The organism is Streptomyces tardus, assembly GCF_018101125.2.
GTDB classification, from domain to species: Bacteria; Actinomycetota; Actinomycetes; order Streptomycetales; family Streptomycetaceae; genus Streptomyces; species Streptomyces tardus.
The window spans coordinates 173015-288357 of sequence record NZ_JAELVF020000001.1 but is presented as its reverse complement, the minus strand read 5'-3'; the positions used below and the strand labels follow the sequence as shown (position 1 = coordinate 288357).

Below are 115343 nucleotides of genomic sequence, written 5' to 3'. Positions count from 1 at the left end.
ATACGTGACGTCTCACCCGCACGTACGAGCCGTACGTTTCTCGCCACCTGTGTGGTCGTTGGTGCGGATGTGATGGAACGAAGGCTGGGCGGTTCGATGCTGGTGGTGGCGCTGTGGGCGCTTGTCGGGAGCGGCCTGTCCGGCTGCGGTGCGGCCCAGGAACGCAGGGCGCCCGCGGACGCCGTTCGGGTGAGCCCGGCGGACGGTGCCCGGGGGGTGGCGGCGGGCGAGTCGCTGGCGGTGACGGTGCCGGACGGACGCCTGGAGCGGGTGGTGGTGCGGCGCGAGGACGCGGAGTCGCTGGGGGGCCAGCGCGGTCCCGCCGAACGCGTCGCGGGCCGGCTGTCCTCCGACGGCCGGACCTGGCAGCCGACCTCCGGGCAGCTGCTCCTCTCCAGTCGCTACGAGATCCGCGCCGAGGCGGTGGACGGCCACGGGCGGCGTACGGTCCGGCGCACGACCTTCGCCACCCGTGAACCCGGCCCGCGGTTGATCGGCCGCTTCACTCCGGAGGACGGCCAGACCGTCGGCACCGGCATGATCGTCTCGCTGAACTTCAACCACCCGGTGGTCGACCGGGCCGCCGTCGAGCGCGCGGTGACGGTGAGCTCCGAGCCCCGGGTGCCCGTGGTGGGCCACTGGTTCGGCAACCGGCGGCTGGACTTCCGGCCGCGGGAGTACTGGCGTCCCGGCACCGAGGTCACGCTCGACCTGCGGCTGCGCGATGTCCGCGGCGCCAGGGGCTCGTACGGGGCGCAGTACAAGAAGGTGCGGTTCACCGTAGGCCGCGACCAGCACAGCCTCGTCGACGCCGACGCGGGCACGTTGACCGTACGGCGCGGCGGTGCGCATGTCCGTACGGTCCCGATCACCGCGGGTCCGCCCGAGTTCGCCACGTACAACGGGGCCATGGTGATCAGCGAGAAGCACACCGAGACGCGGATGAACGGGGCGACGGTGGGCCTGGCGGGGGAGTACGACTATCCGGACGTGCCGCACGCGATGCGCCTGACCAGCAGCGGGACCTTTCTGCACGGCAACTACTGGGCGGACGCGGGGGTGTTCGGCACACAGAACACCAGCCACGGCTGCGTGGGGCTGGAGGACGTGCGGGGCGGCAGCGAGGAGCTGCCCGCCGGCTGGCTCTTCCGCAGCTCGCTGATCGGCGACGTGGTGGAGGTGCGCGGCGGCGGTGGTGAACTCGTCTCGCCGGACAACGGGTTGAGCGGCTGGAACCTCGACTGGCCTTCCTGGAGGGCCGGTTCGGCGCTGGATCCGGAAGGCCGGAAGAAGTCCACCTGGCAGCAGTGAACGACCGTTACCCTGCCGCCATGACAGCTGCCACCGTGAGCCTCACCGTCGCCGACCGGGTCGCGACCATCCGTCTCGACCGCCCTCCGATGAACGCACTGGACACCGCCGTGCAGGACCGTCTGGGCGAGCTCGCCGCCGAGGTGAGCGGGCGCGAGGACGTCCGCGCGGTGGTGATCACCGGTGGCGAGAAGGTGTTCGCGGCGGGTGCGGACATCAAGGAGATGCGGGAGATGGACCAGGTGGCGATGGTCGCCCGGGGGCGCGACCTCCAGGCCTCCTTCTCCGCCCTGGCGCGCATTCCCAAGCCGGTGGTCGCCGCGGTCAACGGCTATGCGCTGGGCGGCGGTTGCGAGCTCGCGCTCTGTGCGGACTTCCGGATCGCCGCCGAGGACGCCAGGCTCGGACAGCCGGAGATCCTGCTCGGGCTCATCCCCGGCGCGGGCGGCACCCAGCGGCTCGCACGGCTCGTCGGCCCCTCGAAGGCCAAGGACCTGATCTTCACCGGCCGGCAGGTCCGCGCCGAGGAGGCGCTCGCCATGGGCCTGGTGGACCGGGTGGTGCCGGCCGCCGAGGTGTACGAGCAGGCGCACTCCTGGGCGGCGCGACTGGCGGCGGGCCCGGCGATCGCGCTGCGGGCGGCCAAGGAGTCCATCGACGCGGGGCTGGAGGTCGACATCGACTCCGGACTCGCGATCGAACGCACCTGGTTCGCCGCTCTGTTCGGCACCGAGGACCGCACGATCGGGATGCGCAGCTTCGTGGAGGACGGCCCCGGGAAGGCCAACTTCCGCTGAAGGGCGGTGAGTTGACGTCGTTCGGCTGGGTCGGGGCGCGGCGCGCGGGCTCGGTGGCGCGCTGAGCTGGGACGAAGGCGGCGCGGACGGGGGAGGGGCGGACGCGGTCCGCGGCCGGGTCGCCGTAGAGGCAGCATTTCCTTGTGTCACGGTTCTATCACACGGATGTTCGAGAGGTGAACCCCGGCTGACCGCCTCCCCTCTAATCCCGCGCAACATCCGAACAGACGACACAAGGAGTTCGTACATGCCTCGAAAGCGCTCACGTCTGATCGCCGTGGCCGTGGCAGCAGCTGCCGTGCCCCTGGCGTTCGCCGGCTACCAGGCCGGTGCCACCGGGACGAGCGACGCGAAGGGCGACTCCGCCGCCTCGACCGCGCCGTGCCTGGCCGACGCCACCACGCTGCTCGGCGACCTCGACGGCGACGGCCACGCGGACAAGATCGTCAACCCGGGTCACTCCGGCACCGCGATGACCGTCCAGTGGGGCAGCGCGGACGGCTCGTTCAGCGAGAAGCACAGCGTCAACGAGCTCGTGGGGGCCGAGGAGGCCGAGATCGCCACCGCGGCGGTCGCCGACTTCCAGAACGACGGCACCCTGGACCTGGTGGTCAACCTCGTGGAGCCGTCCCCCGGTGACGACTCCGAGACCGCCCGCCTCTCCGAGTACCGCCCGGGCCCGCTGAACCGCGCGGACCTGAGCTCCGACAACTCCCGCCACCTGGACATCGGTGACCGCGGCGAGGCGGAGGAGCTGCGCATCGCCAACTACGGCGACGACGAGTACCCCGACCTCGCGATCCTCAACGCCGCGGGCGACGGCCAGCTCGACCGGAGCGTCCGGCTGACCGAACCGGGCACCGGCCCCGGCGAGTTCGACCGCGAGGCCATGGAGGAGTACGGCGAGTGGGGCGCCAGGCCGCAGCCGCCGGCCATGCCCACCGACGGCTGGAAGCACTTCTACAAGCCCTGCTCCTGATCCGCGGCGGGTGCCGCCGGCCCCCCGCTCGGCGGCATCCGCTCCCGGCCGTGTCCGGCCGACACGACTCTGCGGTCGACACGTGTTCCGGCCGACGCCGGCGTCCTCTCGGGCGCCGGCGTCCGGCGTATCGGCGGCGTCCGGCGTATCGGCGGCGTCCGGCCCCATCGGCGGCGTCCGCCCGATCGGCGCTTGCTGTGGGCTGACGCGGGGGCGGGCCGGAGACGGTGGGGCCCGCGGACGGCGCTTGCTGCGACGAGCGAGCCGGCGCCGGTGCGGCTGCGGGCGTGGGGTCCCCGGGAAGGGCGCCGGCGACGGGGCCGACGGCGTGCCCGCGTGATCAGTTGTTACCGCGGGTAAAAAATCTTCGGACCGTGAACGACCGCTGGTGATCACGTGTGCGCGGAGTGTCCCCCGGTGTCGCCGCAGGTCGTACGCCGTGTGCGGGGCAACCGCCCGGCGTGCGGGCCCGGTTGGCGCGCCGGGGCGCACTACGGGACCTGCAGGTGAATACATCCGTCCGGCCGCGAGGAGTGTGTGGAACGGTCATCATGGTGGTCGTCGCAGGACGTGGGGCCGAGCCGGAAAGTGGGGCGGAACGGGTGTCAATCCTCGATCGTGAGGCGGGAATCCGCCTGCCGGCTCTGCTGGCGTCGCCCGACAGCGACCCCAGCGTGGACGAGGTACGACTGCCCAACCGTCCGGAGTCCGCCAAGACGGCACGGATGCTCGCCGAGGCCGTGCTGCGCGGCAAGTGGAACCTCCCGGCCGGGCTGACGGATCACGGCGTGCTGCTGGTCTCGGAGCTGGTCGGCAACGCCGTCTGCCACACCGGCGCGGTCCGCTTCGGGCTGCGCATGTACCGGGGCCGCGGGCGCGTACGGGTGGAGGTGCGCGACCCCTCGCGCGGACTGCCCTGCCTCCTGCCGGTGCAGGACCTGGACACCAGCGGACGAGGACTGTGGCTGGTGGAGCGGCTCTCCGACCGCTGGGGCGTGGACCTCCAACCGCACGGCAAGACCACCTGGTTCGAGATGCGGGTCGTCGAGCCGTCCTGAGGGCGCGCCCGAAGTCCGCCCCGCCCGAAGCACCCGGAACCCGCGCCAGGCCGGGAGGTACGTGTCGGCCACCGGTACCCGTGAAAGCGGCCGGAAAGGGGTCGGTCACAATGGCCCGGTGGACTACGCAGCTCTGTTGACCCGCGCCCGGGAAGCCGCCCTGCCCGCACTGGACCGGGGCCGACCGGCGGGGTACATTCCGGCGCTGGCCTGCGCGGATCCCCGCAGTTTCGGAATGGCGCTGGCGACGGTCGACGGCGAGGTGCACGGGGTCGGCGACTGGCGGAAGCCGTTCTCGATACAGAGCATCTCCAAGCTGTTCGCCCTTGCGCTCGCGCTCCACCACGGCGGCCCGTCGCTGTGGCGCAGGGTGAACCGGGAGCCCTCGGGCAACCCGTTCAACTCGCTGATCCAGTTGGAGGCCGAACAGGGCGTCCCCCGCAACCCGTTCATCAACGCCGGCGCCCTCGTCGTCACCGACGCGCTGCTCAGCCTCACCGGCGACGCCGGCGGCTCGGTGCTGGACTTCCTGCGCGCGGAGTCGGGCAGCCCGGGCATCGCCATCGACGGGGACGTCGCCGCCTCCGAGGCCGAGCACGGCCACCGCAACGCGGCACTCGCCCACTTCATGGCCTCCTTCGGCAACCTCGAAAATCCCGTCGAGGAGGTGCTGGCCCACTACTTCGCGCACTGCTCCATCAGCCTCGACTGCCACGACCTGGCACTCGCCGGTACGTTCCTGGCGCGGCACGGCATACGCGCCGACGGGAGCCGGCTGCTCGGCCGCAGTGATGCCAAGCGCGTCAACGCCGTGCTGCTGACCTGCGGCACCTACGACGCGGCGGGCGACTTCGCCTACCGGGTGGGACTGCCCGGCAAGAGCGGCGTGGGCGGCGGCATCCTGGCGATCGTGCCGGGCCGCGGCGCGGTCTGCGCCTGGAGCCCGGGGCTCGACGCCATCGGCAACTCGGTGGGTGCGCTCGCCGCACTGGAGGACTTCACCGAACGCTCCGACTGGTCGGTCTTCTGAAGCCTGTCGCAGCAGCAGCAGCAGCAGCAGCAGCAGCCGCCGCCACCGTCGCCGCAGCGGCGGTGCGGGCGCCGATCGGGCCGCTTCCGAGCTGCTCCGCCCGTACCGGCCGCCGTGCAGGTCGCCTGCCCGGCCCGCTCTCTCCCAGCGCTGCGCCTTCTGCCGAACGCTTTCCGCACTCTCAGCGGTAGCGTCTGCCGCGGGCCGAACCGGCCTTGCGGCGGCGGTCGTTGCACAGCAGGCACTTGCCCCAGCCCGGCGGCAGCGGGTCGTCCCTGTCGCCGTACAGCGGATCGACCGCACCGCGCGGGTGCTCCCGGCAGCCGGTCGACCCGCCCAGCTCGGACTCCATGGCGCGCACCGAGGTCAGGGCGCGCTGGAGCGCGTCGGAGAGGGCGTCCAGCTGGTCCATGGGCGGGGTGCCCTCCCAGCTGTGCGACGCGATGTCGTTGGCCGTGCGCAGCGCGTTGTTCAGCTCGCGGAGATCGGCGTAACTCATGCGTCCGAGCCTAGACCGTGGCACCGACAACGCCGTTCGCCCGGTGCGGAACCGGGCGAACGGCGCTCTCGTCGATCACCGGACGTGCGCGAGGGCCCGTCGGTGTGCTCGGCGGACCACAGGCGTCAGCGGTGGCGGAACTCCGGGTCGCGCTTCTCGACGAAGGCGGCCATGCCCTCCTTCTGGTCCTCGGTGGCGAACGTCGCGTGGAAGAGCCGGCGTTCGAACCGGACACCCTCGGTGAGTGTCGTCTCGAAGGATCGGGCCACGCTCTCCTTGGCCATCATGGCGACCGGCGCCGACATCCCGGCGACGGTCCCGGCCACCTCCATCGCGGTGTCGAGGAGCTCGCCGGCCGGTACGACCCGCGAGACCAGGCCCGCGCGCTCGGCCTCCTCCGCGTCCATCATCCGACCGGTCAGGCACAGGTCCATCGCCTTGGCCTTGCCGACCGCCCGGGTCAGGCGCTGCGAGCCGCCGATGCCGGGGATGACGCCGAGCTTGATCTCCGGCTGCCCGAACCTCGCGGTGTCTGCGGCGAGCAGGATGTCGCACATCATCGCCAACTCGCAGCCGCCGCCGAGCGCGTACCCGGAGACTGCGGCGACGGTCGGCTTGCGCACAGCGGCGAACTGGTCCCAGGCGGTGAACCAGTCGCTGACGTACATGTCCATGTAGCCGCGCGGCTGCATCTCCTTGATGTCCGCGCCGGCGGCGAACGCCTTGGCCGAACCGGTGAGCACCAGGCAGCCGATGTCCGGGTCGCGGTCCAGCTGCCGGGCAGCGTCGACGACGTCGTTCATCACCTGGAGGTTGAGCGCGTTGAGCGCCTTGGGGCGGTTGAGGGTGATCAGCCCCGTACGGCCCCTGCGCTCGACCAGGATCGTCTCGTACTCGTGGGTCATGGCTTGCTCTGGTCCTTTTCCTCGCCTGTGCGGTCGGCCGATCCGGCCCGTACCTCGTGGATGATCGCGGAGAAGTCCTTGCCCGCGCCGGAACCCTCGGCGAAGGCCGCGTACACCTCCGCGGCGCGCCGGCCCAGATCGGCGGCGACCCCGCCGGCCTGCGCCGCACTCGCGGCCAGGCCCAGGTCCTTGGCCATCAGTGCGGCGGCGAAGCCCGGCTGGTAGTCGCGGTTGGCGGGGCTGGCGGGGACCAGCTCGGGCACCGGGCAGTACGAGGTCAGCGACCAGCACTGGCCCGAGGCGGTGGAGGCGACGTCGAAGAGCGCCTGGTGGGAGAGGCCCAACTCCTCACCGAGCACGAAGGCTTCACTGACCGCGATCATGGAGATTCCGAGGATCATGTTGTTGCAGATCTTCGCGGCCTGGCCGGAGCCGGCGTCTCCGCAGTGGACGACCTTGCCGCCCATCACGTCGAGCACTGCCCGCGCGTCGGAGAAGGCCTCCTCCGAGCCGCCGACCATGAAGGTCAGGGTCCCGCCGGCCGCGCCCGCCACACCGCCGGAGACCGGTGCGTCCAGCGAGCGGTGGCCGGCTGCCGCCGCGGCCTCGTGGGCGGCACGTGCGTCGGCGACGTCCACGGTCGAGCTGTCGATGAAGAGCGTGCCGGGCTTCGCGGCGGCCAGCAGGCCGCCCTCGCCGGTGTAGCACTCCAGCACCTGCCGCCCGCTGGGCAGCATGGTGACGACGATGTCGACATCGGTCGCCGATTCGGCCGCGGAGGCGACCACCGTGACGCCGTCCGCCTCGGCCTGCTCCAGAGCGGCCGGCACCAGGTCGAAACCGAGGACGGTGTGGCCTGCCCTGACGAGGTTGGCCGCCATGGGTCCGCCCATGTGCCCGAGCCCCGTGAAACCTATCCTGAGGGGGGAGTTGTCACTCATCGGCTCTCCTTCGGTTCTGTCGCCGGGACGAGCCCGAGCTCGCGGCCCTCGCCCAGCGGGGCGAAGTACTCCTGGACGTGCGCCTCGGTCACGTCCTCCAAGGAGGGCGGCGACCAGCTCGGCGAACGGTCCTTGTCGATGACCTGTGCGCGCACTCCCTCGATCAGGTCGTGGGAGCGCAGCGCCGCGCAGGAGGTGCGGTACTCCACCTCCAGCACCTGCTCCAGGGTCTGGAGCCGGGCGGCGCCGCGCAGCGCGCGCAGCGTCGCCTTCAGAGCGGACGGGGACTTGCCGAGGATGCGCTCCGCGGTCGCCTTCGCCGCGGTCGAACCCAGGCCCCGCAGCGCCGCGACGATGTCCTCGACCCGGTCGTGGGCGTAGGCGCCGTCGATCCACTCGCGCTGCGCGGCGAGCCGGCCCTCGGCCGGTTCGGTCGCGAACTCCGCGATCACCTCGTCCACTTCGCGCTCCCCGAACGCGGCGAGCAGCTCCTCGATCCGCTCCGAGCGGACGTGGTGGTCGGCGAGCCCGCACAGCAGCGCGTCCGCCGCGCCGATCTGGTCGGAGGTGAGGGCGAGGTGGGTGCCGAGCTCGCCGGGCGCGCGGGCCAGCAGATAGGTGCCGCCCACATCGGGCACGAAGCCGATGCCCGTCTCCGGCATGGCGATCCGGGACCGCTCGGTGACGATCCGGACGCTGCCGTGTGCGGAGACGCCGACACCGCCGCCCATCACGATGCCGTCCATCAGCGCCACATAGGGCTTGGGGTAGCGGGCGATGAGCGCGTTGAGCCGGTACTCGTCGCGCCAGAAGTCGGCGCTGGCGGTGCCGCCCTCGGCGGCGTCCTGGTGGATGGCGCGGATGTCGCCGCCCGCGCACAGCCCGCGCTCACCGGCACCGGAGAGGACGACGACCTTCACGGTGTCGTCCCGCTCCCACTGCCCGAGCACCTCCTCCAGGCGGCGGACCATGGCGCGGTTCAGCGAATTGAGCGCCTTGGGTCGGTTGAGCACGAGGTGGCCGGCGTGCCCCTCGCGGCGTACCAGCACCTCTGCCTCGGGGCCCTCGGACTCCTCGGCGGGGGGACGCGGGGTCGGGGAAGCCATCAGGCGGCTCCCACGAGCCCGCGGGCGACGATGACGCGCATGATCTCGTTGGTCCCTTCCAGAATCTGGTGCACGCGGAGATCTCGGACGATCTTCTCCACGCCGTACTCGCTGAGATAGCCATAGCCGCCGTGGAGTTGCAAGGCCCGGTTGGCTACCGAGAAGCCCGCGTCGGTGGCGTACCGCTTGGCCATCGCGCACTGCTCGGCGGCCTCGGGGACGCCCGCGTCCAGGGCCGCGGCGGCGCGCCAAAGCAGCGCGCGGGCGGCCTCCAACTCGGTGGCCATGTCGGCGAGTTCGAACTGGAGCGAGTCCCGCCGGATCAGCGGGCCGCCGAAGGCGTGCCGGTCCCGGAGGTAGCCGAGAGCGCCGTCCAGCGCGGCCTTCGCCCCGCCGACCGAGCAGGCCGCTATGCCCAGCCGGCCGCCGTTGAGACCGGACATCGCCATCCTGAAGCCCTCGCCCTCACGGCCGAGCAGCCGGTCGGCGGGCAGTCGCACGCCCTCCAGGATCACCTGGCGGGTGGGCTGGGCGTTCCACCCCATCTTCTGCTCGTTGGCGCCGAAGGACAGGCCCGGGTCGTCGCGGTCGACCAGGAAGGCGGAGATGCCGCGCGGGCCGTCCTCGCCGGTGCGGGCCATCACCAGATAGACCTGTGCGGCACCCGCGCCGGAGATGAACTGCTTGACGCCGGTCAGCACGTACTCGTCGCCCTCGCGCACCGCGCGGGTGCTCAACCGGGCGGCGTCCGAGCCGGCGCCCGGTTCGGTCAGGCAGTAGCTGGCCAGCGAGCGCATGGAGCACAGGCCCGGCAGCCACCGGGCGCGCTGCTCGGCGCTGCCGTAGCTGCCGATCATCCAGGCGACCATGTTGTGGATGGAGGTGTAGGCGGCTATCGAGGGGCAGCCGGTGGCCAGGGCCTCGAATATGAGCACCCCGTCCTGGCGGCTCAGCCCCGAACCGCCGTCCTCCTCGCGGACGTAGACGCCACCGAGGCCCATCTCGGCGGCCTTGGCGAGTACGTCGACGGGGAAGTGCTTGCGCTGGTCCCACTCGACCGCGTGCGGCGCCAGATGCTCTCTGGCGAAGTCCAGCGTCGCCTCGAAGATCGCGCGCTGGTCGTCGTTGAGCGTGTGCATCGGCTTCAGTCCATCGTGGGGATCGTGAAGCTCGCGCCCTCCTTGACCCCGGAGGGCCAACGGGAGGTGACGGTCTTCGTCTGGGTGCAGAAGCGGACGGCGTCCGGGCCGTGCTGGTTGAGGTCGCCGAAGCCGGAGCGCTTCCAGCCTCCGAAGGTGTGGTACGCGACCGGGACCGGGATGGGCACGTTGACGCCGATCATGCCGGTGTTGACGCGGCGGGCGAAGTCGCGCGCGGTGTCGCCGTCCCGGGTGAAGATCGCGACGCCGTTGCCGTACTCGTGCTCGCTGGGCAGCCGCAGCGCCTCCTCGTAGTCCTCGGCGCGCACGACACAGAGCACCGGACCGAAGATCTCCTCGCGGTAGATCCTCATGTCGGAGGTGACGCGGTCGAAGAGCGAGGCGCCGACGAAGTAGCCGCCGGGGTCGCCGTGATGGGCGGCGGTGCGGCCGTCGACCAGCAGCTCGGCGCCCTCGGCGACGCCGATGTCCAGGTATCCGAGCACCCGGTCCAGCGCGTCCTGGCCGACGAGCGGGCCGAAGTCGGCGTCCGGGTCGTCGGAGTTGCCGACGTGCAGGCCGGCGATGCGCTCGCGGAGCTTGGCGATCAGCGCGTCGGCGGTGGCCTCGCCGACCGGCACGGCGACCGCGATGGCCATGCAGCGCTCGCCGGCCGAGCCGTAGCCCGCGCCGATCAACGCGTCGGCGGCCTGGTCGAGATCGGCGTCGGGCATCACGATCATGTGGTTCTTGGCGCCGCCGAAGCACTGGGCGCGCTTTCCGTTGGCGCTGGCGGTGGCGTAGATGTACTGGGCGATCGCGGTGGAGCCGACGAAGCCGACGGCGGCGACGCGCTCGTCCTCCAGCAGCGTGTCGACCGACTCCTTGCCGCCGTTGACGACGTTGAGCACGCCCGGCGGCAGCCCCGCCTCCAGGAACAGCTCGGCCAGCCGCAGAGGTACGGACGGGTCGCGCTCGGAGGGCTTGAGCACGAAGGAGTTGCCGCAGGCGATGGCCACGGCGGCCTGCCACAGCGGGATCATCGCCGGGAAGTTGAAGGGGGTGATGCCCGCGATCACGCCGAGCGGCTGACGCAGCGAGTACACGTCGATCCCGGTGCCCGCGCTGTCGGTGAACTCGCCTTTGAGTAGGTGCGGCACACCGATCGCGAACTCCACGACCTCCAGGCCGCGCTGGAGGTCGCCGGCGGCGTCCGGAACGGTCTTGCCGTGCTCGCTGGAGAGCAGCCTGGCCAGGGAGTCCCGCTCCTCGTCCACGAGCTGGAGGAAGCGCATCATCACCCGGGCGCGGCGCTGGGGGTTCCACGCCGCCCACTCGACCTGGGCGCGCGCGGCGTCGGCGATGGCGGCCTCGGTCTCTGCGCGGCCGGCCAGCGGAACGCGGGCCTGCACCTGGCCGGTGCTCGGGTTGTAGACGTCGCCGAACTCCCCGGAAGTGCCGGGGACCTGCTTGCCGCCGATGAAGTGTGTCAGCTCGCGGATCATGGGGGACCTGTCTCTCGTCGGGGGTGGGACGCGCGGACGAGCCCGGGGTTGGCGGGCTGCGGCGGTCGGGCTCCGGCGTGGTCGACCCATGGGTGTGCGTGGCATCGAGTGTCGCTGCCACCCGCCGTGGGCCGAGCACGGATTGGGCTCAATCGGGCACTGTCGAGGGCGCCTTCGTGGGTGGTGAAGTGCACCCTGCACTGCGTCGCGAAGGTCACTCCGACCATATAGTTGGACGTCCAAGTAAGTCCAGGGGTCCCCGTGCGCGTTCTGCGCCGCGCGTTCTTCCCGTGCGCCGCGCCACGCCGGAACGGCGGGTGGGCGCCGGGCGATTGGGCCCGCTGGGCGAGGTCGCACGGGCCGCTGGCGGGTGCGGGAGTCGGGTGGGCGTACGCCCCGGCGCCCGAGGTCCGAGTGCGGATCGGCCCGGATCGGGTGAACCTCCGACCGCCGCCGGGCGCGCGACCGCCGAGGCGCACCGGCGCTCCGCGGGGGTGCGCGAGGGGCGTGCGGACGAGAGGCGGGCGGCAAGTGCGAAGGGAGCGCAGGAGGGGCGCCGGGGCTTCCCGACACCCCTCCTCCCGGCGGGAAGCGCCGTGGCCGTCGGCTTCTCAGCCGACGCCGGCGGCAGTACGGCGCTGGGGGTTGACCCGCCTGTTCGGAGAGCGACCGCCCGAACCCGTACAGGCGGGCGGCACGCTGAGGTCGGCCACCACTCTGGTGCCCTGCGGCGAGGGGTACGCCCGGGTGCTCGACGCGTACGCGGCGACCAGGGTCAGCCCGCGTCCGCAGGCCGCCCCCTCGTCCAGCGGCTCCCGGCGCGGTGTCTCGCGCGGACGCCATCTGCCCGAGTCCCGCACTTCGACCGAGAGCGTCGTGCCGTCCAGACCCAGCCGCAGTGACACCTCCGGACTCCCGGAGTGCAGCACGGCGTTGGTGACCAGCTCCGTGACGATCACCGCGAGTGCGTCCTCGACATCTGTGTCGAGCAGCCACCGGCGCGCCACCCCTCTTGCGAAGGTGCGCAGGAAGGGCGGCGCCTCGGTGGTCGCCGCAAGACAGCACGACGCCCGTGTGACACCCCCGTCGGATCGGACTGCCTCACCGCCGAGCGACGCGCCCTCGTGGGGGAAGGGCGCGGCGCTGCGCGGCGGCTGTGCGGTGGTGCTCATACAGGCTCCTCCGAGCTGGGTCGGCAGCTCTCGGCACATGACGCACCGTGGTGAGCGGTGTGCCGGACCGGAGGCTCCGTCGTCCCCCGCCGAACCTGCTCGGGGCACGGGGGAAAACGTCACCGCCGGTAGTGCCAAGCTGGCGGCTGCGGGGGACACTGTGCAATCAGGGAGCCGTGAAGTACGGATACGCAAAGAAAGCGGATCGCCCCGTATGACTGCACAGGAACGTGGAGTGAACACGAAGGGTGAGCAAAGTCTGCGTGCGCTGTCGGAGGCCCTGCACCGCGCCGCGCCCTCCCCGGTGCTGTTGCTGTGGGCCGGTGCGGCCGGGACCGGCAAGACCTGGCACCTGAGGCTGCTGCTCGACGAGCCGGAGCTCCGCACCGTGCGCACCGTGGTGTTGCGCTGCACGGCCGGTGGCCTGGTGAGCCGACAGCCGGGCGTGGACAGACGCCGTCCCGTACCGCGTCCCGTACCGCGCCCCGGGTCGCAGCCCGTCGCACACCCGATCGCGCACTCCGCGGCCCGGCCCTCTGCGTCGCCGCCACCGTTGCCGCCGCCTTCCGTACGGACGGCCGGGGCCGGAGTGGACGCCGGGAGCGCCGTGAGCGCCGTGAGCGGAAGGGCGGCGGGCGTCGAGGCGAGTGGTGCCGCGCGGCTGGAGGAGGTGCGGGCGACAACCGGCCCGCTGCTGCTGGTCGTCGAGGACCTGCACCGGGCGGGTGCCGACGAACTCGCGGCGCTGCGGGCCCTGTTCGAGCAGCCGCCCGCGAGGCTCGCGGCTGTGCTCACCTACCGGCCCGAGGAGCTGGTCTCGCCCGGACTGCCGCTCGGCGCCGCCACCGACTACTCCTCCGAACTCCTCGTACTGCGCCGGCGCTTCGAGCCGCTGGACCTCGCGGAGGTGGAGGAGCTGGCGGTGACGAGCCTCGGCGAGGATGCCTGCGGCCCCGGCTTCGTACGGAGGTTGCACGAGCACAGCGGGGGAGTGGCGCGGGTCGTGGTCGACCTGCTCGCCGCACCCGTGTTGCGGCAGGAGGGCCGCCGCCGCGCCGCACGCCATGTGGATCGGGCCGAAGTACCCGTACGGCTCGCGGAGTTGGTGCTCGGCCGCTGTGCCCCGCTGTCCGAGGCGGCCCGGCACCTGGTGCTCGCCGCGGGCGTGGTGCGCCAGCCCGCCGGCCGACGGGAGCTGACCGAGATCGCCGGGCTGTCGACGGAGCGGGGGAGCGCCGCCCTGGCCGAGGCGCTGCGAGCGGCGGTGCTGGTACCGCTCGGCCCCGACCGCTACGGCTTCGCCGTGCCGCTCGCGGCCCGTGCGGTCTACGAGGACCTGCCGGGGCCGCTGCGCCAGGAGCTGCACGTCCGGGCAGCCGAGGTGCTGGCGCGCCGACAACCCGCCCCCTGGGCCGAGTTGGCCGCCCACCGCCGCGACGGCGGACAGCTCGGTCCCTGGGCGAAGGCGGTCGAACGTGCCGCCCGCGACTCCGCCCGCAAGGGCGAACACCAGGTCGCGGCAGGGCTGTTGGAGGAGGCGCTCGCCCATCCGCAACTGCCCTCCGCCACCCGGGTGCGACTGGCCCCGCTGCTCGCCCGCAGCGCCGTGGTCGGCCTGCGCTCGGACCAGACAGTACGGGTGCTGCGCGGCATCACCGACGACGAGGCGCTGCCGCTGGTGGTCCGTGGCAAGGTGCGGCTGGACCTCGGGCTGCTGCTCTCCAACCAGTTGGGCAAGGCCGCCGACGGCCGCCGGGAGATGGAGCGCGCGGTCCAGGAGCTGCACGACCAACCGGCCCTGACCGCACGGGTGATGTCGGCCCTGGCCATCCCGTACTGGCCCACCGCCTCCCTCTCGGTCTGCCTGCGGTGGCTCGCCCGCGCCGAGCGCGCCGCCGCGGACAGCGGCGACCCCGCCATCCGGCTCGCGGTGGCCGCCAACCGGGTCTCCGTGCTGCTCGGCACCGGCGACCCCGACGGCTGGCAGCTCCTGGCGGATCTGCCGCGCGACACCGAGGACCCCGTCCACCTCCAGCACGTCGCCCGCGGACTGTGCAACTGCGCCGACTCGGCGGTGCTGCTCGGCTACCACGACCACGGTGCCGCGCTGCTGGCCGAGGGCCTGGACCACGCGCGCCGCAGCGGGGCCTTCTACCAGGAGCAGACCGGCCGCGGCACCGCGCTGCTGGTGGACTGGCTGACCGGCCGCTGGGCCGGACTGGCCGCGCGCTGCGAGGAGTTGGTCGACGAGTCCGGCCGGATGCCGGTCATCGCCGAGGACGCCAGAGTGGTGCTCGGGCTGCTGGCGCTCGCCAGGGGCGACTGGGCGCAGACCGCCAACTGGCTCTCCGGCGAGGACTTTCCGACGCTGGAAGAGGGCTCGGTTCCGCTGGTCGCCGCCGCCTCGGGTGCGCTCATCCGGCTGGCGCTGGCGCGGTCCGACCTCGAAGGCGCGCACGAGCAGGCGGTGGCGGCCTGGGAGCGGATACGCAGGTCCCAAGTCTGGGTGTGGGCCGCCGAGTTGGCGCCCTGGGCGATCGAGGCGATGGTCAGGTCCGAGCGCGCGGAGACCGTACGGGAGATGGTGGCGGAGCTGGAGTCCGGGCTGCGCGGCCGGGACGCACCTGCTGCGAGCGTCGCGCTGCTGTGGAGCCGGGCGCTGCTCGCCGAGTGCGAACAGCGGTGGGAGCGCGCCGCCGTGCTGTTCCGCGAGGCGGGTCTGGAGTACGGAAAGCTCGACCGGCCGTATCCGCGGGCGCTCGCCGTGGAGGCCGCGTTCCGCTGCTCGCTGGAGACGGGCGCGGAGCCGGAGACCGCCGAACTCGCGTACGCGGTCGAGCAGTTGACCGAACTCGGCGCCACCTGGGACGCCTCGCGCGCCCGCGCCGTGCTGCGCGCCCAGCAGCCCGTCACCGAGGAGCGCCGCTCCCCGGGCCGTCCGGGTTACGGCGATCGGCTCTCTCCCCGGGAGCGCGAGGTCGCCGACCTCGCAGCCGCGGGGCTCACCAACCGCGAGATCGCCGGCACCCTGCACCTCTCGCCGCGCACCGTCGAGCAGCATGTGGCGCGTGCGATGCGCAAGCTCGGCTCGCCCTCCCGCCAGGATCTCGGTGAGGTCGGGGAGCCCGAGAACGCCTGACCCGGCGGCGCGACTCCCGGCTCCGGCTGCCCAGTTGCCTCCCGGGTGCCTGAACGCTGGTTGCCCGCTGTCTGTCCGCCTGCTTGTCGTCCGGCTGCCGGCCGTGTGTCTCCCGGCCGGGGCGCCCCTCTTCGTGCGCGGGGTGCGCCCTGCGGTCCTCCGGGCCGGGGCTTGTCCCTCGTCCCGAGCCGGGCCGGGTCGCCCCGACGGCTCGCGAGTTCGCCCGAACCGTGTGCCGGTGACAGCGCGTCCGGCGAGAACACTCACGCGCGCCCATTGTCCCTGCGTGCCGCCGGCCCTACTGTCCACACCTGACCGGTCAGTAAGAACGCCGCCCGCGCGACGGCGATGCCGTCCTGCCCTGTTCCCGCCCCGCCCGTGCCGCCGCCTCGCCGTGCGAGCGAGCGCGGTCTGCGCCGTGTCGTCCCGCAGGCACCGTCCCCGCTTCGACCGAGGTGTCGAGCCCTCGGCCGAACCGACGAAGCTGGAGTGAGTTCCGTGAACCCTCGTCACACCGAGCACGCCGCCGTCCCGGAGCCGGCAGCCCTGGAGCCCGCCGACCCCGCGCACCCGTCCGCCTCCGCGCCCGGCCGCGCCCGTCCGAGTGCGCGCCGCCGAAAGGGAGTTGCCGCCGGCCGTACGCTGCTCGCGGCTGCCATGGTGGCGACCGCCGGGGTCGCCGTGCAGACGACGACCGCGGGCGCCGGTGAACGCGCCGAGCCCGCCGCCTCCGCCGAGCCCGCCGCCTCCGCCGAGTCCGCCGCCTCCGCCGAGTCCGCCGCCGAGCCCGCCGTCTCCGCCGGCGATCCGGGCTTCTACCGGCCTCCGGCCGAACTCCCGGGGCGCAACGGCGAGTTGGTCCGTACGGAGGAGCTGCGGCTCGGTCTCAGCCTGCCGGGGATCGACGGCCCGCTGCCGGGCAGCGCCACCCGGCTGATGTACCGGTCCACCGACTCGCGCGGTGAACCGGTGGCGGTGACCGGCGCGTACATCGAACCGGCGGCGAAGTGGATGGGCGGCGGGGAGCGTCCGCTGGTCGCGCTCGCCCCGGGGACCATGGGCCAGGGCGACCAGTGCGCCGCCTCGAAGGCGTTGGAGAAGCCGCTGTCGCTGGATTCGGGCTCGGTCTCCGTCGGCTACGAGAACCTGGCGATCTACCGATTCCTCGCCAGGGGCGTCGCGGTCGTCGTCACCGACTACGTGGGTCTGGGCACCACGGACCGCACGCACACCTACGTCAACCGCCTGGACGCCGGGCACGCCGTGCTCGACGCGGTACGCGCTGCCCGGGCGCTGCCGGACACCTCACTGACTCCCGCCTCGCGGGTGGGCCTGTACGGCTACAGCGAGGGCGGGGGAGCGACCGGCTCGGCCGCCGAACTCCAGCCCGGCTACGCCCCCGAGATCGAACTCGCCGGTACCTACGTGGGCGCCCCTCCCGCGGACCTCGCCAAGGTGCTCGCCGCCGTGGACGGCAGCACCCTCGCCTCCGCGCTCGGCTGGTCGATCAACGGGTTCCTCGACTCCGACTCCGAACTCGCCCCGATCCTGGACAAGTACACCAACGACAAGGGCAAGGACGCGCTGGAGAAGCTGTCGGACGCCTGCGTCGGCGACGGCATTCTCGGCTACGCGGGCGCCCGCAGCGCGGACTGGACGAAGAACGGGGAGTCGATCCCGGAGATCGTGGCCGCCGAACCGGAGGTCGCGGCGATCCTCGACCGCCAGCGCATCGGCCGGCTCGCACCGGCCGGTCCGGTACGGGTGGCAACCGGCACCAAGGACAACCTCGTCACCCACGAGCAGGCCCGCACCCTCGCCGCGGACTGGTGCGCGAAGGATGCCCGGGTCACCTACGTGCCCGTCGAACTGCCGGACACCGGCGAGAAGTTGGTCAACCACTTCCTGCCGCTCATCACCGACCAGCGGGCGGCGATCAACTGGGTCACCAACCGTCTGTCGGGCGAGCCGGACAGCCCCGACTGCTCCTCGGTGCGCCGCTGACCGACCCCCGGCGGGGCCGTGCCCGACGGCGGGCCCCGCCCAAGGGCGCTGCCCGCACCGCCCGGCCCACTGCTGCCCATCGCCCCGCTCTCGGACGCGTACCTCCCTCGCCCTGCCGCCCCCTGCGGACCGCGTCCTGCCGCGCCCCCTTCCCTCCCTGCCGTACCGCTCCCGGCGGTGCGGCCGACGGGCCGGCTCCCGGGTGTGGTCAGCGGGCGCGGTCGGCGGGGGCGGGGCTGGTGCCGACCAGGCCCGTCTCATAGGCGATGACGACCAGTTGGGCGCGGTCGCGTGCCCCGAGCTTGAGGAAGAGCCGGGAGACATGCGTCTTGGAGGTCAGCGGTGACAGGACCAGATGCTCCGCGATCTCCTGGTTGGACAGACCGCGCCCGACGAGTGCGAGGACCTCGCGCTCGCGCGGTGTGAGCGCCGCCAGTCGGTGCGCGTCCGGTGCGACCGCCGCGGGCCCGACCGGAGCCCCCCGGTCCGCACCCGGTGCCGGCACGGGATGCGCGCCCGCAGTCGCCCGGTCGGTGGCCTGCCGGTCCGTCGCCACGTACGCCTCGATGAGGCGTTTGGTGACCCTGGGCGCCAGCAGCGCCTGCCCGTCGTGCACCAGCCGCACGGCGTCCAGCAGCGCCTGCGGTTCGACGTCCTTGAGCAGGAAGCCGGCCGCACCGGCACGCAGCGCGGCGAAGATGTACTCGTCCAGCTCGAACGTCGTCAGCACCACCACTCTGGTGTCCGCGAGCGAGGGGTGCGCGGTGATGCTGCCGGTGGCCCGGAGACCGTCGAACTGCGGCATCCGAATGTCCATCAGCACCACGTCGGGCGACCTCTCCACGGCCAACCGGACGCCCTCGGCGCCGTCCACCGCCTCGCCCACCACCTCGATATCCGGTTCGGAGTCGAGCAGGGCCCGGAAACCCGCGCGGACCAGCGTCTGGTCGTCGACCAGCAGTACACGGATCGGGGCGCTCACGGACGACCCACCGGCAGCGACGCGGCGACCCGCCAGCCGCCCTGCTCGCGCGGGCCGGCGGTGAGTGAACCGCCCACCGCGGCAGCTCTCTCGCGCATACCGCGCAGACCGTTGCCCGAGCCGGTGGTGGTGAGCGCAGTGGGGCCGAGCCCCCGGTCGTTGTCCACCTCGATCTCCAGCACACCGGCGCGCAGGGTCGCGCGGACCTGCGCGGAGGTGGGTCCCACATGGCGCATCACGTTGGTCAGTGCCTCCTGGACTATGCGGTAGCCGGTCGCCCCCACGGCGGCCGGAAGTGCCTCGATCCCCTCGTCCAGACGGATCTCCAGCTCCACCCCGGCGGCGCCCAGACTCTCCCGCAGCTCTTCCACTCCGCTCATGAGGCGGGTGGGCCGTGTTCGGGCGGACGGGTCGCAGGAGTCGGAATCCTCGCGCAACAGGCCCAGCACGGAACGGAGTTCACCGAGCGCCTCACCGCTGACCCGCTTGATGTCGCGCAGTGTGCCACGGGCTCGCCCGGGGTCCCGGTCGGCGAGGTGGGCCCCGACGCCTGCCTGGACGTTGATGGCGACCATGGCGTGTGCCACGACGTCGTGGACGTCCTGGGCGATGCGCAGCCGCTCCTCGCCCACGCGGCGCAGCGCCTCCTCCTCGCGGCTGCGCTCGGCCGCCTCCGCGCGTTCGACCAGGGCGGCGGTGTGCGCGCGACGGTCGTGCGAGGCGACACCGAGGGCGAGCGGCAGACAGACGAAGGACAGGTTCTTGGCCGTGTCCCAGCCCAGGAGGGGGTACGGGCTGTAGAGGTCGAGCATCAGCAGCACCGTGGGCATCGCCGCGAGCGCTGCGAACGCCGCGACCCTCCGGCCGCGTGCGCCCGCCAGCACGTAGGCGCAGAGCATGGCGGGACACGCAACCGTGGCGTAGATCCCGGCGAAGCTCAGAATTCCGAAGATGAGCGCCATCGCCAGCGCGAACGCCCCGATCGGCGCACGCCGGCTCTGCATGATCGGCAGCGCCCCGGCGACGATCGAGGCGAAGCCGGCGGCGGTCGCCTCGGTCTTGTGCGAGAGCACCATGTCGGTCGTCATCACGGCGACGCAGGACACGACCGCGGCGACGTCGACCAGCAGGGGGCGAAGGTCGCGGACCGGTGGCGCGGAGGGCGGGGTCGACACCTCGCCCAAGGTAGTGAGCGCGGCGCACCCGGACATCCTCCCGGGGGAGTACGTGCACGACGGCGCGGGCCACCGGCCCGGCGGGCCGGAAGCCGAAGTCGGGCCGCGGAACGTGTGGTTCACGTCCGCGGCCCGGCCTCCCCCCGTGCGCCGACCGCACACCGGTGCGCTCAGGCGGGCGTCCGGACCGGCGGCGGTGCGGTGGACCCGTCGGACTCGGTGAGTCCGACCCGGTCGTGCACCCTGCGCAGCCACATCGGTGACCACCAGTTCCACTTGCCCATCAGGCCCATCAGCGCCGGAACGAGCAGGGAGCGCACGACGAACGCGTCGACCAGTACGCCGACCGCCACGGCGATGCCGATCTGCTGGATGAACGAGACCTCGCTGACGCTGAACGCCCCGATCGCCACCGCCAGCAGGATCGCCGCCGCGGTGACCACGCTGCCGGTACGGCCCAGCCCGACCGCGACCGACTCGCGTTCCGGCAGCCCGGTGTCGCGGGTCTCCTTTATCCGGCCGAGAAGGAAGACGCCGTAGTCGGTGGAGAGGGCGAAGACGACTGCCGCGGAGATCAGGAAGTTGGTGGGTTCCACGCCGCCGTTGGGCGTGTAGCCGAGCAGACCGGTCAGCCGGCCGTCCTGGTAGATCCAGGTGATCGCGCCCAGGGAGACCCCGACCGTCAGCACGTTCATCAGCACCGCCTTGAGCGGCAGGACGACCGAGCCGGTCATCAGCCACAGCACCAGCAGGGTGAGCAGCACCAGCAGGGCGACGGCCGGCAGCAGCGTGGCGGCGATGGCGTCCTGCTGGTCGACGAACTCCGCGGCGGGGCCGGTGGTCAACGCGTCCGTGTCGCTGTCCGCGGCCAGCTCGCGGACCTCTGTCACGACGGTACGGGCCGCCTCACCGGCAGGGTCGCCGTCGACCTCCAGGTCGATCCGCCAGATGCCGCCGCCCAGCTCCTCGGCGCGTGCCGGAGCGGCCACGTGCCCCAACCCGGAAGCACGCGCGGCCAGTTCGGCGGCGCCGCGGTCGCCGGGGCCCGAGGCGGCGACGACCACGGTGACCGCGGTGGTGCCGGGGTCCTCGTAGTCCTCCGCGATCACATCGGTCACCTGCCGGGCGCTGAGGCTCTGCGGCACGACACTGTCGTCGACAGGGGTCCACTCGCTGCGCAGGGCCGGTGTGCTGAGGGCGAGCATCACCAACGCGGTCGCGACGGCGAAGAGCCCGGGACGGCGCATGACCGTGTGCGCCAAGCGGTACCACCGACGCTCGGCCCGTCCGCCCTCCCGGCCGTTCCCGGCGTCGTCCTCCCCGCCGAGGTCCCGGCCGTCCCGTCCCGCGGATGCCGAACGCCGCTGCGGACGGGCCAGTTTGACGCCCCACAGGGCGAAGAACACCGGGCTGACGACCAGCGCGGCCACCGCCGAGACCACTGTGACGACCACACCGGCCAGCCCCATCGAGGTCAGGAAGCGCAGGGGGAAGAGTGTGAGTGTCGCCAGGGCGACCGCCACCGTCGCAGCGGAGAAGACCACCGTGCGACCGGCCGTGCGCATCGTGGCGGCCACCGCCTCGAAGGTCGCGCCACGCCGCCCCAACTCCTCGCGGTAGCGCGTCAGCAGGAACAGCGTGTAGTCGATCGCCAGCCCGAGCCCCAGCCCGATCACCAGGTTGAGGGCGAAGACGCTGATTCCGTAGAACTGGTGGACACCGGTCAGTGCGAGGAAGGTACCGAGAACCGTCGTGAGGCCGACGACGACCGGCAGAACGGCGCCGCGGCCGCGGAAGAACAGCAGCGAGAGCAGCACCAGGGCCGGGAAGGCGAGCAACTCGGCACGGGCGAGGTCCTGTCCGATCTGCCCGCCCATCTGGAGACCGGCCACCGCACCGCCCCCCACGGTGATGTCCGCCCGGTCACCGAAGACCTCGACGGCCTCCTCGGCCACCTCCGCGGGGGTGGCCCGCGCGTCGAGAGTGCCGACGACCAGCGCCGAGGAGCCGTCCGAGGCAGTGCCGGCCGGCTCCGCCCCGGCGATGCCGTCGATACCCGCCAGTTCCTCGACGGCCCTTCCGACCGCCGTACCGCCGGAGTCCGAGGCCGATCCGGAGTCCGAGGCCGATCCGGAGTCCGATCCGGAGCCGGAGTCGCGGTCCGAGGCGGGGTCCGAGCCGGAGGGTGTTCGGACCACGAGGACGACTCCCGGCGCGGGTTGGCGGCCGGTGGCCTTCTCGATTCTCTCGACCGCGCGCACCGACTCGGCGTCGGCCGGGGTGAACCCGCCGTCGCTCTCCAGTGCGCCGACCACCGGTCCTCCGACCGCACCCGCCACCGCGACGAAGAGGAACACTGCGACGAGCGCTCGTCGCGGCCGGGCGCAGAGCATCCTCAACAGCCGCCCCAGGGGCCCGGGTCGGGCTCGTCCGGTGCGAGGCGGCGGGGTGTTCTCGGGTGTCGTGTTCATGCGCCCACCCTCGTCGCGGAGGGGGCGGTCGGCGTCCGGCCCCGGGAGTAACCGGGCGGCGGATCGCGGCTGTTCTGCTCCCGGCGGTGTAGCCCCCGCGGACGACACCGCCCCTCGTCGGCGCATGCGCCTCGTACGGCGTGCGCCGCGTACGGCGCGTACTTCGTGCGCCGCGTACCTCGTACGGGTACGCCGTAGAGCCCGCACACCGGTGACGGCGTACGGGCTCCGACGGCGTACGGGCTGCGACGGGCTGCGGGCTGCGACGTGGTCGGGCTCCGGCGGGACGGGCGGGCCCGCCGGCGGCTCAGCTTGCCGCGCGGGCGCCCACCAGCAGTTCGGTCACCGCGGTGCCGGAGGCGGTGGAGGCGCCGTGGGTGCAGATGCCGACCGCGCCCGGCAGTTCGCCGGGCAGGCCCATCTCCACCACGATCGCGTCCGGGCGGGCCCGGGTCAGCTCACCGAGAGCACGGGACATCCAGGAGTGGCGGGCCGCGTCGCGGACCACGACCACCAGCGGACGGCCCGTTGCCCGGGTGAGCCCGCAGACCTCCGCCGTGGCCGCCGAGCCGAGGTCCTCCTGCCGCACCCGCACCGAGGTGGTGCTCGGCAGGTGCCGCAGCAGCGAGTCGGCGACGCCCCACGGCGTTTCCTGGGCGATGGCGAGATGGGTCAGCGGGGCCAGCTCGACGACGTGCGGGGAGTCGGCCAGCGGCAGTGCGCTCCGGGCGGCCCCGGTGAGCCGGATCGCGCGCCGCGCTCCGGTGAGGCCGATGCTCTCGATGTTCTCGGCCGGCGGCGCGGGAGTGCGGGCGAGGCGGGTGGACCAGTCGGCGAACTCCGCGACGCGGGCCGCCGCTTCGGCCAGCCGCTCCTCCGTCAGCCGGCCCGAGGCGACCGCGTCCACCAGTGCGTCGGCGATGCGGGCGGGGGTCTGCTCGTCCGCGTTCTCGCCGCCCACGCAGAGCGCGTCGGCGCCGGCCGTGACGGCGCGCACCGAGGCGCCCTCGATGCCGTACCGCTCGGTGACGGCAGCCATTTCGATGGCGTCGGTGACGATGAGCCCGTCGAACCCCAGCTCACCGCGGAGCAGATCGCCCAGCACCCGTCGGCTGAGGGTGGCCGGGACCTCCGGGTCCCAGGCCGGTACCAGCAGATGGGCGCTCATCACGGCGCGCGCACCGGCCCGCAGCGCGGCCAGGAACGGGGGCAGTGCGTGGGCGGCGATCTCGGCGCGGTCCGCGTCGTAGCTCGGCAGCCCGTGGTGGCTGTCGACGGCGACGTCGCCGTGGCCGGGGAAGTGCTTGGCGCAGGCGGCGACGCCGGAGGACTGGAGTCCGTCCACCCATGCGGCGGCGTGCCGGGAGACGACCTCGGGGTCGGTGCCGAAGGACCGTACGCCGATGACCGGGTTGTCCGGATTGGAGTTGACGTCCACGCTGGGCGCGTAGTTGAGGGTGACGCCTGCGGCCCGCAGATCGCGGCCGAGGTCCCTGGCGACCTGTGCGGTCAGCTCGGTGTCGTCCACATGGCCGAGGGCGAAGTTGCCCGGGCGCGAGGAGCCGGTGGCGGACTCGATGCGGGTGACGTCGCCGGACTCCTCGTCGATCGCGACGACGAGCTCGGGGTTCTCGGCGCGCAACCGCTCGGTGAGAGCGGCGACCTGCTCCGCCGATTCGATGTTGCGGGTGAACAGGACGACCGAGCGCAGCCCGTCCTGAATGTCCCGCAGCACCCAGTCCGGGGGCGTGGTCCCCACGAAACCGGGCTGCAGGAGGGAGAGCGCGAGTCGTCGTACCTCACTGCTGCGCCTGCTGGACACCATCGGCCCGCCTTTCGCACGGAAGTGCTGGGCCGGCCGTGAGATCGTCGCGGCTACCCAACGGTAGGGATTGGTCTGTGCCAATACTATTCCGCCTGTACGGAGCCGCTCTGTCAAGTGATCCGGTGTCATCGCTCGTACATCTGTGAGCCGTTGTCGCATTTACCGCGGCGGGTTCCCGTGGGTCGCGTCGGCGTCGTCCGGTCGGTGGTCCGGGGTGCTGTGGCGGCGTCGGTGCGGCGAGTGGTAGGGGTGTCCGGTCGGCCGGGCCCGCGTCAACCGGGCTCCGGGTGCATGCAGTTGACACCGGTGCCGGGGCTGTGAAAGATGAGCCAACCTTGGTCTAGTCCAATGTGCCGGACGGAGCCTCCGACCTCTCGGAGGGGCGTGCCACCGCCTCGTCCTGCCCACTTCCCAACGGAGCCGCTCTGATGTCATCGGCTGACGCACACCTCCACCGGGCCGCCTCCGAGGTCCCCTACTTCAGTGCCGACGGCGAGACCTACCTCGCCCGCACCCGGCTGCGCGATCTGCACAAGACCCGGCCGCTGCGGGTGTTCTCGCCGGAGCAGTACGCCTTCTGGCAGACCTACGGGTACGTCGTGGTCCCCGAGGCGGTGAGTCCCGACCACGCCCGCGAACTCCTGGACTTCGCCTGGGACTTCCAGGGCCTGGACCCCGCTCGCCCGGAGACCTGGTACGAGGAGCGCACCTTCCGCTCGGACCTCGACCGCGAGCTGCACATCTACGGCTTCGTCGAGGCGTACCACCACCAACTGCTGTGGGACAGCCGCCAGTCCCGGCGCGTGTACGACGCCTTCGTCGACGTCTGGGACTGTGAGGAGCTGTGGGTCACCCTGGACCGGCTCAACCTCAACCCGCCCAACATCCGCAACCGCGACCGCGCCCTGATCGAGCACCGCGAACGCGGATTCGACATCAACCTCCACTGGGACGTCGACACCACACTCGGCATCCCCCCGCAACGGGTCCAGGGCATCATCGCCCTCAACGACACCACCCCCGAGCACGGCGGCTTCCAGTGCTGCCCGGAGCTCTTCCGCACCTTCGACCGCTGGGCCGCCCTCCAGCCGGAGGACCGCGACCCGATCAGGCCCGCCGTCGACCACGGCGAAATGCCTGTCGTCAGGCCGGAGTTGAAGGCCGGTGATCTGCTGATCTTCAATGGCCACCTCGCCCACGGCGTCGCGCCCAACACCGCGGGCAGGGGTGCCCGAGCCGTCCAGTACCTGGCGATGATGCCCGCGCTGGAGGGCCATGCGGAGCTGCGCCGCTCGCGCGTCGACTCCTGGCACGACAACACCACGCCGACCTGGAACGCCACCCTCCTCGGCGACGCCGACCGCCCCGAAGCCGAGCGGTACGGGCCCGCGGAGCTGACCGAACTGGGCGAGAAGCTCCTCGGCCTGCGTCCCTGGCACCCCGCCCCGGCCACCGGGCCGGAGACGGCGCACACCGGATCGGGCGCCGCCGTCGAACCCGACGCGGCCCGCGCCGACTCCGGCGTCGTACCCGTCGAGTCCGGCGTCGTACCCGCCGAGTCCGGCGTCGTACCCGTCGAGTCCGAGGGGGGCCCGTGCGTCGCATCGCGCTGACCCTGCCCACCAACCGCCCCTGCTCCCCGGCGCTCACCGCGCTCGGGCACGAAGCCGCGTACGCCGCCGACCACTTCGGCGTCCACGTCGAACTCCTGGTCCTCGACTCCTCCGACGGCAGCAGCGCCGGCCCCGTCCACGCGGATCACGCCCGTACCCTGCGCGCGCTGCCCGACCGTCCCCGCGTCACCGTCCGACACCTGGACGAGGAGCGCCAACGCGCCTTTCTGGCAGCGGTGTCGGAGGCGAGCGGGGCCACCGGCGCCGGCTCGCTGCTCGCGCTGCTGCTGCCCGCGCGGCTGTCCTACGGCGCCTGCACCAACCGGGCGTTCCTCATCGCCGCTGCGCTCGGCTGCGAGTCCGTGCACCGCCGGGACTCCGACAGCCGCTACCAGCAGGACCCCGCCGGGCGTACCGTCTTCCCGGTCCACCACGAGCTCGCCGCGCTGGGTCGGCCGGCCTCCGCGGTCGGCGAGAGCGTGTCGAAGACGGTGCTCGCCGAGGAGTTGGCGGAGCGCCCCGTGGCGCTGGTGGGCGGTTCGTTCATCGGCGAACCCTCGGTGGACATCGAGGAGATCGACCGGCTGGACCCGGAGGTGTACCACGAGGTGGTGAGCCTGTGGGCGCCGATGGACTGGTCTGCCGGACGCAAGCGCGCGCTGGTGGAGGAGTCCTTCCGGGGCGCGGGCAAATCGCCCTTCGTGGCCGACGACTCGACGCTGACCCTGGTCGACCCGATGCGGGTGGACATGTGCAACGTCGCCTTCCACGGCGTCCACGAGCAGGTGCCGCTGCCGCCGGCGACCGAGACCATCGGCAGCGACTACTTCCTGCTGCACCTGGTGCGGCACACCGGGCTCCCCGGCGTCCTGCACAACCGCGACATCGTCAACTTCCACACCCCGGAGCGTCGGACGGACCGCGGATTCGCCGCCTACCAGCTGCGTTTCGTGAAGTTCCTGCTCTCGATGCTCTATCTGAACCACCTCTACGACCGGCTCGCCGAGGAAGGCCCCTCGCTGACCGACGGCGCGGGCCGTCTGCGCGCCCCCGCGGTGGCCGACCTCGTCCGGCGCAGCACCGCCCTGGACCGGTCCGAGAACCGCGAACGGCTCGCTCGCGTCGACGCCGCCTACCGCCGACTCGGCGGCAGATACGCGGAGTTCGCCGACAGCCTGCTGCCCCGGCGCTCCGTGCTCCTGGACGAGGCACGGACGGACATGGCCGAGTTCGCCGAACTCATCGCGCACTGGGGCGCGTTGATCCACGCCGCCCCTGGCTGCGCCGCGCTGCTCGACCGGCCGGTGGCCGAGGACCGGACCGGGCAGGCGGACGGATGACCGACGGGCTTCTCGCGCCGCCCGCCGCCCTTCCCCGCCCCGGCGGCGAGGAGCGGGAGGCGGACCGGATCGTCTACGACCTGGACGGCATCCGGCATCGGTACGACACCCTCCGCCGCGAACTGCCGGGTGCCGACATCCGGTTCGCGATGAAGGCGTGCCCGGTCGACGACGTGCTCCGCGCGCTGCTCCACCGGGGAGCGGGGATCGACGCGGCAAGCGTGCCCGAGCTGCACCGGGCGCAGCGGCTCGGTGCGCCGCGGTCCCGTACGCACTACGGCAACACCGTGGTCTCCGACCGCGACATCGCCGACGCGCACCGGCTCGGCGTCACCGACTTCGCCGCCGACAGCCTGGAGACCGTCGCCGCCCTTGCCCGTCATGCCCCCGGCGCACGGGTCTACTGCCGTCTGATGACCACCGGACGCGGTGCACTCTGGGCGCTGGGCCGCAAGTTCGGCTGCTCCCGCGAGGAGGCCGTCCGCGTACTGGAGGCCGCCGACCGGGCCGGGCTGCGGCCCTCCGGGCTGTCGGTGCACGTGGGTTCGCAGCAGACCGACCCCGCCGCCTGGCGCGCGGCCTTCGACTCCCTCGACGCCGTGCTGACCGCGCTCGCCGGCCGGGGCCCGGTCCCGGACCACGTCAACCTGGGCGGCGGACTGCCCGCGCTGGGCGGCCTGGACCGCGACGGCGAAGCCGCGGCCCCGCCGATCGAGGCGATACTGCGCACCCTGCGCGAAGGCGCGGCCCGGCTGCGCCGCCACCACGGCGAGCGGCTGCGGCTGGTGATCGAACCGGGCCGCCACCTCGTCGCCGACCACGGCACCATCCACGCCCGGGCGCTGCGGCTGACCAGGCGTCGGCTCCCGGACGGCAGCAGCCAGGCGTGGCTCTACCTCAGCGTCGGCCGGTTCAACGGGCTCTACGAGATGGACGCCCTGCGCTATCCGCTGCGCTTCCCCACCCACCCCGCGGACGCCCCGACCGTCCCGGCAGTGGTCGCGGGCCCCTCCTGCGACAGCGACGACGCCTACCCCGCCACCCACGCCCCCGCGCAGGTGCCCGTGGATCTGGCCTCGGGCGACCCGGTGCATGTCCTGCACTGCGGTGCGTACGCCGTCAGCTACATGACCGAGGGATTCAACGGCTTCGCGCCGCTGCCCCGCCACTGCACCGGCGGGGTCGGGGGATGAGCGCCGGCTGCGCGATCGGGCCGGTCCAACCGCGGCACTGGCCGGCGCTCGCGGACCTGGAGCACGAGGTGTACGCGGCCTCGGGCCTCTCCGAGGGCGGCGAACTGTTGCGCGCCCGGGCCGGGGCCTCGCCCTCGACCTGCTTCGCACTGGAGCGGCACGGCCGACTCGCGGGCTACGCACTGGCGTTCGCGCACCCCCACGGCCACTGCCCGGAGCTGCGGCGGCACCGAGCCCCCGACGACGGCGGCACCCGCAACCTCCATCTCCACGATCTGGTCGTCGCCCCGGCCCACCGGCGCGTCGGGCTCGGCCCGCGGCTGCTGGCCCGCCTCGCCGACGCCGCACGGACGGACGGCTTCGAACGGCTCTCGCTGGTCGCGGTCGAAGGCGGTCGGCGCTTCTGGGCCGCGCAGGGCTTCACCGCCGACCCCGCGGTGGTGCCGCCCGCCGTGTACGGCCCCGACGCCGTCTACATGTCCGCTCCGGTCACGGCCACCGCCGTGGAACCGTCCCCGCAGTGCGAAGTGAGGTAACACAAGGTGGCCCGTATCGACGATCCGTTCCGCAGAGGCCAGTTGGCCACCGCGGCGCTGTTCTGCGCGCTCGGATTCCAGTACGCGACCTGGGTCTCGCGCATCCCGGCGCTCAAGAGCGACCTGGGGCTCTCGCCGGCCGAGGTCGGCGTGCTGCTGATGGCCGCGGGGGTGGGCGCCTCGGTGTCCTTCCCGGTGGTGACCCATCTGATGGGGCGGCTCGGCTCGCGGCAGCTCGCGCTGCTGTCGACCGTCGGGCTGGCGGCGGTGCTCCCCGCGCTCGCCCTGGCGCCCAACTACCCGGTCGCGCTGCTGGTGCTGTGCGTGGACGGAGTTCTCGTCGGCTGCCTCAACACCGCGATGAACGCGCAGGGCGCCGCGTTGGAGGAGCGCCACGGCCGCGCCACGATGGCCAAACTGCACGCCACCTTCAGTGCGGGTTCACTGCTCGCCGCCCTCCTGGCGTCCGCCCTGCACACCGTGACCTCCTCCGTCACCGCGCACTTCGCGGTGGGCGCCGCCCTGCTGGTGCTGCTCTCGGCCGGCGCGCGCGGCGGGCTGATGGCCGACCACGGCCGGCGGCCGGCAGCGGAGGCACAGGAGAAGAAGACGCGTGCGGCGCGGCGGCTGCCGAGCCGCCTGACGCTGTGGATGTGCGGCGCGATGGCCTTCGGCACCGTCACCGAGGCGTCCATGAACGACTGGTCGGCGCTCTACCTGGAGGACATCGCGGGCGCCTCCGAGCAGATCGCCCCGCTGGGCATCGCGGTGGTCTCCGGAATGATGCTCATCGCCCGGCTCTTCGCCGACAGTTGGCGCAGCCGCTGGGGCGACGGCCGGGTCGTGCTGGTGGGCAGTGTGCTCGCCGCCGCCGGGCTGGCGTTCGCCCTGCTGACGGGCGGTGTGGTCACCGCGCTGCTGGGCTTCGCCTGCGTCGGTCTGGGCATCGCGGCGGTGACCCCGTGCGTCTACGTCGCCGCGGCACGGCAGGAGGCGAACGTACTGCCGCTGGTGGCCGCCACCGGTACCACCGGACTGCTGACCGGCCCGCCGCTGATCGGTTTCGTCGCGGGGGCGAGCAGCCTGGTGTGGGGTTTCGCGCTGGTCGGCGTCTCCGCGCTGATCGTCGCGGTGTGCAGCACCCGCATCCGCTGGGAGCCGGCCGCCTCCGACGCCGAGCGGGACAGGGAGGAGGGCGACGGTCCGCAGCGCGGCGACGCGCCGGACGAGGGCGGTCTCCCGGACGGGAGCGACCGGCCGGGTGACGGGCAGCGCGCCGCCGCGGACGCTCCCACCAACGTGGCCGCCGCCAAGTCCGCGCCCGCCGCGGGCACGTCGGAGCACCCACGCTGACTCCGTTCACTGCCGTTCGCTGCCGTGGGGGCGGCCCGCTCCGTGCCGCCCCCGTGCGCGGTACGGAGCGGGCCGCCCCCACATCGTCTAGGAGGCGTCGGCCGCCACCCGGGCCAGCACCGCCTCGCGCAGGCGGTCCGGCTCCGTGCCGAGCGCCGCCAGCACCTCGGCGCCGCGGCCCTCCCGCACGGTCAGCAGGCCCAGCAACATGTGTTCGGTGCCGAACCTCTCGTGGCCCAACTCCCGTGCCTCGGCCAGGGTTTGCTCCAACACTCGCTTGGCCCGCCCGGTGTAGGCGGGCCGGGGGAAGTGGAACGACCCCTCGCCGAAGTTCTGCTCGGCCCGACGCTTGATCTCCTCGACGTCGATACCGATGGAGGACAGCGCGTCCTTCTCGGCCTGCCCGTCCGTGGCGACGACTCCGGCGGCCTGCTGCACCCGTACCGTCTCGGCCCGGGCGCGCTCGAGGTCGATGCCCTGCTCCCGCAGGACGTCCCCGGCGGTGCTCCGGTCGGTGCCCACCAGCCCGAGCAGGATGTGCTCCGTACCGATGAAGTCGTGGCCGAGCGCGACGGCCTCGTCCTGCGACAGCACCACGGCGTGCCGCCCGCGGTCGGTGAAGAACTCGAACACGTTACTTCTCCTTGCCTTCGGCCTTGCGCCTGCTCGCGTGCTTCTCGTGCACGGACTGGCGGCTGACGTTGAGTGAGGTGGCGATGGCCTGCCACGACCAGTTCTGCTCGCGGGCGTTGTCGACGTGGACCCGCTCCAGCTCCTCCAGGAGTCGGCGCAGGGCGAAGACCGCCCCGAGCCCCACGGCGGGGTCCTTGTCGGTCACCTGTCCGGCCAGCGAGGCCGGTGTGTCCTCTGCTCCCATGTTTGTCAGGTTGCCCTGACAGAGTGGGTGGTGTCAAGGATGCCTGACATTGGGGTCGTCGGCCGCACCGCCAAGCCGAGGGCGAGTGCGGACGTGGGCGGGTGCGCGGGTGCGCGGGTGGCGACGGGCGTGGCGTCGAACCGGCAGGGCGAGGGCATGGGGCGGGTCGGCCGCGCACGGGACCGGCCGGCAGGTGTCGCCGCGGTCGACCTGCCACCGTTCACGAACGCGCCCGACCGGCAAGGCGGCAGGAAGAGCAGGGTCAGGGCGTCGGCCACGAGGGGCGCCCGGCCGCGCACGGGAAGCTGCGCAGGAGGAGCGACTGCCACGGTGCGGTGCGAGAGGAGTCGCGTACGGGTGCGTGCGGAACGTCCACTTCTCGGTGGTGGCCTCGGCGTTGGGCCCCGGCTTTGACGATCTCCCTGGGCCGCGGCGGGTCCGCCCGGCCGCCCCCGTACCGGGCGGCCCCCTCCGCGGCCCGGTACGGGGTGCGGTGTCAGCGGGGCAGGGGCGCCGATCCGGACCCGCCCGCAGCGACGTCCGCGACGTCCGCGACGTCCGCAGCGCCGGCCTCGGCGGGGCCGCTGGCTGGGACGGCCAGCACCCCGTGCCACCGCTGGAGGGTCTCGGTCAGTACCTCGTGGCCGTCCCGTGCCCAGAGCTGCTCGTTGAACAGCTCCACCTCCACCGGCCCGATGCAGCCGGCCCGCGCCACCCGCTCGGCGAACCACCCGAAGTCCACGCTGCCGTCGCCGAGTTGGCCACGACCGGTCATGACGCCGCGGGGGAGCGGAGTGACCCAGTCCGCCAGTTGGAAGGAGTGCAGCCGACCCTCCCGGCCCGCCCGGGCGATCCCCTCGGCGGCCCGGTCGTCCCACCACAGGTGGTAGGTGTCCACCACCACGCCGACCTGGTGCGAGGGGAACGGGGCGGCGAGGTCCAGTGCCTGCTCCAGAGTGGAGACCACACAGCGGTCGGCCGCGTACATCGGGTGCAGCGGCTCGATCGCCAGCCGTACGCCGTGCCCCTCCGCGTACGGCCCCAGCTCGGCCAGCGCCTCCGCGACGCGGGCGCGTGCCCCGGGGAGGTCGCGATCCCCCTGCGGCAGTCCGCCGCTCACCAGTACCAGGGTGTCGGTGCCCAGCGTGGCCGCCTCCTCGATGGCGCGCCGGTTGTCGGCCAACGCCTCGCGCCGCGCCGCCGGTTCGGCGGCGGTGAGGAAACCGCCGCGGCACAGGGTGCTGACGCCGAGCGCGTTCTCGCGCATCAGCGCCGCGGCTGCCTCCACGCCGTACTCGCGCACCGGCTCCCGCCACAGCCCGACGTGCTCGACCCCCAGGGTGCGGCAGCTGCGCACCAGCTCCGGCAGGGAGAGCTGTTTGACGGTCATCTGGTTGACGGAGAAGGGGCCGAGCCGCCCCCGCGCGCTCATCCGCGTATCCCGTGGACGGCCAGCAGTGTGCGCATGCGGTCCTCGGCCGACTGCGGATCGTGGAACAGCCCCAGGTCGTCGGCGAGTTCGTAGGCGCGGGCCAGATGGGGCAGGGCCCTGGCCGACTGCAGCCCGCCGAGCATGGTGAAGTGCTCCTGGTGGCCGCCGAGCCAGGCGAGGAAGACCACGCCGGTCTTGTAGTAGCGGGTGGGCGGGCCGAAGAGGTGGCGGGCCAACTCCACTGTCGGGTCGAGGACTTCGCGGAACCCCTGGCTGTCGCCCGTGTCCAACCGCTTCAGTGCGGCGGCGGCCAGCGGCGCCAGCGGGTCGAAGACGCCCAGCAGCGCGTCGCTGGCGCCTGCCTCGTCCCCCTCGATCAGCTCGGGGTAGTGGAAGTCGTCACCGGTGAAGCAGTGCACGCCAGTCGGCAGCCGGCGCCGCAGTGCGACCTCCCGCCCGGCGTCCAGCAGCGAGACCTTGACCCCCGCCACCGCCTCCGGGCGGCTCGCGATGAGCGAGAGGAAGGTCTCGGTCGCCCGGTCGAGATCCCCGCTGCCCCAGTAGCCCTCCAGTGCCGGGTCGAACATCGGGCCCAGCCAGTGCAGTACGACCGGTTCGGCGGCCTGGGCGAGCAGCGGTTCGAGCACCGCGAGGTAGTCCTCGGGCCCTCGGGCGCGGGCGGCCAGCGCGCGGGAGGCCATCAGCACCGCCTGTCCGCCGGCCTCCTCGACCAGCGCCAACTGCTCCTCGTACGCCTCCCGCACCGCCTTGAGCGCGGCGGCCGGCTCCTCGGGCAGGTCGTCACCGAGCTGGTCGGTGCCGACGCCGCAGACGATCCGCCCGCCCTCGCCGCGCGCCTCGGCGCAGGAGCGGCGCACGAGCTCCGCGGCGGCCGGCCAGCCCAGGCCCATCCCGCGCTGGGCGGTGTCCATCGCCTCGGCGACGCCGAGCCCCAGCGACCACAGGTGCCGTCTGAAGGCCAGGGTGGCGTCCCAGTCCACCGCGGCCGGACCGCCCGCGCCGGACGCCGCTGCGGCCAGCGGATCGGCGACCACGTGCGCGGCGGCGTACACCGTGCGGGAGGTGGCCGGGCCCGAACTCCTCGGCAGCGTACGGCCGTTGCCCGGCCGGTGGGTGCGCAGTGCGCCGCTCGCGTCCGGGAGCCGGATCATCGCGGCAGCTCCGGCACGTCCAGGCGGCGGCCCTCGGCGGCCGAGCGCAGCCCGAGTTCGGCGAGCTGCACTCCGCGCGCGCCGGCCCGCAGGTCCCAGTGGTAGGGCTCGCCGCGGGCCACATGCCTCAGGAACAGCCCCCACTGCGCCTTGAACCCGTTGTCGTACTCGGCGTTGTCGGGCACCTCCTGCCACTGCTCGCGGAAGGAGGTGCCGACCGGCAGGTCGGGATTCCAGACGGGTTTGGGGGTGGAGGCGCGGTGCTGGACGCGGCAGGAGCGCAGCCCGGCGACGGCCGAGCCCTCCGTGCCGTCGACCTGGAACTCCACCAGCTCGTCGCGGTTGACCCGTACCGCCCACGAGGAGTTGATCTGGGCGACGATCGGGCCGTGCGGGCCGGCCAGTTCGAAGATGCCGTACGCGGCGTCGTCGGCGGTGGCGTCGTAGGTGCGGCCCTGCTCGTCCACCCGGCGCGGGATGTGGGTGGCGGTGTGCGCCTGGACGGAGGTGACCCGGCCGAACAACTCGGCCAGCACGTACTCCCAGTGCGGGAACATGTCGACGACGATGCCGCCGCCGTCCTCCGCGCGGTAGTTCCACGACGGGCGCTGGGCCTCCTGCCAGTCGCCCTCGAACACCCAGTAGCCGAACTCGCCGCGCACCGACAGCACTTGGCCGAAGAAGCCGCCGTCCAGCAGTCGCTTGAGCTTGCGGAGCCCGGGCAGGAAGATCTTGTCCTGGACGACGCCGTGGCGCACGCCCTGCTCCTCGGCCTGCGCGGCCAGGGCGAGCGCGGCCTTGGCCGAGACCGCGGTCGGCTTCTCGGTGTAGATGTGCTTGCCGGCGGCTATCGCCCGGCCGAGGGCGTCCTCGCGGGCCGAGGTGACCTGGGCGTCGAAGTAGATCTCCACGCTCGGGTCGGCGAGCACGGCGTCCAGATCGGTGTGGACGGCGTCGGCGTCGAGGCCGTGGCGCTCGGCCAACTCCCGCAGGGCGTACTCCCGTCGGCCGACGAGCACGGGTTCGGGCCACAGCGTCTCGCCGTCGCCGAGGTCGAGGCCGCCCTGCTCGCGGAGCGCGAGGATCGAGCGCACCAGGTGTTGGCGGTATCCCATCCGGCCGGTCACGCCGTTCATGGCGATCCGGACGACTCTCTGTCCCATGGGCGGGCCCTTCGCGTGGAGGTCTGAGGCTGAGGAGCATGGGGTGATAGAAAGCGCTTACTAGTGCGCTGAAGGGTAGTCTGCCTGTGTCCCTGTGTACAAGGGAGAGCAGCAGGCAAGCGCGGTCTCCGCCGCTGAGCGGGGAGGCGGAACGAACGGGGGACGGGCATGGCGGCGACACTCGCCGACGTGGCGGCACGGGCCGGGGTCTCCACAGCCACGGTCTCGCGCGTGCTGCGCGGGAACTACCCGGTGGCGGAGGCGACCCGGTCGCGGGTGCGCCGCGCGGTCGCCGAACTGGACTACGTCGTCAACGGCCCGGCCAGCGCGCTGGCGGCTGCCAGCTCCGACCTGGTCGGCGTGCTGGTGCACGACATCGCCGACCCCTACTTCGGCATCCTGGCCGGCGCGGTCCAGGAGTCCCTGGGTGAACCCGGTGTGGACGGCGGCCGGTTGGCAGTCGTCTGCGGCACCCGCTCCTCCCACGAACGCGAACTCGCCTGCCTCACCCTGCTGCTGCGCCAGCGCGCGGCTGCCGTCGTGATCACCGGCAGCGCCCGGGACGACCCCGAAGCGGTGCGCGCCGTCACCACGCGGCTGCGCCGGCTCACCGAGGCCGGCACCCGGGTGGTGCTCTGCGGACGACCGCCGCTGCCCGAGGACATCGGCGCCGGCACGCTGACCTTCGACAACCGCGGCGGCGCCCGCAAACTGACCGAGCATCTGCTCCACCTCGGCCACCGCCGGATCGGATACCTGGCCGGGCCCCGAGGGCGTTCCACCAGCCGCCACCGGCTGGAGGGCCACCAGGAGGCACTGGCCGCCCGCGGCGACGCCGACGGACCGGTGGTGCACGTCTCCTTCGACCGGGCCGCCGGATACGACGGCGCCCGCGCGCTGCTCCAGAAGGACCCCCGGCTGACCGCGGTGGTGTGCGCCAACGACAGTGTGGCGCTGGGCGCCTGCGCCGCGCTGCGCGACCTCGGACTCCAGGTGCCCCGCGACGTGTCGGTGACCGGATTCGTCGATCTCCCGTTCAGCGGCGACGCCATGCCCCCGCTGACCACCGCGCGACTGCCGTTGCAGCAGGCCGGCGCACGGGCCGGCCGGATCGCGACAGGTGCGGAGGAACCGCCGCCCGGCGGTCGGGCGAACGTGTCGGCCGAGCTGATCGTCAGGTCCTCCACCGCGCCGCCGCCCTCCTGAGCGCGCCTTCCCGCACACGGTGCCGGACGGGCCGGTACGTGCCGGGTGGGGTCCCCCGCTGTCCGCGCAGCGGTGAACCGGTGCGCGGACAGCGGGGGTTGCGGCCGGTCGAGCGCTAGCCGAGATCCTTGACCTGGACATCGCGGAACCACACGTCCGAACCGGTGTGGTGGTTCTGGAGTCCGATGCGGCCCGAGCCGAGGTCCCGGTCCGGGTCGGCGCCCTTGCTGTCGTAGTCGTTGATCAGCACCTCGTTGAGGTACACCTTCACCCGCTGGTCCTCCACCACGATCTCGTAGGAGTTCCACTCGCCCGGCGGGTTGAGCGCCTTGTCGCGGGCCTCGATGTCGGCGCCCTGGAAGTTGTAGATCGCGCCGGTGGTGCGCTCCGGCTCGTCCGTGGCGTCGATCTGCACCTCGAAGCCCTTGTTGCGCGCCTCGGCGTCGCCCTCGGGGTCCGGCAGGCCGAGGTGCACCCCGGAGTTGTCGTCACCGCCCATCTTCCAGTCCAACTTCAGGCTGTAGTCGGTCAGTTCGTCGGGATGGGTGGTCAGGCCGAGGCCGCCGACGGAGCGGATCGTGCAGTCGGCCTGGGTGATGAAGTCGCCGGGCCCGGCCGTCTCCCAGTCGGCGAAGCTCTCCTCGGTGCCGTCGAAGAGCATCCGGTAGCCCTCCTCGGGCTTCGCGGGGGTGCAGGCTTCGCGCTGGAGCCGCAGATGGTCCCAGTTGACATGGCGGTCGTCGTCCTCGCCGGCCGAGACCGTGATGGTGTTCTTGCCCTCCTTCAGGTCCAGTTGCTCGACGTGGTCGGCCCAGCGGTTCCAGACCTCGGTGGTCTTCATCTCGATCTGGCCCTTGTCCTCGCCGTTGACGTCCAGCGAGATCGTCTTGGTGCCGACGTAGGGGTTGGGGCCGTTGGCGTAGCGCAGGACCACCGGCTGGGTGCCGGCCCGTTCGGCGTCGACGGTCCAGGTGACCGAGGAGCCGATCTTGTCGAAGCCGTCGACGAAGCCCTCGCCGGTGTGGTGCGCGTGCTCGTTGTCGATGTCTGCCTCACCGCCGAGCAGGGCTTCCTCGGCCTCGTAGAGACCGATCGGGTTGGGCGGTTCGGTGTAGTCGGGGATGTTGTGGACGGTGTACCAGGCTTCGGTACTCCACAGTGCGGTGCCGTCGGCCGCGGCGAACGGCCGCGGGGAGCGTACGTGCGCCACCCGGTCCTCGCGCAGACCGTCGATCTTCAGGCTCACCGTGGTGCCGTCGTCCGAGACCGTCGCGCCGCTGACCCGCAGCGTCTCCTGATTGCGCTTGGGGCCGCCGTACTGGGAGGTGGGGTTGTAGGACCACTGCTGCACCTCGTACCGCTCGGCGAGGTTCTCGACCACCTCCTCGGAGACCGGCTTGGTGTACGTCAGGTCGAAGCCGGAGGAGGTCACCTCCATCGAGTGAATGTCCATCGCGTCCTCGGAGGTCTGCTTCAACTTCTGCAGTCCGTAAGGCAGTTTGCCCGGCTGCTCCCAGTTGCCGCCGCCACCGATGCCGCCCACGTAGAACGCGCCGTCCGGACCGAGCGCCAGCCGGCTCACGCCGGACTCCAGGCCCTGGGTCATCCGGAAGACGGCGCCCTGCTTCTTCCCGTCGACCTCCTCCAGGTACGCGCGCTGGAGACCGCCGTAGGTGACGTCGCCGAAGACCATCTGGCCCTTGAAGGGGCCCTTCTCCATCAGCACGGGATTGGTCGGGGAGTTGGAGATCTCGCCGTGCGGCAGCCAGAGCACCGGATCGGTGACGGGCTGGTCGTCGAAGGGACCGGCCGGAGTGGTGTGGTGGTTGTAGAAGCCGTCCTTCTTGATCTCCACCATCTTCGAGGACGGCAGCCAGTCGCCCTGGTTGTCCATCACGAAGACCTCGTTGTCCGGACCCCAGCCGATTCCGTTGGGGGTGCGCAGACCGCCGGCGACGTACTCGACCTCGCCGTTCTTCTTGTCGATCTTGATCGAGGTGCCGCGGTTCTCCACGTGCTGGGGGACCGTGGTCCTGCCGCCGGGGGTGATGGCGACCGAGAGGTTCAGGTAGTAGTGGTCCTCGTCGGCCAGCAGTCCGAAGCCGAACTCGTGGTACGTACCGCCGCTGGGCCAGGTGGCGATGGCCTCGGTGTCCTCGTAGAAGCCGTCGCCGTCGGCGTCCACCAACCTGCTGAGCTGGTGCTTCTCCGCGACGACGACCTCGCCGTCCTCGACGAGCACGCCCTGCGGCTCGTTCATGTCCTCGGCTACCACCTTGGTGGTGATCTTCTCCGGGTCGGCGTCGTCACCGACCGTTCCCTCGACGATCTCCACTGCACCGTCGAAGCTCTCGCGGCCCGCCCAGGTGGTCAGCACCATCCGGTCGTCGTCGAACCAGTCCATCCCGGTGACCTTCGGCTCGAAGCCGCCGGGTCGGAGGTCGGTGAGGGTGAAGTCCGGGTGCAGCTCGGCCAGCGGTGCGCCGTCGCCGGGGCTCTGGTCGCCGTCGACGCACGACTTCACACCCGGGGAGGTGACGCGGGTGACGCCCGAGTCCGTGGTCAGCGCGGACTCGGGAACGAGGGAGAACCCGTCCGCGCCCGGCGGGCTCCACTCCAGCCGCAGCTCCTTGCCGTGCGCGCCCTGGAAGTAGTCGACCCGCAACGCGTGCGCGCCTTCGGTGAGTTCGGCGGTGCCGTCGGCCGGCGTCGGCGGCTGGCGCTGGTCGTTCTCGATGATCTGGTCGCCGTTGAGGTAGAGGCGCGAGCCGTCGTCGCTGATGATCCGGAAGTCGTAGCTGCCGTCCTCGGGGACGTGGATGTTGGCGATGACGTGCGCCATGAAGTTGTTGGCGATGCCGCCGAAGTCCTCGTCGGTCTTCCAGTCGACGGTCTTGCGCAGCACGTCGATGTTGGGGGTCTGCCCCTCGGTCAGTGCGCAGATCTTCTGCGGCTCGAAGCCGACATCGAAGGCGCGCAGCGTCACCCCCGGCTCCTGGGGCGGCAGTTCGTCGTCGGGTGCGGCGGCGACCGCCGTACCCAGGGGGATGGTCAGGGCGGCGACCAGGGCGAGCCCCAGAGTCGTCGCCGGATATCGGCGTGATCGGCGTGGTCCTGGCAGCATGCGATGCGCTCCTTCGGTGAGCAGTGATCGATCTGCTGTGTGGTGTGTGCTGTGTGGTGTGCGGTGTGCGGTCCGCGACTCGCGGTGTGCGGTGTGCGGTCCGCTCGATTCGCGGTCTGTGGCCCGACGTTGGCGGTCTGCGCTGATCCGGGCGGGTGGAACGGGGTGCGCGGGAGGGATCGGAGCGCGGGCAGGGGTGAGCGACCGAGTGCCCGGAGCCGTCCGGGTGCGGTACGGGTGCGGTACGGGCGTCGGCGAACAGGGCCGTCGGGTGCGGTGGTGGGACGCGGTCGGCGTTGCGGCGGTGGGGCAGGGCGTGCTCGCGGTGCGGCTGCGCGGTCGTGCGCGCCCAGCCGCCGGCGGGGCGGAAGCGCGCGGGCAGCCGCTCGCACGGTTGCGCTGTACGCGTCGGGGGCGGGTGTGCTGCACGCGCCGCAGCGGCGTACCGCCGGGGCGGCCGGGTACGGAGCGGCGGCTCGTACCCCCAGAGCGGTCAGACGATCCGGGTGACGCCTTCCCGGCCGTACTTGTCGAGCCGTCCGCACATCCCCCAGGCCGGGGACGGGTCACCGCGGTGGACGGCCGCGGACTGCAGATGGGAGGTGTCGCCGGTGGCGAGTGCGTCGAGGTGGGAGGAGGTACGGGCGACTTCGGCGGCCGGCCCTTCGGCGAACCGGGCGCGCCAGTCCGGGAGTCGGTCGCGGACGATCCGCAGGGCCGCGTGGTGGAATTCGGTCAGCGCCGCCGGGTCGCCCGCGTCCAGCCGGCGGCGCAGTTCGGTGAAGCCGGTGAGGGCGAGATCGCGCCGATTCCTGGCGTCGTGCGCCGGGTCCTCGCGACCGAGAGCCGCGGCGCGTGCGTAGGCCTCCGGGTCGGCGAGCACTTCGCTCGGAAAGGTGAACACCGCGTCGCCGGCCTCCGGCAGGCCGGAGTTCTGCATCAGCACCAGGATGCGCAGACCGCCGTCGTTGACCAGGCGGTGCACGGTCCCCGGGGTGAACCACACCAGATCGCCCTCGCGCAGCGGCGTCGAGGCGAAACCCCCGGCGGCGGTCAGGGTCTGCACCGCCCCCCGGCCGCCCACCACGGCGTACGCCTCGGTGCAGGCCAGATGCATGTGGGGAGTGCCGCCGCACACGCCGTCGGCGCCGGGCGGGGCGGGCCAGTCGTAGACCCGCAGCCGGGACAGGCCGATACCGCCCGGCAAGGCTGCGCCGGGGTCGTCCTTCTCGGGGTCGGCGGTCATCTGCGCTCTCCCTCCCTCGCACTTCCTGTGTCCGCGCCGCGCTGTTCCCGGTCGCGATGTCGGTGTCGGGGCCCGTGCCCCGGAGGGCGGGGTTACGGAGGGCCGAGGCTGCGGCGGGGGCGAACGGCGGCGCTTCCGGCGGTGCGCACGGCGCTACCGGTGCACCGGGGGAGGCCGGTGCGGGCTGGCGATGGTGGATGCATGGGGATCCTCGATCGCTCGTAGAAAGCGTTTACTGTCGAGGAAAGTACGGACGCGCCCCAGTCGTTGTCAATGACACGGACACGCAAGGTTCTGACACGTGCTCAGAAGTCGCACGAAAGCGGTCGCTGCCCGGGCGGTCGAAGAAGTCGACGGCAACTGCCCGCCCGCTTGCCCGCTGCCCGCGTGCTCCCGTGCTCCGCCGACTCCCGTGTCCCGCAAGGGAGTCGGCGACCGCTCGCTACGCCGTGCGGTGCGGGGTGCGCGGCGGGCATGAGGCGCGCAGGATCACCTCGCCCGGTACGCAGATGTCCTCGGTGAGCGGAGTCGACGGGTCGAGCGCGAGGTCCGCGCCGCGCCGTCCGATCTCTGCGAGCGGGAAGCGCACCGTCGTCAGCTGCGGGGTGACGTCCGCCGCCGTCTCGATGTCGTTGAACCCGGTGATCGCGACGTCCCGGCCCGGCTGGATGCCGCTGTCCCGCAGCGCCGTCATCGCGCCGACCGCCATGAAGTCGTTGCCCGCGCAGAGCACGTCGACCTCCTCGATCCGGCCCGACTCGATCAGTCGCCGCGTCGCCCGGTAGCCGCCGGAACGGTCGAAGCTGTCGCCCTCCACCAGCGCGATCTTGCCGCCGCCGGTCGCAAGTCCCCTGCGCAGCCCCTCCGTTCGCTCCGCGACGCTCTCCAGGTGGGCGGCGCCGGTGACCACCGCCGCCCGGCGGTATCCGAGCCGGGAGACCGCGATCCCGAGGTCCTGGGCGCCGGTGGAGTTGGCCGGTCGCACCGCGCCGAGCCCGCCCACCGACTGGCTGAGGAAGAGCGTCCGACCGCCGCCGGCGGTGAACGCCCGCAGCTCCTCCAGGAGTTCACCGGTGTGCGGGTTCCCCGAGATGCGGCTGCCGCTGATCAGGATGGCCCTCGGTCGCTGCCCCCTGATGGTGCGCACCGAGGTCAGCTCCCGCTCGCTGTCGCGCGCGGTGATCGCGATGGTGACGATGACCCCGTGGGCGTGCGCCGATTCGGCGACGCCCTCCGCGATGGCGGAGAAGTACGGGTCGTCGATGCTGCTGACGAGGAGCGCGAGCACCGGGGCGCTGCCGCGCGCGATCGCCTGTGCCGAGAGGTCGGTGCGGTAGTTGAGCTCCCGGGCCGCGCGGACCACCCGCTCGCGGTGCTCGGGTCCGACCTTCCGGGTGCTGTCGTTGAGCACTCGGGAGGCGGTCGCCAGGGAGACCCCGGCGCGGGCGGCCACGTCCGCGAGCGTCGGATTGCCGCTGCTGGATGCCCTGGGCCTCGTCCTGCGCACATCACTTCCCATCCTTCGCGGGGGCATTGACGCCCCCTTCGCGTCAACTTAATATCCCCGAAACGGGAAAGCGCTATCCCATTCTTCCAGCAGTTCGAGTAAGCGCTTTCTAACAAGCTGTGGCTTCCCTGTCTTTTCCCCCGAGGCGCGACGCGAGGTCCGCATGGCTCCACAGGCACAGCACGTATCCGATCCTCCGTCCGCAGCCGTCGCCGACGACGACCGGACCGCCACCAAGCCCGTACGCCGTCGCCGTCCGCCGAGTGCGGTCACCGGCGCGGTCTACCCGGTCACCTTCCTCGCGCTGCTGACGGTCGCGTGGTTCGTGGTGACCGCCACCGAGCTGGTGCAGCCGTACATCATCCCGTCGCCGGGAGACACCTGGAGCACCTTCACCGACCACGGGGCCTACCTGTGGGAGCACACGCTCGTGACGACGGGGGAGACCGTCGCCGGCTTCGTGATCGCCGCCGTGGTCGGCATCCTGGTCGCCGTGCTGATGGTCTACTCACCGGCGCTGGAGAAGACGTTCTACCCGCTCATCCTCTTCGCCCAGGTCGTGCCGAAGATCGCGATCGCCCCGCTGTTCGTCGTATGGCTCGGCTTCGGCACCAGCCCGAAGATCCTCGTCGCCGTGCTGATGGCGTTCTTCCCGGTGGTGATCTCCGGGATCAGCGGACTGCGCTCGGTCGACCCCGAACTCCTCGAACTCACCTCCACCATGGGCGCGTCCCGGCTGAAGACGTTCTGGAAGGTCCGCTTTCCCGCCGCGCTGCCCGAACTGCTCTCCGGCCTCAAGGTCGCCGCGACCCTGGCGGTCACCGGCGCGGTCGTCGGCGAGTTCGTCGGCGCCAACTCCGGTCTGGGCTACGTGATCCTCCAGGCCAACGGCAACATCGACACCCCGATGCTCTTCGCCGCGCTCATCATCATGTCCGCGCTCGGCGTCCTGCTCTTCGCGCTGATCCAGCTCGCCGAGATGCTCCTCATCCCGTGGCACGCCTCGCGCCGCAACCGGGTCTGAACCCACCGACCGAGCCAACGGAAGGTATCCGTCATGGCCACACGCGCCCCCCGCACCGCACGCTCCTCCCGAACCGCCCGCCGCACCACGGCCGTTCTCCTCGCCGGCGCCTGCACCTGGACGCTGACCGCCTGCGGAGGCGGTGGCGACGCGGCCCAGAACCCCGATCTCGACCAGGTCAGCCTCCAGCTCAACTGGTACCCCTACGGCGAGCACGCGCCGTTCTACTACGGGGTCGACGAGGGGATATTCGAGAAGCACGGCATCGCCCTCAAGGTCGAGGCCGGACAGGGCTCCGCCAGGACCGTGCAGTCCGTCGGCCAGCGGGACTTCGACTTCGGCTGGGCGGACACCCCGGCTCTGCTCGCCAACGTCGACCAGGGCGTGAAGGTCAAGTCCGTCGGCGTCTTCCTCCAGTCCACCCCCTCGGCCGTCCAGGTCTTCAGCGACACGGGCATCAAGTCGCCCAAGGACCTCAAGGGCAAGAAGATCGCCACCTCCGCGGGGGACGCGGTCACCCTCACCTTCCCCATGTACCTCGACGCGGTCGGCCTGGCCAAGAGCGACGTCACCCAGCAGAACCTGGACTCCGCCGGCAAGAACGCCGCGATGATGCACGGCCGGGTGGACGGGCTCATCGGATTCGCCCACGACCAGGGCCCGAAGATCTCCGACGAGAGCGGCAAGAAGGTCACCTATCTGCGGTACAGCGACGCCGGGTTGAACTTCTTCAGCAACGGTCTGCTCGCCCACACCTCCACCATCGCCAAGGACCCCGACCTGGTGAAGCGCATGGTCGCCGCCACCTCCGAGTCCTTCGCCGCCGCACAGAAGTCGCCCGAGGACGCCGTCGAGTCCATGGCGGGCGACGATCCGCAGATGCCCGGCACCAAGGTGCTCCTCCAGCAGTGGCAGGAGACGATCCCACTGCTCACCACCGAGAACACCAAGGGCAGCGCACCGGGCAACGCGGCCGAGAAGGACTGGCGGGAGACCGTCGAGGTGCTCGCCGAGGCCGGACTGATCAAACAGGCCAGGGAGACCGACACCTACTACGACGCCGGCTTCACCACCGAGGGGAAGTGAGCATGTTCGCCAAGACCGGGGAGGGCGCCGGAAGCGGCGCCGAACCCGCAGCCCACCGCCCCGGCGGCCCGATGGTCGAGATCCGCGGCGTGGACGTCGCCTTCCGCACCGGGGACCGTACGGTGCAGGCGCTCAGCAGCATCGAACTGACCGTGGAGCGCGGCGAGTTCCTCAGCATCGCCGGGCCCTCGGGCTGCGGGAAGTCGACGCTGCTGCGGGTCGTCGCCGGGCTCACCTCGCCGACCGCCGGCGAGGTGGCGCTGCGCGGCAGCCCGGTGCTCGGGCCCCGCCGCGATGTCGGCTTCGTCTTCCAGCGTGCCGCGCTGCTGGACTGGCGCACCGCCCGGGGCAACATCCTCTTCCAGGCCGAGATGCGCGGACTGCCGAAGGCCTGGGCCCGCAAACGCGCCGACGAACTCATGGAGCTGACCGGCCTCACCGGTTTCGAGAAGGCCATGCCCTTCGAACTCTCCGGCGGGATGCAGCAGCGCGTCTCGCTCTGCCGGGCCCTGCTCCACGAACCCGATGTGCTCCTCATGGACGAACCCTTCGGCGCCCTGGACGCGCTCACCCGGGAGAACATGAACATCGAGCTGCGCCGCATCTGGGAACGGACCGGCATGACCGTCGTCCTGGTGACCCACTCGGTCGCCGAGGCCGTCTATCTCGCCTCCCGCACCGTCGTCATGGGGCCCCGCCCCGGCCGTGTGATCGAGGAGTTCCCGGTCGAGCTGCCCGGCCACCGCGACTACGAACGCACCCTGAAGAACGCGGAGTTCCAACGCATCACCAGCCGCGTCCGCGAACTCCTCGGCTCCACCGCCCCCGCAGACTGACCACCGAGCCACTCGCCCGGACCGGACCCGCCCGCGTACGGTACGGGCGCGTACGGGCCCGTACGGGCACCGGGACGCGGGTACGGCGCGCGGGGGCACGGCGGCGACGTACGCCCGTGCACGCGCACCGGCCGCGCGGTGGTCAGCCGGCGCCGACCGAGAAGAGAAGGAAGAGGAAGCCGGCCAGCACGTGTCCCGCCACGATGTAGGCGAACAGTCGCAGCGGCAGCCCGCGGGGGAACCGCCCGTCGCCGCGCTCCAGCCCGGTGTCCCTGCTCCAGCTACCGCCCATGTCGCCCGTCCCTCCAGCCCTTGTCGCCCGACGGCTCGTCGGCGACGCACAGTTCGTTCGCCGCACCGCGCAGCAGGGTGTGCACGAAGAGCAGCTCCGCGCCCTCCGCCGACACCGCGCTCAGACGGTGCGGGGTGAGGCTGTCGTAGTGCGCCGAGTCGCCCGGCTCGAGCAGGTACGAGGTCTCGCCCAGCACCAGCCGTACGCGCCCCTCCAGCACATGGAGCCACTCCTCGCCGGGGTGGGTGCGGACCAGTTCGCGCTGGGTCTGCGGGGCCAGGCGCAGACGCAGCGCCTGCATGGCGCGACCGCGCCGGGAGACCTCCCGGTAGTGCCAGCCCGCGGCCGACGCCTCGGCGGTGCTGCCGCCCCGCACCACCGGGGAGCCCTCCGGCGGCGTCTCGCCGAGCAGGTCCGAGACCGTGGTGCCGTACCCGCGCGAGAGCGTGAGCAGCAGCGGCAGCGACGGCTGCCGACGGCCGGTCTCCAGACGGGAGAGGTGCGCGGGGGAGAGGTTCAGCCGCCGGGCGGCGTCCTCCAGCGTGAGCCCGGCGCGGCGGCGCAGCTCCCGCAGCCGCGGTGCGACGGCGGGGACCTCCTCCGGCCGGTCGGTCGACTCGGTAGCCATGCCCCCATTGAAGTGCCGCCCTTCCACCCGGGCAACAAACTTGCCTCGGAGGTAAACGCGCAGGCGACACCGGGTTTCCCGCCCCGGGCTGAACGTGCCCGTCGACCTGGAAAGTCGTTTGCCTCCGGCCGTCGCGGCACCCAGGATGCGGACCCAGGCCCACACCGAGCCGGGCCCGGAAACGGGCCCGGCGTGACGCGGCAGGCCGGGTCGACGCACAGTCGCCGTGCTCGGCCGACGCGGGCCCGGTCGACGCGCACTCGGCGTGGGCTCCGCAGCGACCCGCGTGCAGACGCTGCTCCGGTCCCGCACAGCGTCCAGTGCGCAGACGCCCCTTCGGTACAGCCTCTCGGTTCGGTCCTGCGTTTTGCTGCGGTCGCGCGTCCCGGTTCGTTCGGACGTCTCGCTCCGGTCACGTGTCCCGATCCGGTCCTGCACCCCGATCCGGGTGTACACCCTGCTCCGGCCGTGCGTCCTGCTCCGGCCGTGCACTCTGCTCCGGTCCTGCGTCCTGTCCGGCTTTCGGGCCTCGCTACGGTCGTATGCGCCTGAGCGGCGGTCCGAGATGACGGCGGCTGGGGAGGGCACCGGCATCGGCGTGGTGGCCGGGCTGCGGCTCGCGATCCTGGCGCTCGGCACCTTCGTCATCAGTACCGGCACATTCGTGCTGGCCGGCCTGTTGCCGGCCATCCAGCGGGAGTTGGACGTCAGCGCCGCCCAGGTCGGTCGGCTGACCTTCGCCTTCACTCTGGCGTACGCGGTGTGGGCGCCGCTCTCCGGTGTGCTCACGCGCCGCTGGGACCGCCGCCTGACGCTGGTCGCCGGCCTGACCCTGTTCGCTGCGGGTACGGCGCTGACCGCGATGGCCTCCTCGTACTCCGACATGACGCTCTCCCGCGTGCTGGCGGGCGCCGGCGCCGGAATGTTCACCCCGGCGGCCAGTGCCTCGGCGGTCGAGCTGGTGCCGGTGCGGTGGCGGGCACGTGCGGTGGCGGCGGTGATCGGAGGACTGGCGGCGGCCACCGTGCTCGCCGTACCCGTCGGCAACGTCGTCGGCGAACTGGCCGGCTTCCGGCCGGTGTTGTGGTCGGTCGTCGGCCTCTCGGCGGCGGCCTGCCTGGCCCTCGCCGCGCTGCCCGCCCTGACCCCCGCGCCGGGAAGCGGTGCGAGAGCCGAGGTGGTGGACTGCGCCCGGGTCGCAGGCCCGCTGCTGCTCGTCTCGCTGCTGCTCTCGGTGGCCGACTTCGCGGTGTACACCTACGTCGTGCCGCTGCTCGACCACCTCATCTCCGCCGGTCCGGCCGTGGTCGCCGGGCTGCTCTTCCTGTACGGCTGCGCGGGCGTGGCGGGCAACCTGCTGGGTGGCCAACTCGCCGACCGCTGGGGGCCGCGCCGCACCGTGGTCACCTCGCTGGTGCTCCTCGGTCTGTCCACGGCGGCCATGCCAGGCGCCCGGCATCTCGCGCCGGTCGCCGTGGTCGTGGTGGTCTGGGGCGTCAGCGGCTGGATGGTCGTACCGGCGCTGCAGAGCGAGCTGTTGACGCTCCGTCCGGCCGCGGCCGGGCTGCTCGCGACCGCCAACGCCTCGGTGATCTACGCCGGCATGGCCCTGGGCAGTCTCCTCGGCGGCGTCGTCCTCTCCGCCGGCTCCGCTGCGGCGCTCGGCCCACTCGGGGCTGCCTTCGCCCTGGCCGCCCTCCTCCTCCACCTCACCGGCCACCGCCGCGCCACACGAGCCCCGGGCCCGACGGCCGGCACCCCGGCCCCCGGTCCCCTCGCAACCGACCGCGCGGTGCGCTGAACCGGCGCCCCAGCAAGGAGGTTGGTCGCCGGGCGGACGGTCGCGACAACGGTCGAAGCGAGTCAGGGGCTTCCCAGCCTGCCGCAGGACGCGTTGGGGGAGCAGAAGTGCTCTGCGGCTGAGGTTGCCCTCCACCTCGCCCGTTGCGCGTCTCCACCGTCGTGTTCCACGAGCACCCGGTAGAGGTTCCCGTCGTCCGCCTTGAAGTGGATGTCGACGCGGTGGGGTCTCGGGCCGCTCGGCTCGGTGAGCACGTACTCCATCCGTTTGCCGTGGAGGGCGCCGGAGTGGAACGGCTTCGGATCGGGAGGTGAACTGAAATTCCCGGCGAACTCGGTCAGGTCCTTGACGGATTCATCGACGGTGGGCTCGCTCAGACGGAGGACTCGGAGCACCTGATTCGCCTCGACAAGTTTGCTGACAGCGCGGTCCTTGTACGTGACAGTGAAGAGATCGCTTCCGGGCACGTAATGCTCGACCCGTCTCCAGCCCTGGGGAATCACAGTGCTGAACCCCTCTGTCGGGTCCGCGACCGCTTCGTATCCGTCGGGAACACCGGGAGCGGGAGGTGTGGAGGGCAGGGAGGACGGATCGCCGCCGGGAGGCGGCCCGGTGGCCGAGGGGGACGGCGAGCCGGAGTCGGTCGGGAGCGGAGAGTCGGAGGGGGAAGGAGAATCGGAGGAGGCGGGCTTCTTCGACTCCTCGCCCGACGGGCCCTTTGTGGCCAGCGCGACGACCACCACCACGACGACACCGATGGCCACGACCGCAGCCACCAACGCTCGGAGGTCAACCGAACGGGAAGCGCCGAGCCGCCCCTTCGAAGCCGTTGTGCGGGACGCGTCCGTGACGACGGGCGTGCCGCGACCGCCGCGCTCCTCCCACTGCTGCGCGTCCTCGTTCCAGTAGCGCTCCGACTCACTCATCCCGCCGGCTCACAGACCCAGCAGACCTGCGACGGCCCCCGCCGACGCCAGCACGGTGGCCAGGGAGGCTTCGGAGCTCAGCAGCTCCCGCAACCGCGCCAGACGACCCTCGCCCGCGCTCCCGGTGCGGGCGATCTCCTCCTCCGTGTCGGCCAGGGTCGCGTCCAGGTCGGCGGTCTGCGGACTCGCCCGAACACGGGTCAGGTCCGCCCTCAACTCCCGGACCGCAACGAGGAGCTCCTCGCTGCTCTCGTCGCGTGTTCCGGCGCCGTGATTGGTCTCGGCCCGTGCGTGACTGCCGATGGCGAACGTACTGCCGGAGACGTCGCCGATGTTGACGTGCGGCTGGGTGTGGTCACTGGCCACTGCTGGCTCCCCTCGGGGACGGCGACTGCGCGCCGTCGGTGGTGGCGTGCGCGTGCGTGCCGACGGCGAAAGTGCTGTCCACGACGGAGTCGATGTTGACGCCGCCGTTGCTGACGTGGATCACCTTCTGCGTGAACTCGTCCGTCTCGTAACCGGCTTCTGCGAGTGCGGTCTTCACTCCGTAAGCGATGCGGTCCTGAATGCTTTTCAGATACCGATCGACGTCCATGGTCTGGAACAGCGAACCCTTCGGCTCCGAGGCGAGTTCGCGCACCGAGAGGGCAGGCCCGTCCGTCTGCGACCGGTCGTCCTCACCGGTCATTCGACGCCAGGCGCTGAGACCTTGATGGCCCAACGTCATCAGGGCACTTCCCGGCGCGCCGGCCACCATGGTGAAGATGTGGACCGCTTTGCCGAACCTGTTCACGTCGGCGAACCGGTAGAGCAGATGGTCGGCGTCCTTGAAATCGGCCCGCACCGGCAGAAGCGTGTGCGGCGCGACCTCGAGCATCAGCATCCTGCCCTGTGTGTGGACCCGTACGAACACGGTGACGACCAGGCCCTGTTCCCACCCGCTGACTCTGATCCGCAGAAAGTGACGGCGCATCTCGCCGCCCTCCTCGGTCGCGCGTGCCCGGTGCTCCTCGAACGAGGCACGGTCGTACGGCGCCTCCTCACGGCGGCGCAGCCCCTCCATCGGGAGGAAGACGCACTCGTCGATCTCCAGCTGACGCAGGCGGTCCCGGACGGGATGGCCGTCCCTCTGCGAGGAGCCGGCCACCTCGCGCAGCTGCTCGATGTACGGCCGCACCGCCGCGAGGACGGCGGCGTTCCCGATCGGTCGGCCCGCGCCCGGGCGCTCCTGCCGCAGTTCGACCGCCAGGGACCAGGGGTCACGGGCGACGCCGGCGCCGCAGAAGGGGCGCGCCTCGTGGTACATGACCAGCGGCGAGTGCTGCTCGCTCCGGATGCGGCGCAGAACCCAGGACAAACGGGGTTTCCGGGCCCGCTCCGCGGGATCTGCGGAGACGTCGGAGAACACCCGCGCGGAGAGGTCGCTGCGGAGCAGCTGGACGAACTGCAGCTGCCGGCCGGCGACACACGCCCCCAGCGCCAGCAGCACCAGCAACCCGAGCCACGCTTCCAACTGGTCGGGAGGTAGGAGCGCTTCGGGGAACAGATCCCCAAACTCGAAGCCCGTTTCCTGTTCGTCGTTCTGCAGAGTGCCCGTACCGTCCGCACCGGCATTGTTCGCGTCGATATCACTCGTTTTGGTCTGCTCCGCGTCCGCGCTCTTCCCCTCGGAGTCCTTCACGTCATCATCCGTTGACACGCCCAGTGCCTGCCACACCGTGACGAGTACCAGCCAGGTGAGGAGCAGCCGGCTGAACCAGCGCAGAGCGAAGGACGACAGGCGGCGGCGACGGCCCGGCGAGCTGAGGGCGAGCCGATCGGCATGGGCGCTCAGTGTCAGCAGCAGTCCGGGAAGGATCAGGATCAGCATCCAGGTGCCGGTGGCGGCCACTCCGATGGCCATGAGGGCGGTCACCGCCAGGGCCCAGGCCGTTGCCACCCGCCGCGCCTTGAGTGCGTGGGTCAGGACGCGGGAGGCGTCGAAACCGAAGGAGGGCGCCACGACTCGGTGGTCGTTGCGGTACAACGTGTCGATCACCCGGTCGCGGTACCGGTGATCCAGATACGTTCCCGCGCACAGCAGCCTGCTTGCTTCGCTTCTCCGTGCAGCCTCGGCCTCTGCGGGGGTGCCCGCCGGTGAGGGGGCCTGCGGCTGTGGCGGAACCTGGTGGGTACGCAAGGCGCTCCCTGTCGGCCTCGATGCGAAATACCTGACACGACAAGGCTATTCAGAGCGCAAGAACCGAAGGGCGAATTCGAGCAGCATCATCTGTGCGCTCTTCTGCGAGCGGGTCGGTAAGTCGATCTGGTGCTCCAGGGGCGGCCGAGCACTCCTGTGACGTGGCCGGCCCGCGGAGTGCGGAATTGCGCCGCGATCGAGTTTCTTCATTTGTGTCATTCAATGATGATCGCCAATACGAAGACGGCCCCGCGACAGCAAAGAAGGCCAGGACCGCTTCTCTGTTGCACCGCGACAATGGTCGAGACTGGCGCAAGCGGGAACGCGGGGTAGTCCGAGGGCGAGAAAGCGGCGCCCAGCGCTCCACGGGCGGCGGACCCAGCCGACTTCGGCGGTCTCGGCCGGCCTCGCCGGTCTCGGCCTGTCGACTGCGCGCACTCAACGTGCTTGCCACACCGGCCGGTTGAGGGATCGTCACCCGCAGAGCGGCGCGCCCCTGCGCGGGCTTCACCCGGCGTACTCAGCCCCGCCCGTCTGTCGAGAGGCGGTGTCGACGGCGGTGGTCGCTGGGCAGTGATCCGGTTTCGCGGCGGAAGCCGATGCGGAAGTTGGCGGCGGTGCCCAGGCCGGAGGCCGCCACGATGCGTTCGATGGACCTGCCCGAGGTCTCCAGGGGGCGTCGGGCCACCAGCACTCGCTGCAGCGTGAGCCGGCGCACGGGCGGAACCCCGGTCCTCGCCGAACCGGCGAATGAAGGTGCGTCGCGACATCGCCGCGTGGCAGGTGGCCCGGTCCACGGTCAGCGGCTGTTCCCGACGCCGCGGGGCCCAGGTGTGCGTCTCGGCCAGGTCCGCGCGGGGCGGGCTGAACACGTCCACGTACTGCAACTGCTGCTTTTTTCTAGCATGGTGGTGCTAATATAGCTCCACGCGGGTCCGCCGGCCGTGCTGCACGCGGCCGGCGGACCCGCGGGTTCAAGGGGGCCGATCGACTTCAGTTGCTGGGGGAGGAACGCTCGTCGGCTCCACGACAGCGCACCCACCATCTCGCGCGGCGCATGCCGTACGAGTCGAGGAGAAGCACATGCCACGAGACCACCGCCGTCCCCGCTCATCCATACCCGCGACGAACGGGAGCGTCGTTGACGGCGATCGCGAGGGCTCGGAGTCCCTGCCTTCGGGGCCGACCGAATACCATCGGTTCCTGCTCGCCCCTGACTACCGCTGGTGGAAAGCGGTGCTGGCGATCGTGCTGATCCCCGTCGCCTATGTCGTGAGCACCTTCACGCTCACCTGGGGACTTGTCTTCGTCTCGGAGTCGTTCGACCTCGGCCTGGTGCCGCCGGAGACGCCGGGCGACGGAGTGGTGACGATGAGCCCGGCTCGGCTGCTCGCCAGTAATCTCGCCATCGCACTGATGGTCCCGGTTTCCCTCGGTCTGCAGCGGCTCCTGTTCGGGCAGTCCGGGCGATGGATGCACTCGGTGCACGGCCGTTTCCGGTGGAAGCTCGCGCTGACCCTGGCCGGCGCACTGGTGCCGGTGTGGATCGCGTACGGCATCGTCTGGACCACCCTGAATCGCGAGGCGGCCGGTGTCAGCGGGCCGCCGGCCACGCTGATGAGCACCTTTGTTCTGTTCGTGGTCGTGCTGCTCACCAGCCCCCTGCAGGCCGCCGGTGAGGAGTACGCCGCGCGCGGTCTCCTGGCGCGAAGCTTCGGCTCCTTCGCCAAGCAGCCCGCACTCGCCCTGCTGTTGGCTCTGCTTGTGCCGAACCTGATGTTCACCGTGATTCACGGTCTGGCAGACCCGTGGCTGGTCGTCTACACGTTCGTCGCAGGGTTTGCGTGTGCGGTGATCACCTGGCGCACCGGCGGAATCGAGGGGGCCGTCGTGCTGCACGCAGTGAACAACACCATCCTGTTCCTGGTCGCCTCCTTCTTCTCCAGCGAGGTCACCATCGACCGCAGTTCCGGACACGGTGAGGCGATGGTGCCCGGAATCATTCTGATGGTGCTGGCCACCGCAGGGGTCTGGCTCTGGGCGCAGCGCCGTGCTGTCGCCCGGCTCCGCGGATCCGTCCGCCGACCACCCGGCGAGCCGGTGAACTCCCGGATGCATTGATCGGCTCTGCCCATATGACACAAGGCGCTGCTGCAAGCGTTCAGTTCGCCGTCGGACAGTGCGTCGACAGGGTGGCTCATCGGTCATCGATCCCCGGAGATCCGTCAAGCGGCGGGAGGACGCCCGTGGTTTCCAACTTTCCGGACCGTACGGGGCTCTTCGGGTCCGATGTGCAGCCGGTGCGTCGTCGGTGGGTCGGGGTGAGTGTCGAGGCGTTCGGGCCAGCGGTTCCCACGCCTTCTCGCTGAAGGGCCTCGGGCGTGCGGCCCGTCGTCGGCGGCGACGACGGGCCGTCAGGAAGTCGGGGCGGACCGGTCGGTGATCGGATACGCGTCGCGGAGACGCTGTACGGATGACGTCACCACGGCGCGTACGTCGGACTCCTGCAGGGGCGCTGAGAGCAGTGCGGAGCTCAGTGAGAAACCCTCGGTGAGGGTGACCAGGAGGAGCGCTTCCCGTCGGAGCGCTTCCTCGTCGACTGCGCGGTCGGCCAAGAACTCGCTCAGGATGGAACGAATCGCCGCTTCTGCCGCGACAGATGCCGCAGCGATCTCTGCTCCGATCTCCGGGTCGGTGCGCCCCAGCACTCGGTATTCGACGAGGGCGGTGTTCTCTTTGCGTTCCTGTTCGGTCGTCGGCGCGGCGAAGGTGATCAAGTTGATCATTCGGGTCGCCGGGTCGCTGGGCAGCTCGGGGGCGCGATTCTGCGCGCGCTGGACCAGGACGCTCAGCGTGAAGCGCATCACCTCGGTCAAGGTGTCCCCGAAGTAGTGCCGGATACTCCCGATCGCGAAGCCGCTCCGGGCGGCGATGCGAGCGAGGGTGATGGATCGGAGGCCGTGCGCGGCGATCTCCTCGATCACTGCGTCGGCGACTTCTTCCCTGCGAACGTCCGGATCAACTCGTTTGGGCACGCCTCCAGTTTAGCCGAAGCCAGCATGGGCGTGCTAGTTTTATAGCATGACCATGCTACAAGGTGTGTGCCTTCCCTCGCTGACTCGCGCGTGTGCGTCGTGAGCGGCCGTACCCGTCACGCAGAGGACCCGTGGGGGCTTGAGGCAACCGATGGGAGCTCGGAGGAGGAGTGGTGTCCCGCCCCGGCTCCGGGGGCGGAGCTTCCTCCGTTTCGCCCGTCCCTTTCGTTGCAGCGCACGCGATTCACGGCCGATCTCGCTGACGAGTCGATCGCGACGGTCGATATCGATCACGCGTCGGGCCGCGCGTCCCTCTACCGAAACAACCGGCATGTGCGCACTGCCGAGATGCCGACGGGGTTCACTCTCGGATCGGAGCGGATCGAGGTGGCCGTGAGTCCGTACGGCATGCGCAGGATCTGTCTGACCCGTGCCGATGGCGCTCAAGAGCGTCTCGACCCGGCGCCGGGTACTCCCGAGCACTGGCGCGAACGCCTCTCCCAGCGGCACCCGAAGGTCAGTCGCGCGACGGCCGTTGGTGCCGTGGCGGTGCTGGTGGTGAACCTGGTCCTGCTCGCACCGCAGCTGCTCGAGGTGGTCGCCCACCTGTCGGTCCGGTCCGATCGGTTCCCGCCATCTGTCTCTCCGGTCAGTCTGCCGGTGTGGTTGAACACGATCCTCACCGTGACCGCGGCGCTCGCGGCGACCGAGCGAGCGCTCACATTCCGGCACCACAGGATCGTGGACATCGAGACCGAGGGACTCAGCCCCTGACCTCGCGAAATCGAGGGTCCGCGCAGGGGGTCGGCGATCCCCCGTCCGGCCGGACGGCGCGTGTCGAGGGGCCGGACCGTCCCCGTGCGCGGATGGAGCGGCAAACAGCGGACGCATCACGGGACTTCTCAGGCACTTCCGTGTCTGTTCCGGAGAGCGCCTCCGGGGCCTTCTCTGCTGTGCGAGCGGAGGCGGCCCCGGTGGCGGGAAGCGGTGAACGCTTCCCGCAGAATCCTTTGTTCAGCACTCGATGATGTTCACCGCGAGGCCGCCGCGGGCGGTCTCCTTGTACTTGACGCTCATGTCGGCGCCGGTTTCCTTCATGGTCTTGATCGCCTTGTCCAGGCTGACGTGGTGGCGTCCGTCGCCGCGCAGGGACATACGGGCGGCGGTGACGGCCTTGACGGCTGCCATGCCGTTGCGCTCGATGCAGGGGATCTGCACCAGGCCGCCGACCGGGTCGCAGGTGAGGCCGAGGTTGTGCTCGATGCCGATCTCGGCGGCGTTCTCGACCTGTTCGGGGGAGGCGCCGAGGGCCTCGGCGAGGGCGCCGGCGGCCATCGAGCAGGCGGAGCCGACCTCGCCCTGGCAGCCGACCTCGGCGCCGGAGATGGAGGCGTTCTCCTTGAAGAGCATGCCGACCGCGCCCGCGGTGAGCAGGAAGCGGACCACTCCGTCGTCGTCGGCGCCGGGCACGAAGTTGGCGTAGTAGTGAAGGACGGCCGGGATGATGCCGGCGGCGCCGTTGGTGGGGGCGGTGACGACGCGTCCGCCGGCGGCGTTCTCCTCGTTGACGGCCATGGCGTAGAGGGTGATCCACTCCATCGCCAGCGCGTCGGCGCGGCCCTCCGCGCGCAGCTGCCGGGCCGAACTCGCGGCCCTGCGGCGGACCTTGAGACCGCCAGGCAGGATGCCCTCCTGGCTCATGCCGCGGCTCACGCACTCCCGCATGACCCGCCAGATCTCCAGCAGACCGGCCCTGATCTCGGCCTCGGAGCGCCAGGCCTTCTCGTTCTCCAGCATTAGCGCGGAGACCGACAGGCCGGTGTCCCGGGTGAGTCGCAGCAGTTCGTCGCCGGTGCGGAAGGGGTACTTCAGCGGGGTGTCGTCGAGCTTGATCCGGTCCTCGCCGACCGCGTCCTCGTCGACGACGAAGCCGCCGCCGACCGAGTAGTACGTCTTCTCCAGGAGCGGGCGTCCGGCCTCGTCGTAGGCGAAGAGCGTCATCCCGTTGGCGTGGTACGGCAACGAGCGGCGGCGGTGCAGGATCAGGTCGTCCTGGAAGTCGAAGGCGATCTCGTGGCTGTCGCCTATGTCGGCGGCCAGCAGCCGAAGCCGCCCGGTCTCCTTGATGCGCGCCACCCAGGTGTCCGCCGCCAGCACGTCGACGTCCTGCGGTGCGTGGCCCTCCAGCCCCAGGAGTACGGCCTTCGGAGTGCCGTGGCCGTGCCCGGTGGCGCCGAGGGAGCCGAACAGCTCGGCGCGTACCGAGGAGGTGTGGGCGAGCAGGCCCTCGTTCTTCAGTCGGCGGACGAATATCCGCGCGGCGCGCATCGGGCCGACCGTGTGAGAACTGGAGGGGCCGATGCCGATGGAGAAGAGATCGAAAACGGAGATGGCCACGGGGGACTCCTTCGTCGGCTCGTGGACCGCAGGGGTGGTGCGGGGCGGTTCGGTGGTCCGGGCCCGGGTCGCTCCGCGCGAGAGGCGGAGCGACCCGGAATGGTCCCGGCCGTCAGGGAGTCGACGTGTCAGCGTCCCTGGACGAGGTCCGGGTAGAGCGGGTGCTTCTCGGCGAGCGCCGAGACGCGGCCGGCCAGCGACTTGGCCTTGGCCTCGTCGAACCCGGGCTTCAGCGCCTCGGCGATGACGTCCGCGACCTCGCGGAAGTCCTCGGCCGCGAAACCGCGGGTGGCCAGTGCCGGGGTGCCGATCCGCAGACCCGAGGTGACCATCGGCGGCCGGGGGTCGTTGGGGACGGCGTTGCGGTTGACCGTGATACCGACCTCGTCCAGCCGGTCCTCGGCCTGCTGACCGTCGAGCTCGCTGTGGCGAAGGTCGACCAGGACGAGATGGACGTCGGTGCCGCCGGAGAGGACCGAGACGCCGGCGTCCACGGCGTCGGGCTGCGTCAGCCGCTCGGCGAGGAGCTTGGCGCCCTCCAGCACCCGCTCCTGCCGCTCCTTGAACTCCTCGGTCGCCGCGATCTTGAAGGAGACCGCCTTCGCGGCGATGACGTGCTCCAGCGGGCCGCCCTGCTGGCCGGGGAAGACCGCGGAGTTGATCTTCTTGGCGTGCTCCTTCTTGGAGAGGATGACACCGCCGCGCGGGCCGCCGAGGGTCTTGTGGGTCGTGGTGGTGACCACGTCCGCGTACGGCACCGGGTTGGGGTGGAGCCCGGCGGCGACCAGACCGGCGAAGTGCGCCATGTCGACCATCAGCAGCGCGCCGACCTCGTCCGCGATGCGGCGGAAGGCGGCGAAGTCCAACTGGCGCGGGTACGCGGACCAGCCGGCGATGATCAGCTGCGGGCGCTCGGCCCTGGCCAGGCGCTCGACCTCCTCCATGTCGACCAGGTTGGTCTTCTCGTCGACGTGGTAGGCGACCACGTTGTAGAGCTTGCCGGAGAAGTTGATCCGCATGCCGTGGGTCAGGTGGCCGCCGTGTGCCAGGTCCAGGCCCATGATCGTGTCGCCCGGCTTGAGCAGCGCGAACATCGCGGCGGCGTTGGCCGAAGCGCCCGAGTGCGGCTGGACGTTGGCGGCCTCGGCGCCGAAGAGTTCCTTGACCCGGTTGCGGGCGATGTCCTCGATGACATCGACGTGCTCGCAGCCGCCGTAGTAGCGGCGGCCGGGGTAGCCCTCGGCGTACTTGTTGGTGAGAACGGAGCCCTGCGCCTGGAGGGAGGCCACCGGAGCGAAGTTCTCCGAGGCGATCATCTCGAGGGTGGACTGCTGGCGGTGGAGCTCGGCGTCGACGGCGGCGGCGACGTCCGGGTCCACCTCGTGGAGTGAACTGTTCAGAAGCGACATCAGAACTTCGAGTCCGATCTGGGTCGGCTGGACGGACGGGTTCGGCGAAGGCGGTCAGCCACCGGTGAGGAGGCCGAGGTGCCGGCGGACTGGGTCAGCCCCCGGCGAAGGCGGTGTACTCCTCGGCGGAGAGCAGGTCGTCCGGCTCGCCGCTCACCTTCACCTTGAACAGCCAACCGCCCTCGAACGGGGCGGTGTTGACCAGCGCCGGGTCGTCCACCACGTCCTGGTTGATCTCCGTGATCTCGCCGGTGACGGGCGAGTACAGGTCGCTGACGGACTTGGTCGACTCCAGCTCGCCGCAGGTCTCGCCCGCGGTGACCGTGTCGCCGACCTCGGGGAGCTGCACGAAGACGACGTCGCCGAGCGCGTTGGCGGCGTGCTCGGTGATGCCCACCGTCGAGACGCCTTCCGCGGCGTCCGACAGCCACTCGTGCTCCTTGCTGTAGCGCAGCTGCTGGGGGTTGTTCATGTCTGGATTCTCCCGGAAGAAGGATGGTGAGGGTGGAACGGTCTGCCTGCTGGGACGACCGCGTCGGTCGGCACGCACACCCGCACGCGGGCACGACGGACGGCACCAGTCTGGCTCAGTGACCGCGTCCGTGTGACGCGCAGGTGCGCGGGACCGGTCGGCCCGGTTCGTCCCCGAAGCGCGGTGGTTCAGCGCTGACGCTTGTAGAACGGCAGCGCGACGACGTCGTACGCCTCGTGGCTGCCGCGGATGTCGACCGCGACGCGGCTCGCTCCGTCCTCGTTCGGCTCGGCGAAGGCGGCGTCGACGTAGGCGATGGCGATCGGCTTGCCGAGGGTGGGGGAGGGGGCGCCGGAGGTGACCTCACCGATGACCGTGCCGTCGGCGGCCGAGACGACCGAGTAGCCGGATCGGGGCACCCTGCGGCCCTGTGCGACGAGACCGACCAGCTTCCGCGGCGGGTTCTGCTCAGCCTGCCGGGCGGCCTCCTCCAGCGGCCCGCGGCCGACGAAGTCACCGCCGTTGGTCTCCTTCTCGAACTTCACCACCCGGCCCAGCCCCGCGTCGAACGGGGTGGTGGCGCGGGTGAGTTCGTTGCCGTACAGGGGCATTCCGGCCTCCAGCCGGAGTGTGTCCCGGCAGGACAGCCCGCAGGGCACGACGCCCGCGTCCCGGCCCGCGTCCAGCAGCGCCGCCCAGACCTTGTCGGCGTCACCGGGGGCGAGGAACAGCTCGAAGCCGTCCTCGCCGGTGTACCCGGTGCGGGCGATCAGCGCCTCGACCCCGGCGACCGTTCCCGGCAGCCCGGCGTAGTACTTGAGACCCTCCAGATCCGCGTCGGTCAGCTGCGCCAGCACACCGGCGGCCTCCGGCCCCTGGATCGCCAGCAGCGCGTACGCGTCCCGGTCGTCGCGCACAGCGGCGTCGAAGCCGGCCTGGCGGGCGACCAGCGCGTCCAGCACGGTCTGTGCGTTTCCGGCGTTGGCGACCACCATGTAGCGCGGGGTGTCCTGCTCGTCGGCCAGGCGGTAGACGATCAGATCGTCCATGATGCCGCCGCGCTCGTCGCAGATCATGGTGTAACGGGCGCGGCCCTGCGCGAGCCTGGAGAGGTTGCCGACCAGCGCGTGGTCGAGCAGCAGTCCGGCCTGCGGGCCGGTGACCGCGATCTCACCCATGTGGGAGAGGTCGAAGAGCCCGGCCCTGGTGCGTACGGCCTGGTGCTCGTCGCGCTCGCTGCCGTACCGCAGCGGCATGTCCCAGCCGGCGAAGTCGGTCATGGTCGCGCCGAGGGCGCGGTGCACGGAATCGAGCGCGGTGAGACGGGGATTTTCAGTCATTTTCAGGCTCCCAGGCAGGGGGCGGACATGTCCTCCCCATCTGTCATCGGAACCTGAGAGGTTCGCCTGATCCCCTGTACGGGGCCCGGCTTGCACCTTGGGTGGGACGCCCGGGGGACGCCCGCTTTTCAGATCTGCCTCGCCCGCGCGGTACGGGGCCTGAGAGATTCAAGGGAGGACTTGCTCCTTCGGCGCCCCCGGTCCACTGGCGGTGCCAGAGGCGGTGGGGGACTCTCCCGCGCGGATTCGAACGGCCGGTATGCAGTTGGCCGCTTCATCATGACACGGAGACGCACTGCTGCGGCACCCCCGGCCTGTGGCACTCTGCCCGAGGTCGACTGCAGCGGTCGGACACCGGGTCCGGCAGGCCACAAGCGCGACGCCCAACTCGTGCGTGGGCGGCGGGAATCGGCGGTGCGCATCATGCGAGCGGTGGACGGGCGAGGACAGGACCGACACCCGGACAAGGGGCGTGCTCACATACGGCGCTCGGACGTGCCCGACCGCGCCGGGCGGCAGGCGGACGCCGGCGATGCCCGCCCGGCGCTCCGCGGCGAGGTCCGCGCGGCAGCGGTCCGGGAGGTTGCGGTGCGGGACGTCAGAGGCGTACGCGGTGCCGAGCTGTGCTGGCCACCGGGCGACATCGTGATCCTCTCCGGGCTGCCGGGAGGGGGGAAGTCGACGCTGCTGCGCCGCTTCACCGCACCGACGGGGCCGCTGCACCTCATCGACTCCCAGGATGTGCGCGAGCGGCTGGAGCGGGCGGTCGGGCGGATGCCGTACGCCCTGCTCCGGCCGCTGGCGCGGGTGGCGCACTACCTGCGCCTGTGGTGGGTGCTGCGACTGCCGGGAGCCGGCGTCGCGGTGCACGACTGCGGGCAGTGGGGCTGGGTGCGACGCTGGCTCGGCAGGGAGGCCGCTCGACGCGGCGGGCGGGCGCATCTGCTGCTGCTCGACGTCAGCGCGCAGGAGGCCCGGGCGGGGCAGTGGTCCCGCAGCCGCGGAGTCTCCGAAGGGGCGTTCGACCGTCATGTACGGGCGATGGCCGCGCTCCACGCCGAGCTGTCGGCGGGACGGCTGCCCGTAGGCTGTTCGTCGGCGCTGCTGCTGGACCGCACCGCCGCCGCGACGCTGCGCCGGGCCGCGTTCGAGAAGGGCGCGCACGCGGTCGGCGGGCCGCCGGGCCCCTCCCTGGCGCTGCCACCCGTCGACAGGCGGCCCGGCGGTCCTTCGCTGCCCGGCCCGCGCTGCTCCCGCACGCCCTGAAGGACGGCCTCCGGCACCCGGCACCCGCGCCCGGGCAGCCGCGCGTCCCGAGGGCTGCGGCTCCCGGCTCCCGCGGGCGGCCGTCAGTCGCCCGGCGGAGGCGGGGGAGTGCGGCCCGCCGTGCGCCTCCTGCGGTGCGCACGGGAGCCGGCCGAGCGCCCGCCGGGGGTGCGCCCGGCGGGCGCACCCCGTGCCCGAAGGCACTGCGCGCGGGCTAGGGTTTTGCCCATGACCGCATCTCCGCAGCCCGCGCAGCCGCACCAGCCACACCCCGTCGGACCGGGGCACGGTGGCGGCTGGCCGGGGAACGAGCTGGAGGAGACGCTCGCGGCGGCGCTCGGTTCCGCGCACGCGGGCGGGCGTCTGCTGGAAGTGCTGGGCCGCAGCAGTTTCTGGGTGCCGCTGCCCGAGGGCGGAGGCCCGGAGAGCGAGAACCTGGAGCTGCCGACCGTGGAGCTGGACGGCAAGCCCTATGTGCCGGTGTACAGCTCGCTCCAGCAGTTCCAGGCGTGCGTGCGGATGGACATGCCGTGTGCCGTGGTGCCGGCCCGGGAGTTCGCCCGAGGGCTGCCGCCGCGGCTGGGCGTCGCGGTCAACCCCGAGGGTGCGGTGGGTGTTCCGCTGCCGCCCGAGGCGGTCGCCGAGCTCTGCAAGGAGGGCGGCGGGGACGTACTGACCGGTGCCCGCGGCGGCGCGCGGGTGCGCCTCTTCGAGCCCGACTGGCAGGACGACCCGGTCGACTTCCTCTCCGCGGCCGGCCGGGAGTTCGCCGGGGTGGCCCAGGTGCGCACCGCCCGGCGGGGGTTGGCGAGCGTCGAGGGCGAGGCGCCGGCGCTTTTCGTCGGCGTGGAGCTCGACCACCTGGAGCCCGGTGTGCGCCAGCAGGCCCATGACGCGCTCGCCCGGGCGTTGAACCTCCACCAGATCAACTGGACCGTGCAGCTCGTGCTTCTCGACGCCGCCCACGACCCGGTGGTCGACTGGATGCGTCAGTGCGTACGGCCCTTCTACGTGCGCGCGGACTGAACCGGTGCGGGTGGAGCGGGACTTCACCGGCCGACCGGGTCGGGATGCTCAGGCGCGGATGAGTATCCGAATGAGTACCCCGGGCCCGCGCCTCGCGCCTCGTAAGCTGGTTGGATGTCGGGGCGGGGGCACGCCGGTGCCCGGTGGCAGGTACGAAGCGGAGAAGGGCGGCCGACGTGAGCGCGGGTGAGAGCGTCGAACAGCTGCTGCACCAGGTGACTCCTGGCAGATACGACGCGTACGAAGCGCTGCTGGGCGCGTTGGGCGCCGGCAGGCTCTGGATGCTGCTCTGGCACGGCAGCCCCGGCACCCCGGACGCCCAGTTCGGCAACATGGAGGTGGCCGGCCACGGCTACGTCCCCTGTGTGACCTCCGCCCAGGAGCTCGCCGTCTCCGGCTGGAGCCGGTCCCACGAGGTGTCGACCGGTGCGGAGATCGCCGCCGCGCTCTACCCGGGGCGGTGGGGCCTGTGGATCAACCCGCACGCACCCGGCGGCGGCGTCGGGGTGCCGTGGCTGGATCTGCGCCGGATCCACGGCGGCCTCGACCTGCTGCCCGCCGGACCGCTGCGGATCAGTGAACCGAGCCTGGAGATCCCGCACTTCTACGCCCAGCTCACGCACGGCGCGCAGTACACGCCCGCGGTGCGCAGCCTGCGTCGCGCCTGGGTGCAGCCGGCAGTCGGCGCCGCGTACCTGGCCATCGGACTGGACCTGTACGACAGCGGCCACCAGTCGGTGGAGGCCGTGCGGCAGATGATGCGTCAGGCGGTCGCCTCGGTGCCCGAGGGGCTGCCGGTGTCCACCGTGGTGATGTCGGACGAGTACGACCAGGTGGCCATGTGGCTGCGGGCCAGCGCCCGGCCGTTCTTCGACCGCGACGCCCAGGGCGCGCCCGCCACCGCCGCGGCGCCCGGATACGGGTACGGCTACCCGCGCGCGTACTGAGAGCGGACGGCATCTCCGGCGACGGGGCGCCCGGCCAACTTCCTTGCGCGGGGCACGGGTCGGGAATTCCGTGGCTTTCGTCCAGGGGCGTTCGGGCGACCCGAAGGGCCTTTCATAACGGCTTCATTACTGCCCGGCGCCTTGTTCATGACGGTCCGAATGGGCGGTATGGGCAGGTAAACGACAACTCTGCGCGGGCCTCTGGTCTCAGCTCGGTATCACCGACATGCGGACGGTTCACACCTATGTGGATGCACAGTAATGTGCGGGCGACTAGAGCTCCTGCACCACCACTGACCCCTGAGGTGGACCCATGCGTAAAACCAGATCGAGGGTGGCCCGTACGCTCGCGGCAGCCCTTGCGGTCGGTGTGATCGCCACTGGTTGTGCCAGTGAACGAGGCGACGACAACGGCGACAAGCCGTTCGTGTTCGGCGCCGCTGGCGACCCCGATTCTCTTGACCCGTCCATCTCCAGCGATGGCGAGACCTTCCGGGTCACACGTCAGTCTTTCGAAGCCCTCATCGAACACGAGCCCGGCGGCACGGAGTTCAGTCCGGGCCTGGCCACGAAGTGGTCGAGCAACAAGGACGCCACCGAGTGGACCTTCGACCTCAAGAAGGACGTCGAGTTCCACGACGGCGAGAAGTTCAATGCCGACGCGGTCTGCGCCAACTACGACCGCTGGTACAACTGGACCGGCACCTACCAGTCCGACCTGCTGTCGTACTACTGGCAGAAGGTCTTCGGCGGCTTCAAGAAGAACGAGAACGACAGCCTCCCGGCGTCGAACTACGTCGGCTGCGAGGCCAAGGACGAGCACACCGCCGTCATCAAGGTGAAGAAGGCGACCGCCAACCTTCCCGGCGGCTTCTCGCTCCAGGCCATGGCGATCCACTCGCCGAAGGCCATCGAGAAGTACGAGAAGGAGAACGCCTCCGGCAGCGGCGACGCGATCAGCCGGCCCAAGTACACGCAGGAAGCGGGCACGGTCGCGGGCACCGGTCCCTTCGAGGTCGAGAAGTGGAACAAGGGCAACAAGGAGATCACCCTCAAGAAGTTCGACGGGTACCACGGCGACAAGGCCAAGACGGACACCCTCGTCTTCCGGACCATCGACACCGAGGACGGCCGCAAGCAGGCCCTCGAGTCCGGTGGCATTCAGGGGTACGACCTGGTGGCGCCCGGTGACGTGGCGAGCCTGGAGAAGGAGGGCTTCCAGGTTCCGGTCCGCAAGGTGTTCAACCTCTTCTACGTCGGAATGGCGCAGGAGAAGAACCCGGCGCTGAAGGATAAGAAGGTCCGCCAGGCCGTCTCGCAGGCCATCGACCGGCAGAACATCGTCGACACGCAGCTGCCCGAAGGCGGAAAGATAGCCTCGCAGTTCGTGCCCGACACGATCGAGGGCTACTCCGACAAGGTTCCGGAGATCAAGCACGACCCGGAGAACGCCAAGAAGCTTCTGAAGGAAGCCGGCGAGGAGAACCTGACGGTCGACTTCTGCTACCCGACCGAGGTCACCCGCCCCTACATGCCGGCGCCGAAGGACATGTACCAGATCATGCAGAAGGATCTGGAGAACGTCGGCATCAAGGTCAAGACCCACCCGATGAAGTGGAACCCGACCTACTCCGACAGTGTCCGCGACGGCAAGTGCGGTCTGTACCTGCTGGGTTGGACCGGTGACTTCAACGACGCGTACAACTTCCTCGGCACCTGGTTCGCCGAGCCCCTGAAGGAGTGGGGCTTCAAGGACAAGAAGGTGTTCGACGCGGTGAAGGACTCCGGCTCCGAGCCGGACCTGGAGAAGCGCGTCGAGCTGTACAAGAAGGCCAACGAGGTCGTCATGGACTACCTGCCCGGCCTTCCGGTCTCCTCCTCGCCGCCGTCCATTGCGTTCGGCAAGGACGTCAACCCCCCGAAGGTCTCCCCGCTGACGCAGGAGAACTTCGCGGAGGCCTCCTTCAAGTAACAGCAGATTGCGCAGGTCCGCCCGGCCACGGCACCACTCGTGGCCGGGCGGACCTGCCTTATGACGAAAGAAAGGGGGAACGAGCGTGCTGCGTCTTGTGATCCGAAGACTGCTGCAACTCATTCCCACCCTGGCTGGCCTGTCGATCCTGCTGTTCCTCTGGGTGCATCGGCTTCCCGGCGGACCCGCCGCGGCCATGCTGGGGGAACGCGCCACCGCCGAATCAAAGGCGAGGATCGAGGAGCAACTGGGCCTCGACAAACCCGTGATGGAGCAGTACTGGCTGTTTCTCCAACGAATAGTCCAAGGTGATCTGGGCACGTCGAGCCAGACCGGGCAGCCGGTTCTCGACGAACTCCTGCTTCGTTTTCCGGCGACTGTCGAGCTCGCTCTCTCCGCGATGCTCCTCGCCGTTGTGGTCGGAATTCCGCTCGGCTATTTCGCCGCCCGCAGACGCGGTGGCTGGCTCGATGTCGCGGCCGTTTCCGGCTCTCTTCTCGGTATCTGCATCCCGGTGTTCTTCCTGGCCTTCCTGCTGCGCGCCCTCTTCGCGGTGAACCTCGGCTGGTTCCCCGCGGGCGGTCGCCAGGAGACCGGGATGAACGCGACGGAAGTCACCGGGTTCTACGTCCTCGACGGCCTGCTGACCGGCGAGTTGGACGCGGCCTGGGGGGCCATCAACCACCTGGCGCTGCCGGCGATCGCGCTCGCCTCCATCCCGCTCGCCATCGTGGTGCGCATGACCAGGGCCAGTGTTCTGGAGGTGCTCGGCGAGGACTACATCCGCACCGCCGAGTCCAAGGGCCTCAACAAGAGCGTGGTCCGCATCCGGCACGTCCTGCGCAACGCCCTGCTGCCGATCGTCACAGCGATCGGTCTGCTCACCGGTGGTCTGCTGTCGGGAGCGGTGCTGACCGAATCGGTGTTCTCCTTCGGCGGGATCGGCTCCTTCCTCAAGGATGCGATCGACAACCGTGACTACCCCGTGCTCACGGGCTTCATCATGTTCATCGCCGCCACGTTCGTCATCATCAATCTGCTGGTCGACGTGGCGTACAGCCTGATCGACCCGAGAGTGCGGGTGCACTGATGAGTCTCGACACGAAAGCAGCCAAGATCGACCGGCTGGCCGAGCTCACCGCGAAGCAGGAGACCAGCACCGGCGCCAGCCTCTGGGTGGAGGCGTACCGACGTCTGCGCACCAGCAAGATGGCCCTCATCGGTGCGGTCGTCATCGGCCTCTTCGTGGTGCTGGCCGTCGTCGGCCCGTGGGTCGCACCGCACGACCCCACCCAGATGTGGCGGGGCGAGGTGTTCCGCAACAGGGGCATCTTCGTCGGCCCGCGCGACGGCAACTGGTTCGGACTCGACCAGCTCGGCCGCGACGAGTTCTCCCGAATGCTGGTCGGTGCGCGCCAGACCCTGATGGTCGGCGTCGTCGCCACCCTGCTCGGTCTGACCGTCGGCGCGATCCTCGGTGGACTCTCCGGCGCGGCCCTCACCCTCGGTGGCAACACGGGGCGCAAGGTCGACACCGTGATCATGCGTGTCATCGACATGATGCTCGCGATGCCCTCGCTGCTGCTCGCGGTCTCCATCGCGGCGGTGCTCGGACAGAGCCTCACCACGGTGATGATCGCCGTGGGTGTGGTCCAGATCCCCATCTTCGCCCGGCTGTTGCGCGGTGCGATGCTGGCGCAGGGCGGTGCGGACTACGTGCTCGCAGCCAAGGCACTGGGCGTGCGCAAGCGCCGGATCGTCTTCTCGCAGATCCTGCCGAACTCGCTCAGCCCCGTGATCGTCCAGGCGACGCTCTGTCTGGCGACCGCCATCATCGAGGCGGCGGCGCTGTCGTACCTCGGACTGGGCAACCCCAACCCGGCGACCCCGGAGTGGGGCGTCATGCTGGCGGAGTCCCAGGCGTTCTTCGACGACGCGCCCATGCTCGCGGTCTACCCGGCGGTGGGCATCATCATCACCGCTCTCGGCTTCACCCTGCTCGGTGAGGCCATGCGGGAAGCACTCGACCCGAAACTGCGGAGCTGATGACATGGCACTGCTTTCCGTGGACGAACTGAGCATCACCTTCACCCGTCGCGGGCAACGCGACGCGAAGGCGGTGTCCGGGGTCTCCTTCGACATCGATCCCGGCCAGGTCGTCGGTCTGGTGGGGGAGTCGGGCTGCGGCAAGAGCGTCACCTCGCTCGCGCTGATGGGCCTGCTCCCCGACAAGGGCGTACGCATCGGCGGTACCGCCGACTACGACGGCACCGACCTGCTCTCGCTCAGCAAGAACCGCATGCGCGACATGCGCGGCACCCAGCTGGCGATGATCTTCCAGGACCCGCTTTCCTCGCTGAACCCGGTGGTCCCCATCGGTGTCCAGGTCACCGAGATCCTCAAGCGGCACCGGGGGATGAAGGGTGAGGCCGCGCGCAAGGAAGCGGCCGATCTGCTGGACCGGGTCGGCATCCCCGACCCGACCAGGCGGCTCAAGGAGTACCCGCACCAGCTCTCCGGCGGTATGCGCCAGCGGGCGCTGATCGCGATGGCCGTGGCCTGTGCGCCGCGGATGCTCATCGCGGACGAGCCGACGACCGCCCTCGACGTCACCATTCAGGCCCAGATCCTGGAACTCCTCAAGGAGTTGGTCGACCAGGAGGGCACCGGACTGCTGATGATCACCCACGACCTCGGCGTGGTCGCCGGGCTCTGCGACAAGGTGAACGTGCTCTACGCGGGTCGTGTCGTCGAGTCCGCCGAGCGCAGGCCGCTCTTCGCGGCGCCGACCCACCCGTACTCGCACGGGCTGCTCGGATCGATTCCCCGGCTCGACGCCCCGCGCGGCGAGAAGCTGAACCCGATCCGCGGCTCCATCAACGACAACATCGAGTGGGCGGACGGCTGCGCCTTCGCCCCGCGGTGCGACTACTACACGATGGAGTGCCTGACCGGTACGCCGCAGCTCACCGAGCCGCTGACCGCCGGCCACCAGGTCCGCTGCGTGAACCCGGTGGTGGAGGGCTCGACCCCGAACGACGACGGGGACGCGGGCCGGGCGGAGTCCGCGGGCGAGGACGCCGTGGGCGACGCCCGCGACGGCAAGTCCGCGGACATCGAGAAGGCGGACACAACGGAGGCCAGCTCATGAGCCTGCTCGAACTGAAGGGCGTGAAGGTCCACTTCCCGGTCAAGAAGGGCATCTTCTTCGACCGGGTGGTGGGGCACGTCTACGCCGTCGACGGAATCTCCCTGTCGGTGGAGGCCGGGCAGACCTACGGTCTGGTCGGCGAGTCCGGCTGCGGCAAGACGACGCTCGGCCGTGCCGTGCTGCGCCTGAACGACATCACCGAGGGCGAGGTCGTCTTCGACGGCACCGACCTGGCGAGCCTCCCCGAGGAGGAGATGCGCCGTCAGCGCCAGCGCCTCCAGATGGTCTTCCAGGACCCGCTGGGCAGCCTCAACCCGCGGCAGAACATCGAGTCGATCCTCTCCGAGGGCATGGCGGCGCACGGTATCGGCGCCAACCAGGACGAGCGGCGCGAGAAGATCAAGGAGATCCTCGCCAAGGTCGGCCTGCCCACCAACGCGCTGGCGCGCTACCCGCACGAGTTCTCCGGCGGACAGCGCCAACGCATCGGTATCGCCCGGGCTCTGGTGCTCGAACCGGACGTCATCATCTGCGACGAACCGGTCTCCGCGCTCGACGTCTCCATCCAGGCCCAGGTCCTCAACCTGCTGGAGGAGATCCAGGACTCGATGGGGCTGACGTACGTCGTCATCGCCCACGACCTGGCCGTGGTCCGGCACATCTCCGACGTGATCGGCGTGATGTACCTGGGTTCGCTGGTCGAGGAGGCGCCGAGTGACCTGCTCTACGCGGAGCCCAAGCACCCGTACACCAAGGCGCTGATGTCGGCCGTACCGGTGCCGGACCCGGAGGTGGAGGACAACCGCGAGCGCATCCTGCTCACCGGGGACCTGCCCTCGCCGGCCAACCCGCCCTCCGGCTGCCGCTTCCACACCAGGTGCCCGTGGAAGCAGGACACGCTCTGCGCGACCGACCGGCCCGAGCTGAAGGACCTCGGCGACGGCCACCGGGTGGCGTGCCACTACGCGACCGAGATCGCCGAGGGCAGGCTCCGGCGTTCCGGCGAATCGGTCCCCGCGACGCTTCCCGGCCCGCCCTCGCTCACGCACGAGATGCACGAGATGCACGAGCGCGAGGAGCAGGAGGAGCAGGAGGAGCGCGCGGTGGACACGGCGCAGAAGGTGCAAAAGGGGCAGAAGGGGCCGGGCTCCGGAGCTTCCGGGGGCGACGAACCCGCCCCGGCGCGCGAGGGATAGCCGTTCGCGACCGCGGCCCGGCAGCCCTTTGGGGGTGCCGGGTCGCAGTCGTGCTCAGCTGTTGCCGTGCTCGTCCTCGCGGTGCGGACGGGGCAGCGAGAGGCCCAGGAACATCGCGCCCAGCCGCAGCGCGAAGACCAGCCCCGCCGAGACGACCGTCGCCGGGGTCCGAGCCACGTCCAGGGTGTCCAGCAGCAGGTAGCAGAGCGCGCCGGCGAACGCTGCCGTCGCGTAGACGTCCTCGCGGAGCAGCAGCGGGGGGAACTCGCCGCACAGCACGTCCCGTACGACTTCGCCGGTCACCCCGGTCAGCACCGCGAGGATGAGGACGGCCACCGGCGTTACCCCGGAGTCGATCGCCGCGCGGGCGCCGATGACGGTGACCACCGCGAGCCCGATCGCGTCGACGACCAGCAGCGAGCGGTGCGGAAGCTTCCAGAACCGCAGATAGCAAATGGTGCCGACACCGACGCCGGCCACCACGGTCAGCAGCACCCAGTCCTGCGTCCAGTAGAGCGGGTGACGGTCCAGGATCAGGTCGCGCAGGGTGCCGCCGGAGACGGCCGCGGCGAAGGCGAGCACCAGACCCCCGAAGGGGTCCATGTTCGCCCGGTGCGCGGCGAGGACGCCGCTGGCGGCGAAGGCGGAGACACCCACCAGGTACAGGACGTGCAGCATGACGAAATCATCCCACTCGGCTGTGCGGGCACCCTTGCTGACCTACCCGTCAGTAAGGCGAGCGGGTACCGTCATCCGCATGACCCAAGCAACGATCGGATCGAGCGAGTTCGACCGTGACACCCGGGTGCGGCTCCGTACGGACGGAGTCTTCGACGCGGACCTCCCCGAGGGCTGGAGCGTCGGAGCCGGGCTCAACGGCGGATATCTGCTCGCCCTCCTCGGCCGGGCGCTGGGCGAGGCGCTGGAGCGGCCCGACCCCTTCACGATCACGGCCCACTACCTGAGCGGCACCACCCCCGGACCTGCCGTCATCCGCACCGATGTGGCGGCCCGCAGGCACAGCACGGCCACCGGCTCGGCCCGGCTGCTCCAGCCGGACGCGGACGGCAACGAGGTCGAGCGCGTACGGGTGCTCGGCACCTGCGGCGACCTCTCCGCGCTGCCCGCGGACGTCCACACCACCGCCAAACCGCCGGAGATCCCGCCCTGGGAGCACTGCGTCGGCGCGGAGCACAGCCCGCACGACGCGGAGCGGATGCCGCCCATCGTGCACCGGCTCCGCCTGCGGCTCGACCCGGCCACCCTCGGCTGGGCGATCGGCGAGCCCAGCGGCAAGGGGGAGATGCGCGCCTGGTTCGCGCTCCCCGACGGTCGGGACCACGACCCGCTCTCGCTGCTGCTGGCCGTGGACGGACTGCCCTCGGTGGCCTTCGAGTTGGGCATCGACGCCTGGGTGCCGACCGTCGAGCTCACCGCGCACGTACGGGCGAGGCCGGCGCCGGGCCCGGTACGGGTCGCGCTCACCACCCGCAACGTGGCCGGCGGTTACCTCGAGGAGGACGCCGAGGTGTGGGACAGCGAGGACCGACTGGTCGCCCAGTCGCGGCAGTTGGCGAAGATCAAGCCGAAGCCCTCGCACTTCCGCAGCCAGTGACCGTACGCCGACGCGGGCCGCCGAGCAGGCGCCCGCGTCGGCCCCGTGTGCGGTGCGTCGGCCCCGTGTGCGGGGGTGCGTCGGTCGGGCGGCGCGAAGTGCCGTGCGCGGCAGGGGAGTTCAGCCGCCGACCCGCTCCGGGCGCCGGGTGCGGGCGATGGTCGCCGAGCCGACGACCCGGGTGCCGTCGTACAGCACGATCGCCTGGCCGGGTGCGACCCCGCGCACCGGCTCGGTGAAGTCGACCTCCAGCCGCTCCGCCACCAGCTCCGCCGTCACCGTGGTCTCGCCGCCGTGCGCGCGCAGTTGGGCGGTGTAGGTGCCGGGGCCCTGCGGCGGCGTGCCGCACCAGCGTGGGCTGATCGCCGTGAGCCCCACGACGTCCAGCGCCTCCCGCGGGCCCACCGTGACGGTGTTCTCCACCGGGGAGATGTCCAGCACGTAGCGCGGCTTGCCGTCGGCGGCGGGATGGCCGATCCGCAGCCCCTTGCGCTGGCCGACGGTGAAGCCGTACGCACCCTCGTGGCCGCCGACCCGGTTGCCGTCCTCGTCCAGGATGTCGCCCTCGGCGACGCCCAGCCGCCGGGCCAGGAAGCCCTGGGTGTCACCGTCGGCGATGAAGCAGATGTCGTGGCTGTCCGGCTTCTTCGCGACCGCGAGGCCGCGCTGCTCGGCCTCCGCCCTGATCTCCTCCTTGGTGGTCAGGGTGTCGCCGAGCGGGAACATCGCGTGCGCCAGCTGCCGCTCGTCCAGCACCCCGAGCACGTACGACTGGTCCTTGGCCATGTCCGACGCCCGGTGCAGCTCGCGGGCTCCGTCCTCGCCCGTCACGACGGTCGCGTAGTGGCCCGTGCACACCGCGTCGAACCCCAGGGCCAGCGCCTTGTCCAGCAGGGCAGCGAACTTGATCTTCTCGTTGCACCGCAGGCACGGGTTGGGAGTACGGCCCGCCTCGTACTCCGCGACGAAGTCCTCGACCACGTCCTCGCGGAAGCGCTCGGCCATGTCCCAGACGTAGAACGGGATGCCGAGCACGTCCGCGGCGCGGCGGGCGTCCCTGGAGTCCTCGATCGTGCAGCAGCCCCGTGCGCCGGTGCGGAAGGACTTCGGGTTCGCCGAGAGCGCCAGGTGCACCCCGGTGACCTCGTGCCCCGCCTCGGTCGCACGGGCGGCGGCGACGGCGGAGTCCACGCCGCCGGACATGGCGGCCAGTACGCGTAGCCGCCCGGGCGGCACAGTCGAATCAGTCATAGCCACTCAAGGGTACGGGGCCGTCCGGGGAACCCTGGGGGCGGCGCAGACGTCCTGCTTGCAGGAAGCACCAACACCACCGGCACACCATCAGGGCAGGGGCGCGAGCCATGACAGCGGAGCCCGGAACGACCGAGCCCGAATCGGCCCGGTCCGGCAGCGCGGGACCGCCCTCCGAGCAGGGCGCTCGCAGCGGCCCCAGCCGCCGAGGGCTGCTGCTCGGCGGCGGCGCCGCACTGCTGGCCGGTTCCGCGGCCTACACCCAGCGCGACACGCTGCGGCGCTGGTGGTGGCGGCTGCCGGGAAACGAAAAGCCGCGCAAGGAGGGCGAGGTCGACCACCGGGGCGCCGAATGGGTCGCCGCCTCCTCCGCCAACTGGCGCCGCGCCAACCGTCCGGACGACTACGGGATCGACCGAGTGATCGTCCACGTCATCCAGGGCGACTACGCGGTCGCGCTGAAGGTCTTCCAGGACGCGGGCCACGGCGCCGCCGCGCACTACGTGCTGCGCACCTCCGACGGCCGTGTCGCCCAGACCGTGCGGGAGTTGGACGTCGCCTTCCACGCGGGCAACCGCGAGTACAACGAGCGCAGCATCGGCATCGAGCACGAGGGTTTCGTCGACCGCCGGGAGGGCTTCACGGAGGAGATGTACCGCGCCTCCGCGAAGCTGACCGCCGACATCTGCGACCGGCACTCCATACCGAAGGACCGCCGCCACATCATCGGCCACCACGAGGTGCCGGGCGCCGACCACACCGATCCGGGGGAGCACTGGGACTGGGAGCGCTATCTGCGCCTGGTCAGGGCCGTTCCGCCGCGCTCCGGCGCCGGTCCGGGCGCGGCCGGCGGCGGAAAGGGCTGAGCCCCGCGCCGCCGGACGTGCGCCGGGGCGGCGGTGCGTGCCCGCCCGGTTGCGGCCGAGTGGTGTGTGCGCGGGTGGTATGGGCTCGGGGGTGTGGGCGGGCTCGGTGCGCGCGGCTTGATGGCGTGCGCCCGGGTGAGTGTGCGGCCGTTCGGCGCTTGGCCCGGGGCGTACGCGGTGGGTGCCGGCTCAGCTCAGCCCCGCCGTGCGTGCGCGCTCCACGGCCGGGCCGATCACCTTCGCCACTTCGGTGACGTCCTCGGCGGTCGAGGTGTGCCCCAGCGAGAAGCGCAGCGTGCCGCGCGCCAGCGTCGGGTCGGCGCCGGTGGCGAGCACCACGTGGCTGGGCTGCGCGACCCCCGCGGTGCAGGCCGATCCGGTGGAGGCCTGGATGCCCTGGGCGTCCAGCAGCAGGAGGAGCGAGTCGCCCTCGCAGCCGGGAAAGGAGAAGTGGGCGTTGGCGGGCAGCCGGCCGGCCGGGTCCGGATCGCCGCCGAGGACCGCGTCCGGCACCGCGGTGCGCACCGCCGTCACCAGCTCGTCACGCAGCCCCGCCACCCGCGCGGCGAACTCGCCGCGCCGCTCGGCGGCCAGCTCCGCCGCCACCGCGAAGGCGGCGATCGCGGGCACGTCGAGCGTTCCGGACCGTACGTCGCGCTCCTGGCCGCCGCCGTGCAGCAGCGGCTCCGGGGTCTGGTCGCGGCCCAGCAGGAGCGCGCCGACGCCGTAGGGGCCGCCGATCTTGTGGCCGCTGACGGTCATCGCCGCCAGCCCCGGATGGTCGAAGCCGACCTCCACCTGGCCGACCGCCTGGATCGCGTCGGAGTGCAGCGGGATGTCGAACTCGGCCGCCACCGCGGCCAGTCGGGGCACCGGCAGCAGGGTCCCGATCTCGTTGTTCGCCCACATCGCGGTGATCAGCGCGATCTCGCGCGGGTCCGCGTGTTCGACGGCCGCGCGCAGCGCCTCGGGACGGACCCGGCCGTGGCCGTCCACCTCGATCCACACGATCTCCGCGCCCTCGTGATCGGCGAGCCAGTGCGCCGCGTCGAGCACCGCGTGGTGCTCGACCGGGCTGACCAGCAGCTTCCTCCGGGCCGGATCGGCTGCTCGCCGGGACCAGTACAGGCCCTTGACCGCGAGGTTGTCCGCCTCGGTCCCGCCGGCGGTGAAGACGACCTCGGAGGGGCGTGCGCCCAGTGCGGCGGCCAGCCGCTCGCGCGACTCCTCGACCGCGCGGCGAGCCCTGCGCCCCGCGCTGTGCAGGGAGGAGGCGTTGCCGGCGAGGGGCAGTTGGGCGGTCATCTCCCGTACCGCCTCCGGGAGCATCGGCGTGGTGGCGGCGTGATCGAGGTAGGCCATGATTCCTCGATTCTACGGTTCCGCTTGGAGCCGCCGCGGGCACCCGTACGCGGAACGGCGAGGGAGAGAGCGGGTGTTGCTGACGAAGCGTCAGTTCCGGGCTGCGAGGGGTCGGGGCCACTTGGGGCCGGCTGCCTGCGGTCGGCCCGACTGCCCCGGTGGTCGACCCGCCTCGGCTGTGGCGGTCCGCGGTGTGGAGAGACGGGGCGTGGCTGACCGGGTCGTGACGGTCAGGGTTTCGGCAGGGAGTGCGCCGTGGTCTCGTCGGACAGCGGCGCGCAGAGGTCGCCGAACTCCTCCAGTCGCTCGGGAACCGAGCGGATGTCGAAGCTCAGCTCGCCGGCTTCGGTGCAGTCGGCAACCTCGTCCCAGGTCACGGGGGTGGAGACGGTGGGTGCGTGTGCGCCGGCGCGCACGGTGTACGGGGCGGCTGTCGTTTTCGCGCGGGCGTTCTGGCTGTAGTCGATGAAAACCCGGCCGCGCCGCAGCGATTTGTCCATTCGGTGCACCGCGAGTCCGGGCAGCGCGGCCTCCGCCTCCTGCGCGAGGCCGCGCGTGTACGCCACCACCTCCTCCGAGGGGGTGGGGTCGATCGCCGCGAGCAGGTGGAGCCCGGCCGAGCCGGATGTCTTGGGAAGTGCAGGGATGCCGTCCGCGGCCAGTCGCTCCCGCAGCCAGAGCGCGACCGTGCAGCATTCCACGATCGTCGCCGGACTACCGGGGTCGAGGTCGACCACGAGCCGGTCGGCCGTCTCCGGCGCCGCGGCCCGCCACTGCGGTACATGCAGCTCGGTCACCAGATTGGCAGACCAGATCAGGCTCGGCAGATCGTTGAGCAACACCTGTCGTGCGTGCGGGGCGTCCCGCCTCGGCACCGGCGCCGTCGCGACCCAGGAGGGTGTGCCCGGTGGCACGTTCTTGGCGAAGAAGCGCTGGCCGGAGGGGCCGTCCGGGAAGCGCAGAAAGCTGACCGGCCGCCCCGCGAGGTGCGGCAGCACCGCCCAGGCGCAGGCAGCGTGGAAGTGCAGCAGCTCCCCCTTGGTGGTGCCGTCCGGATACAGCACCTTGTCCAGGTTGCTCAGCGCTACCCGCCGACCCTCCACGACCGTCATTGGCGACATACCCTGAGAATCGCACAAAGCGGTCAAGTGAGGTGATCTCGTGCGATCGATCTGGAAGGGGTCTCTCTCCTTCGGGCTGGTCAGCATCCCGATCCAGCTGTACGGCGCCACCGAGAACCATCGGGTCAGCTTCCACCAGGTGCACACCAAGGAGGGCTGCGGCGGCCGTATCCGCTACCGGAAGTTCTGCGACCTGGAGGACGTCGAGGTCCAGTCCGACGAGATCGGCAAGGGCTACACCGCGGACGACGGTTCCACCGTCGTGCTCACCGAGGAGGACCTGGGCTCGCTGCCGCTGCCCACCGCCAAGACCATCGAGATCCTGAGCTTTCTGCCGGCCTCCGAGATCGACCCGATCCAGCTGGACAAGCCCTACTACCTGGCGACCGACCACGCGGCAGCGGCGAAACCGTACGTGCTGCTCCGCTCGGCCCTGACCCGCTCGGGCAAGGCCGCCGTCGCCAAGTTCGCGCTGCGCGGCCGGGAGGCGCTCGGCCTGCTGCGGGTGGTGGACGACACGCTCGTACTGCACTCCATGCTCTGGCCCGACGAGGTCCGCTCCGCCGGCGGGATGGCGCCCGATGCCTCGGTGACCGTGCGTGAGGCGGAACTGGACATGGCGGAGACGCTGATGGAGTCGCTCGGCGAGCTGGACTGGAGCGAGCTGCACGACGAGTACCGGGAGGCGGTGCGGGAGCTTGTCGCCGCCAAGCAGCAGGGCCGCTCGCCCTCGGAACCGGCAGCGGCGCCGAGCGGGGGCAAGGTGATCGATCTGATGTCCGCGCTGGAGAGCAGCGTCGCCGCCGCCCGGGAGGCCAGGGGAGAGTCCGAGGCGACCGTGACAGAGCTGAAGTCGCCGCAGAAGAAGGCGACTTCGGCGCGCTCCTCGACCGGAAAGTCGAGCGGGGGCGGCGAGAAGGGGACGGCCGCGAAGACGGCCAAGCGGCAGGCGGGGAAGGCGGCCAAGAAGTCGGCGGCGAGCGGCGGCGCGGGACGCTCCGCGACCGCCAAGAAAACAGCTGCTCGCGGCGGTACCAAGAAAGCCGCGGCCAAGCGCGCCGAGCCGGCGAAGAAGACCGCGAGCCGCAAGCGGGCCTCCTGACCGCGCCGCCGCGGCGTACGTCCTTCGAGGCCGCCGAGAGGGTGCCCGGCGGGGCGCCCCGTCGGGTCGTCAGCACTGCCAGAGGAACGCGGCCTCGCCGCACGGCGCACAGAAGAACGCGTAGCCGCACCCGCCCCCGCCGAACCCCAGCTCCGCCTCGTGGTCGTGCCCCTCCTCGAGCTGCGCCGCGAAGGACATCCGGCGGTCGCACGCCGGGCACTCGGGTACTTCCTCGCCCTGGAGCCAACTGGGCTCGCCGCCCCAGGCCCCGAGTACCTGCCGCGGCGAAACGCCTCGGCTCTCGGCCCAACTGCCTCTCGCCTCGTCGTAGTTGTCGGCCTCGACCTGCTGGTACGCGATGCCGCTGCTCGCGGCCACCAGCGTCTCCCCCTGCGGCGGCTCGGCGGCCGTGAGCGCCGCCTCGGCGGGGAAGAGCCGCGCAGTGTTGCCACCCGAGTCCGGGTCCCACTCGTCGCACATGCCCGGGTCGTTCTGGCACATCCAGACGGCGAGGGTGCCGCTGCCCTCGGCGGACCCCTTCGGGCCCTGCTCCGCCAGCTCGTCCAGGCGCAGTTGGGCGATAAACCGCATGGGCAGCCCGCACTCGCCACAGGCCGGCCACTCGAACCCCGGGGGCACCAGCGGGACACCGCCGGTGCGGGTCGCACGTGCGGTGTCCTCGGGGCCTGCGTAAGTCATCAGTGTGAGCACGCGACCCAACCTAGCGACCGCCACTGACAACGGTGCCGCCGGGCGGCCGGCCCCGCCGTCGCACCGACCTGTCGCGCACTGTCGCACCGCGCCCCGCACCGCACTGCCGGCACGACCGCGCCCGGCGCCCGTGGTGTGTGCACGGGCGCCGGGCGCGGTCGGATCGGTCGGGCCGCTCTCGGTATGACCGAGAGCGCGGCGTCAGCTGCCGTTCTCGGCCTGGAACATCCAGTGGTGCTTCTCCAGCTCGCCGGTGAGGCTGATGAAGATGTCCTCGGTGACCGGGTCGGCCTTGCCCGCGGCCTTCATCCGGTCGCGCATGCGGCCGACGATCCCGCTCAGCGAGTCGACCATCGCGCCGACCGCGTCGGTGTCCCGCTGCCAGCCCTCCGCGACGGTGCTGATGCCCGTCGTCGCGGCGACGGTCCCCACTCGGCCGTCGGGGGGCACTCCGAGGGCCGAGGCGCGCTCGGCCACGGTGTCGCTGTACTGGCGTGCGGTGTCGACCACCTCGTCGAGCTGGAGGTGGATCGAGCGGAACCGCGGGCCGACGATGTTCCAGTGGGTCTGCTTGGCGACCAGTGACAGGTCGACGAGGTCGACCAGCGCGCCCTGCAGGGCCCCGGCCACCACCCTGAGGTCTTCGTCCGGAAGCGTGCTCTTGACGGCGTACATCCTTGGACCACTCACTTTCGTGCTGCTCGTGGATTCTCGGACCCCGTTCGCCAGCGTACGACCTGTCGACGGCACCCGCGTGTGCGCGGCTCGCGCACCGGACGCGGGGCGGCCGGACCGGGCGGCGGAGGCTCAGGCGGCGTGTGCCAGCAGGCGCGGGCGACCGAAGAGGGCGGCCAGCTGGTCGTACTCGGCGAGGCAGCGCGCGGTGCCCAGAGCGACGCAGGTCGTCGGGTCGTCCGCGACCACCACCGGCATTCCGGTGGTGCGGGAGATGCGTTCGTCCAGGCCGCGCAGCAGGGCGCCGCCGCCGGTGAGGACGATGCCGCGCTCCATGATGTCGCTGTAGAGCTCGGGCGGGCACTCGTCGAAGGCGGAGGTGACCATCTCGGTGATGGTCTCCAGCGCCGGCTCGATGACCTCCAGCAGCTCGGCGGTGGTGAGGTCCGCGTACTTGGGCATGCCGGTCGACTTGTCGCGTCCGTGCACCTGGACGCCCGCGCCCCGGCCGAGTTCCAACTTGACGCGCTCGGCGGTGCTTTCGCCGATGGTCACGGAGTGCTCGCGGTCTGCGTGAGCGACGATCGCCGCGTCCAGCGAGTCGCCGGCGACCCGGCAGGAGCGGGAGACGACGGTGCCGCCCAGCGAGATGATCGACAGTTCGGTGGAGCCGCCGCCCAGGTCGACGACCATTGAACCCTGCGGCTCGTACACCGGCAGGCCGGCGCCGATCGCGGCGGCCATCGGCTGCTCCACCAGGTGGACGGACCTGGCCCCGGCTCGTGCGGTGGTCTGGAGCACGGCTTGTCGTTCGACCTCGGTGATGCCCCGGGGAACCGAGACGATTGCACGGGGTGCGCGGGCGCGGGCGGTGCGGGCCCTGCGCAGACAGCGCCTCAGCAGTGCCTCCGCGGCGTCCAGGTCGGTGATGACTCCTTTGCCGAGGGGACGGGTCGCGACGACCGAGCCCGAGGCGCGGCCCACCGCGTCCGCCGCTTCCCTGCCCACGGCCCTCACCTTGCCGTTCGCGGAGTCGACCGCGACGATGGACGGTTCGTTCAGGATGATTCCTCTGCCTCGGCTGCAGACCAGGGTGTTGGTGGTGCCGAGGTCTATGCCGATGTCCCGAGTGCTGAACGACGTGCGCTTTGCCATTTCGACCCCGCTACTCCGTGGGATTTGCGCTTTATGTCGGAACTGCTCGTGCAGCATACCGAGCGGGCCCGCGACGCGCTGGCTGACCAGCGAGATGTGCCGCCTCCCGCAATCGGGCGCCGCACTGGCATATGGGTGCCGGGCGCCACGACGCCTGCCGGTGCGTCATCATGTGGGCATGGCAACGCATCTGATCACGGGAGCCGGCTCGGGCATCGGAGCGGAGGTGGCGCGCGCACTGCTGGAGCGGGGTGATGAGGTCTGGTTGCTCGCCAGGAACGCCGGCCGGGCGAAGGAGACGGCGGCGCAGTTCGCGCCGGTGGCCGAGGAGCACGGCGGGCGGCTGCGCACACTCGTCGGCGACCTGGCCCAACCGTCCCGGCTCTCCTGGGCGTTCGGACACCAGACGATGCCCGCCGAGCTGGACTCGCTGCTGCACATCGCGGGAGTCGTCGACCTCGGCCGAGTGGACGAACTCACCCCGAAGGTGTGGGACGCGACGCTTGCCGCCAATCTGGTGGCGCCGGCCGAGCTGACCCGGCTGATGCTCCCGCAGGTGCGCCTGGTGCGCGGGCACGTCGTGTTCGTCAACTCCGGCGCCGGCCTCCACGCAAACCCGCACTGGAGCGCCTACGCCGCGAGCAAGCACGGGCTCAAGGCGCTCGCCGACTCCCTGCGGGGCGAGGAGGCCGCGGCGGGCGTACGTGTCACCAGCGTCTATCCGGGCCGCACCGCCACCCCCATGCAGGTCAAGGTGCACCGGCAGGAGGGCAAGGAGTACGACCCGCAGGCGTGGATCGACCCGGCTTCGGTGGCCAGGACCGTCCTCGCCGCGATCGACCTGCCGCGCGACGCGCACCTGACCGACCTCACGGTGCGCCCCGGCTCCTGACGGCGGGCGACGGACACGGCGGCCGGAGACGACGGGCGACTGACGACGGGCGACGGGCGACTGACGGCGGCCGGCGGACGGCCACCGGCCGCGCCCGGCCGTCGGAGCAGGCAGGCGGGAGCGGGGGCCGGTACGGGATTCCGTAGGCTTCGGGCGTGAGTGAGACAGGGAAGTTCAGCTGGGGCCCCGGCACCGCGACCGGGATCGGTTCGATGCCCGGCGAGGACGTCAGGGAGTCGGTCAAGACCGTCGTCGAGAGCCTCGATGCGCTGCCGTATCTGCCCGAACTGCCCGCCCGGGGGCCGGGCGCCGACATGGTCGGCCGCACTGCGGGGCTGCTGGTGGAGCTGTACGCGCACCTCCAGCCCAGCGGTTGGCGGATCGCCGACCGGCCCGGCCGGGACACCCGGCGGGCGCGCGCCTGGCTGGGCGAGGACCTGGACGCGCTGGAGGAGTTCACCCAGGGCTACCGGGGCCCGCTCAAGGTCTCGGCCGTCGGACCGTGGACGCTCGCCGCCTCGATGGAGCTGCGCGGCGGGGAGGCGATGCTCTCGGACGCCGGTGCCTGCCGCGACCTGGCCGGTTCACTCGCCGAGGGACTGCGCGGCCACCTCGCCGAGCTGCGGCGCCGGGTCCCCGGCGCCGAGCCCGTACTCCAGCTCGACGAGCCCTCGTTGACCGCGGTGCTGGCCGGCCGGGTGGCGAGTGCGAGCGGCTACCGCACCCACCGTGCCGTGGACCGCGCGGTGGTGGAGGGCGTGCTGCGGGACTTCGTCGCGGTGGCCGACGGGGCGCCCGTGGTGGTGCACTCCTGCGCTCCGGACGTGCCGTTCGCGCTGCTGTGCAGAGCGGGGGTCACGGGCATCTCCTTCGACGCGGCCCTGCTGACCGAGCGTGACGACGAGACGCTGGGCGAGGCCGTCGAGGGCGGCACGGCGCTGTTCGCGGGCGTCGTACCGGGCGCCGGGAGCGACGCGGCGGAATTGTCAGACCCGGACGGTAGCGTCTCGGGAGTCAGGTCGCTGTGGCGCAGGTTGGGCCTGTCGCCGGGGCTGCTCACCGAATCGGTGGTGGTCTCCCCTTCGTGCGGGCTCGCCGGGGCCTCTCCGGCGTACGCCCGGCGCGCCCTCGCCCACTGCGCCCGGTCGGCGAGATCCCTCGCCAACGACCCTGAGTAACGGGAGGAACTGACGGTGGCTGCCGAAGAGACAGGCGTACCGGCCGAGGCACAGCAGCGGCACGCGGCCCTGGCCGAGGAGGTCGACGAGCACCGCTTCCGGTACTACGTGAAGGACGCCCCGGTCGTCAGCGACGCCGAATTCGACCGGCTGCTGCGGGAGTTGGAGGCGCTGGAGGAGCGGTACAGCTCGCTGCGCACTCCGCAGTCGCCCACCCAGCAGGTGGCCCGCCGCTACGAGACGGAGTTCACCGAGGTCGCCCACCGCGAGCGGATGCTCTCGCTGGACAACGCCTTCGACGAGGACGAGCTCGACTCCTGGGCCGACCGGATCGCGCGTGAGCTGGAAGGCCTGTCCTACCACTTCCTCTGCGAGCACAAGATCGACGGGCTCGCGGTCAACCTCACCTACGAGCAGGGTCGGCTGGTGCGGGCCGCCACCCGGGGCGACGGCCGCACCGGCGAGGACATCACCCCCAACGTCCGCACGCTGGAGGACATTCCGCACCGGCTGAGCGGCGAGCGGGTGCCCGACCTCGTCGAGGTGCGCGGCGAGGTCTACTTCCCGATGGAGAGCTTCAGCGAGCTCAACGCCCGCCTGGTCGGCGAGGGCAAGACCCCCTTTGCCAACCCGCGGAACGCCGCGGCCGGTTCACTGCGCCAGAAGGACCCGAAGGTCACCGCCACGCGCCCGCTGCGCATGCTGGTGCACGGCATCGGCGCGCTGGAGGGCGAGAGCATGAGCCGGCTCTCCGAGGCGTACGAGCTGCTGGCCGAGTGGGGACTGCCGACCTCTCGGTACAACCGGGTGGTCGATTCGCTCGAAGGTGTACGGAAGTTCATCAAGGACGCCGCCACCAACCGGCGCGGTATGGCGCACGAGATCGACGGCGCGGTCGTCAAGCTCGACGAGATCCCGCTCCAGGGGCGGCTGGGTTCGACCTCCCGGGCGCCGCGTTGGGCGATCGCCTGGAAGTTCCCACCCGAAGAGGTGAACACCGAACTCGTCGACATCAGGGTCGGTGTCGGCCGGACCGGCAGAGTCACGCCCTACGCAGTGGTGGCGCCGGTGACGGTGGCCGGCAGCGAGGTGGAGTTCGCCACTCTGCACAACCAGGAAGTGGTGCGCGCCAAGGGTGTGTTCATCGGTGACACGGTGGTGCTGCGCAAGGCGGGCGACGTCATCCCGGAGATCCTCGGGCCGGTGGCGGACCTGAGGGACGGCAGCGAGCGCGAGTTCGTGATGCCCTCCCACTGCCCGGACTGCGACACCGAGCTGCGGGCGATGAAGGAGGGAGACATCGACCTCCGCTGCCCCAACGCCCGTTCCTGCCCCGCCCAGTTGCGCGAGCGGCTCTTCTACCTCGCCGGGCGCAAATCGCTGGACATCGAGCATTTCGGCTATGTCGCAGCCGCCGCCCTCACCCAGCCGCTGGAGCCCGGGGAACCCCCGCTGCGCGACGAGGGCGGGCTGTTCGACCTGACGGTGGAGCAGCTGCTGCCCATCAAGACCTACGTGCTCGACCAGGACAGCGGGCTGCCCAAGCGCGATCCGGAGTCCGGCGAGCCGAAGGTCGTCACCCTCTTCGCCAACCAGAAGGGCGAGCCCAGGAAGAACACCCTGGCGCTGCTGGAGAACATCCGCGCGGCGAAGGAGCGCCCGCTCGCGCGGGTCATCACCGGTCTGTCCATCCGGCACGTCGGCCCGGTCGCCGCCGAGGCGCTGGCGCGCAAGTTCCGATCGCTGGAGCGCATCGCCGAGGCGGAGGAGACGGAGCTCGCCGTCACCGAGGGTGTCGGCCCGACGATCGCGGCGTCCCTCAAGAGCTGGTTCGCGGAGGAGTGGCACCGCGAGATCGTGGAGCGCTGGCGTGCCGCCGGAGTGCGCATGGAGGAGGAGGGCGGCGAGGACAGCGGGCCGAGACCGCTGGACGGCCTCACCGTCGTGGTGACCGGCACCCTGGACTCCTACACCCGCGACGCGGCGCGGGACGCGCTTCAGGAGCAGGGCGCGAAGGTGACCGGATCGGTGTCGAAGAAGACCCACTTCGTCGTCGCCGGCGCGAGCCCGGGATCCAAGTACGACAAGGCCGTCCAGCTCAAGGTGCCCCTCCTGGACGACGCCGGTCTCGGCGTCCTGCTGGCCGACGGGCCCGATGCGGCCAGGGAAAGTGCGGTAAACCCGACTGAATAGCCTGGGCAGTTGGGTAACGTTCGACTGAACGGCCGTACGGAGCGCCCTGGTTGACTCGCCGTCACCTTTCCGGTGGACGCGGGAGAGGGGCCTGGTGGGGCGGTGTCCGGGTCCGCGGGGCCGGGCTTTCGGCCACCCGGCGACTGCTGCCGCGAAGCGGGCGCCACCAGCAGCTTCCGCGCGCCCGCCGTGGCATGGCACTGAAGGCCGGGAGAGGGACGCATGCAGCAGAATCCGCAGGACCGGGCGGCGCGAGCGAGAACTCGCCCTCCCCGTCCCGGTTTCGCGGGTCCCCAGGAGCGGCACTCACAGAGAGTGAAGCCTTCTCGGTTGTACGGTGCGCGGGAGGACCAGCGCTTCGCGCTGCCCGCTCTGGCCGTCGTCGGCGCGCTCCTCGCACTGCTGATCGGTGTCTACCGGGTGCTCGACGACGGCCGGGCGCTCTTCCCCGGCAGCACGGTCGGTTGGGGCCTGGCCATCCTGACCGGCATCATCGTCGGCCATCTCGTCGCGCTCGGGCGCGACCGCTGGTGGGGCGGCACCGGTTCGGGTGCCGCCCTCACTCTGGCGGTGCTGCTGCTGTACGGCTGGGTGCCGGCCGCGCTCGTCAGCCTCGTCCTGGTCGTCCTGGTCGCGGTCGCCCGCCGCAGCCGTCGCCGGGAGGCGCTGGTGCACGGCGCCGCCGACATCCTCGGCATCGGCGCCTCGGCGCTCACCATGGCCGCCTTCGGCACCTCCCACTCGGTCGAGTCACCCTGGACGCCGGGGGACTGGCAGCCGGCGGCGGTTCCCGAGGTGCTCATCGCCGCCTGCACCTATCTGCTGGTCACCCGGCTGCTGTTGTGGTTCTGCCTCTCACCGCGCGGCGGCGGCCTGCCGACTGCCACGCGGGGCGCCCTGGTCCGTCAGGCCCTGCTCTGCGTCGCCCTGCTCGGGCTCTCGCCGCTGATCGTGGTGGTGGCGGCCCATATGCCGCTGCTGCTCCCGCTGTTCGCCATACCGCTGATCGCCGTCGACTCCACCCTGTGGATGGCGCGGGCGCGCGCCGAGGAGCAGCTGCGCGACCCCCTGACCGGTCTGCCGAACCGCATGTGGCTCCTGGAGCGGGCCCGCGTGGCTCTGGACGAGGCCGAGCGGCAGCAGGCGAAGTCCGCTCTCGTCCTGATAGACCTCGACCGGTTCCGCTCCGTCAACGACACCCTCGGTCATCTCGCCGGCGACCGGCTGCTGTTGCAGATCGCCGACCGGCTCCGCCTCGCACTGCCCCGGGGCGCGGAGGCGGCCCGTCTCGGCGGCGACGAGTTCGCCGTACTGCTGCCGCAGACCCACTCGGCCACGAGCGCCCAGCGCTCCGCCCGCACCCTGGTGGCCGCGCTCGGTTCACCGCTGGACCTGGACGGGCTGACGCTGGTCCTGGAGGCGAGTGCCGGCGTCGCGGTCTTCCCCGACCACGCGGACGAGGCGGAGGGGCTGCTGCGCCGTGCCGACGTGGCCATGTACGCGGCGAAGCGGGACCGCAGCGGCGTGGAGGTCTACGACAGCCACCGCGACGGCAACACCCCGGACCGGCTTGGCCTGTTGGGCGATCTGCGCCGCGCCCTGGACGCCGGCGAGGTGGAGCTGCACTACCAGCCCAAGGTGCGGTTCAACGGTGAGGTCGCAGGGCTGGAGGCACTGGTGCGGTGGCGGCACCCGGAGCGCGGCAGGGTACCGCCGGACGAGTTCATCGCCATAGCGGAGAGCTCCGGGCTGATGCCGCGGCTGACCGAGTACGTGCTGGAGACCGCGCTGCTCCAGGTCGCCAACTGGCGGGCGGCCGGCCTGGACGTCCCGGTCGCTGTCAACGTCTCCCCGAGGGATGTGCACAGCCCGGGCTTCGCCGGTTCCGTCGCAGCCCGGCTCGCCCGGCACGGCGTACCGGCCTCCGCGCTCCAGTTGGAGATCACCGAGCACGTGCTCCTGGAGGAGCCCCAGCAGGCGGCGGCCACCCTGGCCGCGTTGACCGGCCACGGCGTCAAGATGTCCCTGGACGACTTCGGCACCGGATACTCCTCGCTGGTGCATCTGCGACGGCTGCCGGTCAGCGAGTTGAAGATCGACCGCTCCTTCGTCGCCCGGCTGGCGATCGACACCCAGGACGCCGAGATCGTCCGCTGCACCATCGACCTCGCCCACTCGCTCGGCCTGCTGGTGGTGGCCGAGGGCGTGGAGGACGACGAGACCTGGGAGCGCCTCCGGGACCTGGGCTGCGACGCCGTACAGGGCTGGCTGGTCTCGGCCGCGCTGCCGCCGGCCGAGGCGACGTCCTGGCTGAGGGCCCGCGACTCGGTGCGGGCGCCGGCGCCGGCGCCGGCGCCGCCAGCGCTCGACCAGGACCCGGAGCGGGCCGAGCCCGCGTCGGTTCCGGCCCCGGCCGAGCCGCCCGCGGAGAGCACGGGCGCGGAGCGGGACCCCGCCGAGACCCAGCCGATGCGCAAGCCGCTGTCGCAGCAGGGCAGAGCGGGCCGCGGCCGGAGTTGAGGCCCGCGCCGGCTCCTGCCGCGGCCCGCTCCCCACGGGCGGGCGGCATCCAGTGCGCCGCGCGCCATAGGATTGGGCAACCGATCCGGAGCCACTCCGGACCAGACTGCCGAGAACCCCTAAGGATCGCCGCATGCCTGGCATTACGCGCGAGGAGGTCGCTCACCTCGCCCGGCTGGCTCGCCTGGAGCTGAAGGACGAGGAGCTCGACCACTTCGCCGGACAGCTCGACGACATCATCGGAGCGGTCGCCGCCGTCTCCGAGGTCGCCGACGAGGATGTTCCGCCGACCTCGCACCCGCTTCCACTGACCAACGTGATGCGCCCGGACGAGGTCCGGCCGAGTCTCACCGCGGACCAGGCGCTCTCCGGCGCCCCCGCGCAGGAGCAGCAGCGTTTCAAGGTCCCGCAGATCCTGGGCGAGGAGTGACCGGCATGGCTGATCTGACCAGACTGACCGCGGCCGAGACCGCGGCGCGCATCGCTGCCGGCGACGTCACCGCCGTCGAGGTCGCCGAGGCCCACCTGGCCCGTATCGAGGCCGTCGACGAGAAGGTGCACGCCTTCCTGCACGTCGACCGGGAGGGCGCGCTGGCCGCCGCCCGCCGGGTGGACGAGAAGCGGGAGCGCGGCGAGAAGCTCGGCCCGCTGGCCGGCGTCCCGCTGGCGCTGAAGGACATCTTCACCACCGAGGGAGTGCCGACGACGGTCGGCTCCAAGATCCTCGAAGGGTGGATCCCACCGTACGACGCGACGGTCACCCGCAGGCTCAAGGAAGCCGACGTGGTGATCCTCGGCAAGACCAACATGGACGAGTTCGCGATGGGCTCCTCCACGGAGAACAGCGCGTACGGCCCCACCGGCAACCCCTGGGACCTCACCCGCATTCCGGGCGGCTCCGGCGGCGGTTCCTCTGCCGCGCTCGCCTCCTTCCAGGCCCCGCTGGCGATCGGCACCGACACCGGCGGATCCATCCGCCAGCCGGCCGCCGTGACCGCGACCGTGGGTGTGAAGCCGACGTACGGCGGTGTCTCCCGCTACGGCATGGTCGCCTTCTCCTCCTCGCTCGACCAGGGCGGCCCCTGCGCCCGTACCGTCCTTGACGCCGCGCTGCTGCACGAGGCGATCGCCGGACACGACGCGATGGACTCCACCTCCATCGACGCCGCTGTCCCGCAGGTCGTCGCCGCGGCGCGGGAGGGCCGTGAGGGCGGCGTCGGCGGTATGCGCGTCGGCGTCGTCAAGGAGTTCGCCGGCGAGGGCTACCAGGCCGGCGTGATGCAGCGGTTCGAGGAATCGGTGGAGCTGCTGCGGGAGTTGGGCGCCGAGATCGTCGAGATCTCCTGCCCGTCCTTCACCAAGGCCCTGGCCGCGTACTACCTGATCGCGCCCAGCGAGTGCTCCTCCAACCTGGCCCGCTTCGACGCCATGCGCTACGGCCTGCGGGTCGGCGACGACGGCACGCGTTCGGCCGAGGACGTCACCGCGCTCACCCGTGAGGCGGGCTTCGGTGACGAGGTCAAGCGGCGCGTCATGCTGGGCACCTACGCGCTCAGCTCGGGCTACTACGACGCGTACTACGGCTCGGCGCAGAAGGTCCGCACCCTGATCACCCGGGACTTCGAGCGGGCCTTCGAGTCGGTGGACGTGCTCGTCTCGCCGACCACCCCGACCACCGCCTTCCCGATCGGTGAGCGGGCGGACGACCCGATGGCGATGTACCTCGCCGACCTGTGCACCATCCCGTCCAACCTGGCCGGCAACGCGGCGATGTCCCTGCCGTGCGGTCTGGCGCCCGAGGACGGGCTGCCGGTGGGGCTGCAGATCATCGCCCCCGCCATGGCCGATGACCGCCTCTACCGTGTGGGTGCGGCCGTGGAGGCCGCTTTCCAGGCACGGTGGGGACACCCGCTGCTTGAGGAGGCACCGTCACTGTGAGCAAGATCAACAAGGCCAAGAGCTTCAAGAAGTCCAAGGCCGGCACCTACCTGTCCATCGGCACCACGCTGTTCGGCGCGGTGAGCGTCGCGAAGCAGCTGAAGACCGCCCGCTACGAGCACGACAGGCTCCAGCTCGTGGACGCGGTCGTCTCCGCGGCGGCCATCGCCACCGGTATCGCGCTGTTGGTGCGTGAGCTGCGCCGGATCAGCAACGAGGGCGACCTCGATGTACTCGCGGACTGAAACGCACGGCGCGAGGGGCACCCGCCCCGCGCTGAGCGCTTCGAGCAAGGTGAAAGGCAAACTTCCGTGACTGTCACTGACCTGGTGTCGTACGAGGACGTGCTCGCGTCCTACGACCCCGTCATGGGCCTCGAGGTCCATGTCGAGCTCGGCACCAACACCAAGATGTTCTGCGGGTGTTCGACGACGCTCGGCGCCGACGCCAACACCCAGACCTGCCCCACCTGCCTGGGACTGCCCGGCTCGCTGCCGGTGGTCAACGCGACCGGGGTCGAGTCCGCGATCCGTATCGGCCTCGCGCTGAACTGCGAGATCGCACAGTGGTGCCGCTTCGCCCGGAAGAACTACTTCTATCCGGACATGCCGAAGAACTTCCAGACCTCCCAGTACGACGAGCCGATCGCCTTCAACGGCTTCCTCGACGTCCAGTTGGAGGACGGCGAGGTCTTCCGCGTGGAGATCGAGCGCGCCCACATGGAGGAGGACACCGGGAAGTCGACGCACATCGGCGGTGCCACGGGCCGTATCCACGGCGCCTCGCACTCGCTGCTCGACTACAACCGGGCCGGCATCCCGCTCATCGAGATCGTCACCAGGCCGATCGTCGGCGCGGGCGCCCGCGCGCCCGAGGTGGCCAAGGCGTACGTCGCCGAGCTGCGCGAGCTCATCAAGGCGCTCGGAGTCTCCGAAGCGCGCATGGAGATGGGCCAGATGCGCTGCGACGTGAACCTCTCGCTGCGGCCGATCGGCCGGGAGAAGTTCGGCACCCGCAGCGAGACGAAGAACGTCAACTCGCTGCGCAGCGTGGAGCGGGCCACCCGCTTCGAGATGCAGCGCCACGCGGGCGTGCTGAACGCCGGCGGCACCATCCTCCAGGAGACCCGCCACTTCCACGAGGAGGACGGCTCCACCACCTCGGGCCGGATCAAGGAGGAGGCGGAGGACTACCGGTACTTCCCCGAGCCCGACCTGGTGCCGGTGGCGCCGAGCCGGGAATGGGTGGAGGAGCTGCGCGGCACACTGCCTGAGCTGCCGCGTCTTCGCCGCAACCGGCTGCGCGAGGAGTGGGGCATCTCCGAGCACGAGATGCAGTCGGTCCTGAACGCCGGGGCGCTGGACCCGATCCTCGCCACGATCGACGCCGGTGCGCCGGCCGACCAGTCCCGCAAGTGGTGGATGGGCGAGCTCGCCCGCCGTGCCAACGAGGACGGCGTCGACCTCGGGTCGTTGCCGATCACGCCCGAACAGGTCGCGCGGCTCTGCGAGTTGGTGGCAGAGGGCTCGCTCAACGACAAGCTGGCGCGGCAGACCATCGAGGGCGTGCTGGCCGGAGAGGGCACGCCCGACGAGGTCGTCGACAAGCGCGGCCTGAAGGTCGTCTCCGACGAGGGCGCGCTCGGCAAGGCGGTGGACGAGGCCATCGAGGGCAACGCCGCCATCGCGGACAAGATCCGCGGGGGCAAGGTCGCGGCGGCCGGAGCCCTGGTCGGAGCTGTCATGAAGGCCACCAGGGGCCAGGCGGACGCCGCGCGGGTCCGGGAGCTGATCCTGGAGAAGCTGGGCGTCGAGGGCTGAGGCCGCTGCCGGGACAGTGGTCTCGGAGCACGGTCGGCGAGGGCCGGGCGGTACGTCGCGTTGCGGCGTACGGTCCGGCCCTCGTGGTGTGGTGTGGGGGTGGGGGAAGGCGGTGATCGCGGGGGTCTCGTTCATCGACTAAGGAGGAGAAACGCCTGAATGCCTAGGCATCTAAGGAGGCTTGCTTAGTTGAGGCGCCTTCTCTAAGGCATATCGGGTCGATAGATCAGGCAGTCGCCCGATGTGACCAGGCCACCTCAGAGGGGATTCTTGAGTCATCACAACGAGGAGCCGGTGAATCCGGTGAAGAGGAGAGCCCGTCATGCAGCAGCACACGATCGTCTACCAGTCCCGTATCGCCGACCTGCACGCCGCGGCAGAGGCAGACCGGCTTGCCCGTGAGGTCGTGCGGGCCGAGGCGGCCCAGTCGCTTGCCGACCGCGTGGCAGAGCGCGTTGCCGAGCGCGCCCGTCGCTGGGTGAAGGCTGCCTGACCGGCGGTCCGGCAGCTCACCCGCGACAGGCCCTGCCGTGTTTCCTGTGCCCCATGCGATGCTCGGACCTGTGCAGGCATCGAGCATCAGCCCCGTATTCGTCGGCCGCCAGGCCGAGTTGTCCACCCTCGAACGAGCCCTCTCCCGTGCCGGCACCGGTGAGCCACAGCTCCTGGTCGTCGGTGGCGAGGCTGGAGTGGGCAAGAGCCGGCTCATCGAGGAGTTCCTCGATGTCGTGCGGGAGTCCGGTGCGGTCGCCGCTGTGGGCGGCTGCATCGAGATCGGAGCCGAAGGGCTGCCGTTCGCGCCGGTGTCGACCGTGCTGCGTTCACTGCACCGAGAGCTGGGTGAAGAGCTCACCGACGCCGCCGCCGGACAGGAGGGCGAGCTCGCGCGGCTGTTGCCCGAGTTGGGCGACGCCGCCCGGGAGTTCCGCGAGGAGGACGGTCGTGCGCGACTCTTCGAGTTGAGCGGTCGGCTGCTGGAAGCCCTTGCGCAGGATCGAACCCTGGTTCTCGTGATCGAGGACCTGCACTGGGCGGACCGCTCCACCCGCGAGATGCTCGCCTACCTCCTCCGATCGCTGCACCGTTCGCGGCTGGTGCTCGTCGCCACCTACCGTTCCGACGACATCCACCGACGGCACCCGCTGAGGCCCTTCCTCGCCGAGCTCGACCGACTGCGTTCCGTGCAGCGGATCGAGCTGCCCCGGCTCAGCCAGGACGAGGTGCGTGCTCAGATCGCCGGTATCCAGGGGGTGCGCGAGCCCGAGCCCGAGCTGGTGGAGCAGATATTCGAGCGGTCCGAGGGAAACCCGTTCTTCGTCGAGGAGTTGGCCACCAGCCGTGGCGACTCCGACATCAGCGATTCGCTGCGCGATCTGCTGCTGGTCCGGGTGGAGGCGCTGCCCGAGATCGCCCAGCAGGTGGTCCGGCTGGTGGCCGAAGGCGGGTCCACTGTGGAGTACCAGCTGCTCGCCGAGGTGGCCGAGGAGACGCAGAGCGAGTTGATAGGCGCCCTGCGCGCAGCCGTCGAGGCAAAGGTGCTGGCACCCACGGAGGACGGCGAAGGCTATCGCTTCCGCCACGCCTTGGTCCGTGAAGCGGTCTGCGACGATCTGCTGCCGGGCGAGCGCAGCGCGCTCAACCGCAGATACGCCGAGGCTCTCGCCTCAACTCCCGAGCTGGTCAGGACCGATCAGCGCGCCGCTCGTCTCGCCAGCTACTGGTACTACGCGCACGACGTCGCCAAGGCGCTGCCTGCGGTGCTGGAGGCCGCAGTGCAGGCGAGGCGCCGCTATGCCTTCGCCGAGCAGCTGCGCCTGCTGGACAGGGCGCTGGAGCAGTGGGAGGACGCGGACTGGGAGACACGTCTGGATGTGCGTCCGCCGGACCAGGTCGGCGCTTACCCGGTCTGCGGCGCGACGGACGAGTCGGTTCGCTATCTGGATCTTCTCGCGGAGGCCGCGCATGCGGCGCTGATGGCCGGAGAGCGCAAGCGTGCGCTCGCTGTGATCAAGCAGGCCCAGCGGCTGCTGGACAAGCACGACGATCCGCTGCGCAAGGCGTGGTTCTGGATTCAGCGCTCGAAGTTGATGGAGGGCACCGGAAAGGGTGACGGCTGGCCGGAGTTGAGCCAGGCGCAGGATCTGGTGCACGGGCTGGACCCGTCCCCGGTGCACGCCGAGGTGCTGGCCCATACGGCGGCCTGGGAGGCCAATCACAACCCCCGCGCCGACAATCTGGCCACCGCGCAGCGCGCGGTCGAGCTCGCCTCCGTCGTCGGGGCCGAGAGCGTCGAGCTGCACGCCAGGCTGACCCTCGGCGGGCGGATGGTCGATTCCGGGGACATCACCGAGGGCCTGGAGGTGATGGCGGAGGCGGTCAAGCGGGTCTGCGAGCGCGGCTATGTGGCGATCCTGGGCCGTGCCCACATCAACTACGCGGGCACCCTGGACCACGTCGGCCGCTACGAGCAGGCGCTGGAGGTCCTGGAGGACGGCATCGCGCGCGCCCACGAGTACGGCCTCCAGGACACCAAGGCATGGCTGCACGGCAACCGCGCCGCGACGCTGTGCATGCTCGGTCGGTGGGACGAGGTGACCGAGGCGATCGAGCAGATCCGTCGGCTTGCCCAGGGGGTCAAGCCCCGCGCCTTCGCGGCGCTGCGTGCCGGCCAGCTCGCCGTCTACCGGGGAGACACCGGCCTCGCCTCACAGGAGCTCGCCGAGGCGCGCAAATGGTACGGCCCGCACGATCCGCAGCCGCAGTACGTCATCCCGCTGGCTCGGCTGGAGTTGGAGATCGAGGCGGCCAGGGGGAGGGTCGAGGAGACCCGGGCCATCCTCAGGCAGGCCGTGGAGAACGGCTTCCCCATGGGCATGGAGGGGTACGGCTGGCCGTTGCTCTTCGCCGCCGCGTCCGCCGAATCCGACCTGCGGGGCCTGCCGTCCGCTGAGCCGGCGCGGGCGGAAGTGCTCGAGCTGATCGAAGAGGCGGCCCGGCGGCTGCCCCGGCTGGTCCCGCTCTCCGCCGCCTACGGACTGCTGACCGACGCGGAGTTGCTGCGGGCGGCCGGGAAGTCCCGTTCGGACCGCTGGGCGGAGGCGGTGGTGGCGTTGGAGGCGATGCCCTGTCCGTTCCCGCTGGCCCAGGCCCGGTACCGCCTGGCCGAGGCGCTTCTCGGGGAGAAGGAAGGGCCGGAGTGGCGCGGGAAGGCGGCGCGGGTGCTGGTCGACGCCTACCGCGTCTCGTCCCGGCTGGACGCCCGTCCACTGAGCGAGCGGATCGAGCAGCTCGCACTGCGGGCCCGTATCTCGCTGGCGGAGCCGGAGCACGGCGCCGCCGAGCAGGTCACCGAGAGCGCCTGCGAGCAGGAGGAGGACGCCGTCGAGGAGCGGGAGAAGGAGCTGGAGGCGTTCGGCCTCACCCGCCGGGAGCGGGCGGTGCTCGCGCTGGTGGCCGTCGGGCGCACCAACCGCCAGATCGCCCAGGAGCTCTTCATCTCACCCAAGACAGCGAGCGTGCACGTCTCCAACATTCTGTCGAAGCTCTCGGTGACCGGCAGGGGAGAGGCAGCCGCGATGGCGCACCGCCTCAGACTGCTTCCGGGTCCCGCTGCCGAGGCGCCTGCGCGGAGTCGATCGGCAGGTTCTCCGAGTGGCGGTGCCTCGGCGGCAGCACCGCCTGCTGCTCGGGCAGAGAAATGAGAATGCGGCCGGAGTCCAGATCGACCTGACCCCTCGCCGGGTCGTTGCTGCCGTCCTCGTAACGCGTGTGCTCCAGCTGCTGCTTCTCGTCCTCGGCAAGCTGGGCGCCGGGGTTGAACACTTCCTCCATGGGACCGAACACTCTCGGGCTCCTTCCCGGTCGAGGGCAGCGTGGCTGTCCACCGTGCGCGGCCGGGCCGGCGGGCCGAAATCGGAGTCAGCGCACCTTCAGCTTCAGAATACGGTCGTCGCCCTTCTCGGGGTCCCCGCGGCCGTCTGTGTTGCTGGTCACCAGCCACAGACCGTCGCTGCCGTCGGACACCACGGTGCGAAGCCGCCCGTGATCACCCTCGAGGAACGCCTCGGGCTTCGCCAGCGGCTTTTCGCCGTCCAGCGGGATGCGCCACAGCCGTTCGCCGCGCAGGCCCGCCATCCACAGCGATCCCTTGGCCCAGGCGAGCCCGCTGGGTGAGGCCTCTTCGGTGGTCCACTGCGCCACCGGGTCGGTGAAGCCCGTCTGCCCGCCCTCGCCCTTGCCCTCGACCTCGGGCCAGCCGTAGTTCTTGCCGGGCTTGACGAGGTTCAGCTCGTCCCACTCGTTCTGCCCGAACTCCGAGGCCCAGAGCCGCTTCTCGCGATCCCAGGCGAGCCCCTGCACGTTGCGGTGGCCGAGCGAGAGGACGACCGAGTCGTCCTCCGCGTTGCCGTCCTCGGGCGGGGATCCGTCCGGCTGCATCCGCAGGATCTTGCCGGCGGGGGACTCCTTGTCCTGAGAGCGGTCGGGAGCCCCTGCGTCCCCGGTGCCGACGTAGAGCATCTCGTCGGGGCCGAAGGCGATACGGCCGCCGTTGTGTGTGCCGGACTTGGGGAGGTCGCTGAACACCTTGCTGGGGGCGCCCAGTTGCTGGCCCTGCGACTTCTTGGGGTTGTAGAGCATCCGCACGATGCGGTTGTCGGAGGCGCTGGTGTAGTAGGCGTAGACGTAGTTGTCGTTCACCGCGAGGCCCAGCAGGCCGCCTTCGCCCTCTGCCTCCACACCCGGGACCTCGCCCAGCTCGGTCTTCTTGCCGCTCTCCCCGTCGACCCGGACGATCTTGCCGCTGTCGCGGGAGGAGACCAGCAGATCCCCTTCCGGCAGGGCGGCGAGCCCCCAGGGAGAGTCGAGACCGGTGGTGACCGTGGTGGTGACCTCCACCTTGCCCTTGGCGGGGGGCAGACGCCGGCCGGCGGAGGGGGAGTTCTCCGAGCTCGCCTCCGGGCTGCTCTGCTGCTCGGAGGGTGTGGTCGGGCTGCCGCTCCCGGCCTCGCCGTCCTCGTCCTTCGCGGCCGGGCCGCCGGCGCACGCGGTGGCGGCCAGCATGACGGTGGCGGCCAGCAGCGCGGTCGAACCAGAGCGTCGCACAGCGTGATCCTCTCCTCGGGCGGTGGCCTCCAGCACACCACACGAGGGGTACGTCCGGCAGGCCCGCGGAAGTTCCCGAACCGCGTCGCGCTCTCCCGCCCTCCTTGCCACGGGGCCCCGTGTCGCAAGGGCCGCCCGTACGCTCCGTCCGCCGTGTCCTGCCCCGGGCGGGCGCCCCCCCACCCGACCCCACCGCTCATCCGCCCGGACGTGTCGCGCGCCATCGGGGTCGCGCGCCATCTGGATCGCGCCCCATCGGGGTCGCGCCCCATCCGGGCGGGGCGGAGGGCGAGGCGGCTCAGTCCCAGGAGCCCCGGGCGGCGGGGAGTTCGGCTATCTCGTGCAGATCGGCTTCGTTCAGCCGCACTGCGGCGGCCCTGGCGTTCTCGCTCGCCCAGGCCGCTTTCTTGGTGCCCGGTACGGGGATGACCGCCGACCCCTGGGCCAACAGCCACGCCAGCGCGATCTGCGCGGTGGTGGTCTCGGCGCCGGCCGTGCTGTGCCGTTGGGCGATGCGCCGCAGACCGGCAACTATGGGCTGGTTCTCGGCCATCATCTCGGCGGTGAAGCGCGGGTGTCGGGCCCGCAGGTCGTCGGGTTCGAAGCCGCTGCCGGGTGTCAGCCGGCCGGTGAGGAAACCGTTGCCGAGCGGCATCGCGGCCAGCAGCGTCACGCCGCGCGCCGAGCACCAGGGCAGCAGCGCTCCCAGGGCGTCCGGTGACCACACCGACAACTCCGCTTCCACGGCACTCACCGGGAACACCTGTTGGAGCCGCCCGAGCAGCCGTACGGTCGGGTCGTGCAGCGTGCCACCTCGTGCGCGACGGTGCGCACGCGCACCGACCGCGCACAGGCCCAGCGCGCGCACCTTGCCGGCCTGTACGAGTTCGGCCATCGCACCCCAGGTCTCCTCGACCGGTACCTCGGGGTCGGCCCGGTGGAGCTGGTAGAGGTCGATGACATCCGTGCCGAGCCGTCGCAACGAGGCGTCGCAGGCGCGCTTCACATGGCTCGGACGGCCGTCGGCGACCAGATGCTGCTCGCCCACCAGAAGCCCGACCTTGGTCGAGACGAACACCTCCGTCCGGCGCGCCCTCAGCAGCCGTCCGACCAGCAGCTCGTTGGTGAACGGCCCGTACATGTCGGCGGTGTCGAGGAGGGTGGGTGCCACGACCCCCGGCCGCATCTCCGCGTTGGTGTCCAGGACCGCGTTGAGCGCGCGCAGCGACTCCTCACCGCTCTGCTGCGAGGTCGTGTACGCCCAACTCATCGGCATGCAGCCCAGACCGATCGCCGCCACCTCCAGCGCCCCCGCGCCGATCGTTCTGCGCTCCACCTGGACGTGCTCCCTCCCTGGCCGTTCGAGGCCCCAAACTAACCGGTCGTCCCGCGCCGTCCCGTGGTGCCCTGAGGAGAGCTCGGACGCCCGCCCCCGCACGCTCCCGTGCAGCCCTGCCCGCTGTCGGCAGGGACGGCTAGCCTGCTGGTATGTCCCCACTTGACGTATGGCTTCCGTTCCCGGCCTCTGAGACAGAGGGTCTGCCGTCCTCCTTCCAGTACCGCTTCTGGGACGGCTCGAAGGACTTTCCCGCGGACCCCGCGGAGTGCGCGTTCTATGTCGTCCCCTACATGAAGGGGCCGGATGTCGCGGTGCGTCCGCTGCCGGAGATGAAGCAGCTCCGGGTGATCCAGACGGTGACCGCGGGCATCGACCATGTCACGCCGGGGCTGGCGGGGTTGGCGCCGGGGGTGCGGTTGTGCAACGCGCGAGGTGTGCACGACGCGAGCACCTCGGAGCTCGCCCTCACTCTCACTCTCGCCTCGCTGCGCGGGGTGCCCGGTTTTGTGCGGGACCAGGCGGAGAGGCGCTGGCAGGCGGTCAGGCTGCCGGCCCTGGCGGACAAGCGGGTGCTGATCGTCGGTTACGGCTCGATCGGCCGCGCGGTCGAGGAGAGGCTGATTCCCTTCGAGGTGGCCCGGGTCGACCGGATCGCGCGCACATCCCGCGAGTCGGAGCACGGTCCGGTGCACGGGTTGGGTGAGTTGGCCGGCCTGCTGCCCTCGGCGGACGTGGTGATCCTGGTGACTCCGCTCACCGAGCAGACGCGGGGGATGGTGGACGCCGCGTTCCTCGGGCGGATGAAGGACGGGGCGCTGCTGGTGAATGTCGGCCGCGGCCCCGTGGTGGACACCGGCGCGCTGCTTGCGGAGCTGGGTTCCGGCCGGCTGCGGGCCGCGCTGGATGTGACAGATCCTGAACCACTCCCCGCCGACCACCCGTTGTGGGATGCGCCGGGTCTGCTGCTCACTCCCCATGTCGGTGGTCTGTCGTCCGCGTTCATGCCTCGTGCGCGGCGGCTTCTGGCTGCCCAGATCGGCCGGTTCGCAGCGGGGGAGGAGCTGGAGCATGTGGTCGCCACGACCTGACAGACCTGACAGACCTGGCAGGCCTGACAGACCTGGCGGGCCCCGGACTTCGGCTGTGACCCGGACCCGGGCCGGCCGCTCGGCGGCCCGGGCCGGGGCGTGCGATCGGCCCCGTGTTGAGGCCCCGGACGTGTGACGGACGATGCCGGGCTCTGTTGACCCGGTACGCGCGGTGACGACCCGCGCTCTGCCGGGGAGCCGTGCGCCGAAGCCTCGGCGGGCCGGTGCAGCGCGCTGACATGGGGGCGTACGGGGTCTTTGGGCCGCTCATACAGCACGCTTCGAACGCGGATGTGTGCGCTGCGTAGCAGAATACCCCGAGTAAGTCACGCTGCGTAGAGGTGCTATGTCCCTGAGTGACGGATCTGGTGTATCGTCCGGACGGGTCGATACCGGGACACCCAGGGGGGCGACGGGCGAATGTGCGGTCAATGGACGAACTGCCGGATAAGGGCGGGCGGTTGGGTGACGCCAAGCGCACGTCCACCATGCGGGGAGGCGACGCGATGAGTGCTCAGCAGCCGGCAGTGGTGCGCCACGCCGTGGGCTTTCCGCCGCAGCTCGCACTCCAGTGCGTGCTGATCATCGCCTGCGCGGGCTACGCCGCGGGCGCCTCGATGGGCTGGGGATCGGACCGACTCGCCCTGGTGATGGGTGACTTCGGCCTCGCCGCCGCGGCCATGGTCGCCGCGTGCTCCTGCCTGCTCTACGCGCGCAGGTCGCGCGACCGTCACCGTACGGCGTGGCTGCTCTTCGGTCTCTCGTCCTCGATGGTCTGCCTGGGCAATGCGGTGTGGGGCTGGTACGAGGTGGTCCTCGGCCTGCCCGTACCCACCGTCTCGCTGGCCGACTTCTTCTTCCTGGCCTTCGCACCCTCGGCGGTCATCGGCCTCCTGGTGCTCGCCAAGCGTCCGGCGAACAGGGCGGGTTGGCTCTGCCTGGGCCTCGACGCCTGGCTGATCGCCGGCTCCCTGGTCACCCTCTCCTGGAGCCTGGCGCTCGCGCACGGCGACACCTGGCGGCACGGCTCGATGATGCACGCCTCTCTTCAACTGGCCTACCCGCTCATGGACATCGCACTGGTCAGCATGGTCCTGGCGCTGCACTTCCGGCGCACCGGCGCGCACCGCTCGGCGATCAACACCGCGATCGGCGCGCTCGCGCTCACGGTGCTGTGCGACGCCCTCTTCACCACGCCGCTGTTCCAGCAGAGCTACCAGTCCGGGCAGTTGCTCGACGCGGGCTGGTTCGCCGGTTCGCTGCTGCTGGCCTACGCGCCGTGGGCGGGCGGGCCCGCCGGCGGCTCGGGCGCACCGGCCGCCACTCAGCAGGGCGAGGTGGGCCCGGGTGATCCCCGGCTCGCGACCAGCCCGCTGGCCGCGCTCACTCCGTATCTCGCCGCCGCGGTCTGCACCCTGGGGGTGCTCTACAACTTCGGCGACGGCCGCGAGGTCGACCACGTGGTGATCGTGGCGGCCTGCAGCGTCGTGCTCGCGCTGGTGGTCCGACAGGGGGTGATGCTGCTCGACAACGTGCGGCTCACCCGTGAACTGGCCCAGAAGGAGAGCCACTTCCGTTCACTGGTACAGGGTTCGAGCGATGTGATCATGATCGCCTCCTCCGACGGTGTCCTGACCTATGTGAGCCCCGCCGCCGCCGGCGTGTACGGTCGACCGGCCGACGAGCTGGTGGGCTCTCCGCTGTCCGCGCTGATCCACCACGAGGACCTGGGGCGCTTTCTGCACGAGGTGCGCCGCTACCTGACCACCCCGCCCGAGCGGGAGACCTCCGCCCGGATCGAGTGCCGCTTCCAGCACGGCAACGGCAGCTGGCTCAATGTCGAGTCGACCGTCAGCCGCTACCGGGACGGCCTGATCTTCAACAGTCGGGACGTCACCGAACGGGTCCGCCTCCAGGCCCAGTTGCAGCACAGCGCCTCGCACGACGCACTCACCGACCTGCCCAACAGGGCGCTGTTCACCGAGCGGGTCAAGCAGGCGCTGAGCGGGCGCAGAGGCAGCGACGGCCCCGACCGGGACGCCGCCGTTCTCTACATCGACCTCGACGGCTTCAAGGCAGTCAACGACACCGTCGGCCACCAGGCCGGCGACGAGCTGCTGGTGCAGGCCGGCCGTCGGCTGCTGGACTCGATCCGCGCCCAGGACACGGCGGCCAGGCTCGGCGGGGACGAGTTCGCCACCCTGATCCTGGGTGAGGGCGAGTACGACCGGGCCGAGCGCGAGATGCGGGTTCTGGAGATCGCCGACCGGCTGCGGGTCAAGCTCAGTGAGCCGTACCGTCTGGAGGGCGACAACGAGGTGCGGGTCGCCGCCTCGATCGGCGTCGCCTTCGCCGAACCCGGTATCGAGCCCGCGGAGCTGACGCGCAACGCCGACCTGGCCATGTACCGCGCCAAACAGGCCGGCAAGGGGCGGGTGGAGCTCTACGCGCCGCAGCTGCAGGCCGAGATGGCCCGTCGCACCCAGCTGACCAGCCGGCTGCGCACCGCGCTGAGCGAGGGCGAGTTCGTACTGCTGCACCAACCGGTGGTCTCGCTGAACAGCGGCGAGGTGTCGGCCGTGGCGGCCCAGGCGCGGTGGCGCTCCTCGCAGGGAGTGCTCTTCACGCCGGCGGAGTTCCTGCGGGAGGGCGAGCGGCGCGGCAGCTCGGGCCGTGCGGCGGACCGTATCGCCGAAGTGGACCGCTGGCTGCTCCGGGAGGCGGTGGCGATGGCCGCCGCGCGTCGGGGCAGGGGCGCCGAGGTCCCGGTCGCCGTGCGGGTGCCCACGGCGCGGCTCGCCGACCGGGCGCTGGACCGTGCCGCCTTCGAGCAGCTGCTCACCCGCCACGGACTGGCTCCGGAGTCGGTGATGCTGGAGCTGTGCGAGCACGATCCGCGGGTCCCGCTGGAGGACCTGGAGTCCAGGCTGACGGCGCTGCGCCGGCTCGGGGTCCGTATCTCCGTGGACGCGCTGGGCAGCGGCTATGGCACCGTGGCCGCGCTGCGGGCACTGCCCGTGGACGTACTGCGGCTCGACCGCGACCTGGTGCAGGGCGTCATCGAGTCGCCGCGACTGCGGAAGCTGACGTCGGGGCTGCTGAGGATCGCCGGCGAGCTGGGGGTGGACTCCTATGCCGACGGCGTCGATCTGCCCGAACAGGCCGCCGCGCTGCGGGCGATGGGCTGTACGCACGCGCAGGGCGAGGTCTTCACCGGGCCGCTGGACGAGCATCGGCTGCGGCGGGCGCTGACTTCGGGCGTGTATCCCCTGCCGCCCGTCGGAGTGCCCACGCAGCCCGCCCGCGGCGGTGGCCGCTCGGTGGTGGTCGCGGGCGCGCTCCCGGTCCGCCGCGGGGGCGCGGCCAGCCCCGATCCCGTCATCCATTCCCCGCTGCGCCCACATTCTGAGACGCCGGTCCCACCCACTTGACACTGAGTGCCTGCTCGGAGGAAGGTCTGTGGCATGCGCACCCGACTTCTCGTAATTGGAAAGCGCGTCGGCTGAGCCGGACACACCCGTCTGGATCTCACAGCGGACGCGCTCCCCTCGCTTGCCTCACGGCACGAGGGGTTTTTTGTTGCACCAACGATCTGGAGCAACTACCCCAAACCACCATCCTTCACCCAGGGTTGGTCTCGAGGAGCCGTACGGTGCGTGACACTCGGTACCGGAGTTGTGCCTCACCGCGGTTTCGCGGTGGGCGGTTTCGGGAGAGCAGCTCGGCAACGACAGCTCCCGTAGTGCGGGTTCCGGTACCGGTGGCCCGAACCGACGGTTTCACACCGGCGGTTCAGGAGCAGCGGAGCCATCGCGGCAGCGTCCCCCGCAGCGCCGGCGGGCACGCACCACCGCAGCGCCCAGGCACACCGCCCGACCGCAGAGCACCGAAGAGCACCAGAGAACACCGCAGCACACCGCAGGACCGAAGCGTCACCACCCTCACTCAGCCGGGAAGAGAAAAGCGATGACCGAGCAGGCCACCGGGGCACCGAGGCCGCAGCCGCGGGCCCGTAGCGGCGGACATCAGTCCGCCCCCCTCGAGCACCTCACGGGCGCCCAGTCCCTCATTCGTTCTCTTGAGGAGGTCGGCGCCGAGACCGTATTCGGCATTCCGGGCGGGGCGATCCTGCCCGCCTACGACCCGATGATGGACTCGGCCAAGGTCCGTCACGTCCTCGTCCGGCACGAGCAGGGCGCAGGGCACGCCGCCACCGGCTACGCGCAGGCCACCGGCAAGGTCGGTGTGTGCATGGCCACTTCGGGCCCCGGCGCCACCAACCTCGTCACCCCGATCGCGGACGCGCACATGGACTCCGTCCCGCTGGTCGCGATCACCGGTCAGGTCGCGTCCCGGGCGATCGGCACGGATGCCTTCCAGGAAGCGGACATCTGCGGCATCACCATGCCGGTCACCAAGCACAACTTCCTGGTCACCGACCCGGCCGACATCCCCCGCACGATCGCCGAGGCCTTCCACATCGCCTCCTCGGGACGCCCGGGCCCGGTGCTGGTCGACATCGCCAAGGACGCCCTCCAGGCCCGTACGACCTTCAGCTGGCCGCCCACCCCGGACCTGCCGGGGTACCGGCCGGTCACCAAGCCGCACGCCAAGCAGATCCGCGAGGCGGCCAAGCTCATCTCCGAGGCCCGTCGGCCGGTCCTCTACGTCGGCGGCGGAGTGCTGAAGGCGCACGCCACGGCGGAGCTGAAGGTCCTGGCCGAGCTGACCGGCGCGCCGGTGGTCACCACGCTGATGGCGCTCGGTGCCTTCCCCGACAGCCACCCGCAGCACGTCGGAATGCCGGGTATGCACGGCGCGGTCGCGGCGGTCACCGCACTGCAGAAGTCGGACCTGATCATCGCGCTCGGTGCCCGGTTCGACGACCGGGTGACCGGAAAGCTCGACTCGTTCGCCCCGTACGCCAAGGTCATCCACGCCGACATCGACCCGGCGGAGATCGGTAAGAACCGGGTGGCGGACGTCCCGATCGTCGGCGACGCCCGCGAGGTCATCGCGGACATCGTGGTCGCCGTGCAGACCGACCACGCGGCGGACGGCCCGGCGGACTACACGCAGTGGTGGGCGCTGCTCAACCGCTGGCGCGAGACCTACCCGCTCGGCTACGACCAGCCGGAGGACGGCTCGCTCTCCCCGCAGCAGGTCATCCAGCGCATCGGCCAACTCGCCCCGCGGGACACGATCTTCGCCGCGGGCGTGGGCCAGCACCAGATGTGGGCGGCGCACTTCATCAACTACGAGCAGCCGGCGACCTGGCTGAACTCCGGCGGCCTGGGCACGATGGGATACGCCGTGCCCGCGGCGCTCGGCGCCAAGGCGGGCGCGCCGGACCGTACGGTCTGGGCGATCGACGGCGACGGCTGCTTCCAGATGACCAACCAGGAGCTGGTCACCGCCGCACTGAACAACATCCCCATCAAGGTCGCCATCATCAACAACGGCGCTCTGGGCATGGTCCGCCAGTGGCAGACCCTCTTCTACAACCAGCGCTACTCCAACACCGTGCTGCACAGCGGGCCGGGGGCGGATCAGGCCGCCGAGGCCCCGCCGCAGGGCACCCGCTGCCCGGACTTCGTCAAGCTGGCCGAGGCCATGGGCTGCGTCGGCATCCGCTGCGAGAGCCCGGACGACCTGGACTCGGTGATCGAGAAGGCGAACGCCATCAACGACCGTCCGGTGGTGATCGACTTCATCGTCCACGAGGACGCGATGGTGTGGCCGATGGTCGCGGCAGGCACCTCCAACGACGAGGTCATGGCCGCCCGGGGCGTGCGCCCCGACTTCGGCGACAGCGACGACTGACAGCGAGCGAGAGAGCAGACCGACATGTCCAAGCACACCCTCTCCGTCCTGGTGGAGAACAAGCCGGGCGTCCTGGCCCGCATCACCGCGCTCTTCTCCCGTCGCGGCTTCAACATCGACTCCCTCGCGGTCGGTACGACCGAGCACCCGGAGATCTCCCGCATCACCATCGTGGTGAACGTCGAGGGCCTTCCGCTGGAGCAGGTGACCAAGCAACTCAACAAGCTGGTCAACGTGTTGAAGATCGTGGAGCTCGAACCGTCAGCCGCCGTCCAGCGTGAACTCGTCCTGGTGAAAGTGCGCGCGGACAACGAGTCCCGTTCCCAGATCGTGGAGATCGTCCAGCTCTTCCGCGCCAAGACCGTCGACGTCTCCCCGGAGGCGGTGACCATCGAGGCCACCGGCAGCAGCGACAAGCTGGACGCCATGCTCAAGATACTGGAGCCGTACGGCATCAAGGAACTCGTGCAGTCCGGCACGATCGCCATCGGCCGCGGCGCGCGTTCCATCACCGACCGCTCGCTGCGCGCCCTGGAGCGGACCGCATAGCGAGACCTTCGACCGCGTCCGCCGCAGCCGGGCATACGGTGTCCCCAAGCGGCGGACGCGGTCGGGAATCTCGCGCCTCCCTCGCGCACCCGTGCCCGCGCGGCGCCCGGTGCACGAGGTGAACGAGCCTCACCAAACCCCGTGCAAGACGGGCACGACAATCAAGGAGACATCCCAAGTGGCCGAGCTGTTCTACGACAATGACGCCGATATCTCCCTCATCCAGGGACGCAAGGTGGCGGTTCTCGGCTACGGCAGCCAGGGCCACGCCCACGCGCTCTCCCTGCGCGACTCAGGCGTCGACGTCCGCGTCGGGCTCCACGAGGGCTCCAAGTCCAGGGTGAAGGCCGAGGAGCAGGGCCTGCGGGTGGTCACCCCCGCCGAGGCCGCGGCCGAGGCCGACGTGATCATGGTGCTGGTCCCGGACCCGATCCAGGCCAAGGTCTACGAGGAGTCCGTCAAGGGCAACCTCAAGGACGGCGACGCGCTGTTCTTCGGCCACGGTTTCAACATCCGCTTCGACTTCATCCAGCCCCCGGCCGGCGTCGACGTCTGCATGGTCGCGCCGAAGGGCCCGGGCCACCTGGTCCGCCGCCAGTTCGAGGAGGGCCGCGGCGTTCCGTGCATCGCCGCCGTCGAGCAGGACGCCACCGGCAACGGCTTCCCGCTCGCCCTCTCGTACGCCAAGGCCATCGGCGGCACCCGCGCGGGCGTCATCAAGACGACCTTCACCGAGGAGACCGAGACCGATCTCTTCGGCGAGCAGGCCGTGCTCTGCGGTGGCACGGCGGCGCTGGTCAAGGCCGGCTTCGAGACGCTCACCGAGGCGGGCTACCAGCCCGAGATCGCCTACTTCGAGTGCCTGCACGAGCTCAAGCTCATCGTGGACCTCATGTACGAGGGCGGCCTGGACAAGATGCGCTGGTCCATCTCCGAGACCGCGGAGTGGGGCGACTACGTCACCGGTCCGCGCATCATCACCGACCAGACCAAGGCGGAGATGAAGAAGGTCCTCGCCGAGATCCAGGACGGCACCTTCGCCCGCGAGTGGATCGCCGAGTACAACGCCGGTCTGCCGCGGTACAACGAGTACAAGAAGTCCGACAGCGAGAGCCTCCTGGAGACCACGGGCAAGGAGCTCCGCAAGCTGATGAGCTGGGTGGACGACGAGGCCTGAGCCTCGTACGTCAAGCCCCGCACGGCCATGTGGCCTGTTCGTGCGGCGGTCCGCGGAATGCGTTCCGCGGACCGCCGCAGCTGACTACACTGCCCCCGTAAAGCGCGTCACAGGCCCACAGCGTCGTGCGTCTCCACGCGGCTGCCAACCTCCACCGCCTTCGGCCGTCGGGACGGCGGCCGTCCGCAGAGGACTGAGTGAGGACTGAGACCGAAGTGAGCAAGCCTGTAGTTCTGATCGCCGAGGAGCTCTCCCCGGCCACCATCGACGCCCTCGGCCCCGACTTCGAGATCCGGCACACCAACGGTGCCGACCGAGCGGAGCTGCTCACCGCCATCGCGGATGTGGACGCCATCCTGATCCGCAGCGCCACCAAGGTGGATGCGGAGGCCGTCGCCGCCGCCCGTCGCCTCAAGGTGGTCGCCCGTGCCGGCGTCGGCCTGGACAACGTCGATGTCGCCGCCGCCACCAAGGCCGGCGTCATGGTCGTCAACGCGCCGACCTCCAACATCGTCACCGCCGCGGAGCTCGCCTGCGGGCTGATCCTGGCGACCGCGCGCAACATCCCGCAGGCCAACGCCGCCCTCAAGGACGGCGAGTGGAAGCGCAGCAAGTACACCGGCGTCGAGCTCTCCGAGAAGGTCCTCGGCGTCGTCGGCCTCGGCCGCATCGGTGTGCTGGTCGCCCAGCGGATGTCCGCGTTCGGCATGAAGGTCGTGGCCTACGACCCGTACGTCCAGCCCGCGCGCGCCGCGCAGATGGGTGTCAAGCTCGTCTCGCTCGACGAGCTGCTGGAGGCCTCGGACTTCATCACCGTGCACCTGCCGAAGACCCCGGAGACGCTCGGTCTGATCGGTGACGAGGCGCTCGCCAAGGTCAAGCCCTCGGTCCGCGTCATCAACGCGGCCCGCGGTGGCATCGTCGACGAGAACGCGCTGGCCTCGGCGCTCAAGGAGGGCCGGGTCGCCGGTGCCGGCCTGGACGTCTACGCCACCGAGCCCTGCACCGACTCACCGCTGTTCGCCTTCGACCAGGTCGTCGCCACCCCGCACCTCGGCGCGTCCACCGGCGAGGCGCAGGAGAAGGCCGGTGTCGCGGTCGCGCGTTCGGTGCGCCTGGCGCTCGCCGGTGAGCTGGTGCCGGACGCGGTCAACGTCCAGGGCGGGGTCATCGCCGAGGACGTACGCCCCGGGCTCCCGCTCGCCGAGAGGCTCGGCCGGATCTTCACCGCGCTCAGCGGCGAGGTTGCGGTCCGGCTCGACGTCGAGGTGTACGGCGAGATCACCCAGCACGATGTGAAGGTGCTCGAACTCTCCGCGCTCAAGGGCGTGTTCGAGGACGTCGTGGCCGAGACGGTCTCCTACGTCAACGCTCCGCTCTTCGCGCAGGAGCGCGGCGTCGAGGTACGGCTGACCACCTCCAGCGACTCGCCGGACCACCGCAACCTGGTCATCGTGCGCGGCACCCTGGGCAGCGGCGAGGAGATCTCGGTCTCCGGCACGCTCACCGGCCCCAAGCACTGCCAGAAGATCGTCGGTGTCAACGAGCACGACATCGACCTCAACCTCGCCGACCACATGGCGTTCCTGCGCTACACCGACCGGCCGGGAGTTGTCGGCACGCTCGGCCGAGTGCTGGGCGAGGCCGGGTTGAACATCGCGGGGATGCAGGTCTCCCGTGCGGAGGAGGGCGGCGAGGCCCTCGTCGCGCTCACCGTCGACGATGACATTCCGCAGCCGGTGCTGGCCGAGATCGCCGAGGAGATCGGCGCCACCTCCGCCCGTGTGGTCAACCTGGACCGCTAGGCGCGCGTACATCCCGCCCACCGCCCCGGAGCCGAGAGGCACCGGGGCGGTGGCGTGTGTCGTGGCGGAACGGGCGCCCCCAACCCCGGGCGGGGAGCGGGTGGTTGGGCGGGCGTCCGCGTTCCGTGTGCCGGCGCGCTACTGTCGCACCGAGGCACCAGAACCGGATCCCGTTCGTACGCTCCAGGAGTGACATGTCCGTCTTCGACGTCGAGATCGATTCCCTCACCGGCGGCCCCGCCCGCCTCGACCAGTACCGGGGCAAGGCCGTACTGGTCGTCAACGTCGCCTCCCGGTGCGGTCTGACCCCGCAGTACGCCGCGCTGGAGAAGCTCCAGCAGGCCTACGCCGACCGCAGGTTCACCGTCCTCGGCGTGCCGTGCAACCAGTTCATGGGCCAGGAGCCGGGCACCTCCGAGGAGATCGCCACCTTCTGCTCCGCCACCTACGGCGCCACCTTCCCGATGACCGCGAAGACGGACGTCAACGGCGAGGACCGGCACCCGCTCTACGCCGAGCTGACCCCGGCGGCCGACGCCGAGGGCCACACCGGCGACATCCGCTGGAACTTCGAGAAGTTCCTGGTCGCTCCGGACGGGACCGTCGCCGCCCGGTTCGCGCCGCAGACCGAGCCCGACGCTCCCGAGCTGGTGCGCGCCCTCGAAGACGTCCTGCCCGGCTGACTCTTCACGCTGCACCCGGCGGGTCGTGCCTGCGGCCCTCAACCGCGTTGCAGCCGGGCCGACTTGAGCGCCATGTGGAGCAGCAGCCGCGCCTCGCCGTCGGACAGGTCCAGGTCGGTCAGCTGCTCGACGCGTGAGAGCCGGTAGTACAGCGTCTGCCGGTGTATCCCCAGCTGTGCGGCGGTACGTCCGGCCCGGCCCGCACAGTCCAGATAGACCTCGGCGGTACGGGCCATCTCGCGGTGCGCGGGCTCCAGCAGCCGCGCCACCGCGGGGTCCACGGCGCCGACCGTGGGCAGCGCGGTGAGCATCCGGTACGCCCCGAGCTCGGCCCAGCGCGCCACCGGGCCGAGCTGCGGTTCCGCCCGTGCCGCCCGTGCCGCCGAACGTGCCTCGCGCCAGAGGGCGCCCAGCTCGCCGAGCCCCTGGCGGGGCGCGCTCACGCCGGCGAACGCCCGTACCGCCGCGGGCTGTTCGGGTGTCTGCACCGCTCGCAGCAGCCGCTGCGCCGCACCCTGCGCCGCATCGAGCGCGCCCGGAGCACGCAGCCGTACGAGCGCGGCGACCAGCCGCGGCTGCTCCCGCGCGGCAGGAAGCACGGCGAGCACCGGGACCTGCGGTACGGCCGCCGGGCTTGCGGTTCCCGCGGCGGGCGGCCACGGCCCGACAGCCAGCGCCGCAAGCGGGCCGTCCGCCACCGAACCGAGCGCGCGCCGCAGCTCCTCCCGCGCCTGCTCCGCCTCCTGGCGGTCGGCGGCGGTCAGCGCCGCCCGCAACAAATCGCCGAGTCGGGCGCCGGTGCGTGCCTGGGAGGCGAGCAGTGCGCCGATCCGGGCGGCGAGGTCCATGGCGTCGAGCAGTCGGGGGTCGTCGGGGGTGGGTGAACCTTCGTCGAGCAGCCACACATAGCCGTGGACGACCCCGCTGTGGCGGGCCGGCAGGCAGATCCGGCCCTTGACCACCCCGGCCGCGGGATCTGCCGGGATGCGCACCGGGGCGGCGGCACGGGTGATGCCGAAGCGTTCGAACCAGGCACGCACCGCCGCGGTGGACCGCCGCTGCATGATCGTGCGGGTGCGCACCGGATCCTGTACGAGCTCTGCGTCGTCGCCCGCGCTCTCGTGCGCGCCGAAGGCGATGAGCTCGAAGTCCCGGTTTTCCAGTGTCGCGGGGGTGCCGAGCAGCGCCGACACCTCGTCGATCAGGGTCTGGAAATCCTCGCTCATGGCCTGCGTCTCTTCCTGCCGGGGTGCTTCGTCGCGCCGTGCCGCTCGACCCATTCTCATACAGGTGTCTGAGATCGGGGACACGGATGCGTGACAGCTGTCGATGGCAGTCCGGCGGCGCGATCCTTAGGTTTCACGGTGGCTGACCTTGGCCGTTCCCGCTCGATCCTGGAGGTGCCCCGTGCTGGGTCCCGTGCTCCTCGCGGCCGCGCGCAGCGACAGCATCCGCCGACTGGTCTCGGCCGCACCGATCACCCGTCCCGTGGTCGACCGCTATATCGCGGGCGAAAGCCTCGACCAGTGCCTGGAGTCCGTGCGTACGCTCGCCGACCGCGGCATCGAGGTCACCATCGACTTCCTGGGCGAGGACATCACCCAACGCTCCGAGGCGCTGCGCAACCGCGACGCCTACCTCGCCCTGACCGAGGCGCTGGCCGCCGAGGGCCTGGGGGAGCGGGCCGAGATGTCCGTGAAGCTGTCCGCCTTCGGGCAGGCGCTGCCGGGCGGGCACGAGCTCGCCCTCGCCAACGTGGTCCCGGTGGTCGAGGCCGCCGCCGAGGCCGGCACCACGGTGACCCTCGACATGGAGGACCACACCACCGTCGACTCCACCCTCGCGATCCTCTCCGAGCTGCGGCGCAGCCACCCGGAGACCGGCGCAGTGGTGCAGTCCTACCTCTTCCGGACCGAGGACGACTGCTACGCGCTCGCCGGGGAAGGCTCCCGGGTGCGGCTGGTCAAGGGCGCGTACAACGAGCCCGTCGAGGTCGCCCACCAGGACAAGCGCGAGGTCGATCTGGCGTTCGTCCGCTGTCTGAAGATCCTCATGGCGGGCAAGGGCTACCCCATGATCGGCTCGCACGACCCGCGGATGGTCGCCATCACCGAGGAGCTCGCCCGCCGCCACGGCCGCAAGCCCGGCGAGTACGAGTTCCAGATGCTGTACGGGATCCGCGAGGCCGAGCAGGACCGCCTCGTCGCGGAGGGACACCGGATGCGCGCATACATTCCCTACGGCACCGACTGGTACGGATACTTCATGCGACGCCTCGCGGAGCGCCCGGCGAACCTCGCCTTCTTCCTCCGCTCGCTGGTCAGCAGGGGCTGACCGGGGCGCCCCGCACCCGTACAACGGAACATCCCCGCCGGGACACCACACTGGCCCCGCCGGGACCGCGCAAGATCTGCTCGCACCCCTTCCCGACCCCGAAGGAGACACGGCAACCATGGACGCTGTGACCCACGTCCCCGCTCCGTACAACGAGCCGGTGCACTCCTACGCACCCGGCAGCCCGGAGCGCGCCCGCCTGGAGCGCAAGCTCAAGGAGCTCGCGGACAACCCGATCGATCTCCCGATGACGATCAACGGCGAGAAGCGCATGGGCGGTGGCGAGAGGTTCGACGTCGTACAGCCGCACAACCACCGCGCGGTGCTCGGGACGTACGCCAACGCCACCCGCAAGGACGCCCAGGACGCCATCGACGCGGCGCTCGCCGCCGCCCCGGCCTGGCGCGCCACGTCCTTCGACGACCGTGCGGCGATCCTGCTCAAGGCCGCCGACCTGCTCTCCGGTCCGTGGCGCGAGACGATCGCCGGCTCGACGATGCTCGGCCAGTCCAAGACCGCGCAGCAGGCGGAGATCGACGCCCCCTGCGAGCTGGTCGACTTCTGGCGCTTCAACGTGCACTTCGCCCGCGAGCTGCTCACCGAGCAGCCCCCGATGCAGCCCCACGGCATCTGGAACCGGATGGACCACCGTCCGCTGGAGGGCTTCGTCTACGCCATCACGCCGTTCAACTTCACCGCCATCGCCGGCAACCTGCCGACCGCGCCGGCGCTGATGGGCAACGTGGTGGTCTGGAAGCCGTCCCCGACCCAGACCCACTCGGCGATCCTGCTGATGGAGCTGCTGGAGGAGGCCGGGCTGCCCAAGGGCGTCATCAACCTGGTCACCGGCGACGGCAAGGACGTCTCCGAAGTGGCCCTGCCGCACCCGGAGTTGGCCGGTGTCCACTTCACCGGTTCGACTGCCACCTTCCAGTACCTCTGGCAGCAGGTCGGCAACAACATCTCCGGCTACCGCTCCTACCCGCGCATCGTGGGCGAGACCGGCGGCAAGGACTTCATCGTCGCCCACCCCACCGCCGACCCGGCGATCCTGAAGACCGCCATCACCCGCGGCGCCTTCGAGTACCAGGGCCAGAAGTGCTCGGCCGCCTCGCGCGCGTACGTGCCGCGTTCGATCTGGGAGAGCGGGCTGCGGGACGAGCTGGCGACCGAGACCGACAGCCTGACCATGGGTGACGTCTCGGACCTCAGCAACTTCGTCGGCGCCGTCATCGACGACCGGGCTTTCGCCAAGAACAAGGCCGCGATCGACCGCGCCAAGCAGGCCCCCAACTGCGAGATCATCGCGGGCGGCAGCTGTGACGACTCGGTCGGCTACTTCGTCCGCCCGACTGTCATCACCTGCTCCGACCCGGACGACGAGCTCTTCAAGCAGGAGTACTTCGGCCCGATCATGGCCGTCCACGTCTACGAGGACGAGGACTACGACCGGGTCGTGGACCAGATGGAGTCCGTCTCGGCGTACGCGCTGACCGGCGCCGTGCTGGCCAAGGACCGGGCCGTACTGGCCAGGACCTCGGAGAAGCTGCGCTTCGCGGCGGGCAACTTCTACCTCAACGACCGGCCGACCGGTTCCATCGTCGGCCAGCAGCCCTTCGGCGGCGGCCGTGCCTCCGGCACCAACGACAAGGCCGGCTCGAAGTTCAACCTGATCCGCTGGATGTCGCCGCGCGCCATCAAGGAGACAATGGTGGCGCCGACCGACTACCGATACCCGCACATGGGCTGACCCCCCGGCCCGGTGCGTTCCGAGGCCCGCCGTCGTGCGCACCCCCCCCGTGCGCGGCGGCGGGCCTCACCTTTTGCCGCCTCGCCCGCCCTCCGCCTGCCCGGCGCGTCTGTCCGGCGTGCCTGCCCGCTCTCGCCGTCACCCATCGTGCGGGCGGAGCACGACGACTTGTTCGTCGTCCTCCCACTCGCCGGTCGGGACGAAGCCCAGCGATGGGTAGAGCCGGTCCGCCGCCCGGTTCGCCGGGTGGTAGGTGAGCCGTATCTCCCGGCAGTCGGGCCGCTCCGCGAGCAGGCGCAGCAGCAGCCGCAGCGCGGCACGCCCGACCCCGTCCCCCTGGCACTCGGCGTCGACCATCACGCCACCGATCCAGTACGTGCCGTCCGTCGGGTCCCGGCCCCACATCAGGTGCCCGACCACCTCGCCGTCGGCCAGGACTCCCAGGGAGTTCCACACCTCCTCGCGCAGCGAGAGCAGCACGTAGCGCGCGGCCAGTGCCGCCACGTGCCCCCGCTGGTCGTCGCGGGGGCGCACATCGGCGACCGCCCGCCAGTTGTCCTCGTCCACAGGGGCGAGCGTCACGGTCCTGCCGAGCCGGTCGCGCAATGCGCCGGAGAAGTCGTCGTACGCGGTTGTCTCTGTCACGGCGAGGCATACGATCACAGGGGGAGCTCGTACGCATCTGCTTTACGAAGGGCGGCCAGACCTCCATGCCGATTCGCGCTGTGCTGTGGGACGTTGACGACACCCTCTTCGACTACACCAACTGCGACCGGGCCGCGGCCCTGGAACATCTGGCCGCCGAGGAGCTGCTGCCGCGCTACCGCTCGGCGGACGCGGCGCTGGGCCACTGGCAGGAGGTGATGCGGGAGTGCTGGGCCCGCTTCGTCGCCGGTGAGCTGAGCTTCGCCGCGCACCGCCGTGAACGCGCCAGAGGTGTGGCGCGCGGGCCGCTCACGGACACCGAGGCGGACCAGTGGTTCGGCCGCTACGTCGAGCGGTACGAGGCGTGCTGGGCGCTCTTCCCCGACGTGCTGCCCGCGCTGGACACGGTGGCCCGCACCTGGCGCCAGGGGGTGCTCTCCAACTCCTACGCCGCGAACCAGGACCGCAAGCTGCGTCGGCTGGGCATCAGGGATCGCTTCGAGGTGCTGGTCTGCTCCGCAGAGCTGGGCTGTGCGAAGCCGGCGCCGGAGGCGTTCGAGGCGGCCTGCCTTGCACTCGGCCTGGAGCCGGACGAGGTGGCGTACGTCGGCGACCGGCTGGACATCGATGCGGGCGCCGCCTCGGCGGCGGGCCTCAGCGGGATCTGGCTGGACCGGTGCGAGTCCTCGCGCGAGCCTGTGCCGGCGGGCGTTCGACGCATCGGGACGCTTGCCGAACTGCCCGCACTGCTGGGGGAGTTGGACGCCGATCAGAGGGCTGCCGCGGTGCTCGCGGACGGCTTCTCCGCCCGTACGGCCCCTTCGGGCGCGGCGGGGCACGTCGAGGCCTCCGGGATCGCTGCAGGTCAGCCGGGGTCGCGTCTCACATAGTAGGAAGGCCAACTATGTGGCGAGACATCGCGGCGATTCGCTTCTACCTTTGGAGACAGCCGAATGGCTCGCTCCACCAGCGACTGGCGGTCGAGGCGCGGTGCTCACGCAGGTGACCCCTGCCGCACCGCACGCCCCCGCCCCTTTGCGGCACGAAATGAACCGCTAGTTCTCCGGTCCTTTCTGCTGAAGGAGCTCCTCATGGATGCCACCACCCGTCGTCGTACCCGCCGCGTTGCCCGTACCGACCAGGCCGACCGCAAGAACGCCGCGGCGGCGCTGCAGCGGGCGCTCGACCGTCGCGACAACGGCGGCTCCACCGGCCACTGATGCCGCGCGGCACGTCGCCGGCGTAATGCCGGCGCGGCCCCGCCGCACCGCAAGGTCCGCAAGCACCGACGCCGTGCGTCCGTATCGCGGACGCACGGTGTCACCACCTGGGACGAGGAGTAGGGTCGCCGCATGGCGCGCAGCATCAATCTCGCAGTAATTCCCGGCGACGGCATCGGCACCGAGGTCGTGTCCCAGGGGCTCAAGGTCCTCCGTGCGGTGCTTCCGCAGGAAGTGAAGCTGGAGACCGAGGAGTACGATCTCGGGGCGCGCAGGTGGCACGCCACCGGCGAGACCCTGCCGGACTCCGAGCTGGAGCGGCTGAAGGCGCACGACGCCATTCTGCTCGGCGCCATCGGCGACCCGTCCGTCCCCTCCGGAGTGCTGGAGCGGGGGCTGCTGCTCAGGCTCCGGTTCGCCTTCGATCACTTCGTGAACCTGCGGCCGTCCAGACTGCTTCCGAACACCCCGACTCCGCTGGCCGGCGACCCCGAGATCGACTTCGTGGTCGTCCGCGAGGGCACCGAGGGTCCGTACGTCGGCAACGGCGGCAGTCTGCGCACCGGCACTCCCGCCGAGGTCGCCACCGAGGTCAGCCTCAACACGGCACACGGCGTCGAGCGGGTCGTGCGCGACGCGTACGAGCGGGCGAACGCCCGCCCGCGCAAGAAGCTCACGCTGGTCCACAAGAACAACGTGCTCGTGTACGCGGGCCACCTGTGGAAGAACACCTTCGACCGGGTCGGCCGGGAGTACCCCGAGGTCACCACCGACTATCTGCACGTCGACGCGGCGACCATCTTCCTCGTCAACGACCCCGCACGGTTCGACGTGATCGTCACCGACAACCTCTTCGGCGACATCCTCACCGACCTCGCGGCAGCCATCACCGGCGGCATCGGCCTCGCAGCCTCGGGCAACATCAACCCCACCGGCGAGTTCCCGTCGATGTTCGAGCCGGTGCACGGTTCCGCGCCGGACATCGCGGGCACCGGCAAGGCCGACCCGACTGCGACGATCCTCTCCGTGGCGCTGCTGCTCCAGCACCTGGGGCTGACCGCCGAGGCAGCCCGGGTCGAGGAGGCCGTCACGGCCGACCTGCACGAACGTGCCGCGCTCGGCACGCGCACCACCGACGAGATCGGTGACGCGCTCGCCGTACGGGTATCCGGCTGACGCCGGCGCCGTACTGCGAACCCCGTACTGATCGACGACAGATCACGTATCACTCACAGCACAGCAGCCGGAACCACGCCCTCCGGGAGGGCGTACGCATCCGGCTGCTGTGCTATTCGGCGGTTGGGTGCGACCATCGACCCGGGACCGCCACCCCACTCCCGTATGCGACCACCGGCGCGCGATAATCGAACCGCGGGCCGCGGCAACAGGAGACTCCCGGACGCCGAACACACGTGAGCGGTCCACAGGAACACGGAAGTGAAGGACGCGCTCATGACGACGGCCCGTATCGGATTCGACCTCAAGCCCTCCGCGCAGCCGCTGCCGGATGCGGAGCGGGAGGCGATCCTCGCCAACCCCGGCTTCGGACGCCACTTCACCGACCACATGGTCACCATCAAGTGGAGCGAGGGCAAAGGCTGGCACGACGCCCAGCTGGAGCCGTACGCACCGCTGCGGATGGACCCGGCCAACATGACGCTTCACTACGGGCAGTCGATCTTCGAGGGTCTCAAGGCGTACCGGCAGACCGACGGTTCGGTCGCGCTCTTCCGCCCGGACGCCAACGCCCAGCGCTTCCAGCGCTCCGCCCGGCGGCTGGCGATGCCGGAGCTGCCGGTCGAGGCGTTCATCGAGGCGTGCGAGCTGCTGGTGCGCCAGGACCGGTCGTGGGTCCCGGGAGTGGGTGAGGAGTCGCTGTACCTGCGGCCGTTCATGTTCGCGAGCGAGGTCGGGCTCGGGGTGAAGCCGGCCAACGAGTACCTCTTCATGGTGATCGCCTCCCCGGCCGGCGCGTACTTCCCCGGCGGCATCAAGCCGGTCTCGGTGTGGCTGTCCGAGGAGTACACCCGGGCCGCCCCCGGCGGCACCGGCGAGGCCAAGTGCGCCGGAAACTACGCCGCTTCGCTCGTCGCGCAGGCCGAGGCCGCGCAGCAGGGCTGCGACCAGGTCGTCTGGCTCGACGCGGTGGAGCACCGGTACGTCGAGGAGATGGGCGGGATGAACCTGTACTTCGTGCAGGGCTCGGGTGCGGACGCCCGTATCGTCACGCCCCGCCTCACCGGCACGCTGCTGCCCGGCATCACCCGCCACTCGCTCCTCACCATCGCCGAGGACCTCGGCTACGCCACCGGCGAGGTCCAGCTCTCCACCGAGGACTGGCAGCGGGGGAACGCCGACGGCAGCATCTCGGAGGTCTTCGCCTGCGGCACGGCGGCCGTCATCACCCCGGTCGGCACCGTGAAGTCGGCTCGGGCGCAGTGGACGGTCGGCGACGGCGAGCCGGGCGAGCTGACCCGCAAGCTCCGCGAGACGCTGCTCGCCCTCCAGTCCGGTTCGATCGAGGACCGGCACGGCTGGCTGCACCGGGTGGGCTGAGCCCGATCCGTCCGTGCGGGCTTTCCCGGAGCAGGTGTGCCGGGAAGCCCGCGCGTTCGGGGCCGGCTGTGCCGCTCCTCGTCCGCGCC

General features: G+C 71.4%; 94 protein-coding genes, 1 pseudogene and 2 riboswitches. Of the genes and pseudogenes, 53 read left to right on the top strand and 42 right to left on the bottom strand.

Annotated elements, in window-relative coordinates:
- The first annotated feature begins 72 nt into the window (after positions 1-72).
- The 5 genes from JGS22_RS01190 (at position 73) to JGS22_RS01170 (ending at position 5175) form a co-directional block, all read left to right on the top strand.
- A complete protein-coding gene (locus JGS22_RS01190; RefSeq protein WP_211041828.1) occupies positions 73-1311 on the top strand; it encodes an Ig-like domain-containing protein in 1239 nt (412 codons plus the stop codon).
- A 20-nt stretch (positions 1312-1331) separates the two neighbouring features.
- The gene (locus tag JGS22_RS01185) at positions 1332-2108 is read left to right on the top strand and encodes an enoyl-CoA hydratase/isomerase family protein (protein WP_211041829.1); all 777 of its coding nucleotides are present in this window, start codon (positions 1332-1334) and stop codon (positions 2106-2108) included.
- Between the two features lie 247 nt (positions 2109-2355).
- On the top strand, positions 2356-3087 hold the full coding sequence (locus JGS22_RS01180; RefSeq protein WP_211041830.1) for an FG-GAP repeat domain-containing protein: 732 nt from the start codon (positions 2356-2358) through the stop codon (positions 3085-3087).
- Between the two features lie 602 nt (positions 3088-3689).
- Positions 3690-4145 carry an ATP-binding protein gene (locus JGS22_RS01175; RefSeq protein ID WP_372454170.1) on the top strand — a complete coding sequence of 152 codons (456 nt, stop codon included), beginning with the start codon at positions 3690-3692 and terminating at the stop codon, positions 4143-4145.
- Positions 4146-4263: 118 nt separating this feature from the next.
- A complete protein-coding gene (locus JGS22_RS01170; RefSeq protein WP_211041832.1) occupies positions 4264-5175 on the top strand; it encodes a glutaminase in 912 nt (303 codons plus the stop codon).
- Between the two features lie 181 nt (positions 5176-5356).
- On the opposite strand, the gene JGS22_RS01165 is transcribed toward JGS22_RS01170, so the two are convergent.
- From JGS22_RS01165 to JGS22_RS01135, 7 genes are all read right to left on the bottom strand, one after another.
- Entirely contained in the window at positions 5357-5674 is a 318-nt protein-coding gene (locus tag JGS22_RS01165; protein WP_211041833.1) for a hypothetical protein, read from the bottom strand.
- Between the two features lie 125 nt (positions 5675-5799).
- Positions 5800-6579 carry an enoyl-CoA hydratase gene (locus JGS22_RS01160; protein ID WP_211041834.1) on the bottom strand — a complete coding sequence of 260 codons (780 nt, stop codon included), beginning with the start codon at positions 6577-6579 and terminating at the stop codon, positions 5800-5802.
- On the bottom strand, positions 6576-7520 hold the full coding sequence (gene mmsB / locus JGS22_RS01155; protein WP_211041835.1) for a 3-hydroxyisobutyrate dehydrogenase: 945 nt from the start codon (positions 7518-7520) through the stop codon (positions 6576-6578). Before mmsB ends, JGS22_RS01160 begins: the two co-directional genes overlap by 4 nt.
- On the bottom strand, positions 7517-8626 hold the full coding sequence (locus JGS22_RS01150; RefSeq protein ID WP_211041836.1) for an enoyl-CoA hydratase/isomerase family protein: 1110 nt from the start codon (positions 8624-8626) through the stop codon (positions 7517-7519). Before JGS22_RS01150 ends, mmsB begins: the two co-directional genes overlap by 4 nt.
- Positions 8626-9765, bottom strand: coding sequence for an acyl-CoA dehydrogenase family protein (locus JGS22_RS01145; protein WP_211041837.1), 1140 nt, complete (start codon positions 9763-9765; stop codon positions 8626-8628). The genes JGS22_RS01150 and JGS22_RS01145 overlap by 1 nt, the downstream gene beginning before the upstream one ends.
- 5 nt (positions 9766-9770) lie before the next feature.
- Positions 9771-11270, bottom strand: coding sequence for a CoA-acylating methylmalonate-semialdehyde dehydrogenase (locus JGS22_RS01140; protein WP_211041838.1), 1500 nt, complete (start codon positions 11268-11270; stop codon positions 9771-9773).
- A gap of 611 nt (positions 11271-11881) precedes the next feature.
- Positions 11882-12442, bottom strand: a complete 561-nt coding sequence (locus JGS22_RS01135; protein WP_211041839.1) for an ATP-binding protein — start codon at positions 12440-12442, stop codon at positions 11882-11884.
- A gap of 235 nt (positions 12443-12677) precedes the next feature.
- Here JGS22_RS01135 and JGS22_RS25805 point away from each other — a divergent pair, with 235 nt between their 5' ends.
- Together JGS22_RS25805 and JGS22_RS01125 are read left to right on the top strand one after the other, a co-directional pair.
- Entirely contained in the window at positions 12678-15581 is a 2904-nt protein-coding gene (locus JGS22_RS25805) for a helix-turn-helix transcriptional regulator (RefSeq protein WP_308405457.1), read from the top strand.
- 657 nt (positions 15582-16238) lie between these two features.
- Positions 16239-17585, top strand: a complete 1347-nt coding sequence (locus tag JGS22_RS01125) for a lipase family protein (RefSeq protein WP_216815059.1) — start codon at positions 16239-16241, stop codon at positions 17583-17585.
- Positions 17586-17793: 208 nt separating this feature from the next.
- Here the strand turns inward: JGS22_RS01125 and JGS22_RS01120 are convergent, their stop codons facing one another.
- The 4 genes from JGS22_RS01120 to JGS22_RS01105 form a co-directional block, all read right to left on the bottom strand.
- Entirely contained in the window at positions 17794-18567 is a 774-nt protein-coding gene (locus JGS22_RS01120) for a response regulator (protein ID WP_211042796.1), read from the bottom strand.
- Positions 18564-19742 (bottom strand): sensor histidine kinase, encoded by a 1179-nt coding sequence (locus JGS22_RS25800; protein ID WP_211042798.1) that lies wholly within the window; start codon positions 19740-19742, stop codon positions 18564-18566. Before JGS22_RS25800 ends, JGS22_RS01120 begins: the two co-directional genes overlap by 4 nt.
- 170 nt (positions 19743-19912) lie before the next feature.
- A complete protein-coding gene (locus JGS22_RS01110) occupies positions 19913-22213 on the bottom strand; it encodes an MMPL family transporter (protein WP_211042800.1) in 2301 nt (766 codons plus the stop codon).
- 307 nt (positions 22214-22520) lie between these two features.
- Positions 22521-24038 (bottom strand): glycoside hydrolase family 3 protein, encoded by a 1518-nt coding sequence (locus tag JGS22_RS01105; RefSeq protein ID WP_211042802.1) that lies wholly within the window; start codon positions 24036-24038, stop codon positions 22521-22523.
- 428 nt (positions 24039-24466) lie between these two features.
- On the opposite strand from JGS22_RS01105, the gene JGS22_RS01100 reads away from it, so the two are divergent.
- Genes JGS22_RS01100 through JGS22_RS01080 form a run of 5 tightly spaced genes read left to right on the top strand, consistent with a single transcriptional unit; the run spans position 24467 to position 30073 of the window.
- On the top strand, positions 24467-25651 hold the full coding sequence (locus JGS22_RS01100; protein ID WP_211042805.1) for a phytanoyl-CoA dioxygenase family protein: 1185 nt from the start codon (positions 24467-24469) through the stop codon (positions 25649-25651).
- Positions 25633-26991, top strand: a complete 1359-nt coding sequence (locus JGS22_RS01095) for a DUF6271 family protein (protein WP_308405456.1) — start codon at positions 25633-25635, stop codon at positions 26989-26991. The genes JGS22_RS01100 and JGS22_RS01095 overlap by 19 nt, the downstream gene beginning before the upstream one ends.
- On the top strand, positions 26988-28184 hold the full coding sequence (locus JGS22_RS01090; protein WP_216814798.1) for a type III PLP-dependent enzyme domain-containing protein: 1197 nt from the start codon (positions 26988-26990) through the stop codon (positions 28182-28184). The genes JGS22_RS01095 and JGS22_RS01090 overlap by 4 nt, the downstream gene beginning before the upstream one ends.
- A complete protein-coding gene (locus JGS22_RS01085) occupies positions 28181-28720 on the top strand; it encodes a GNAT family N-acetyltransferase (protein ID WP_211038775.1) in 540 nt (179 codons plus the stop codon). Before JGS22_RS01090 ends, JGS22_RS01085 begins: the two co-directional genes overlap by 4 nt.
- Before the next feature lie 6 nt (positions 28721-28726).
- The gene (locus JGS22_RS01080; RefSeq protein ID WP_211038772.1) at positions 28727-30073 is read left to right on the top strand and encodes an MFS transporter; all 1347 of its coding nucleotides are present in this window, start codon (positions 28727-28729) and stop codon (positions 30071-30073) included.
- Between the two features lie 87 nt (positions 30074-30160).
- On the opposite strand, the gene JGS22_RS27240 is transcribed toward JGS22_RS01080, so the two are convergent.
- The 5 genes from JGS22_RS27240 to JGS22_RS01055 all read right to left on the bottom strand — a co-directional run bounded on the left by JGS22_RS27240 (position 30161) and on the right by JGS22_RS01055 (position 34717).
- Positions 30161-30706 carry a Clp protease N-terminal domain-containing protein gene (locus JGS22_RS27240; protein ID WP_211038769.1) on the bottom strand — a complete coding sequence of 182 codons (546 nt, stop codon included), beginning with the start codon at positions 30704-30706 and terminating at the stop codon, positions 30161-30163.
- Position 30707: 1 nt separating this feature from the next.
- Positions 30708-30950 (bottom strand): hypothetical protein, encoded by a 243-nt coding sequence (locus tag JGS22_RS01070; RefSeq protein ID WP_211038768.1) that lies wholly within the window; start codon positions 30948-30950, stop codon positions 30708-30710.
- A gap of 496 nt (positions 30951-31446) precedes the next feature.
- Positions 31447-32382 (bottom strand): sugar phosphate isomerase/epimerase family protein, encoded by a 936-nt coding sequence (locus JGS22_RS01065; RefSeq protein WP_211038766.1) that lies wholly within the window; start codon positions 32380-32382, stop codon positions 31447-31449.
- The gene (locus JGS22_RS01060) at positions 32379-33554 is read right to left on the bottom strand and encodes a dihydrodipicolinate synthase family protein (RefSeq protein ID WP_211038763.1); all 1176 of its coding nucleotides are present in this window, start codon (positions 33552-33554) and stop codon (positions 32379-32381) included. The genes JGS22_RS01065 and JGS22_RS01060 overlap by 4 nt, the downstream gene beginning before the upstream one ends.
- Entirely contained in the window at positions 33551-34717 is a 1167-nt protein-coding gene (locus JGS22_RS01055) for a Gfo/Idh/MocA family protein (RefSeq protein WP_211038762.1), read from the bottom strand. The genes JGS22_RS01060 and JGS22_RS01055 overlap by 4 nt, the downstream gene beginning before the upstream one ends.
- 168 nt (positions 34718-34885) lie before the next feature.
- Here JGS22_RS01055 and JGS22_RS01050 point away from each other — a divergent pair, with 168 nt between their 5' ends.
- A complete protein-coding gene (locus JGS22_RS01050) occupies positions 34886-35923 on the top strand; it encodes a LacI family DNA-binding transcriptional regulator (RefSeq protein ID WP_211038760.1) in 1038 nt (345 codons plus the stop codon).
- A 115-nt stretch (positions 35924-36038) separates the two neighbouring features.
- Here the strand turns inward: JGS22_RS01050 and JGS22_RS01045 are convergent, their stop codons facing one another.
- The 3 genes from JGS22_RS01045 to JGS22_RS01035 form a co-directional block, all read right to left on the bottom strand.
- The gene (locus tag JGS22_RS01045) at positions 36039-39047 is read right to left on the bottom strand and encodes a 3-keto-alpha-glucoside-1,2-lyase-like domain-containing protein (RefSeq protein WP_211038759.1); all 3009 of its coding nucleotides are present in this window, start codon (positions 39045-39047) and stop codon (positions 36039-36041) included.
- A 493-nt stretch (positions 39048-39540) separates the two neighbouring features.
- A complete protein-coding gene (locus JGS22_RS01040; RefSeq protein ID WP_211038758.1) occupies positions 39541-40293 on the bottom strand; it encodes a cupin domain-containing protein in 753 nt (250 codons plus the stop codon).
- Positions 40294-40735: 442 nt separating this feature from the next.
- Positions 40736-41800: a LacI family DNA-binding transcriptional regulator gene (locus JGS22_RS01035; protein WP_211038757.1), complete on the bottom strand. Its 1065-nt coding sequence runs from the start codon at positions 41798-41800 to the stop codon at positions 40736-40738.
- A 163-nt stretch (positions 41801-41963) separates the two neighbouring features.
- Between JGS22_RS01035 and JGS22_RS01030 the strand changes: the two genes are divergently transcribed.
- Genes JGS22_RS01030 through JGS22_RS01020 form a run of 3 tightly spaced genes read left to right on the top strand, consistent with a single transcriptional unit; the run spans position 41964 to position 44746 of the window.
- Complete coding sequence (locus JGS22_RS01030; protein ID WP_211038756.1) at positions 41964-42824, top strand: ABC transporter permease; 861 nt, start codon at positions 41964-41966, stop codon at positions 42822-42824.
- 33 nt (positions 42825-42857) lie between these two features.
- A complete protein-coding gene (locus JGS22_RS01025; protein ID WP_211038755.1) occupies positions 42858-43910 on the top strand; it encodes an ABC transporter substrate-binding protein in 1053 nt (350 codons plus the stop codon).
- Positions 43911-43912: 2 nt separating this feature from the next.
- A complete protein-coding gene (locus JGS22_RS01020) occupies positions 43913-44746 on the top strand; it encodes an ABC transporter ATP-binding protein (RefSeq protein WP_211038754.1) in 834 nt (277 codons plus the stop codon).
- Between the two features lie 142 nt (positions 44747-44888).
- On the opposite strand, the gene JGS22_RS01015 is transcribed toward JGS22_RS01020, so the two are convergent.
- Positions 44889-45038, bottom strand: coding sequence for a DUF6126 family protein (locus tag JGS22_RS01015; protein WP_211038753.1), 150 nt, complete (start codon positions 45036-45038; stop codon positions 44889-44891).
- Positions 45028-45666, bottom strand: a complete 639-nt coding sequence (locus JGS22_RS01010) for a helix-turn-helix domain-containing protein (RefSeq protein WP_211038751.1) — start codon at positions 45664-45666, stop codon at positions 45028-45030. The genes JGS22_RS01015 and JGS22_RS01010 overlap by 11 nt, the downstream gene beginning before the upstream one ends.
- 565 nt (positions 45667-46231) lie before the next feature.
- On the opposite strand from JGS22_RS01010, the gene JGS22_RS01005 reads away from it, so the two are divergent.
- Positions 46232-47467 (top strand): MFS transporter, encoded by a 1236-nt coding sequence (locus JGS22_RS01005; RefSeq protein ID WP_211038749.1) that lies wholly within the window; start codon positions 46232-46234, stop codon positions 47465-47467.
- 62 nt (positions 47468-47529) lie between these two features.
- On the opposite strand, the gene JGS22_RS01000 is transcribed toward JGS22_RS01005, so the two are convergent.
- The 4 genes and pseudogenes from JGS22_RS01000 to JGS22_RS00985 all read right to left on the bottom strand — a co-directional run.
- Complete coding sequence (locus tag JGS22_RS01000) at positions 47530-48393, bottom strand: hypothetical protein (RefSeq protein ID WP_211038747.1); 864 nt, start codon at positions 48391-48393, stop codon at positions 47530-47532.
- A gap of 9 nt (positions 48394-48402) precedes the next feature.
- Entirely contained in the window at positions 48403-48759 is a 357-nt protein-coding gene (locus tag JGS22_RS00995) for a hypothetical protein (protein ID WP_211038745.1), read from the bottom strand.
- Positions 48749-50431 carry an AbeC-like domain-containing protein gene (locus tag JGS22_RS00990; RefSeq protein ID WP_308405453.1) on the bottom strand — a complete coding sequence of 561 codons (1683 nt, stop codon included), beginning with the start codon at positions 50429-50431 and terminating at the stop codon, positions 48749-48751. The genes JGS22_RS00995 and JGS22_RS00990 overlap by 11 nt, the downstream gene beginning before the upstream one ends.
- 661 nt (positions 50432-51092) lie before the next feature.
- Positions 51093-51299: pseudogene (locus JGS22_RS00985) on the bottom strand (helix-turn-helix domain-containing protein); the annotation flags it as partial.
- Between the two features lie 356 nt (positions 51300-51655).
- On the opposite strand from JGS22_RS00985, the gene JGS22_RS00980 reads away from it, so the two are divergent.
- On the top strand, positions 51656-52693 hold the full coding sequence (locus tag JGS22_RS00980) for a CPBP family intramembrane glutamic endopeptidase (protein WP_211038740.1): 1038 nt from the start codon (positions 51656-51658) through the stop codon (positions 52691-52693).
- A 293-nt stretch (positions 52694-52986) separates the two neighbouring features.
- Here the strand turns inward: JGS22_RS00980 and JGS22_RS26905 are convergent, their stop codons facing one another.
- Positions 52987-53607 carry a TetR/AcrR family transcriptional regulator gene (locus JGS22_RS26905; protein ID WP_211038738.1) on the bottom strand — a complete coding sequence of 207 codons (621 nt, stop codon included), beginning with the start codon at positions 53605-53607 and terminating at the stop codon, positions 52987-52989.
- Between the two features lie 228 nt (positions 53608-53835).
- On the opposite strand from JGS22_RS26905, the gene JGS22_RS00970 reads away from it, so the two are divergent.
- Complete coding sequence (locus JGS22_RS00970) at positions 53836-54381, top strand: hypothetical protein (RefSeq protein ID WP_211038736.1); 546 nt, start codon at positions 53836-53838, stop codon at positions 54379-54381.
- A gap of 240 nt (positions 54382-54621) precedes the next feature.
- Here the strand turns inward: JGS22_RS00970 and JGS22_RS00965 are convergent, their stop codons facing one another.
- The 4 genes from JGS22_RS00965 to gcvT all read right to left on the bottom strand — a co-directional run bounded on the left by JGS22_RS00965 (position 54622) and on the right by gcvT (position 59225).
- Positions 54622-56004, bottom strand: coding sequence for an L-serine ammonia-lyase (locus tag JGS22_RS00965; protein ID WP_211038734.1), 1383 nt, complete (start codon positions 56002-56004; stop codon positions 54622-54624).
- 128 nt (positions 56005-56132) lie between these two features.
- A complete protein-coding gene (gene glyA, locus JGS22_RS00960) occupies positions 56133-57413 on the bottom strand; it encodes a serine hydroxymethyltransferase (protein WP_211038732.1) in 1281 nt (426 codons plus the stop codon).
- 94 nt (positions 57414-57507) lie between these two features.
- Complete coding sequence (gcvH, locus tag JGS22_RS00955; RefSeq protein ID WP_211038730.1) at positions 57508-57885, bottom strand: glycine cleavage system protein GcvH; 378 nt, start codon at positions 57883-57885, stop codon at positions 57508-57510.
- A 188-nt stretch (positions 57886-58073) separates the two neighbouring features.
- Positions 58074-59225, bottom strand: coding sequence for a glycine cleavage system aminomethyltransferase GcvT (gene gcvT, locus JGS22_RS00950; RefSeq protein ID WP_211038728.1), 1152 nt, complete (start codon positions 59223-59225; stop codon positions 58074-58076).
- A 30-nt stretch (positions 59226-59255) separates the two neighbouring features.
- Positions 59256-59363, bottom strand: a riboswitch (glycine riboswitch).
- Positions 59364-59474, bottom strand: a riboswitch (glycine riboswitch).
- A gap of 246 nt (positions 59475-59720) precedes the next feature.
- On the opposite strand from gcvT, the gene JGS22_RS00945 reads away from it, so the two are divergent.
- The 8 genes from JGS22_RS00945 (at position 59721) to JGS22_RS00910 (ending at position 68783) form a co-directional block, all read left to right on the top strand.
- Positions 59721-60491, top strand: coding sequence for an ATP-binding protein (locus JGS22_RS00945; RefSeq protein WP_216814797.1), 771 nt, complete (start codon positions 59721-59723; stop codon positions 60489-60491).
- Positions 60492-60719: 228 nt separating this feature from the next.
- The gene (locus tag JGS22_RS00940) at positions 60720-61517 is read left to right on the top strand and encodes an enhanced serine sensitivity protein SseB (protein WP_211038724.1); all 798 of its coding nucleotides are present in this window, start codon (positions 60720-60722) and stop codon (positions 61515-61517) included.
- A 176-nt stretch (positions 61518-61693) separates the two neighbouring features.
- Positions 61694-62464, top strand: a complete 771-nt coding sequence (locus JGS22_RS00935; RefSeq protein WP_308405451.1) for an enhanced serine sensitivity protein SseB C-terminal domain-containing protein — start codon at positions 61694-61696, stop codon at positions 62462-62464.
- 313 nt (positions 62465-62777) lie between these two features.
- Positions 62778-64436, top strand: coding sequence for an ABC transporter substrate-binding protein (locus tag JGS22_RS00930; RefSeq protein ID WP_211038723.1), 1659 nt, complete (start codon positions 62778-62780; stop codon positions 64434-64436).
- 85 nt (positions 64437-64521) lie between these two features.
- Positions 64522-65526, top strand: coding sequence for an ABC transporter permease (locus JGS22_RS00925; protein WP_211038721.1), 1005 nt, complete (start codon positions 64522-64524; stop codon positions 65524-65526).
- Positions 65526-66482, top strand: a complete 957-nt coding sequence (locus tag JGS22_RS00920) for an ABC transporter permease (protein ID WP_211038719.1) — start codon at positions 65526-65528, stop codon at positions 66480-66482. Before JGS22_RS00925 ends, JGS22_RS00920 begins: the two co-directional genes overlap by 1 nt.
- A 4-nt stretch (positions 66483-66486) precedes the next feature.
- Positions 66487-67587, top strand: coding sequence for an ABC transporter ATP-binding protein (locus tag JGS22_RS00915; protein WP_211038717.1), 1101 nt, complete (start codon positions 66487-66489; stop codon positions 67585-67587).
- Complete coding sequence (locus JGS22_RS00910) at positions 67584-68783, top strand: ABC transporter ATP-binding protein (protein WP_211038715.1); 1200 nt, start codon at positions 67584-67586, stop codon at positions 68781-68783. The genes JGS22_RS00915 and JGS22_RS00910 overlap by 4 nt, the downstream gene beginning before the upstream one ends.
- 54 nt (positions 68784-68837) lie before the next feature.
- Here the strand turns inward: JGS22_RS00910 and JGS22_RS00905 are convergent, their stop codons facing one another.
- On the bottom strand, positions 68838-69461 hold the full coding sequence (locus tag JGS22_RS00905) for a trimeric intracellular cation channel family protein (protein WP_211038713.1): 624 nt from the start codon (positions 69459-69461) through the stop codon (positions 68838-68840).
- A 79-nt stretch (positions 69462-69540) separates the two neighbouring features.
- On the opposite strand from JGS22_RS00905, the gene JGS22_RS00900 reads away from it, so the two are divergent.
- A complete protein-coding gene (locus tag JGS22_RS00900) occupies positions 69541-70398 on the top strand; it encodes a thioesterase family protein (RefSeq protein WP_211038711.1) in 858 nt (285 codons plus the stop codon).
- A gap of 120 nt (positions 70399-70518) precedes the next feature.
- On the opposite strand, the gene mnmA is transcribed toward JGS22_RS00900, so the two are convergent.
- Entirely contained in the window at positions 70519-71649 is a 1131-nt protein-coding gene (mnmA, locus tag JGS22_RS00895; protein WP_211038709.1) for a tRNA 2-thiouridine(34) synthase MnmA, read from the bottom strand.
- Positions 71650-71759: 110 nt separating this feature from the next.
- Between mnmA and JGS22_RS00890 the strand changes: the two genes are divergently transcribed.
- Positions 71760-72515 carry an N-acetylmuramoyl-L-alanine amidase gene (locus tag JGS22_RS00890; RefSeq protein ID WP_211038707.1) on the top strand — a complete coding sequence of 252 codons (756 nt, stop codon included), beginning with the start codon at positions 71760-71762 and terminating at the stop codon, positions 72513-72515.
- 189 nt (positions 72516-72704) lie between these two features.
- Here JGS22_RS00890 and JGS22_RS00885 read toward each other — a convergent pair whose 3' ends face one another.
- Complete coding sequence (locus JGS22_RS00885) at positions 72705-73877, bottom strand: cysteine desulfurase family protein (RefSeq protein ID WP_211038705.1); 1173 nt, start codon at positions 73875-73877, stop codon at positions 72705-72707.
- Positions 73878-74107: 230 nt separating this feature from the next.
- A complete protein-coding gene (ligD, locus tag JGS22_RS00880; RefSeq protein WP_211038703.1) occupies positions 74108-74998 on the bottom strand; it encodes a non-homologous end-joining DNA ligase in 891 nt (296 codons plus the stop codon).
- Positions 74999-75038: 40 nt separating this feature from the next.
- Here ligD and ku point away from each other — a divergent pair, with 40 nt between their 5' ends.
- On the top strand, positions 75039-76100 hold the full coding sequence (gene ku, locus JGS22_RS00875; RefSeq protein ID WP_211038701.1) for a non-homologous end joining protein Ku: 1062 nt from the start codon (positions 75039-75041) through the stop codon (positions 76098-76100).
- Positions 76101-76169: 69 nt separating this feature from the next.
- On the opposite strand, the gene JGS22_RS00870 is transcribed toward ku, so the two are convergent.
- From JGS22_RS00870 to JGS22_RS00860, 3 genes are all read right to left on the bottom strand, one after another.
- On the bottom strand, positions 76170-76811 hold the full coding sequence (locus JGS22_RS00870) for a DUF1963 domain-containing protein (protein WP_308405450.1): 642 nt from the start codon (positions 76809-76811) through the stop codon (positions 76170-76172).
- A 201-nt stretch (positions 76812-77012) separates the two neighbouring features.
- Positions 77013-77486, bottom strand: a complete 474-nt coding sequence (locus JGS22_RS00865) for a Dps family protein (protein WP_211038777.1) — start codon at positions 77484-77486, stop codon at positions 77013-77015.
- A gap of 132 nt (positions 77487-77618) precedes the next feature.
- Entirely contained in the window at positions 77619-78641 is a 1023-nt protein-coding gene (locus JGS22_RS00860) for a rod shape-determining protein (protein ID WP_211038699.1), read from the bottom strand.
- A gap of 178 nt (positions 78642-78819) precedes the next feature.
- On the opposite strand from JGS22_RS00860, the gene JGS22_RS00855 reads away from it, so the two are divergent.
- The 10 genes from JGS22_RS00855 to JGS22_RS00810 all read left to right on the top strand — a co-directional run bounded on the left by JGS22_RS00855 (position 78820) and on the right by JGS22_RS00810 (position 92883).
- A complete protein-coding gene (locus JGS22_RS00855; RefSeq protein ID WP_211038698.1) occupies positions 78820-79533 on the top strand; it encodes an SDR family oxidoreductase in 714 nt (237 codons plus the stop codon).
- Between the two features lie 155 nt (positions 79534-79688).
- Positions 79689-80711: a methionine synthase gene (locus JGS22_RS00850; protein WP_211038697.1), complete on the top strand. Its 1023-nt coding sequence runs from the start codon at positions 79689-79691 to the stop codon at positions 80709-80711.
- A gap of 15 nt (positions 80712-80726) precedes the next feature.
- Positions 80727-82904 (top strand): NAD-dependent DNA ligase LigA, encoded by a 2178-nt coding sequence (gene ligA / locus JGS22_RS00845; RefSeq protein WP_211038696.1) that lies wholly within the window; start codon positions 80727-80729, stop codon positions 82902-82904.
- A 222-nt stretch (positions 82905-83126) separates the two neighbouring features.
- Positions 83127-85424, top strand: coding sequence for a putative bifunctional diguanylate cyclase/phosphodiesterase (locus JGS22_RS00840; protein ID WP_211038695.1), 2298 nt, complete (start codon positions 83127-83129; stop codon positions 85422-85424).
- Between the two features lie 133 nt (positions 85425-85557).
- Positions 85558-85854, top strand: a complete 297-nt coding sequence (gene gatC, locus JGS22_RS00835) for an Asp-tRNA(Asn)/Glu-tRNA(Gln) amidotransferase subunit GatC (protein ID WP_211038694.1) — start codon at positions 85558-85560, stop codon at positions 85852-85854.
- Positions 85855-85859: 5 nt separating this feature from the next.
- Positions 85860-87362, top strand: coding sequence for an Asp-tRNA(Asn)/Glu-tRNA(Gln) amidotransferase subunit GatA (gatA, locus tag JGS22_RS00830; protein ID WP_211038693.1), 1503 nt, complete (start codon positions 85860-85862; stop codon positions 87360-87362).
- Complete coding sequence (locus tag JGS22_RS00825; RefSeq protein WP_211038692.1) at positions 87359-87607, top strand: hypothetical protein; 249 nt, start codon at positions 87359-87361, stop codon at positions 87605-87607. The genes gatA and JGS22_RS00825 overlap by 4 nt, the downstream gene beginning before the upstream one ends.
- 66 nt (positions 87608-87673) lie before the next feature.
- Complete coding sequence (gene gatB, locus JGS22_RS00820) at positions 87674-89182, top strand: Asp-tRNA(Asn)/Glu-tRNA(Gln) amidotransferase subunit GatB (RefSeq protein WP_211038691.1); 1509 nt, start codon at positions 87674-87676, stop codon at positions 89180-89182.
- A gap of 322 nt (positions 89183-89504) precedes the next feature.
- The gene (locus JGS22_RS00815) at positions 89505-89675 is read left to right on the top strand and encodes a hypothetical protein (RefSeq protein WP_211039594.1); all 171 of its coding nucleotides are present in this window, start codon (positions 89505-89507) and stop codon (positions 89673-89675) included.
- A 70-nt stretch (positions 89676-89745) separates the two neighbouring features.
- Complete coding sequence (locus tag JGS22_RS00810; RefSeq protein WP_308405449.1) at positions 89746-92883, top strand: helix-turn-helix transcriptional regulator; 3138 nt, start codon at positions 89746-89748, stop codon at positions 92881-92883.
- Here the strand turns inward: JGS22_RS00810 and JGS22_RS25775 are convergent.
- The 3 genes from JGS22_RS25775 to JGS22_RS00800 all read right to left on the bottom strand — a co-directional run bounded on the left by JGS22_RS25775 (position 92771) and on the right by JGS22_RS00800 (position 95621).
- Entirely contained in the window at positions 92771-93013 is a 243-nt protein-coding gene (locus tag JGS22_RS25775; RefSeq protein ID WP_236073269.1) for a DUF6191 domain-containing protein, read from the bottom strand. The two genes, JGS22_RS00810 and JGS22_RS25775, sit on opposite strands and share 113 nt — an antisense overlap.
- 87 nt (positions 93014-93100) lie before the next feature.
- Entirely contained in the window at positions 93101-94243 is a 1143-nt protein-coding gene (locus JGS22_RS00805; RefSeq protein ID WP_211039620.1) for a PQQ-dependent sugar dehydrogenase, read from the bottom strand.
- A 340-nt stretch (positions 94244-94583) separates the two neighbouring features.
- The gene (locus JGS22_RS00800; RefSeq protein ID WP_211039595.1) at positions 94584-95621 is read right to left on the bottom strand and encodes an aldo/keto reductase; all 1038 of its coding nucleotides are present in this window, start codon (positions 95619-95621) and stop codon (positions 94584-94586) included.
- A 152-nt stretch (positions 95622-95773) separates the two neighbouring features.
- On the opposite strand from JGS22_RS00800, the gene JGS22_RS00795 reads away from it, so the two are divergent.
- From JGS22_RS00795 to JGS22_RS00765, 7 genes are all read left to right on the top strand, one after another.
- Positions 95774-96712, top strand: coding sequence for a 2-hydroxyacid dehydrogenase (locus JGS22_RS00795; protein WP_211039596.1), 939 nt, complete (start codon positions 95774-95776; stop codon positions 96710-96712).
- Between the two features lie 506 nt (positions 96713-97218).
- Entirely contained in the window at positions 97219-100143 is a 2925-nt protein-coding gene (locus JGS22_RS00790) for a putative bifunctional diguanylate cyclase/phosphodiesterase (protein WP_211039621.1), read from the top strand.
- A gap of 535 nt (positions 100144-100678) precedes the next feature.
- On the top strand, positions 100679-102535 hold the full coding sequence (locus tag JGS22_RS00785) for an acetolactate synthase large subunit (protein ID WP_211039597.1): 1857 nt from the start codon (positions 100679-100681) through the stop codon (positions 102533-102535).
- A gap of 24 nt (positions 102536-102559) precedes the next feature.
- Positions 102560-103084, top strand: coding sequence for an acetolactate synthase small subunit (gene ilvN, locus JGS22_RS00780; RefSeq protein ID WP_211039598.1), 525 nt, complete (start codon positions 102560-102562; stop codon positions 103082-103084).
- A 178-nt stretch (positions 103085-103262) separates the two neighbouring features.
- A complete protein-coding gene (ilvC, locus tag JGS22_RS00775) occupies positions 103263-104261 on the top strand; it encodes a ketol-acid reductoisomerase (protein WP_211039599.1) in 999 nt (332 codons plus the stop codon).
- A gap of 215 nt (positions 104262-104476) precedes the next feature.
- Entirely contained in the window at positions 104477-106066 is a 1590-nt protein-coding gene (gene serA / locus JGS22_RS00770; protein ID WP_211039600.1) for a phosphoglycerate dehydrogenase, read from the top strand.
- A 194-nt stretch (positions 106067-106260) separates the two neighbouring features.
- Positions 106261-106749 carry a glutathione peroxidase gene (locus tag JGS22_RS00765; RefSeq protein ID WP_211039601.1) on the top strand — a complete coding sequence of 163 codons (489 nt, stop codon included), beginning with the start codon at positions 106261-106263 and terminating at the stop codon, positions 106747-106749.
- Between the two features lie 38 nt (positions 106750-106787).
- Here JGS22_RS00765 and JGS22_RS00760 read toward each other — a convergent pair whose 3' ends face one another.
- Positions 106788-107975 carry a PucR family transcriptional regulator gene (locus JGS22_RS00760; protein WP_211039602.1) on the bottom strand — a complete coding sequence of 396 codons (1188 nt, stop codon included), beginning with the start codon at positions 107973-107975 and terminating at the stop codon, positions 106788-106790.
- Positions 107976-108156: 181 nt separating this feature from the next.
- On the opposite strand from JGS22_RS00760, the gene JGS22_RS00755 reads away from it, so the two are divergent.
- The gene (locus tag JGS22_RS00755; protein WP_211039603.1) at positions 108157-109083 is read left to right on the top strand and encodes a proline dehydrogenase family protein; all 927 of its coding nucleotides are present in this window, start codon (positions 108157-108159) and stop codon (positions 109081-109083) included.
- A gap of 118 nt (positions 109084-109201) precedes the next feature.
- On the top strand, positions 109202-110833 hold the full coding sequence (gene pruA, locus JGS22_RS00750) for an L-glutamate gamma-semialdehyde dehydrogenase (protein WP_211039604.1): 1632 nt from the start codon (positions 109202-109204) through the stop codon (positions 110831-110833).
- 138 nt (positions 110834-110971) lie between these two features.
- Here pruA and JGS22_RS00745 read toward each other — a convergent pair whose 3' ends face one another.
- Positions 110972-111478 (bottom strand): GNAT family N-acetyltransferase, encoded by a 507-nt coding sequence (locus JGS22_RS00745; protein WP_308405448.1) that lies wholly within the window; start codon positions 111476-111478, stop codon positions 110972-110974.
- Positions 111479-111543: 65 nt separating this feature from the next.
- Between JGS22_RS00745 and JGS22_RS00740 the strand changes: the two genes are divergently transcribed.
- From JGS22_RS00740 to JGS22_RS00730, 4 genes are all read left to right on the top strand, one after another.
- The gene (locus tag JGS22_RS00740; RefSeq protein ID WP_211039605.1) at positions 111544-112368 is read left to right on the top strand and encodes an HAD family hydrolase; all 825 of its coding nucleotides are present in this window, start codon (positions 111544-111546) and stop codon (positions 112366-112368) included.
- A 201-nt stretch (positions 112369-112569) separates the two neighbouring features.
- On the top strand, positions 112570-112698 hold the full coding sequence (locus JGS22_RS26700; protein WP_268980880.1) for a hypothetical protein: 129 nt from the start codon (positions 112570-112572) through the stop codon (positions 112696-112698).
- Positions 112699-112830: 132 nt separating this feature from the next.
- Positions 112831-113874: a 3-isopropylmalate dehydrogenase gene (locus tag JGS22_RS00735; protein ID WP_211039606.1), complete on the top strand. Its 1044-nt coding sequence runs from the start codon at positions 112831-112833 to the stop codon at positions 113872-113874.
- Positions 113875-114150: 276 nt separating this feature from the next.
- Positions 114151-115254, top strand: a complete 1104-nt coding sequence (locus JGS22_RS00730; RefSeq protein WP_211039623.1) for a branched-chain amino acid aminotransferase — start codon at positions 114151-114153, stop codon at positions 115252-115254.
- Positions 115255-115343: the final 89 nt, after the last annotated feature.

Coding starts and splice junctions, on each gene's coding strand:
- JGS22_RS01190 (WP_211041828.1), top strand. CDS start 73: ATGGAACGAAGGCTGGGCGGTTCGATGCTGGTGGTGGCGCTGTGGGCG.
- JGS22_RS01185 (WP_211041829.1), top strand. CDS start 1,332: ATGACAGCTGCCACCGTGAGCCTCACCGTCGCCGACCGGGTCGCGACC.
- JGS22_RS01180 (WP_211041830.1), top strand. CDS start 2,356: ATGCCTCGAAAGCGCTCACGTCTGATCGCCGTGGCCGTGGCAGCAGCT.
- JGS22_RS01165 (WP_211041833.1), bottom strand. CDS start 5,674: ATGAGTTACGCCGATCTCCGCGAGCTGAACAACGCGCTGCGCACGGCC.
- JGS22_RS01160 (WP_211041834.1), bottom strand. CDS start 6,579: ATGACCCACGAGTACGAGACGATCCTGGTCGAGCGCAGGGGCCGTACG.
- mmsB (WP_211041835.1), bottom strand. CDS start 7,520: ATGAGTGACAACTCCCCCCTCAGGATAGGTTTCACGGGGCTCGGGCAC.
- JGS22_RS01150 (WP_211041836.1), bottom strand. CDS start 8,626: ATGGCTTCCCCGACCCCGCGTCCCCCCGCCGAGGAGTCCGAGGGCCCC.
- JGS22_RS01145 (WP_211041837.1), bottom strand. CDS start 9,765: ATGCACACGCTCAACGACGACCAGCGCGCGATCTTCGAGGCGACGCTG.
- JGS22_RS01140 (WP_211041838.1), bottom strand. CDS start 11,270: ATGATCCGCGAGCTGACACACTTCATCGGCGGCAAGCAGGTCCCCGGC.
- JGS22_RS01135 (WP_211041839.1), bottom strand. CDS start 12,442: ATGAGCACCACCGCACAGCCGCCGCGCAGCGCCGCGCCCTTCCCCCAC.
- JGS22_RS01125 (WP_216815059.1), top strand. CDS start 16,239: ATGGTGGCGACCGCCGGGGTCGCCGTGCAGACGACGACCGCGGGCGCC.
- JGS22_RS01110 (WP_211042800.1), bottom strand. CDS start 22,213: ATGAACACGACACCCGAGAACACCCCGCCGCCTCGCACCGGACGAGCC.
- JGS22_RS01105 (WP_211042802.1), bottom strand. CDS start 24,038: ATGGTGTCCAGCAGGCGCAGCAGTGAGGTACGACGACTCGCGCTCTCC.
- JGS22_RS01100 (WP_211042805.1), top strand. CDS start 24,467: ATGTCATCGGCTGACGCACACCTCCACCGGGCCGCCTCCGAGGTCCCC.
- JGS22_RS01090 (WP_216814798.1), top strand. CDS start 26,988: ATGACCGACGGGCTTCTCGCGCCGCCCGCCGCCCTTCCCCGCCCCGGC.
- JGS22_RS01085 (WP_211038775.1), top strand. CDS start 28,181: ATGAGCGCCGGCTGCGCGATCGGGCCGGTCCAACCGCGGCACTGGCCG.
- JGS22_RS01070 (WP_211038768.1), bottom strand. CDS start 30,950: ATGGGAGCAGAGGACACACCGGCCTCGCTGGCCGGACAGGTGACCGAC.
- JGS22_RS01065 (WP_211038766.1), bottom strand. CDS start 32,382: ATGAGCGCGCGGGGGCGGCTCGGCCCCTTCTCCGTCAACCAGATGACC.
- JGS22_RS01060 (WP_211038763.1), bottom strand. CDS start 33,554: ATGATCCGGCTCCCGGACGCGAGCGGCGCACTGCGCACCCACCGGCCG.
- JGS22_RS01055 (WP_211038762.1), bottom strand. CDS start 34,717: ATGGGACAGAGAGTCGTCCGGATCGCCATGAACGGCGTGACCGGCCGG.
- JGS22_RS01050 (WP_211038760.1), top strand. CDS start 34,886: ATGGCGGCGACACTCGCCGACGTGGCGGCACGGGCCGGGGTCTCCACA.
- JGS22_RS01045 (WP_211038759.1), bottom strand. CDS start 39,047: ATGCTGCCAGGACCACGCCGATCACGCCGATATCCGGCGACGACTCTG.
- JGS22_RS01040 (WP_211038758.1), bottom strand. CDS start 40,293: ATGACCGCCGACCCCGAGAAGGACGACCCCGGCGCAGCCTTGCCGGGC.
- JGS22_RS01030 (WP_211038756.1), top strand. CDS start 41,964: ATGGCTCCACAGGCACAGCACGTATCCGATCCTCCGTCCGCAGCCGTC.
- JGS22_RS01025 (WP_211038755.1), top strand. CDS start 42,858: ATGGCCACACGCGCCCCCCGCACCGCACGCTCCTCCCGAACCGCCCGC.
- JGS22_RS01020 (WP_211038754.1), top strand. CDS start 43,913: ATGTTCGCCAAGACCGGGGAGGGCGCCGGAAGCGGCGCCGAACCCGCA.
- JGS22_RS01015 (WP_211038753.1), bottom strand. CDS start 45,038: ATGGGCGGTAGCTGGAGCAGGGACACCGGGCTGGAGCGCGGCGACGGG.
- JGS22_RS01010 (WP_211038751.1), bottom strand. CDS start 45,666: ATGGCTACCGAGTCGACCGACCGGCCGGAGGAGGTCCCCGCCGTCGCA.
- JGS22_RS01005 (WP_211038749.1), top strand. CDS start 46,232: ATGACGGCGGCTGGGGAGGGCACCGGCATCGGCGTGGTGGCCGGGCTG.
- JGS22_RS01000 (WP_211038747.1), bottom strand. CDS start 48,393: ATGAGTGAGTCGGAGCGCTACTGGAACGAGGACGCGCAGCAGTGGGAG.
- JGS22_RS00980 (WP_211038740.1), top strand. CDS start 51,656: ATGCCACGAGACCACCGCCGTCCCCGCTCATCCATACCCGCGACGAAC.
- glyA (WP_211038732.1), bottom strand. CDS start 57,413: ATGTCGCTTCTGAACAGTTCACTCCACGAGGTGGACCCGGACGTCGCC.
- gcvH (WP_211038730.1), bottom strand. CDS start 57,885: ATGAACAACCCCCAGCAGCTGCGCTACAGCAAGGAGCACGAGTGGCTG.
- gcvT (WP_211038728.1), bottom strand. CDS start 59,225: ATGACTGAAAATCCCCGTCTCACCGCGCTCGATTCCGTGCACCGCGCC.
- JGS22_RS00940 (WP_211038724.1), top strand. CDS start 60,720: ATGACCGCATCTCCGCAGCCCGCGCAGCCGCACCAGCCACACCCCGTC.
- JGS22_RS00930 (WP_211038723.1), top strand. CDS start 62,778: ATGCGTAAAACCAGATCGAGGGTGGCCCGTACGCTCGCGGCAGCCCTT.
- JGS22_RS00920 (WP_211038719.1), top strand. CDS start 65,526: ATGAGTCTCGACACGAAAGCAGCCAAGATCGACCGGCTGGCCGAGCTC.
- JGS22_RS00915 (WP_211038717.1), top strand. CDS start 66,487: ATGGCACTGCTTTCCGTGGACGAACTGAGCATCACCTTCACCCGTCGC.
- JGS22_RS00910 (WP_211038715.1), top strand. CDS start 67,584: ATGAGCCTGCTCGAACTGAAGGGCGTGAAGGTCCACTTCCCGGTCAAG.
- JGS22_RS00905 (WP_211038713.1), bottom strand. CDS start 69,461: ATGCTGCACGTCCTGTACCTGGTGGGTGTCTCCGCCTTCGCCGCCAGC.
- JGS22_RS00900 (WP_211038711.1), top strand. CDS start 69,541: ATGACCCAAGCAACGATCGGATCGAGCGAGTTCGACCGTGACACCCGG.
- mnmA (WP_211038709.1), bottom strand. CDS start 71,649: ATGACTGATTCGACTGTGCCGCCCGGGCGGCTACGCGTACTGGCCGCC.
- JGS22_RS00890 (WP_211038707.1), top strand. CDS start 71,760: ATGACAGCGGAGCCCGGAACGACCGAGCCCGAATCGGCCCGGTCCGGC.
- JGS22_RS00885 (WP_211038705.1), bottom strand. CDS start 73,877: ATGGCCTACCTCGATCACGCCGCCACCACGCCGATGCTCCCGGAGGCG.
- ligD (WP_211038703.1), bottom strand. CDS start 74,998: ATGTCGCCAATGACGGTCGTGGAGGGTCGGCGGGTAGCGCTGAGCAAC.
- JGS22_RS00865 (WP_211038777.1), bottom strand. CDS start 77,486: ATGTACGCCGTCAAGAGCACGCTTCCGGACGAAGACCTCAGGGTGGTG.
- JGS22_RS00860 (WP_211038699.1), bottom strand. CDS start 78,641: ATGGCAAAGCGCACGTCGTTCAGCACTCGGGACATCGGCATAGACCTC.
- JGS22_RS00855 (WP_211038698.1), top strand. CDS start 78,820: ATGGCAACGCATCTGATCACGGGAGCCGGCTCGGGCATCGGAGCGGAG.
- JGS22_RS00840 (WP_211038695.1), top strand. CDS start 83,127: ATGCAGCAGAATCCGCAGGACCGGGCGGCGCGAGCGAGAACTCGCCCT.
- gatC (WP_211038694.1), top strand. CDS start 85,558: ATGCCTGGCATTACGCGCGAGGAGGTCGCTCACCTCGCCCGGCTGGCT.
- gatA (WP_211038693.1), top strand. CDS start 85,860: ATGGCTGATCTGACCAGACTGACCGCGGCCGAGACCGCGGCGCGCATC.
- JGS22_RS00815 (WP_211039594.1), top strand. CDS start 89,505: ATGCAGCAGCACACGATCGTCTACCAGTCCCGTATCGCCGACCTGCAC.
- JGS22_RS25775 (WP_236073269.1), bottom strand. CDS start 93,013: ATGGAGGAAGTGTTCAACCCCGGCGCCCAGCTTGCCGAGGACGAGAAG.
- JGS22_RS00805 (WP_211039620.1), bottom strand. CDS start 94,243: ATGCTGGCCGCCACCGCGTGCGCCGGCGGCCCGGCCGCGAAGGACGAG.
- JGS22_RS00795 (WP_211039596.1), top strand. CDS start 95,774: ATGTCCCCACTTGACGTATGGCTTCCGTTCCCGGCCTCTGAGACAGAG.
- JGS22_RS00790 (WP_211039621.1), top strand. CDS start 97,219: ATGAGTGCTCAGCAGCCGGCAGTGGTGCGCCACGCCGTGGGCTTTCCG.
- JGS22_RS00785 (WP_211039597.1), top strand. CDS start 100,679: ATGACCGAGCAGGCCACCGGGGCACCGAGGCCGCAGCCGCGGGCCCGT.
- ilvN (WP_211039598.1), top strand. CDS start 102,560: ATGTCCAAGCACACCCTCTCCGTCCTGGTGGAGAACAAGCCGGGCGTC.
- JGS22_RS00765 (WP_211039601.1), top strand. CDS start 106,261: ATGTCCGTCTTCGACGTCGAGATCGATTCCCTCACCGGCGGCCCCGCC.
- JGS22_RS00760 (WP_211039602.1), bottom strand. CDS start 107,975: ATGAGCGAGGATTTCCAGACCCTGATCGACGAGGTGTCGGCGCTGCTC.
- pruA (WP_211039604.1), top strand. CDS start 109,202: ATGGACGCTGTGACCCACGTCCCCGCTCCGTACAACGAGCCGGTGCAC.
- JGS22_RS00740 (WP_211039605.1), top strand. CDS start 111,544: ATGCCGATTCGCGCTGTGCTGTGGGACGTTGACGACACCCTCTTCGAC.
- JGS22_RS26700 (WP_268980880.1), top strand. CDS start 112,570: ATGGATGCCACCACCCGTCGTCGTACCCGCCGCGTTGCCCGTACCGAC.
- JGS22_RS00735 (WP_211039606.1), top strand. CDS start 112,831: ATGGCGCGCAGCATCAATCTCGCAGTAATTCCCGGCGACGGCATCGGC.
- JGS22_RS00730 (WP_211039623.1), top strand. CDS start 114,151: ATGACGACGGCCCGTATCGGATTCGACCTCAAGCCCTCCGCGCAGCCG.